Here is a 104,486-nt window from a genome sequence, read left to right as displayed (position 1 = left end):
TGGGGGTTTGGGTGGGTCGCTTGGCCCCCCCCCCCCCCCCCCGGGCGGGGGGGGGGGGGGGGGGTGGTGGGGGGGGGGGGGGGGGCCCCGGGGGGGGGGGGCCCCCCCCCCCCCCCCCCCCCCCCCCCCCCCCCCCCGGGGGGGGGGGGGGGGGGGGGGGGCCCCGACGCGGGCGAGGCGCTGCTGGACTGCCCCTCACCCTCCCCACGGCCTTGCCGCGGGTCCCCTCCCTCTCCCCGATGGGGAGAGGGCGTTGCGCCGACGATACCCTCTTCGACCAGCCAGCGGGCCAGCTTGGCCACCCGCTCGACCTTGTCGGCGACGGTGCCGAGCTTTTCGTGGAAAACGATCTTTTCCAGCTTGGGCCGCAGCTCGTCGAGCTTGGTCTTCAGGTCCGTCTCGTAGAAGAAGCGCGCGTCGGACAGGCGGGCGGCGAGCACCTTGCCATTGCCCTCGACGATCTTCGCGCCGCCATCGGTCGCCTCGATATTGGCGGTGCAGACGAACGCGTTCGCCAGCTTGCCGTCGCCCGAGCGGCAGACGAAATACTTCTGGTTCACCCGCGCGGTCAGCTGGATGACTTCGGGCGGCACGTCGAGATAGGCTTCGTCGAAGCGCCCCAGCAGCGGCACCGGCCATTCGGTCAGCCCGGCATTCTCCGCCACCAGCCCTTCGTCCTCGACCAGCTCCAGCCCGGCCTCGGCGGCCAGGGCCGATGCCCGCTCACGGATGATCGCGGCCCGCTCGTCCTGGTCGACCAGCACCTTGGCAGCGCGCAGTTGCTCGACATAGGTGTCGGCGCCGGTCAGCACGATCTCGGCGGGCGCATGGAAGCGGTGGCCGCGCGTGACGTTGCCGCTGGTGATCCCCGCGATTGCGAAGGGCACAACCTCGCCGCCGAACAGCGCGACGATGGCGTGCAGCGGACGGACCCAGCGCATCGACTCGGTCGAGGCGGACTCGGCGCCCCAGCGCATCGACTTGGGCCAGGGGAAGGCGCGGACGATGGCGGGGATCGCCTCGGCCAGCACTTCCGCCGTCGCGCGGCCGGGCTTTTCGGTGATCGCAAACAGCACGCCGTCGCGCTCGGTCAGCTGCTCGCGCGACAGCCCGGTCTTGCGCAGGAAGCCCTCCAGCGCCTGCGGGGGGGCGGAGGCGCGTGGCCCCTTCACTTCCTCGGACACTGCCTCGGTCGCGGACGGAAGGCCCTTGGCGATCAGTGCGAGGCGACGCGGCCCCGCATAGGTGACGATCTCACCCGCCGACAGTCCGGCCTTGGCGAGTTCGGCAGTGAAGAGCTTCGCGAGATTCTCCCGCGCCCCCGCCTGCATCCGGGCGGGGATTTCTTCGGAGCGGAGTTCGAGCAGAAAATCGGTCATCACGCGGCCCAGCCGTTCTTGTCCATCCAGGCGCCGCACGCGCCCTTCGCCAGATCGCGGACGCGGCCCATATAGGCCTGGCGCTCCGCCACCGAGATCACGCCGCGCGCTTGCAGCAGGTTGAAGGTGTGGCTGGCCTTGATCGCCTGTTCATAGGCGGGGATGGGCAGCTTGGCCTCCAGACAGCGCTCGCACTCGGCCGCCGCCTTTTTGAAGGCGTCGAACAGCGTGTCGGTGTCGGCGACCTCGAAGTTCCAGGTCGACATCTGCTTCTCGTTTTCGAGAAACACGTCGCCGTAACTCACGCCCGCATCGTTGAAGCGCAGGTCGTACACATTGTCGACGTCCTGGATATACATGGCCAGGCGTTCGAGCCCATAGGTCAGCTCGCCCGCGACCGGCTTCATGTCGTATCCGCCCATCTGCTGGAAATAGGTGAACTGGGTCACCTCCATCCCGTCGCACCAGACTTCCCAGCCCAGGCCCCAGGCACCCAAAGTCGGGCTTTCCCAGTCATCCTCGACGAAGCGGATATCGTGCTTGGTCATGTCCACGCCGATCGCGGCCAGGCTGCCCAGATACAGGTCCTGCAGGTCGGCGGGCGAGGGCTTCAGGATCACCTGATACTGGTAATAATGCTGGAGCCGGTTGGGGTTCTCGCCATAGCGGCCGTCGGTCGGGCGGCGGCACGGCTGGACGAAGGCGGCGTTCCAACTGTCCGGCCCCAGCGCGCGCAGCGTGGTCGCGGGGTGAAAGGTGCCCGCCCCCATCTCCATGTCATAGGGTTGCAGGATCACGCATCCCCGCTCGCTCCAATAGTCATGGAGGGTGAGGATCATGCGCTGGAAGGAAAGTGGTCCTTCCGGGGGGCCGTTTCGGGTCTGCATAATGGGGCAGGCTTTGGCGGATGGCCCTTGTGCGGTCAAGGCGAGCGGGCTTTTCGCAACCGCACCGGCCGCTCCCCCACCCGACCGCCCATTCAGAATATGCTGTGGGCGGTCGGGTGGGGGGGCGGGCCGGCGCCGCATCCGCGTGAGCGGCTCAAGCACAAAGTCAGACAGACGTGATATTTTGTCAGGTCTTGTTGACAATGTCGCGACTCGCTGTCACTTTGTCATGGTCACCTGACATTACGTCATGCATGGGTGACAAAGGGAGGTTGGCCATGCAAGAGGAGGTGGACATGAAAAATCGCCTCAAGGTGCTGCGCGCCGAACGCAACTGGAGCCAGGCAGAACTCGCCGGGCGGCTGGATGTCTCGCGCCAGGCCGTCAACGCCATCGAGACGGGGAAATACGACCCCTCGCTACCGCTCGCCTTCCGCATCGGACGGCTGTTCGAAATGCCCATCGAGGAGATTTTCGATGATGAACATGACGGTGAGTGAGGGTAGCGCCCGTTGGGGTGAGGCACGCGTGGCCGAGCGCGCGGCGCGCAAGACGCGGCGGCGGATCGCGCTGATCGTCATGGCGATCCTGCTGGTCGTCGGCCTGCCTTTTCTGGAGGGGTTCATCGACGGCTTCCTCCATCGTCCTCGAGCATCCCTGCCCCATCCCTTGGCGCAGCTTGCCGCAGTCATCATGCTGATCGTCGTCGGCGTCATGACTTGGCGCAACTGGCGCGAGACTGACGAGATGCAGCGGCGGCTGGCAATCGAGACCTGGGCCGTGATCGGGGTCACGAACTTCGTGCTTCACCCACTGCTGACCATCGTCGGAGCGCAGACGGATCGAGTCGATTTCGGGGACTATAGCTGGGGCGTATCGGTGATGATCGGGCTGACCTTCTACGTCCTCCGGCGGGTGCGGTCATGAGCCGCCGCCTGACCCGCGCGGTCATCGGCAGCGGCATGGCCCTGTCGCTCCTCGGCTGGGGTGCCGGACGGGTGGGCGAGTTTACGTTCAATGCGATCCGCCCCGACATGCAGGCCGACAGCGTCGCTGCCCATCAGGTCGCGATCCCCAAATTTTCCGTCCATCTGTTTATCGAGGTGCGACCATGACCGATCTATCCCAACGCGACAGCCGTGGCCCGAGCGAGCGCGCCAATCACCGACTGCTCGCTTTGTCGGGGGGCATAGGCGGCTTGGCCGGTCTCGCGCTGGCGACCGTATCGTTTGTATCCACGCCCCAGGGCAGGCATCTCGACCATGACGCCGTTTGGACCTCGCCGCTGCCGCTCTGGTTCGCCATCTTGATGGCACTGGTCTGGGGCGTGGTCATTCCCGTCATCTCGTGGCGCTGGCACCGGGTCGTCGACGAGCATGAGCGTCAGGCCTATCGCGACGGTGCGGTCGCCAGCTTCTATACGGTCGCCCTCAGCGTGCCCGTCTGGTGGTTCCTGTGGCGCGGCGGCGCGTTACCGCCGGTCCAGTTCGAATGGGTATATGGCGCAATGCTGATAGTCGGCAGCGTTGTCTGGCTCTGGCGCAAATATGCCTGATCTCTCCCTTTTCCCATCCGGCCCTTCCTTTTCCGAAAGTCCGATCCCATGAAGACGATCATGAAAGCCGCCCTCACCTCGCTCGCGCTGATGCTGGCGCTGCCCGCCTGTGCACAGAGCAAGCCCGCGCAAGCTGCCAATGATGCCGATCCCGCTTTGTGGGTGGTCAAGGATGCCGACACGACCATCTATCTGTTCGGCACCATCCATGTGCTGAAGCCCGGCCTGTCCTGGTTCGACGAGGCGGTGAAGACCGCCTTCGACAAGTCGGACCAGCTGATGCTGGAGATGGTGCAGCCCGATCCGGCGACGATGCAGCAGATCGTGATGAAGAACGGCTTCGTCACCACCGGCCCTACCCTGACCGAGCAGCTGCCCGCCGACAAGCGCGGCGCCTATCTGAAGGCGGTGACCGATCTGGGGGCCGATCCGCGCAACTTCGACCGGATGAAGCCGTGGCTGGTGGGCGTCACCCTGTCGCTCGCGCCGATCCAGAAGCTGGGCTACGATCCGAAGAACGGGCCGGAAACCGTGCTGGCCGACGCGGCCAAGGCGGCGAACAAGCCGGTCGCCGGGCTGGAAACCGCCGAGCAGCAGATCGGCTTTTTCAACGGCCTGTCGCAAAAGGCGCAGATCGAGTTCCTGACCTCGACGGTCGACGACCTGCCCAAGGCGGGCGAGGAAATGGCCGAGATGGTCGACGAATGGGCCAAGGGCGATCCCGATGCGCTGGCCAAGACGATGAACGAAAGCCTGAAGGACTCGCCCGAGGTCGCCAAGACCTTGCTGACCGACCGCAACGCCCGCTGGGCGACGTGGATCAAGGAGCGCATGGCCAAGCCCGGCACCATCTTCATCGCGGTCGGCGCGGGGCATCTGGCGGGTAACGACAGCGTCCAGGCGCAGCTCGCCAAGCAGGGGATCAAGGCCGAACGCATCGCCTATTGATCCCCGTCACGGGGTCCGGTCCGGGCGACGGCATCGTCATCGCCCGGACGCAAAAGCCTGTTCTACCGACAGTCTGGCCCGGACGGCCGATGAAGGGGCGGGGCGACGATGCGGCGATGCTGGTTGGTGACGAATGCCGGGTCCGGCTCGACCGCTGCCGACGGCATCGCGCAGATCGAGACACGGCTGGCCGCGCAAGGCCGGACCCTGGTCGGGCGGACCGGCTTTCCCGATCAGGCCATCCCCTCCCCCATGGACCTCAATACGGCGGGCGCGACGCTGGTCGTGCTGCTGGCGGGAGACGGCACCGTCAACGCCGTACTCACCGCACTCGATGGCTGGGCGGGATCGGTGCTGATCCTGCCCGGCGGCACAATGAACCTGCTGGCCAAGCAGCTGCACGGCGATGTTTCGGCCGAAACGATCCTGGAAAGGCTGGAACAGAGGCCGCCACCCCGCCGGATCGCGCTTCCTTATGTCACCGGCGACGGACACCGCGCCTATGCCGGGCTGATCCTCGGCCCCGCCACCCGCTGGGTTCATGCCCGTGAAGCCGCGCGCGCTGGGCGACCCAGGCAACTTCTCCGCGCGATCGGTCAGGCATGGCGCCGGACCTTCGGCCGGGGCTTGCGGTTGCAGGATATGCCGGAGCTCCCCCGTGCCTATCAGGCGGTGTTCGTCCAGCCGGGCGAGGCAGTGATGGCACTGACGGCGGTGGATGCGCGGCACTGGCGGCGGATGATGGAACTGGGGTGGGCTGCGATGCGGGGCAATTGGGCCGAGGCGAAGGGCGTGACGCGCGCCACCGCCTCGTCATTCCGACTGGCCAGCCGCAAAGCCGGCCTGGCGCTGTTCGACGGCGAGCCCCGGATGCTCGGCACCCGCTGTACGATCACCACCGGTCGGACCTGCGCCCTTGTGTTGGCGACCGATCAAGCGCCATCCTCGGTGGTCAGGTCGTCGTCGGAGGGCTCGTAACCCAATATGTCCCCCGGCTCGCAGTCGAGATAGCGGCAGATGGCCGCCAGGGTGGAAAAGCGCACCCCCTTCACCTTGCCCGACTTCAACAGCGACAGGTTCGATTCGGTGATCCCGATCGCGCGGGCGAGTTCGTTCGACTTCACCTTGCGGCGCACCAGCATCATATCGAGATGGACGGTCACGGGCATCAGACGATCTCGGCCAGATCGCCCCGCGCGCGCAACCCCGCCGCCAGCGCCCAGGTCGCGGCCCAGGCCGCACAGGCGAGCAGCAGTCGCTCGATAATCAGGGTAAATTCCACCGAATAGGAAAAGGCCCCGACATCCGTCATCGCCCCCAGAAAGACGGCATCCCGCAACACTTGTGCCAGGGGTTCGGCGATGGCCATGGCAATGCCCGCGGCGGTCGCCCGCTGCAACCAGCGCATTCCGCTCCAATCGCGATGCTCCTGCCGATTGCTGAAACGCCATAGCGCCATGCCGACCGAGAAGAACAATAGCGTGAAGGGCAAGGCATCCAGCATCTGGATGCCCAACAATCGCCACCACCAATAGGGTTCCGCCATGGCAGTGGTCATGCGTTCCGAGGCCTTGGGCAGATTGGCGATGACATGCCGGACCTCCGGCGACAATTGATCGAGCGGCTGGGGCTTGGCGCGGCATCCGTCGTCGCAGTCGATCATGAAGGCCTGCCACTGCGGCCCCACCAGCATCGTGGGCAGCGTCGCGACCCCCGCCCCCGCAATCAGGAAGCACAACACCGCGAACGCCCGCACCGCCCGAGCCCGCCCCCGGCTCATGAAATATCTGCCCGCCATCATCATCTTTCTGTTTTACAGAAATTCATAACTATCATACATTAATATTCATAGGGAATCGATGGGGAGCCCTATGACCGATCGAAGGACGTTCTCGATGCGCATCCTGTTCGCCGCCATACTGCTGACCTGCTTGCCCGCCACTGCCTTCGCGCAGGAAAAGCCCGTATTTGCGGGGCCTTATGCAGGGCCCGAAGCCGGGGCCGTGATCCACGGCTTTACGCTGGACAATGGCGATAACGACATGACCTATCGAACGACCGGGCTGGCGGGCGGCGGCTTTGCCGGATGGATGGCGCCTATGGGGAAGCGGCTGCGGCTGGGCGGAGAAGTCGCGGTCCATGGCGGCGGCGGGACCGCGCGAAGCCAGCAGGTCTTCGCCTATGCCGAACAAAAGGCGACATGGGGATACAGCCTGACAGCCCGCGCGGGCTATGTCCTGGGCCGCGACACCATGATCGTCGCCGAGGCGGGCTATGGCGGCTATCGCTTCGACACGCGGCTCTCGTCGAACGTCCTGTCGGACGGCTCGCTCGATGAAACCAGCGGACTGGTCGCAGGCCTGGGTATCGAGCAGCGGCTGAACCGCAACCTCTCGCTCCGCGTGCGGGGACAAGCCGGCGAGTCCCATGGCCGCATCATGGTCGGCCTCCCGATCCGGTTTTAAGCGAGAACGGGGGCGGCGCGGCGGCATCGGCCTTGTATTTTCCAGTCTTTGCCGCTATGCGCCGCCGCTTCCGGTCATGGTCATCCCTGGAGGCGTGGTCGGAAGCCTATATCCATTTTGTTTCGGAGTTACTGGAATGAGCGACACCCTTACGCTCGCCGCCGAGACGCGCGATCAGGTTGGCAAGGGAGCCTCCCGTTCGCTGCGTCGTGAAGGCCGCGTCCCCGCCGTGATCTATGGCCAGAACAAGGCCGCCGCGTCGATCCATCTCGAAGAGAAGGCCCTCGTCAAGGCGCTGATGACCGGTCATTTCTTCACCTCGGTCATCATGGTGGACGGCCAGCGCACGCTGGCGAAGGACGTCGCGTTCCATCCCGTCACCGATCGCCCGCTGCATGTCGACTTCGTGCGCATCGGCGAGCATGAGACCGTCACGGTCGCCGTGCCCGTCGTGTTCACCGACGAAGACGAGAGCGGCGTGAAGCAGGGCGGCGTCCTGAACGTCACCCGCCACGAGATCGAGCTGGTCGTCGACGCCGCCAACATCCCGACCGAAATCAGCGTCTCGCTGAAGGGTCTGGCGATCGGCGACTCGATCCACATCTCGGACGTGAAGCTGCCCAAGGGCGCCGAGCCCGCCATCGACGACCGCGACTTCGCGATCGCCACCATCGTCGCCCCGACGGTCCTGACCGCCGAGGACGAGGCGATCGACGCCGACGCGCAGGCCGAAGGTTCGGAAGAGGCCTGATCCGGCCTCGCTTTCCTTTCGAGGTCAGCGAACGAAAAGAAGGGCAGGTGGCGGCGACGCCCCTGCCCTTTTTCGTGCCCCGTCACATTGCTCCCCATCTTGCGATGGGAAGGATCGGGATGGCCCAACGCAAAGGGCCGCCGAACCCGAAGGTACGACGGCCCCGCTCATCCCCGCTCGGGGAATCGTCGGAACGGAAGGGGGGGGTGTTCCGGTCTTAGCCCTGCCCCTGGCTCAGAAAGCCGGTCAGCTCGGTCTTGGACACCGTCTTGTCCTTGTCGGTATCCGCCTGGGCAAAGGCGCTGCCGACCCACTTCTTCGTCGCGGGCGCATCGGCCTTGGTCGACGGGTCAGTCTGCGACTTCAGCGCAACCATCCACTGGGCGAATTCGGCCTTGTTCAGCTTGCCGTCACCGTCCTTGTCATAGGTCGGGAACTGCGTGTCGACGACCTGGGCGATCTGGCTGCCGTTCGCCTGCACCTGACCCTGGGTGGATGCGGATGCATCAGCGGTAGGTTGCGCAGTCTGCGCCGGGTCGGCGGCGGTTGCCGGAGCAGCTTGCGGTGTAGCCGGAGTGGTCTGGGCCGGCGCAGGCGTGACCTGGGCCAGAACGGGGGCAGACACCATCATCGCGGCGCTAAGAAAAGCATATTTCATCATCTCGTCTCTCCCTTACGTTGGTCGATCGATGACTGTGAAGATCAGAAACGCATCTTCATCATTAGTGATACGGTCCTAAACTCCATTATGCCAGATGGGGATCCGTCCTTGGGATTTGAAGGCTCGGCTCGTCCCTGCTAACGGCACGGTACGCCGTGATTCCGAAAGGGAGTGCACGGTGAGCCGTGCCGTTTCCACGACCTGAAGGTGCCCCGATGATTCCGCGCTATTCCCGTGCCCCCATGACCCGGATCTGGGACCCCCAGACCCGTTTCCGCATCTGGTTCGAGATCGAGGCCCATGCCACCGACGCGCTCGCCGAGCTGGGCGTCGTGCCCAAGGAAGCCGCCGCGCGCATCTGGGAAGCCGACAAGGCCGCGGGCGACTTCGACATCGACCGCATCGATTCGATCGAGGCCGAGACCAAGCACGACGTCATCGCCTTCCTGACCCATGTCGCCGAGCGCACCGGGCCGGAAGCACGCTTCCTGCACCAGGGCATGACCTCGTCCGACGTGCTCGACACCTGCCTGGCGGTGCAGCTCGCCCGCGCCTCGGACATCCTGATCGAGGATCTGGACGCGCTGCTCGCCGTCATCAAGCGTCGTGCCTATGAGCATAAGCTGACCCCGACCATCGGGCGCAGCCATGGCATCCATGCCGAGCCGGTGACCTTCGGCCTGAAGCTGGCCCAGGCCTATGCCGAGTTCGACCGCAACCGCGCCCGCCTGGTAGCGGCGCGTGCCGACATCGCCACCTGCGCCATCTCCGGTGCGGTCGGCACCTTCGCCAATATCGACCCCAGCGTGGAGGCGCATGTCGCCGAGAAGATGGGCCTGACCGTCGAGCCCGTCTCGACCCAGGTCATCCCGCGCGATCGCCATGCGATGTTCTTCGCGACGCTGGGCGTCATCGCCAGCTCGATCGAGCGTCTCGCGACCGAAGTCCGCCACCTGCAGCGCACCGAGGTTCTGGAGGCCGAGGAATATTTCTCGCCCGGCCAGAAGGGTTCGTCGGCGATGCCGCACAAGCGTAACCCGGTGCTGACCGAGAACCTGACGGGTCTCGCCCGCATGGTGCGCGGTTACGTGACGCCCGCGCTGGAGAATGTCGCCTTGTGGCATGAGCGCGACATCAGCCATTCCTCGGTCGAGCGCTATATCGGCCCCGACGCGACCATCACCCTGGACTTCGCGCTGGCCCGCCTGACCGGCGTGATCGACAAGCTGGTCGTCTATCCGGCGCGGATGGAGAAGAACCTCAACAAGATGGGCGGCCTGGTCCATTCGCAGCGCGTCCTGCTGGCGCTGACCCAGGCGGGCGTGAGCCGCGAGGACAGCTATCGCCTCGTCCAGCGCAACGCGATGAAGGTCTGGGAGTCGGACGGCGAACTGTCGCTGATGGAACTGCTCAAGGCCGATGCCGACGTGACCGCCGCGCTGTCGGTCGAGGAGATCGAGGCTCGGTTCGACCTCGATTATCACTATAAGAATGTCGACACGATCTTCGCGCGGGTGTTCGGCGAGTAACTGTCGGGGGAGTCCCATTGGCGCGGCAAGTGCCGATAGGGACTCCCCTCCCCCTGCCCCTCCCGCCTGCGGGAGGGGAGTAGCTTGGGGAAATGCGGACCCTCTTTCCCCCAGCCCCTCCCGCAAGCGGGAGGGGCTGGGGGAGGGAACACCGTCAGCCGGAAATCAACCGGCCTATGGGTCTATCCCACCCAACCCGCCAGCCAGTCCGCCACCGCCTGCGGCGTCATCGCCCGCGCATCGGCCAGCGCGGTCTCGCGTCCGGCATTGACCAGCCTGTTGGTCTTGGGATCGACGATCAGCACCGCGGGCACGCCCTGAAGCCGCCCCTTGATGCCATAGGACGCCGGAATATCCATATTCTGGTCGAAGCGGCCGACATCGACCGTCACCACCTCGAAATGCTTCGCGACGAAGGGACGCATCTGCGGCGTTTCCATCACGCCCGCCAGCAACCGGCAGTCGAGACACCAATTGCCGCCCAGATCGATCAGCACCCGCTTATGCGCCTTCGCCGCCCGCACCCGCGCCGCCGCGATCGCCGCCTTGGCATCACCCGCATGATAGGGCAGCGGCAGCGGCTTGGGCAGCGCCTCGAAACTGCCGATCCCGACGCGCGGGGCCGATACCGGCGCGGCGGCGGGGAGCATCAGCGCGGCCGCCACCATGGTCATGCAAGACATCATATTCCGCATCGGCAATCTCCTCATATCGCTAACCATCATGAAGGAGCGCCCGCCATGCTGGCAAGCGCTCCTCAACCAGCGTCCCGCCGAGTTACCCCCGGACGTTGACCCGGCGCTGATGACGTTCGATCGCAATCAGGAGAAAGAAAAACATCAGAACCAAAAATCCGGCCAGCACATACAGCATCAGGTGCAGCGATCCCCAACCGATGATCTGTCCCTCCGCGATGTCGGCCCGCTTGGCGCTGACCGATGCAGCCTCACGCTCGCGACGTTCGGTGAGCAAGGCGAAATAGCGATCCTGCATCCCACGGAAAATCTGGGTATGCGACAGCAATCCCTCCGGCAAAGCCATCGCCGTCACCGTCTGCGTATAGGGCACGCTGACCTGCCGCGTGACGGCACAGCCCACAGGCGACTCATACCAGCCTTCGCAACTGGTGCTCAGGCTGTCCCAACCGCGACGCGACTCGGGGCGGAAACGTTCGACCTGACGCCGGACCGGTTTCTTGACCGCATTCTTATATTGATTCAGCCGCGCCAGCGTTTCGGGCAAGGTGGACGCCTGGGTCATGACCTGCAGCAATTCCTCCAGGTCGGTCCGATCCTTGGCAAAGTTGCCCTCGCCCCGCGCCAGCGCGGCCAGCCGCTCGCCCGATTGCACGAAGTTGTCGTCAAATTCGTCGCGATTGAGGCGCTTGTCCTCCGCACGGCGGAACGGCTCGAACCGGGCCTGGTAGAGGCCGTGATACTGCTCGACGAAACGCTTGTAGAAAGCGCGCTCGGCCTTGAGCGATGCGCCCTCGGTCCGCTTGGCGGCCGCCTTGGCCGCCTCCGGCGCGATGGCAGCGGGCAGTTCGGATGCGACGACCGACACCGGCTGTTCCACCACAGAGGCTGGCGAACGCATGATACGGACGGTCGCTGAGACAGCCAGCCAGGCCGCCCAGATCAGTACCACCGTGGCGATGACCAGGATCGCCGCCCTCAGCAGCAGGAGATAGAAACGCTCGATACGGTCCAGCGTGATCGCGAACCGGGACGCGGGCGGCATCGCCTCAATGATTTCGGACATGATTCCCCCCCAGAATATCAGGCACCGGGGGGGAGTACGGTGAGGCCATGCCTAGCGTACGCTTGCCAAAAGTCGAGCGCCCGTCTTGGGACAGATCGACATTCGTCATGGCTACTTCCCTCTCCCCTCGCAGAGGGGCGAGGGAAGAGTCCTCATATCAATTCGCTCTGATCGTGGCCGGGAACACCCCGGTACACGACCGTCATTCGCCCGCGAAGACACTCTTCAGCTTGGCAAAAAAGCCCTGACTTTCAGGGCATTCGTCGCCTGTTTCCGTTTCACGGAACAGTTCGAGCAATTCGCGCTGGCGGGTGGAGAGCTTGGTCGGCGTTTCGACTTCGATCTGGATGACCAGATCGCCGGTGCCGCGGCCTTGCAGCACGGGCATGCCCGCCCCGCGCTGGCGGAGTTGCTTGCCCGACTGGATGCCCGCCGGGATCTTGATTTCATGGCTACGGCCATCGAGGCCGGGGATGGACAGCGAGCCGCCCAGCGCCGCCGTGGTGAAGCTGATCGGCGCACGCGCGAACAGGGTCGTGCCCTCGCGCTCGAACAGGGCGTGACGCTTGACGTGAAGGAAGATGTAGAGGTCGCCCGCCGGAGCCCCCCGCGCGCCCGCCTCGCCTTCACCGGTCAGGCGGATGCGGGTGCCTTCATCGACGCCCGCCGGGATGTTGACGGCCAGCGTCTTGGTCTTTTCGACGCGCCCGTCGCCGCGACAATCGGGGCAGGGATCGGCGATGATCTGGCCTGCGCCCTGACAGACCGGGCAGGTCCGCTCGACCACGAAGAAGCCCTGCTGTGCGCGGACCTTGCCGTGGCCGCCGCACTGCTGACAGGTCTTGGCACTGGTCCCGGCCTTGGCGCCCGTGCCGTCACAGGTATCGCATGCCGCCGAGACATCGACCGTTATCTCGGTCTGCTTGCCGTGAAATGCCTCTTCGAGGGAGATTTCCATGTCGTAGCGCAGGTCCGCGCCGCGACGCGGCTGTTGCCGCCCGCCGCCACGTCCGCCGCCCATGAACTCGCCGAAGACGCTTTCGAAAATGTCCGAAAAGGCACCAAAATCCTGCGCGCCGCCGCCGCCGCCCATGCCCTGCTGGAACGCAGCATGGCCATAGCGGTCATAGGCCGCCCGCTTCTGTGGGTCCTTCAGACAGTCATAGGCTTCGCTGATCGCCTTGAACTTGGCCTCGGAGTCCTTGCACCCCGCATTGCGGTCCGGATGGTATTGCATGGCCAGCTTGCGGTAGCGCGATTTGATCGTCGCATCGTCCGCCGTGCGCTCGCATTCGAGCAGTTCATAATAGTCGATCGTCGTGCTCATGCCCGGTCTCGCCCCTGCGCTGGTGGATGGTGCGGCCGCCGACCGTGCCGTCAGGCCGGACGGAGCGACCGCCCAAGCGCTTCGCCACTTCATGCCCCGACACATCGATCGGGGCGGTATTCGCAAATTCTGGACCGAAGGCCCGGCCCTACCGACAGGGGGACCGGGCCGACCGTCTTACTTGGTGTCGTCGACTTCCGAAAATTCGGCGTCGACCACATCGTCCTGCTTGGCCTGACCGGCATCAGCGGCAGGCGAAGCCTCACCCTGCTGCTGCTTTTCATAGATGGCCTGGCCCATCTTCATCGCGACCTGAGCGAGGGCCTGCGCCTTCTCGTTCATGGTGTCGGGATTGCCACCCTCGACCGCCGTCTTGGTCTCGGCGATGGCCGCCTCGATTTCCGACTTCAGCGACGCGTCGATCTTGTCGCCATTGTCGGCCAGCTGACGCTCGGTGGTGTGGATCAGCGACTCGGCGTTGTTCTTCGCCTCGGCCTCGGCACGACGCTTCTTGTCCTCCTCGGCGAACTTCTCCGCGTCACGGACCATCTGGTCGATGTCGTTGTCCGACAGACCGCCCGAGGCCTGGATGCGGATCTGCTGCTCCTTGCCGGTGCCCTTGTCCTTGGCAGAGACGTTGACGATGCCGTTGGCGTCGATGTCGAACGTGACCTCGATCTGCGGCACGCCGCGCGGCGCGGGCGGGATGCCGACCAGATCGAACTGGCCCAGCATCTTGTTGTCCTGCGCCATCTCGCGCTCGCCCTGGAAGACCCGGATCGTCACCGCGTTCTGGTTGTCGTCGGCGGTCGAATAGACCTGGCTCTTCTTGGTCGGGATCGTCGTGTTGCGGTCGATCATCTTGGTCATGATGCCGCCCAGCGTCTCGATACCCAGCGACAGCGGAGTCACGTCGAGCAACAGCACGTCCTTGACGTCGCCCTGCAGCACGCCCGCCTGGATCGCCGCGCCCATGGCGACGACTTCGTCGGGGTTCACGCCGGTGTGCGGGTCCTTGCCGAAGAAGTTCTTCACGACCTCACGGACGCGCGGCATGCGGGTCATGCCGCCCACCAGCACCACGTCGGCGATCTCGTCGGCCTTCATGCCCGCATCGGCCAGCGCCTTCTTGCAGGGCTCCAGCGTGCGCTGGATCAGGTCCTCGACCAGACGCTCCAGATCGGCGCGGGTGATCGACTTGACCAGGTGCTTCGGGCCGTTCTGATCGGCGGTGATGAAGGGCAGGTTGACCTCGGTCGACTGGGCAGAGGACAGCTCGATCTTCGCCTTTTCGGCCGCTTCCTTCAGACGCTGGAGCGCCAGCTTGTCCTTGGTGAGGTCGATGCCCTCTTCCTTCTGGAAGCCCGATGCCAGGAAATCGACGATCTTGTTGTCGAAGTCCTCGCCGCCCAGGAAGGTGTCGCCGTTCGTGGCCTTCACCTCGAACACGCCGTCACCGATCTCGAGGATCGAGATGTCGAAGGTGCCGCCGCCAAGGTCATAGACCGCGATCGTCTTGCCGTCCTGCTTCTCAAGGCCATAGGCCAGAGCAGCCGCCGTCGGCTCGTTGATGATGCGCAGCACTTCGAGGCCGGCGATCTGGCCGGCGTCCTTGGTCGCCTGGCGCTGGGCGTCGTTGAAATAGGCGGGAACCGTGATGACCGCCTGGGTCACCGTCTCGCCGAGGTACGATTCGGCGGTTTCCTTCATCTTCTGCAGCGTGAAGGCCGAGATCTGCGACGGGCTGTAATCCTTGCCGCCCGCATTCACCCACGCATCGCCGTTCGGACCGCGCGCGATCGCGTACGGGACCAGCTCGGTGTCCTTCTTGGTGACGGGGTCGTCGAAGCGACGGCCGATCAGGCGCTTCACCGCGAAGATGGTGTTGTCGGGGTTGGTCACCGCCTGACGCTTGGCAGGCTGGCCGATCAGGCGCTCGCCATCCTTGGCGAAGGCGACGATCGACGGCGTGGTGCGCGCGCCTTCCGCGTTTTCGATAACCTTGGGCTTGCCGCCCTCCATGACAGCGACACAGCTGTTGGTGGTGCCGAGGTCGATGCCGATCACTTTTGCCATAAGTCTCTAAATGCCCCTCAAGAACATAGTCTGGAAGTTCGATGCCGGGGCCGTCCGGTCCCGAAAGCGGCAACCGAAAACCCCGTTCACGAAGGCGGATATAGGTGGGCGATCCGTTGCCGCAAGATTGGATGGAACCTAGTGTCGCCTCGGGATTTGCCGAAACGGGAGGGTTTGTCATGCGTCGCGCCACTTTTCTGGGCCTCTGGGCCATCGCGGGGGCGGTGGGACTGGGGGCGCTGGGCGGATGTTCGGCCAAGCCCGAGCTTTATGCCGAGGAAGGCTGGGTCCGCCTGGCCGCCGTGCCGGGGCGCCCCGCAGCGGCCTATTTCATCGTGCATGGCGGCCCCAAGCCGCTGAACCTGATCGGCGTCAGCAGCGACGTCGCGATCACCAGCGAGATGCACGAGGGCGGCATGGCCATGAAGAAGGTCGATTCCGTGCCCATCCCGGCCGGGGCCACCGTCGCCTTCGAACCGGGCGGGCGGCATGTGATGCTTTACGACATGAACCAGGGCGTCAAGCCGGGACGCATCCTGTCGTTGCTGCTGACTTTTTCGGACGGCACCCGCCTGCGCCAGGGCGCGCGGGTGATCGCGGCGGGCGATCCTGCCCCGGGGCAATAACGGTTTTCGAACGCCCATCGTCATTCACGGTGCATCTTTCCAGCCCCCTCGACGAAAGACGATTGGAGCGAGAGGACATAAGATGGACGCACCCCTCCCCTTCAGGGGAGGGGCCGGGGGTGGGGCGCTTCCGCAAGCGTGCCGCCTATGGCGAAGCCCCACCCCAACCCCTCCCCTGAAGGGGAGGGGCTCGTGTTAGTTAAACGCAATTGCATCACCGCTTAGGAGGCAGGAATATAGCTGCCGGATAGATGACGGGATATTTTGCGCTTTTTCACGTCAGACCAAAATCGGTAATATTTCGGTCCCTCATGTGTCAAAGTCGCGCCATACAGCGCCTCCCGCTTGCTCGATGGAGCGAAAAGTGGGGGAATTTTGACCATGTCCGATACAAACGAAACCCGGTTCACCTTGCGGCGGATCGCCGACCGGCGGCAGTTGCTGCGCGGGGCCGCGAGTCTGTCGATGCTGCCGCTGACGGGGGCGCTGGCGGCGTGCGACGACGATGCGCTGCTCAACGCCAAGCCGACGACCGCCACGGGAACGGCCGCCGCCGCGCCGGTCGGCACCACCAGCTTCTCGATCGCGGTGCTGCCCGACACGCAATTCTATTCGCGCTACGCGACCGTCGACGAGAACCGCCAGTTCCAGCGCAAATATGGCTCGGAGCCGTTCGCGGCGCAGACCCAGTGGATCGTCGACAACGCCCAGGCCTATGCGATCCCCTTCGTGATCCATCTGGGCGACGTGGTGGACCAGGTGCGCAAGCCCGCGCAATGGGCGGTAGCCGATGCCGCGATGAAGCGGCTGGAGACGGCGCGCATTCCCTATTCGATCTTGGCGGGCAATCACGACGTCCTGTACGATGTCGATTACCACGTCCCGGCCGACCAGCAGGCAGGCACCGACAGCCAGCGCACTCTGTCGTCCGAGCCCTATCTGACCTGGTTCCCGACCTCGCGCGCGCAGAACCAGTCGACCTTCCGCGAGCGTGACCGCACCGGCTTCCACGAATATCACATCTTCGAGATGTACGGCGTAAAGTTCATGGTGCTGTCGCTGTCCTGGCGCATCTCGGATGCAGGAATTTTGTGGGCGCGGGACGCGATCCGCCGCAACCCGACGCTGCCGGTCATCCTGGCCAACCACCAGCTGCTCAACATCGACAAGGACGGCAAGAGCCCGTTGGAGACCGATTACGGCCTGATGTTGTGGAACACCCTGATCCGCGACAACGACCAGATCTTCATGACGCTGAACGGCCATCACCATGGTGCCGCGCTGCTGACCAAGACCAACGACTTCGGCAATCCGGTCCATGAGATGGTCGTCGATTACCAGATGGCCTATCAGGGCGGCAACGCGCTGATGCGGCTCTACGAAATCGACTTCTCGGCCAACAAGATCGACGTCATGAGCTTCTCGCCCTGGGTCGTGCAGAAGCCCAAGGAAACGCTGAACCAGTTCGACCGCGCGGTGCTGGAGGATGCGAACAACCGCTTCACCATCAACATCGACTTCAAGAAGCGCTTCGCCCGCTTCCTGCCGAGTTTCGCCTATACCGAGATGACGGCGGGCGTGCCGATCCTGCCGCGCGTTCGTACCGCGCTGCTGTCGGGCTATACCGAACCCGCCGCCCCGGCCGAGGTGCTGCCGCGCGATGCCGACGACTATCCCAAGATCGCCGAGACCGCCGCGCACTGGCGCGTGGCCAGCGGCATCGTCGACGGCAAGATCGTCCAGGTCGGCGAGACGCTGCCCGATGCGACCGGCCGCAACCCGATGACGCGCGTACCGCTGTCGGGCCCGGCGATGGTCGAGGACGTGGTCTGGTCGACCGACCGCCACCGCCTGTCCTCCGCACCGGGCAGCGTGCGCTTCCGCAACACCGACAAAGTGACCGCGCGCAGCAGCGCCTTCGCGACCGCCACCAATGCGCCGATCAACGCGGCGACCTTCGGCGCAGGCTATACGGTCGAGGCGTTCATCAAGATCGACGCGAACTGGACGGTGACCAACCACCGCTGGGGCAATATCCTGACCCGCAACGGCAATCGCGGCAAGCTGCCGGGCTTTGCGGGCGGCGACAGGGAAGCGCCGCCGGTCCTGTTCGCCATCTCGTCGCTGCGCGAAGTCCAGTGGGAGGTCGTGCCCGCCTCCAACACCGCCTATCCGCAGGCCAACTGGTCGGGTGAGGTGATGGTCGACACCTGGTATCATATCGCGATCGTCAACGATCCGGTGGCGAACGAAACCATCCTCTATGTCGATGGCGCGCCCGTACTGCGCAACAGCGCGGGCCAGGTCGGCATCGCGACGCTTGCCGCCGACATGCCCTGGGTGCTGGGCGCCGCCTGGTGGGACGGCGCGCGCAAGGACGGCTATTTCGGCCATATCGGCGAGGTCCGTATCGTCGCCAAGCCGCTGGCCAACACCCAGTGGCTCACCGCCCGGCGGAGCTGATGAACGGGGGCGGGCCGTGAGACCGGCCCGCCCCTTTCCTACCCACGCCATGCGCCCCATCTGGGTGCCATGACCAAGCGCCCCCTCACCCCGGCGGAAGAAACGCTGGCCCGGTCCGTCTTCGGCGATGCGATCGACTATACGCAGGTTCGCCTGTCGCCGACCAAATGGGCGTTTTTCCAGCCGCGCGACACGGTGATGGCACCGACAGGCTGCATCCATTTCCACCCCAAGGGCGATCTGTGGCGCGAGGATTTCGGCGCCTGTCCGCTGCATGAGCAGGGGCTGTTCATCCATGAGATGGTGCATATCTGGCAGCATCAGCGGGGCATATTCCTGCCGCTGAAACGCCATCCCTTTTGCCGCTATAGCTATTGCCTGAAGCCGGGGCGGCGCTTCGATCGCTATGGACTCGAGCAGCAGGCGGAGATCGTCCGCCATGCCTTTCTGCTGAAACGCGGGGCGGTGGTCGCGGGGGCGCCGCCGTTGGCGCAGTATCGGACCTTGGTGCCGTTTCGGGGCACCGACTGAGGGGGTTTCGTTCGGGGCAAGTGCCCTCCCCCATCCCCTCCCGCCTGCGGGAGGGGAGCGATACTGGGTGAGCTTCGGGACCAACGTCGCGGCGGCGCATGCTATCGCCCCGGGCCCGCCCCTCCCGCAGGCGGGAGGGGATGGGGGAGGGAAAGCCCCGAACCCCGAAAATCTCACGGTCACCCGCTAATATCCGGGAAAAGCCCGGATTGTTTGATCATGGTTAATTTCGTCAACCATCTTTCTCGCGCGCGGGGCCTCCCGCGCTCGTCAGGGGATGGGAGTTACCATGACGGTCATCAACACCAACGGCGCCGCGCTTCGAGCGATGGCGGCCACGCAGCGCGCCAACACCGATCTGGCCCAGTCCATGGCGCGGCTATCCTCGGGCCAGCGGATCAATTCGGCCAAGGACGATGCGGCCGGGCTGGCGATCAGCAGTTCCATGACGGCGCAGATCCGCGGCATGACGCAGGGCATCCGCAATGCGATGGACGGCGTCTCGCTGGTCCAGACCGCCGACGGTGCGCTGACCGAAGTGTCCAACATGCTGCAACGGGTGCGCGAACTGGCGGTGCAGGCGGGATCCGGCACGTACAGCATGAGCGACCGCGCGGCGCTCCAGCTGGAAGTGACCGCCGTGTCGACGCAGATCGACCAGACGCTTTTTAATGCCTCGTTCAACGGGGTGGCGTTGTTCAACAACAATCCGCCTGTGTACGACAGCAACAATCAACTGGTCGATGCCAGCGTAAAGCTCAACGTTCAGGCGGGGCCCAATATCAGCGACACGATTCCTATATCTGTACCGCCTATCCCCACAGCCTATGTTCGGAATATAGACGGCTATTGGTACAATGATTACCAAGCTCGCCTTACACAACCTCAAACTCTGAACAGCCTAGACACCACAAAATCTCATTTGGTGACGTTCGACGACTATATGGCGAAGGGAAAAATCGCAGGAGACGATATCACGCGGGACGATATCGGCCGCATCGTCTATCAGCGCGTCGGAGATCAGTGGTATGATCGCAACGGCTCGACCTACAGCGCAGGTTATAGCTATGATGAATTTATCCAGCGTCGCCAATTTTCGCTGACCGACGAACTGAACGTTACCAACCGCTATCGCACCGATAATACGCTGAAGCGCGTAGATGAACTGCTCGGCACGGTGGCGAGCGTCCAGGGACAATTGGGCGCGACGGCTAACCGACTGCAATCGGCGGTCAGCACGCTGACCAGCGGCACGACCAACCTGTCGGAAGCCCGCTCGCGGATCGCCGATACCGATTATTCCGAAGAGTCGGTGAAGCTCGCCCGCGCGCAGATCCTCGCCCAGGCTTCGACCGCGATGCTCGCCCAGGCCAATCAGAGCCAGAAGGACGTACTGAAGCTGCTCGGCCAATAACGAAAAAGGGCGGCCCCGAAGGACCGCCCTTTCCTCATCCGTCCAAAAGCCTGATCAGTCGGGCTTCTTGGCCACCGCGACCAGCGCGGGGCGCAGCAGGCGGTCCTTGATCATATAGCCCGACTGCATTTCCTGCACGATCGTGCCCGGCTCCTGGTCGGAGGGCATTTCGATCATCGCCTGATGCTTGTTGGGGTCGAGCGGCTGGCCCATCGCCTCGATCTTGGTGATGCCGTGACGGCCGAGCACGCTGTCTAGTTCGCGGCCGGTGGCGTCTAGGCCGGTCACCAGCCCCTTCCACTTGTCGTCAGTGCGCAGGTCGGCCGGAATCGCCTGAAGCGCGCGCTGGAGATTGTCGGCGACCGACAGCACGTCGCGCGCGAACGCGGTCGCGGCATAGTTGCGCGCGTCGACCGCTTCCTTCTCGGCGCGGCGGCGGACATTCTGGTTCTCGGCCTGGGCATAGAGATATTGCTGCTTGGCCTCGGCCAGCTGGTTCTCCAGCTCGGCGACGCGGTCCTGCACGGCCACTTCGGGCGCGGCCTCGGCCGTCTCTTCGCGCAGGTCGTTCTGGGTCTCGTTGGTCGTGTTATCGCTCATCATAATCCCTGTTCAGCCCATCATCCGGGCAAGCGTTGCCGCCGTGAAATCCACCATGGGCACGACGCGGGCATAGTTCAACCGCGTGGGCCCGATTACGCCGACCACACCGACCACTTGGCCGTCCAGTCCGCGAAAAGGCCGGGCGATCACCGAAGATCCCGACAGCGCGAACAACTTGTTCTCCGCGCCGATGAAGATACGCGTCGAATCCCCGGCGCGCGCCGAGTCGAGCAGGCTGGCGATTTCCTGCTTGCCCTCCAGATCGTCGAGCAGGTCGCGGACCCGCTCCAGATCGGCGGCGGCGGCGGCGTCGATCAACCGCCCCTGCCCGCGCACGATCAGGATCGGACGCCGCGCGCCATCCTCGCTCCAGACGATCAGACCCTGTTCGACCAGCGCCCGCGCCGCCCCGTCCAGCGCCGCGCGCCCTGCCGCCAGTTCGCGCTCCAGCCGATCCCGCGCCTGACCCAGCGTAAGGCCCGCCAGCGTGGCGGAAAGGTAATTGCCCGCCTCGACCAGCGCCGACGGCGTCATGCCGGCGGGTAGTTCCAGCACGCGGTTCTCGACCGCGCCATCCTCCGCGACCAGCACGGCCAATGCCTGGGTCGGCGACAACGGCACGAAGCCGATCGAGCGCAGCTTCATCTCGCGCTTGGGCACCATGACCAGGCCCGCGCAGGCCGACAGCCCCGACAGCACCGCCGTCGTCGCCGCCAGCGCCTCCTCGACCGGGCCGGAGCGGGCGGCGCGCGCCTCGATCGCGGCGCGTTCCTCGATGCTGGGCTCCATGGCATGCATCATGCCGTCGACGAACAGCCGCAAACCGATATCGGTCGGCATCCGCCCCGCGCTGGTATGCGGTGCCGCCAGCAATCCGCGTTCCTCCAGTTCCTGAAGGACGTTGCGGATCGAGGCGGGCGACAGGTTGATCCCCGACAGCGCGATCGTCTTCGACCCCACGGGCTGGCCGCTCGTCAGATAGCTGTCGACCACCACACGAAAAATATCGCGCGCGCGGTCGGTCAACTCGGTGATCGGTGGGGTGACCATGACGGAAATGTAGGCATTGGCACTGCGCCACTCAACCGCGATCGGGAGACCTCTCTTCTTCTCCGCGCCCTCTGCGCCTCTGCGCGCAAAAAAGAGATTGATCACGCGAAGCCGCGAAGGCGCGAAGATTTCCAGTCCTCTCTTCGCGGCGTCGCGGCTTCGCGTGAACCATTTTGGCGCGCAGAGGACGCAGAGAAGAAGAGTGTCTTCCGATCGCCACCGTCCTCTCTGGCGCTAGGCGCGGGGGCCGGTTAGGGCTGTCTTCAAGGAACAAGGAGAAGACTATGCGCCCGTCCGGCCGGATGCCCGACCAGATGCGTCCCATCACCATCGAGCCGAATTTCACCCGTCACGCCGAAGGTTCGGTGCTGATCGGGTTCGGCGATACCAAGGTGCTCGTCACCGCCAGCGTCGAGGAGCGCGTGCCCCCCTTCCTGCGCGGCAAGGGCGAAGGCTGGGTCACGGCCGAGTACGGCATGCTCCCCCGCGCCACCCATACACGCGGCAGCCGAGAGGCGGCCAAGGGCAAGCAGTCGGGCCGTACCCAGGAAATCCAGCGGCTGATCGGCCGCTCCCTGCGCGCCGTCTGCGACCTGAAGGCGCTGGGCGAGCGGCAGATCACCATCGACTGCGACGTGATCCAGGCCGATGGCGGCACCCGCACCGCCGCCATTTCGGGCGCCTGGGTCGCGCTGCGCATGGCTGTCAACAAGCTGATGGCCGAGGGCAAGCTGGCCAGCGACCCGATCCGCAACAAGGTCGCCGCCGTCTCCTGCGGCATCCATCAGGGCACGCCGGTCCTCGACCTCGACTATATCGAGGACTCGAACGCCGATGCCGACGCCAATTTCGTGCTGATCGAAAACGGCCACATCGCCGAGGTTCAGGCGACCGCCGAGCACGCCACCTATGACGAAGAGGCCCTGCTCCGTCTGCTCCGCCTGGCGCGCATGGGCTGCACCGAGATTTTCGCGGCGCAGGACCGGGCGATCCGCGCATGAGCGGCGAAGGAAACGGCCGTCAGGCGATCCGCAAGCTGACGCCGGGCAAGCTGGTCCTGGCCAGCCACAACAAGGGCAAGATCGTGGAATTCCGCGAACTTCTCGCGCCCTATGGCATGGAGGTGATCGCGGCCGGTGACCTGGACCTGCCAGAGCCCGAGGAAACCGGCACGACCTTCGTCGCCAATGCCGAATTGAAGGCGCTCGCTGCCGCCGATCTGTCGGGCCTGCCCGCGCTGTCGGACGATAGCGGTCTGTGCGTCGAGGCGCTGGGTGGCGATCCGGGGCTGTTCTCGGCGCGCTGGGCGGGGCCGGAAAAGGACTTCGGCATGGCGATGCGTGCGGTCGAGGATCGGCTGAACGAGGAACCGGACATGAGCCGTGCCGCGCATTTCATCTGCGCGCTGGCGGTCGGCTGGCCCGACGGCCATGTCGAATGGTTCGAGGGCCGCGTCGACGGCACGATCGTCTGGCCGCCGCGCGGGGACAAGGGCCATGGCTATGACCCGATTTTCCAGCCGATCGGCGGCACCGAGACCTTCGCCGAGATGGACCAGGACGAAAAGAACCGCATCAGCCACCGCGCCGACGCGTTCGGCCAGCTGGTGAAGGCGGTGTTCTGACCGTTTATTCCTCCCCAAGCTCCGCTTGGGGAGGAATCCACTTACCCCTTCGCCAGCCGCTTCTGGTTGGCCGTCACCGTCCGATGCACCGGTGCCATCGCCTGGACCGGCATCGACGCGCCGATCAGCATCGCGCGCGCCATCGACTCCCAGGCTTGCAGCATCCCGCCCTGCGGATTGTGCCGCGACAGTTTCGACAGGGCCGCCTGATCGCGGTTCCAGACCTTCGCCGACTGGTCGAAGGCCTTGACCTTCTCGCTGACCATCAGCGTCATTTCCGCTGCCGAGGACGTACCCGTCGCCATCGCCCCCATGCGCGAGGCCATGACGCTCTGCGCGCTCAGCATCGCCTCGCCCGCCATCACCGCGAATCGGGCCGGTGCGGTCCAGAAGGTGATCCACGCCATCGGATCATAAGGGTTCGCCATCGCGTCAGTACCTTCCCGTCATGCCCCGCCGAGTCAGAAGGCCCGCTCGCCAAAGACGTTGCCGGTCGGGCTATAGCGGCAAACGAGGAAATCGTCGCGCGCATTGCTCGCCATCGCACAACCGACCGCCGTGGAACGGGCCCAGACGATCTGGGTATAGTGACCGACATCGCCGAACTGGCCCGTGCGGCTGGACTGGGGTACAGGCAGGTTCACAAAATTGCGCCGCTCGGCCAGCCAATGGCCCATCATCTCGTCATAGCGATAGGCGCCACGCGTGCCGGTCCACAGATTTTCACCCTGCCGCGTCGGTCCCTGCGGCTGTTCGGCATGCTGGAAACGACCGGTCCGCGCCAGTTCCTGCGCATAGGCCAGCGCGCTCGCCGCCAGCCCTTCGTCCCATGTGAGCGGCGACAGGCCCACATCCGCCCGCGCGGTCTGGTGGCCGTCGAGCATCGCCTGACGCAGCAATCCTGTCCCACGCGACGCGGGCGCGTCCGAAGTCCGCTGCTCGACGATCCGGGGCGGCGGCCGTTCCATCCCGCCGGTCTGCGAAGGGATCATCGGTCCACAAGCCGCCAGCAGCAGCACGGCGGGCACGGAAGATAAGAGATAGCGAAGCGTGCGCATCGCCGCCATATCGTCGCACATCATGTCCTCCGCAATATCGCCCGCACCCAGCCCGCTCGCGCTCTACGTCCATTGGCCCTTCTGCGTCTCCAAATGTCCCTATTGCGACTTCAACAGCCATGTCCGCGAGTCGGTGGACCAGGCGGCCTGGGCCGAGGCGCTGCTGGCCGATCTGGCGCATGAAGCGGCGATGCTGCCCGGACGGCAACTGACCTCGATCTTCTTCGGTGGCGGCACGCCCTCGCTGATGCCGCCCGCCACGGTTGCTGCAATTCTAAACGCGGCCGAGCGCCATTGGGGCTTTGCCGAGGGGATCGAGATCACGCTGGAGGCCAATCCCTCTTCGGTCGAGGCGGCGCGCTTCGCCGACCTCGCCGCCGCCGGGGTCAATCGCGCCTCGCTGGGCGTGCAGGCGCTGGACGACGAGGCACTCCACTTCCTGGGCCGCGCGCACGGCGTGGACGAGGCGCTGCGCGCGCTCCAGACCGCGCAGGAGCAGTTCGGCCGGGTCAGCTTCGACCTGATCTATGCCCGCCCCGGCCAGCCACTGGAGAACTGGGAAGCCGAGCTGACCCGCGCCATCGGCTTTGGCACCGAGCATCTGTCGCTCTACCAGCTGACCATCGAGCCGGGCACGCGCTTCCATACCGAAGCGGCGGCCGGGCGGCTGGTCATTCCGGACGGCGATGCCGCCGCCGACCTGTTCGAGACGACCCGCGCGATCACCGCCGCCGCAGGCCTGCCCGCCTATGAGACCTCCAACCACGCCCGGATCGGCGCGGAGAGCCGCCATAACCTGACCTATTGGCGATACGGCGATTATGCCGGGATCGGCCCCGGCGCGCATGGCCGCCGCGAAGGCGTCGCCACCGCCCGTCGCAAGAAGCCGGAAAATTGGATGGGCGCCGTCGACCGCAACGGCCACGGCATCGAACTGGAGGAAACCCTCCCCCCGACCACCCGCGCGACCGAGGCACTGGTCATGGGCCTGCGCCTGGCGGAGGGCGTCGACCTGTCCCGCGTCACCGCACTGGCCGAGGGGCGCGAGATGGTGAACCGCGCCGCAGTAGGCACCCTGACCCAACAGGGTCTGGTCCGGCTGGACGGCGAACGGTTGATCGTCACCGAAGCGGGGGCGCTCCTGCTCGACGCGATCCTGCGGGAAGTCGTGCTGACAGAGGACTGATTCGCCTCAGCCAACCGACTGGCGCACCCAATCCAGATAGCGCGGCGACGCGTCGGTGATCGGCAGCGCCACGATCTCCGGCACGTCATAGCTGTGCAACGCTTCGATCGTTTCGCACAGTTGGGCGAAGCGGCTGCGCATCGTCTTGATGTGCAGCACCGCCTCCGGCTCATGCTGGACCGCGCCGTCCCAGCGATACCAGCTTTCGACCGGCGTCATTTGGACGCACGCGGCCAGCCTTTGTTCGATCAGCGCGTGCGCGATCCCCGCCGCTTCGTCGCGGCTGCCCACCGCGCACATGACGACGATGGCCTGGTCGCTCATCCCCCGAACCCGGTCGGTGCGGGGCTGACGGTCACGGCGGTGCCGTCGCGCAGTTCCTGTACCTCCAGCGCGCGTTCGGCCACGCCGTCGCGGCCGAAGCGGAAGGCGCCGTCGATCCCGGCAAAGCCGTCCGATGCGCGCAGCCGCGTCTCGGGGAAGGGCGCGTTCATCTTCCAATCGCGCGCGATCCGCACGGTCAGCAGGACCGCGTCATAGCCCAAGCTCGACAGGCGATAGGGCGCGGCGCGGAAGCGGGCGCGGTACTTGGTCGCATATTGGCGGTAGAGCGTGTTGGAAACGCTGGCGAACCACGCACCGTTCAACCCTGCCCGCGACGCGATGCCCGATTCGGAATTCCACAATTCGGTGCCCAGCAGCCGCGTATTCGCGCCTGATCCACGCTTCAGGATCGGCGCCGCCGCCGCCGCCGTGGCGCCGCCATCGGCGATCAGCACGGCGTCATACGGGGCCTTGGCGTTCAGCCGCTGGGCGGCCGCGCCGATGCCGCCCGCGACCCGGCCATAAGGCTGGAGCGAGACGACCTGCCCCCCCGCCCCTTCGACCGCGCGCAGAAAGGCGGTGGAGGCGCGTTCGCCATACAGGCCGTTGGGCACCAGCCCCGCAAAGGTCGTGACGCCGCGCCCGCGCGCATAGGTGACGACCCGGTCGATCGACTGGGCGGGCGTATAACCCATCAGATATGTGCCGTTCCCGGCCACGCCCACGTCGTTGGAAAAGCTGATGACCGGCACCCGCGCGGCGCGTGCCACGGGAGCGACGGCGCGGACATCCTCGGACAAGAGCGGCCCCAGGATCAACTGCGCGCCCTCGGCGATCGCCTTCTGCGCCGCTGCGGCTGCACCGGTCGTGGTGTCGTAATTGGTGATGCGGATCGTGTCGGCTTGCGCGTCGAGCAGCGCCATCATCGTCGCATTGGCGATCGACTGGCCGACCCCGGCATTGCTGCCCGACAAGGGCACCAGCAGTGCGATGCGATGGCGCGCGGTATCGCGCGGCAGCCCCGCCTCCGGCTCGGTCGAGGGGCGCGGGGTGGTCGGCACCGGCCGCGTTTCGGGCTGGTCGACGGGGCCGCGCGGCACGATCGTCTGACAGGCGGCCAGCGCCAGCGTCGTCGCCAGCGCGACCGCGCGGCCGATCCGCCCGGCGCCATAGGAACGGAAGCGGCCCCGAATGACGGCCCCCGGTTGTACGAACAGCCCTGCCTCTGTCATGACGATCCCCGTGACCCAAACCGAAAACACTCTCGAACCCGGCCTGTACATCGTCGCGACCCCCATCGGCAATCTCGGCGATCTGTCTCCGCGCGCGGCCAACATTCTGACAAACGCCGATATCATCGCGGTCGAGGACAGTCGCGTGACGGCCGGGCTGCTCCGCCATATCGGGGTGAAGCGGCCCATGCAGCCCTATCACGATCACAATGCCGAGCATGTCCGCCCCGGCCTGATCGCGCGTATGGCGACCCAGGCGGTGGCGCTGGTGTCCGATGCCGGGACACCCTTGATCTCGGACCCCGGCTACAAGCTGGTGCGTGACGCGCGCGCGGCGGGCCATGCGGTGGTGACGATCCCCGGCCCCTGCGCCGCGATCGCCGCGCTGACGCTGGCCGGGCTGCCGACCGATCGATTCCTGTTCGCGGGCTTCCTGCCGCCCAAGGAAAAGGCGCGGGCCGACGCCATTGCCGAGATCGCCGGCATTCGCGCAACGTTGGTCCTCTACGAATCGGGGCCACGCCTGGCGGCGACGCTGACTGCGCTGGCCCAGGGACTGGGCGACCGCGAGGCGGCGGTGACGCGCGAGATCACCAAGAAGTTCGAGGAGGCCGTGACCGGCACCCTCTCCACCCTCGCCGCGCGCTATGCAGAGGGTGGGCCGAAGGGCGAGATCGCGATCGTCGTCGCGCCGCCCGGCGAAGCCCCGCCCGCCACCGAACAGGATGCCGATGCCGCGCTGGCCGAAGCGCTCACCCGCCTGCCCGTCGGCCGTGCGGCGAGCGAGGTCGCCAAGGCGCTCGGGCTCGACCGCAAGACGCTCTATGCCCGCGCACTGGCGATGAAGGACGGCGATTCGACCGATTAAGATCCCGCATTAGCAATTCCGCAAGGATCGACGGCGCAGGGGGGAAGCTGGGGATCACCATGTACGCCTTTCAGTTTCGCCGCGACATCAACCTGCTGGACATCCAATGGACCGGGCATTTCACGACCGAGGTCGCGAACCGCTATGCCCAGGAACTGGTCGAGGCGTTCCGGCGCAGCGGCTTCCGCCCCGGCTATCGCCTGCGGATCGACATGTCGGCGATCAACGTCCAGCCGAAGGACGCGATCATGACGGTCCATGAGGCACTGCGCGACTTCCCCCGCGCCAGCCGCATCGCGATGATCAACGGCAGCGCGATCGGGCGGCAGCAGATTCGGCGGCTGATGACCCAGCCCTATTTGCGCGTCTTCGATCCCGCCGAGGACAGCCTGGCCTGGCTGACCGCGCCGGAGTAATCGCTCGCCCGCGCCGCTATCCTTGGATAGCATGGGTCCATGCCCCTGCCCTCCGCCCGCCCCCGCCGTGATCGTCGTGCCGCCGAGGAAGCAGGCCGTCGCGGTGAACGCCTAGCGGCCTGGTGGCTTCGGCTGAAGGGCTGGACCATCCTCGACCGCCGCGTCCGCACGCCTGCTGGCGAGGTCGATCTGGTCGCGCGGCGCGGGTCGCTGGTGGCCTTTGTCGAGGTGAAGACGCGCAAGACCGCCGCCGAACTGGATTTCGCGATCGACGCGCGGCGGCTGGCGCGGGTGGCCGCCGCCGCCGAGGTGCTGATGGCGACCTATGCCGGGCCGGGCGATGACATCCGGGTCGACGTCATCCTGCTCGCGCCGGGTAGCCGTCCGCGTCACATCGAAAATGCATGGTGTGGGTGACAGGCGCGCGGGCAGCGATTACCTCCCGTCCGCAACACCCCAAGGAAGGAAGCCCCCATGTCCCAGCCGCTGACCGTCGCCGTCCAGATGGACCCGATGGACCAGATCAATGTCGCGGGGGACTCGACCTTCGCGCTGATGCTGTCGGCCCAGGCCCGCGGACATCAGCTGTTCCACTATGACGCGGGTGACCTCAACTGGTCGGACGGGCACCTCTGGACGAAGGCGCATCCCGTCACCGTGCAGCGCGTCGCGGGCGACCATTACCGCTTCGGCGAGCCGGTCAAACTCGATCTGGGCGACGAAGCCGATGTCGTGCTGATGCGCCAGGACCCGCCCTTCGACCTGGGCTATATCACCGCCACGCACCTGCTGGAGCGGGTCGCCGAGAAGACGCTGGTCGTGAACAATCCGCGCAGCGTGCGCAACGCACCGGAAAAGGTCTTCGTCCTCGATTATCCGCAATTCATGCCGCCGACGCTCGTCACCCGTTCGCTGGACGAGGCGCGGGCATTCCTGGCGCAGCATGGCGAGATCGTGATCAAGCCGCTGCACGGCAATGGCGGCAAGGCAATCTTCAAGGTCGGGCGCGACGGCGCGAACCTGTCGGCGCTGATCGAGGTGTTCAACACCGCGTACCGCGAACCGCATATGGTGCAGGCCTTCCTTCCGGCCGTGGCCAAGGGCGACAAGCGCATCGTCCTGATCGACGGCGAGGTCGCGGGCGCGATCAACCGCCTGCCGGGCGAGGGCGAAATCCGTTCCAACCTGGCGGTCGGCGGTTCGGCGCAGAAGACCGAATTGACGGAGCGCGAGCGCGAAATCTGCGCGGTGCTCGGGCCGGAACTGAAGCGGCGTGGGCTGCTGTTCGTCGGCATCGACGTGATCGGCGGCGAGTGGCTGACCGAGATCAACGTCACCTCGCCGACGGGCATCGTCGCGATCGAGGCGTTCGACGGGACGGATGTCGCGGGCCTGATCTGGGACGCGATCGAAGCGAAGGTCGCGGCTAAGGGCTGAACTTCATCCTCCCCGGCACGGGGAGGTAGCAGGCCGCAGGACTGACGGAGGGGGCGTGCCGCAAGGGACATACCATGCGGCGATCCCCCTCCACCATGCTGCGCATGGTCCCCCTCCCCGTGCCGGGGAGGATTTGCCCCCCAAGGAACCCATCCCCCCTCCCATGCTTTGTTCGCCTTGAGCAACGAAGGGCATAGGTAATGGGTGCAACGACCATCGGCGCCATGGTGGGCGCCGCCATCGACGGCATGTCGGGTGACGACGGCGTCGCGGACGGCGCGGTCATCGGTGCGGTCACCGCCAATGTCCTGAAAGTCGTGCTGCCGCTCGCCATCACCTATGCGGTGGGCTGGGCGGTGCTGCGCGGCGTGGGTGAGATCAAGGACCGGGTTTTCGGAGAAGCAGCATGATCGGACGTATTATCGGCGCGCTCGTCGGGCGTGAAATTGGTCGCCGCGAAGGCAATGACGGCTTCAAGGGCGCGGCTCTGGGCGCGCTGGCCGTCGGCGGCATGCGCCGTCTGGGGCCGCTCGGCCTGCTGCTCGGCGGCGGCTATGCGGCCAAGAAAGCCTATGACCGTCGCAAGGCGGGCAAGGCCGTGGGCAACCGCTACTGAGCGACGCTCGAAAGCCATAGCGATACCGCAGCGCGTCAAGCATCTCTTGACGCGCTGCAACCGCGTGCGTCAAAGGCGGATATGCCCAACTCGCCCGCCCATCTCGACGATCCCCACAAGCTGAAGCGCCGCGGCATGTTGTTCGTGCTGTCTTCGCCCTCGGGCGCGGGCAAGTCGACGATCGCACGCAAGCTGCTCGCCGATGACGACGGCCTGCAGATGTCCGTGTCGGCGACGACGCGCGGCATCCGGCCGGGCGAAGAGGACGGCCGAGATTATCACTTCGTCGATCTCGAGGAATTTCGCCGCATGGTGGCGAATGACGAGTTCCTCGAATGGGCGCATGTCTTCGACAACCGTTACGGCACACCGCGCGCGCAGGTCGAGGCGATGCTGGCGGCCGGCAAGGACGTGCTGTTCGACATCGACTGGCAGGGCGCGCAGCAGCTGTTCCAGATCGCGGGCGGCGACGTGGTCCGTGTGTTCATCTTCCCCCCCTCGATGGAGGAACTCCGCCAGCGACTCGAGCGCCGCGCGACCGATTCGGTCGAGGTGATCGACGCCCGTATGGCCCGCGCGACCAATGAGGTCAGCCACTGGGACGGCTATGACTATGTCCTGGTCAATGACGATGTGGAGCAGTGTTTCCAGGGGGTGAAGACCATCCTCCAGGCCGAACGACTGAAGCGCTCGCGCCAGACGGGGTTGATCGGGTTCATCCGGAAGCTGACAACGAAGTAAGCGCGGGGCGGGTCCGGGGCGTGCACTTCGACTTCGCTCAGTGCGAACGGATGGTGGGGCAAGCGGCAACCGACACTGGGGACCCTGTGCACATCCCCCCTCCGTTCAGGCTGAGCGCAGTCGAAGCCCACGCCCCGCCGTCGAAACACACTTACCCCAGCGCCTTCAAGAACCGCACCGCCGCGTCGAACTCGCGCCGCTTGGCCTCGCGCGCCTCGACGGCGAGGTAATCCTCGCCCCATTGCTCCGCCTGGAAATCCTCGTCGACATGTGCGGCGGTCCAGATCGTGTCGGCATCCGCCGCATCCTCCAGCAACGCCAGCGCCAGCACCAACGAGCCTGTGATCGTCACCACCGGCGACAGCGCGGCCAGACGGAACGGATCGAGCGCCGCCACCGCGTGCGCCAGTCGTTCGACGGTCGCGGATGGCTGGGGCCGGTGCATGATCCCCGTCACCAGCGTAAAATGCACGTCGTAGCGGTCGCGCGCCCAGTCGAGCAGCGGGTTCCACACCGCATCCTGCCGCGCCACCAGTTCGGGCGGCGAGTCGGCGCGGTAACAAAGCAGGTCGCTCTCGGCATAGCGCGCCAGCCCTTCGGCAAAGGGCGCCGGATCCGCGCCGATCCGATCGATCGCCGCATTGGCGAGGCCCGTCAGCGGCATGGCGCGCGGATCGACTATTTCTTCGACACCGCGCCACTCGCCCGCAACCGCCTCGGCCAGTGCAGGCGTCGGCAATGCCAGCGGCACCCGTCCCGGTGTCCGCACCGGCCGGTCATCGAGCCGCACCACCCGATCGCCATCGACCGAGACGTTGTTCCAGAATCGCTTCATTCGCCTCCGCTCCGCCAGCGATGCGCCAGACCGGCAGGCACGATCGCAATCATCGCCAGCGCCGACAGGATGATGGCGACACCCAGCGCCTTGTGCGGCCACACCACCCCGCGCGAGGCGAGCACCACGCCGAACAGCGCGCCCGCCACGCCGATCAGGCGCACCCCCATGATGATGAACCAGTGCCGCCGCGCGCGCGTGTCGCCGCTCATGGCCGCACCAGCAGGGCGGGCAGATCCGCGACCTCTTGCGCCACGACCTCGGCGCCTGCGTTCACCAACTCTTTCACGTCATGATATCCCCAGGCGACGCCGACCGCGAAGGCGCCCGCCGCCTTGCCCATCGCCATGTCGAAGCTCGTATCGCCGATCATCGCGACATCCTGTGCCGCCACGCCGGTCTCGGCCATGGCGGCGAGCACCATCGACGGGTCGGGCTTGGACGGATGCCGGTCGGCGGTTTGCAGCGTGACGAAATGATGGGCCAGGCCATGTTCGGCCAATACCCGCTTCAGCCCGCGATCCGACTTGCCCGTCGCCACGCCCATCAGCCAGCCCTCCCCCGCCAGATGGTCGAGCAGCGCCGGGATGCCGTCGAACAGCGGCTCCAGCTCCATGGCGCCCGCCGTACGCAGGCGGAAAAAAGCGTCCTTATAGTCGCTGGCCAACTGGTGGTGCATCGTGTCGGCTTGGTCGGGGGCGAGCACGCGCATCGCCTCGACCAGGCTCAACCCGACGATCCGGCGAATCGCAGCCGCGGGCGGCGGCGTGAGGTCCGCCATGGTGAACGCCTCGACGGCGGCGAGACAGATATTGGCCTGGCTATCGACCAGGGTGCCGTCACAATCGAACAGGGCAAGGCGCGGGCGCGTCATCGCTCCCTCCTATCGGCAAGCCCGGCGCGGGGGAAGCATGACGTTTCGGATGAACAACAGCTAACAACCGCATTCAGCATCGGAACATGGCGAATCACCCATAAGGGCTTCAACGACGACGGGAATCACCCCGCCGCCGCCGGTTTGAAGATCAAGGGAGATCGTGATGTTCAAGAAGCTTTCGCTCGCTGCCGCCGCCCTTGCCGTCGGCGCCACGGCCATGGTTCCGACCGCCGCTTCGGCACAGCGTTACTACGACCGTTATGACCGCGCCTATGGCGACGCCTATTCGGACGGTTACAATCGCGGCCCGCGCTATGATCGCGGCTATTACGACCGTGGCGGGTACAATCGCGGCTATTACAATCGTGGCCCGCAGCGCTGCAACAACGGCACCACGGGCACCATCGTCGGCGCGATCGCCGGTGGCCTGCTGGGCCGCACGATCGACACGCGGGGCGACCGTACGCTCGGCACGATCCTGGGTGGTGGCGCCGGTGCGCTGGCCGGTAACGCGATCGAAAAGTCGAACAACCCCGGCTATTGCCGCCGCTAACGAGACGGGGGCGAAAGCCCCCTCCCCCTGGCATCAAAGGCCCCGTCGACCCCGGTCGGCGGGGCCTTTCCATTTATCCGTCAAAGCACCTTGCATAGCAAGGTATTCTGCATTATCCTTCCCGTATGGATATCGGAAGCTGGCAATCGCAGTTGCGCAAGGGGGCGGCAGAGCTGGTGCTGCTGTCGGTTCTGACTCGCGGCGAAGCCTATGGCCTGGAAATCCTTGGCCGCATCCGGGCGGGGGGCGATTTGGTCAGCGAGGGCAGTCTGTATCCGCTTCTCGCCCGGCTGGAGAAAGCGGGCCGCATCGCCGGCCGTTGGGAATTGCCAGCCGAGGGTGGGAACCCGCGCAAATATTACAGCCTCACCCCGGAGGGCGCGGCGCTGGCCGAAGCGATGCGCGCGGCCTGGGTCGATTTCCGAACCACCATCACCACCCTAGTCGAGGATCAGCCATGACCGAGCCTGCCCGCCTCATCGCCGATTATGTCCGCCGTCTGCGCTGGTCGTTGCAGGTGATCCCGGCCGAGGATCGCGACAGCCTCGTCCGCGAAATAGAAAGCCATCTGACCGACAGCCTGGCGGCGGGACACGATTCGCTCGAAGCCGCGATCGCGGCGATGGGACCGCCTCATGCGATGGCCGCGCGCTATATTCAGGAGTTTCGGCTGGCCGGGGCGCTGGGTGACGATCGCCCTGCCCCGCTGATCCACGCGCTGTTGATACGGTCGGGACGCAGCGTGGCGGCGTTCGGCGGGGTGCTGGCCGCCATGCTGCTCTATCTGTTCGCGCTGTGCTTCGCGGCGGTCGCGATCGTGAAGCCGCTCTTTCCCAGCCATGTCGGGCTTTGGTCACTGCCGCGAGGATCGGCCTTCGGCATTCTCACCGATCCCCCCGCTGCGCCGGAAATGATGGGGGTGTGGATTCTGCCGCTCGCTCTCGCCGGGGCGCTCGCCTGCTACGCACTGGCGACGCTGGTCCTGCGCGGCACGGGGCGGCATGTGTTGCGGATGACTAACCCATAATTTCCTCCCCTTGAAGGGGAGGAAAAGACGGATCAGCGCGCCCCTCGTCCCCGCCGTTCGCCGCGGCGTTCCTTGCGATACTGTTTGGCATGGGCCTTGGCGCGCTGCTTCAGGACTTCCTTGGGCGGCGGGCCACGATCCTCGTCCTGGGGCAGGACATCGCCGCGAATCTCGTCGAAGCCCAGCTGGTTCATCGATTCAGCGAAGTGGCTGGGCAGTTCTGCGGTCTGGTCGATGCGACCGCCATCGGGATGGTCCACGCGGATGCGCCGGGCGTGGAGATGCATCTTGCGGCTGATCCCGCCGGTCAGGAACGCCGCCGCGCCGCCATATTTACCGTCGCCGACAATGGGATGCCCAATCGCCGCCATGTGCACGCGCAGCTGATGGGTGCGGCCCGTAAAGGGCTGCAACTCGACCCAGCAGCAGCTGTTGCCCGCCCGTTCGATCACCCGGTAGCGCGAGCGCGCCGACTGGCCGTTTTCCTCGTCGACATGCATCTTCTCGCCGCCGGTGCCGGGCTGCTTGGCGATGGGCAGCTCGATCGTGCCGTCGTCGATCGAGGGAACGCCGACGACCAGCGCCCAGTAGATCTTCTTGGCGGTGCGCCCCGAAAAGGCCTTGGCGAAAAACGCCGCCGCGCGGGCATTGCGCGCGACCAGCAGCGCGCCCGACGTATCCTTGTCCAACCGGTGGACCAGCTTGGGCCGCCCCTCCGCCTCGAACTGCAATGCGTCGAGCAGGCCGTCCACATGGGTCGTCGTCTTGGTCCCGCCCTGCGTCGCCAGACCCGGCGGCTTGTTGAGGACCAGCGCGTCGCGATCCTTGTGGATCACCATCTCGCGCGCGAACGACTCCTCATCCTCAGACAGGATATGGCGCGGGCGCATCGTCGGCTTGCTGCTCTCGGCCAGCGCGGGCTCGGCGGGGGGCACCCGCAGCACCTGGCCCGCCGCGATCCGGTCGCCCGGCGTCGCGCGCAGCCCGTCGACGCGCAACTGGCCGGTGCGCGCCCATTTGGCGACGGTGGTGAAGCTGGTGTCGGGCATATGCCGCTTAAACCAGCGGTCCAGCCGGATGCCGTCATCGTCATAGCCGACCGTGAATTGGCGGACAGAGTCCGTCATGCGAAAATCCTTGTTATCGAAAGTCCGGCCCAAAGCGCGGCCAGCGAACCCAGCAACGACAAGGCGACATAACCAAGCGCGACCGTGATCTGGCCGCGTTCGATCAGGGTGATGGTATCGAGCGAGAAGGAGGAGAAGGTGGTGAAGCCCCCCAAAATCCCGACGCCGATGAACAGCCGCCACCCCTCCGTGCCGCCGGTCCGGGCGAGGACGCCGGCCAGCAATCCCATCAGCAGACCACCGACCCAGTTGACGGTCAGCGTGCCATAGGGAAAGTCCGGGCCGAACGCATCGAGCATCTGGCGGCCGGTCCAATACCGTGCCCCCGAACCCAATGCGCCGCCCAGCATCACGAGAAAAAGCGGTGACATGATCGCCGTCCCTTAGCGCAACCCCGTCACCCGCGCAAAGGACAAGCGTAAGGGTGCGGTTCAGCCGCCTCGGACGACCAGATCGACATCGGTGCCGCCGTCTGGGCTGGTCGTCGCATAGACCATATAGGCCGCCGCCCCTCGCGTGCCACCCAGGACATGCTGCGCGCCGTCCAGCTTGTGTTCGGCGCTATAGCCCGCTCCGCTGGCGCGGGTGTAGTAATAATCGATGACCTTGGCGGCGGGGGCTGCGGTGCGCAGGCTGACGATACGGAAGGCGCAGCCATTCGCGTCATTGCCCGCCGCCTCCGCGACGCGCGACCCCGGATAGGGGGCGAAGGCCTGCGGCATCCGGTTCGCCCATGTCGCCGAATAGCGCAGGCCCGTCAGGCAGGCCGCATTGCCCGCCTGCTGCCCCGCCTTGGCCGCCAGCGTGAAGGCCCCGGCCGCGGCACGGCATTCGGGGCAGTCACGTGCGGCGACCGGTGCGGACTTGAGCGTACGGGCATCGACCGGATCGGCGGGCGGCGGCATCGCGGGCAGCTGATCGCTGGCGGGCCGGTTGGGCGGGCGCACAGCGTTGGCGTTCGCGCTTTGGGTGAGGCCGGGGTCGACCATGATCTGCCCGGCCAGCGCCTCGCGCAGCTGCGGGTCGCGCGTCGGGCTGCCGTCGTTCATCGACGCCAGTTCATTGTCGAGCGCGTTCAGCTGCGCATCGTCATCGGACCGGCCGCCGCATGCCCCCAGCAACAGGCAGCCCAGCGGGATCAGGAAATAGTGCGACTTCGCCATCATGAGGGAGCGTCTAGCACGGGGAAGCGATGCGATCCTTAACGGTTCTTGCATTGGCCATGCCCAAGTGCGGGATTACAGGACGGCCCTTAGTGTTCCTCCCCTGCAAGGGAAGGAACAGGATGAATGTCGATCGAGGCCGTACCCTCGCGCTTGTAGAGAGGGCCAGCCCACGCCATCTTGGACGCTATGCTGAACCTGTTCTCGATCGTCATCGGCCTGGTCGCGCTTCTGCTCGGGATCGTGCCCTTCCTGCCCTTTTTCGCCTGGGGTTACTGGTTCGTGATCCCCATCGCGATCGTCGGCGCGGCCGTGGGGGCGCTGTCATCGCGCAATACGGGGCGCAATCTGAACCTGATCCTCATCCTGATCTTCGGTCTTCGCCTGATGCTGGGCGGCGGCTTCATCTGAACGACGAACGGCCCGGCAGGTCTCCCCGCCGGGCCGTCCTTTACGCCGTCCGCCGATTAGCGGCAGCGAACCTGGCCGCGGTCGATCTGCTGGCCGAGCAGCGCGCCGCCGCCAGCCCCGATCACCGTGCCCAGCAGGCGCGAACCGCCGCCCGCGATAACATTGCCCAGCGCGCCACCCGCCAGGCCACCGATGACCAGACCGGTCGTGCCGTCATTGCGGCGGCAGTAATAGCGACCGTTCATGCCGCGATAGATGCGGTCGTTGCGGCCGAGCGCGCGCGGCTGATAATAGCGGCCGTCGCGATAATAGCGTTCGGGATAGTAACCGCGCTGGCCCGGCTCGAAGCGGTTATAGTCGTAATTGCGCCAGCGGACGTTGCGCATGTCGCGCCGGTAATCCTTGCGGGCATCGCGGATATCCTCGCGATATTCACGGCGGGCCTCGCGGACGTCGCGCTGCGAATCGGCGCGGCGGACATCGCGGTTATAGTCGCGGCGGGCATCGCGCACGTCTTCGCGATATTCCTGACGGGCTTCCCAGCCGTTCCGCTGCGCCTCGGCAGGGATGGCGGAAAAGGCGGTGGCGGCCATCGTCGCCGTCAACAGAGCAATACGCATACTCGAACTCCCGTTGATGATGGGAGGAAGAACCCGCACTTATCCCGCTTGTTGCGTGAACCGAAAACTACTTGGCGTTCACTATCGAGACAGAATCATCTGTTTGATTTTCCAAACAAAAAAGGGCGCCACCCGAAGGTGACGCCCCTGTTTCCCCGCCATGGGGAAAGCCGGTTCAGCGGCAGCGACGGTTGCTCGTGCCGCGCTCGATCTCGCGACCGGCGAGCGCGCCGACGGCGGCACCGCCCAGCGTACCCAGCGTGCGGTCGCCGCGCGTATCGATCGTGCGGCCCAGCAGCGCACCCGCGACGCCACCGACGACCAGACCCGTCGTGCCGTCCGGCTTGCGGCAGCGGACGCGGCCACGGTCATCGCGCCATTCGCGATACTTGTAGCGGCGCTGCGCGTCGGCGGCGGTCACCGGCAGGACCAGCGTGGGGACGACCATTGCGGTGCAACCCAAGGCAAGCATCAATTTCCGCATCACAAACTTCCTTTCAAATTGATCTGACGCCGTAACGTCCCACTTCTACCGTCCGTTGCATGAACGGGAGATAACGTCACGTTCATCCTTGCGCCGCCCTTTCCCCCTGCGCATGGCCGCTCTAGGGTCACCCGCGATGCTTCCCCAACCCACCGCCATGCTGCCCGCCGTGATGCCCTGGCTTGACCTGGCGGGGCTGGCCGTGTTCGCCGTATCGGGCGCGCTGGTCGCGGCCAAGCACCGCCAGACGATGGTCACGCTGGTCTTCTTCGCGCTGATCACCGGGGTCGGCGGAGGGACACTGCGCGACTTGCTGATCGATGCGCCGGTCTTCTGGGTGCATGACGCCCGCGTGCCGCTGGTCTGCCTGATCGCGGCGGTCGCGGTCTGGGCGACACCTGCGCGCTGGTGGCGGGGCAGCGCGCTCGACTGGTTCGACGCGGTGGGGCTGGCAGCCTATGCCGTGTACGGCGCGGCCAAGGCGAGCGGCTATGGCATCACCCCCATCCCGGCGGCGATGCTGGGCGTGGTGTCGGCCTGTGTCGGCGGCATCATCCGCGACGTGATCGCGGGCGAACCGTCGATCCTGATGCGGCCGGAGCTGTACGTGACGGCGGCGGCGCTGTCCTCGACCAGCTATGTGATCCTGATGCAATTGGGAGTGCCCGGCGCCGGGCCGATCGCGGCGCTGGCCGGGTTCGTCTTGCGCGGGGCGGCGATCCGGTATCGGATCGCCTTGCCTGCCTATCCGGCCAAGGGATGGGATCGGGGGTAGGCGCTGGGGCGTGGCCTTCGACTTCGCTCAGGCTGAACGGATGTTTATATCCCGTCCCAACCGCCGTTCAGGCTGAGCGAAGTCGAAGCCCAAGGGAATCCCTCACCGCCCCAGCATCAATTCCGGCCGCACCACCCGATCGAAGGTCGCCTCGTCGACCAGGCCCAGTTCCAGCCCGGCCTCCTTCAGCGTCTGCCCCTTCTGGTGCGCGTGCTTGGCAATCTTGGCGGCATTGTCGTAACCGATCTCGGGCGCCAGTGCCGTCACCAGCATCAGCGAGCGGTCGAGCAACTCGGTGATCCGGTCGCGATTGACCGCCATCCCCTCGACCGTCCGCTCGGCGAAACTTTCCATCCCGACCGACAACAGATGGATCGAGCGCAGCACGTTCGCCCCGATCAGCGGTTTGAAGACGTTCAGCTCCAGATGCCCCTGAAGCCCGCCGACCGTGACGGCGGCATTGTTGCCGATCACCTGCGCGGCGACCATGGTCAGCATCTCGCACTGGGTCGGATTGACCTTGCCCGGCATGATCGAGCTGCCCGGCTCATTGGCGGGCAGTTCCAGCTCGCCCAGCCCCGAGCGCGGGCCGGAGCCCAGCAAACGGATGTCGTTGGCGATCTTGGTCAGCGCCACGGCCAGGACATTCAGCGTCCCATGCAGGTCGACCAGCCCGTCATTGCTGGCCAGCGCCTCGAACTTGTTGGGCGCGGTCACGAAGTCGAGACCGGTCGCCTCGGCGATCTCCGCCGCGATCGCCTCGGCAAAGCCGTTCGGCGCGTTCAGCCCGGTGCCGACCGCCGTCCCTCCCTGCGCCAGCGGCAGGATATTGCGGTGGAGCGTCCCCTCGATCCGGTCGCGGGCATTGGCGAGTTGCTGGACGTAACCGGAGAATTCCTGGCCCAGGGTCAGCGGGGTCGCGTCCTGCAAATGGGTGCGGCCGATCTTGACGATGGAATCCCATTCCTTCGCCTTGGTCTCCAGCGCGGCGTGGAGCCGGTCGAGCGCGGGAAAAAGCTGCTTCGTCACGGCAATCGCGGCGGCGACGTGGAGTGCGGTCGGGAAAGTGTCGTTGGACGACTGGCCGCGATTCACATCGTCATTGGGGTGGACCGGCGACTTGCCGCCGCGCTTGGCCGTCAGCATCTCGTTGGCGCGGCCCGCAATCACCTCGTTCGCGTTCATGTTGGACTGGGTGCCGGAGCCGGTCTGCCAGATGACGAGCGGGAACTGGTCGTCATGCCGCCCGTCGATCACTTCCTGCGCCGCCGCCTCGATCGCATCGGCCTTGTCCGCCGCCAGGCCATGGCCGCGATTGATCCGCGCCGCCGCCTTCTTCACGATGGCGAGGGCATGGACGATGCCGATCGGCATCTGCTCGCGCGCGCCGAAGGGGAAATTCTCCAGGCTGCGCTCGGTCTGCGCGCCCCAATAGGCGCTGGCGGGAACTTCGATCGGGCCGATCGAGTCGGTTTCGGTGCGGGTGGTGGCGTTCTGGGTCATGCGACAGGGACTCACCGATGGGGTCAGGGGTTCCACCCATATAGTCACCGCGACGCCGACGGACGAGGGCACAGTGCTTGCCACCCGGCCCCTGCCCGCCTATCGCCGCCCTCGCGACAGGTTCCTCGAAAGAGGATGAAAAGGGAATGGGGTGCGACACCCCGGCTGCCCCTGCAACTGTAAGCGGCGAGCCGCCCGCCACGACGCCATTGGGGTGATCCCCGAGAAGGCGGCGGACCGGCCCCGACCCGCGAGCCAGGAGACCTGCCCGTCGTGGTCGTCCTTCGGCTGGTCAGGGTGTACCGGACGGAACGGGGCTTTCCCCTCGCGCGGCGACAGCGCCTTTGGAGACTTGCCCGATGTACGAGCCTTTTTCATGCTGAAGCCCGCCGCGAACGGCCCCGCCGTGGTCGCCTGCAACACCTGCCGCCTGTCCGACGAGGCGCGCGAAAACGACCAGGGCCAACGCGGCGGCGCGCTGCTGGTCGAGGCGTTGCGCCGGGTGCAGGCGTCCGACCCCGCCTATACGCATGTCGCGGTCGAGGAGATGCCCTGTCTCTTCGCCTGCCAATCCTTCTGCACCGTCCATCTGCGCTGCCCCGGCAAGGTCGGATACGTCATGGGCAATTTCGCCCCCGATGACGACGCCGCGCGCGCCATATTGGACTATGCCCGCGTCTATGCCGACAGCGACTGGGGCCAGGTGCCCTACAAGCAATGGCCGCAAGGGGTGAAAGGCCATTTCCTCACCCGCACGCCCCCCGAAGGATATGTCGTCGAATGACCGCTTTCCCCGATATCGCCGCGTTCGAGACGGCACTCGCCACCCTGCCCCGGCCCGATGACCAGGCCCGCGCCGCCGCCACCGCGCGACAAGGCCAGTTGACCAAGCCGCCGGGTTCGCTGGGCCGCCTGGAGGACATCGCGATCTTCCTCGCCGGATGGCAGGGCGTCGAGCGGCCCCGGATCGAGCGCGGCCGCGTGGTCATCTTCGCGGGCAATCACGGCGTCACCGCGCGCGGGGTCAGCGCTTTTCCGGCCGAGGTGACGGAGCTGATGGTCGCCAATTTCGCCGCCGGAGGGGCCGCGATCAATGCGCTGGCAGCGGCGGCAGGGCTGGAACTGGCCGTGGTGCCGCTCGACCTCGACCGACCGACCGCCGACTTCACGACCGCTCCCGCGATGACCGAGGAAGAGTGCCTGAGCGCGCTGTCCAGCGGGGCCGAGGCGGTGGGCGAGGCCGACCTTCTCGTGCTGGGCGAAATGGGAATCGGCAACAGCACCGCCGCCGCCGCGCTTGCCGCCGCCAGCTTCGGGGGCGGCCCGGCCCTGTGGGTCGGGCCGGGCACGGGGGTCGATGCGCAGGGCGTTCAGCGCAAGGCGGCGGTAGTGGCCGAGGGCCTCGCACTGCACCGCGAGCATCTGACCAGCGCCTTCGAAATCCTGCGCCGCCTGGGCGGGCGCGAGATCGCGGCGATGGCGGGCGCGGTGCTGGCCGCGCGGCACAAGCGGATTCCGGTCGTGCTCGACGGCTTTATCGGCACCGCCGCCATCGCGCCGCTGGCCCATGCCAATCCGGCGATCAGCGCACATTGCCTGTCGGGCCATTGTTCGGCCGAGCCGGGCCATGTCCTGCTGCTCGCCCGGCTGGGGCTGGAGCCGATCCTGTCGCTGGGCATGCGGCTGGGCGAGGCGAGCGGCGCGGCGGTCGCGGTGCAGGTCATCCGTTCCGCGATCGCGGCGCATGACGGCATGGCGACCTTTGCCGAGGCGGGCATCGCGGGCGCGTGACCGGCTTTCGCCTGCATCTGCTCCGTCACGGCGAGCCCGAACTGACGGGGCGGATGCTGGGGCGAACCGACAGCCCGGCCACGGCCGGGGGCATCGCGGCCTGTGTCGCGCGGGCGGATGGGCTGGACGTCACCCGCCGCATCGCCTCCGACCTGTCGCGCGCGCGCGCCTGTGCCGAGGCGATCGGTCCGGCCGAGATCGATCCGCGTTGGCGGGAACTGGATTTCGGGGACTGGGACGGGCTGGCGGCGGGGGACATCGAGCCGGAGGCGCTGGCCCGCTTCTGGGATGACCCTGATGCCGCGCCCCCGCCGAGCGGCGAGCGCTGGTCCGATCTGGTTTCGCGCGTCCGTACGGCCATCGCCGAACTGCCGCCCGAACCGACACTGGTCGTCACCCATGGCGGCGCGATCCGCGCGGCGTTGCATGTCTTGTGCGGGTTCGACCTGCGCGCGACATGGTCGTTCGCGCTGCCCTATGCCGCGCTGGTCACGCTGGAGGTGTGGGACGGCACGCCGCGCAGCGCGCAGGTGACGGGGCTGGCGACCGCATGAAGGCACTGATCGTCGCGCTGGGCTTCCTGACCCGCCTGCCTATGCCGCGCGTCGAGGCTGACGAAGCAGATTTCGCACGGGCCATCCGGCTCTACCCGGTGGCGGGGCTGGTCATCGGAATCATCGTCGCGGGCGCAGGCTGGCTGGGTGTGCGCATCGACCCGTGGACGGGCGCGTTGGCGGCACTGGTCGCCTGGGTCTGGGCGACGGGGGCGCTGCATCTGGATGGGCTGGCCGACCTGTCCGACGGGCTGGGCGCGGCGCATGGCGATCGGTCGCGCTTGCTGGCGGTGATGGCCGATCCGCATATCGGCAGCTTCGGCGTGGTCGCGCTGGCGATGCAGTTGCTCGCCAAGCTGGTGCTGCTTCATGCCTTGCCCCCCAAGGCATGGCCGATGGTCGCGCTGATCCCGGCGGCGGCGCGGATCGGGCCGCTAGTCTGGGCGCGGCTGTTGACGCCCTTACGCCCTGGAGGGCTCGGTGCGATGGTCGCCCGCGCGGTGCGGCCGGCCGACATGATCGGCTGGATACTCGCAGCCCTTGCACTGGGCCTGTTCTATCCGCCGCTGGCGACCGCACCGCTCGTCATCCTGGCGCTGTCGCTCTGGTTTCGGCGCAAGCTGGGCGGGGTGACGGGCGACGTACATGGCGCAGGGATCGAGCTGACCGAAACCGCGCTGCTCCTCGCCGCCGTCCTTTACGTCCTGCCCTGAGCGATCCGCAGCAGCGCGTCGCAATCGACATGCGCCTCCAGCACGGCGGCGATGGCGTCGAGCGCGGCGTCGACATCGGCGCGGTGATCCGGCCCCTGCCCCGCCACGCCGATCAGCGCCAGCCACGCCGCACGCTGCCCCGCCTGCCCAAGCAGGCCATGGACATAGCTGCCCGCGACCAGCCCGTCGGCGCGGATCGCCCCCTCCGCCCGGCCATCGGCGAGATGGCCGACCGGCCGCGCCGTATCGGGGCCGCTGGTGCGCCCGAGATGGATTTCATAACCCGAGAAGGACGCGCCAAGCGCCTCGCCCGTCACCGGCCGCACGGTCTTCTCGCCGGTGAGCACGGTCTCCACGTCGAGCAGCCCCAGCCCTTCGACACGTCCCGCAGGCCCTTCGATCCCGTCGGGGTCGGCGACCGAGCGGCCCAGCATCTGATATCCGCCGCACAAGCCCAGCACCGGCCGCCCGCGCCGGACATGCGCGGCGATGTCGATGTCCCAACCTTGCTCGCGGATAAAGGCCAGGTCGGCGATGGTCGCCTTCGACCCCGCCAGCACGATCATCGCGGCGTCGGGGATCGGCTCGCCGGGGCGGACCATGACCAGATCGACCTGCGGCTCCAGGCGCAGCGGATCGAGATCGTCGAAATTGGCGATGCGCGGCGTGATCGGACAGGCGATGACCACCCGCCCCCCGGCGCCCGTACGGCTCCGCTCCAGAACGACCGCATCCTCGCTGGGCAGTCGCGCGGCGTCCGCCAGCCAGGGGATCAAGCCCAGCGAATGCCAGCCGGTATGCTCGGCGATCACGCCCATGCCATCGGCGAACAGCGCCGGATCGCCGCGAAACTTGTTGACTAGGAAACCCCGGATCATCGCGGCGTCCTCGGGCGCAATCACCGCCTTGGTGCCGACCAGGGACGCGATCACTCCGCCCCTGTCGATATCGCCCGCCAGCACCACCGGCACATTCGCCGCGCGGGCAAAGCCCATATTGGCGATGTCGCCGCTGCGCAGGTTGACCTCGGCGGGCGACCCGGCGCCCTCGACGATCACGAGATCGCACTGCGTCTCCAGGCGGCGATAGCAGTCGACCACCTCGGGAAGCAGCCCGATCCGCCCCTCGCGCCACTTCGATGCTGGCAGCATCCCCCGCACCTGTCCGCGGACGATCAGTTGCGAGGTGCGGTCGCCCTGCGGCTTCAGCAGCACCGGGTTCATGTCGACATGGGCGGGCACCCGCGCCGCCATCGCCTGGGTCGCCTGCGCCCGCCCGATCTCGCCGCCATCGGGCGTGGCGGCGGCGTTGTTGCTCATATTCTGCGGCTTGAAGGGACGAACGCGCAGCCCGCGATTGGCGAAGGCGCGGCACAGCCCCGCCACCAGCACCGACTTGCCCACGTCCGAGCCGGTGCCCTGGATCATCACGCCAGCCATGCGACACTCCCCGCGATCACCCAGAGCAGCAGGCAGGCGCGTGCATAGATTTGCAGGGCGGTCACGATGTCCTTCGGCGAAGCGGCCCGCCCTTCGCGTCCGATCCACGGCTTGATCTGGGTCACGCCGTCATAGGCGACGGGCCCGGCCAGCGCGACGCCCAGCGCCCCGGCCATCCCCGCCTCGGGCCAGCCCGCATTGGGCGAGGCATGGGCGCGCGCGTCGCGCTTCATCACCGCCCAGCCGCCCGCTCCCGCCAGGCAGACCAGCAATCCGGCGATCCGCGCCGGCACCCAGTTCGCCCCGTCGTCGATCCGCGCCGCCGCCCAGCCGAACGCCCGCCAGCGCGGTTCCTTGTGCCCGATGATGCTGTCGGCGGTGTTGATCGCCTTGTACATCCACACCCCCGGCAGCCCGAGCAGCAGCAGCCAGAAGAGCGGCGCGACGATGCCGTCGCAAAAGCTCTCCGCCAGCGTCTCGATCGCGGCGCGCGATACGCCCGCCTGGTCCAGCCGCCCGGTATCGCGTCCTACCACCCGCGCGACCAGTGCTCGGGCGGCGGGCAGGTCGCCGCGCAGCAGCGCATCGGCCACGGGCCGGACATGGACATACAGGCTCCGCTGCGCGAGGGCGGGCCAGGCCAGCACGGCGCTGGCGATCCAGCTCCAGCGGCCGAGCCACATATGCGCCGCATGGTCGAGCCCCCATGCCATCCCGCCGGTCAGGGCGATCAGGAGGATCATGGTCACGACACCCAGCCCGCGCCGAACGCCCTCGGACCGGTTGGGGGAGTTGCCCAGCCGTTCGGCCAGATTCAGGAACCGTGCAAACGCCCCCACCGGATGGCCGACGCGCGCATAAAGCCGGTCCGGCCAGCCGATCGTGGCATCGAGCGCCAGCGCCACCAGCGCCACCGGATCAGCCATGCCGCAACGCCTCATCCAATCGTTCGAGATCCGCGGCCACAGCGGGCACGCCGAAGCGCAGTCGTTCCGGCGCATCGGCGAAGGGCCGGATCAATATGCCCGCCGCCGCCAATCGCCGGAAGATGACGGCCGCCTCCGGCGTCTCGACCATGCGGAACAGCGGACAGGCCCCGCGCGCGATCAGGCCATGACGCGCCAGCACCGCATCCAACGCCGCCGCCCGTTCGACCAAAGCGATCCGGGTCGCCGCGATCCATGCGCGATCGGCATAGGCCGCGCTGCCCCAGCTGATCGCATGCGCCGACACCGGCCAGTCCCCCAGCAGGTCGCGCAGCCGCGCCAATATCTCCGGCGCGGCCATGACGAAGCCCAGCCGCACCCCGGCCAGCCCGAAGAACTTGCCGAAGGACCGCAGCACCACGACCTGATCGCCGCCGTCGAAGCCGCTTCCCGGCATCGCATCGGCAAAGGCCTCGTCCAGGATCAGCCAGCCCCCCGCCCGTGCTTGCGCCGCCGCCAGCCGGGCCAATCGCTCGGGCGAGCGATAGACGCCATCGGGATTGTTGGGATTGGCGATCAGCAGGCTGCCCGCCCGCCCCGCCCAATCGTCCAGCACGGACTGATCGACCCGCGCAGAGGCGACCGCGCCGTGGGTGCCATAGCTCGGGCGAACCGCGACGATCGGCTGCGGCACGCCCAGCAGCGGCAACAGGCGAAGCGCCATCTCGCTGCCCGGTACCGCCGCCACCCGCTCCGCCGCGACGCCGAAATGCGCCGCCGCCTGTGCTTCCAGATGGGCCAGCGCGCTGCGATCCGGCAAGGGGGCGGGATCGACCTCCAGCCCCTCGGGCGGGGTCCAGGGCACCGGGTTGATCCCTGTCGAAAGATCCAGCCATGAGCCGGGCGCGTTCGGGAACAGCGCCCTGGCCGCATCGATCCGGCCGCCATGATGGGTCAGCGCCGCCATTTGGGCTTGCGTCATCGGCCCGCTCCCGCGATGCGGACCGGCATGACGAAGCCCCGCACCCTGTTGGTCCTCGGCGGCGCCCGGTCGGGCAAGAGCCGCCATGCGCAGGCGCTGGCCGAAGCGATGACGCCCACCGGCTGCTTCATCGCTACCGCGCAGGCCTGGGACGACGAGATGCGCGACCGGATCGCCCGGCACCAGGCCGATCGCGACGAACGCTGGATGACCGTCGAAGCGCCCATGGCCCTGCCGGAAGCTGTCGCCGAGCATAGCCGGGCCGACCGGGTGCTGCTGGTCGACTGCCTGACGCTATGGCTGACCAATTTGTTGCTGGGGGAAGCCGATCTGGCGGCGGCGGGCGACGCGCTGGTCGCAGCGCTGGCAAACGCACCCGGCCCGGTGGTGCTGGTCAGCAACGAGGTCGGCTTCGGCATCGTCCCCGACAATGCGCTCGCCCGGCGCTTCCGGGATGCGCAAGGCACGCTCAACCAGCGGCTGGCGCGGGTGTGCGATGCGACCGATCTGGTAGTGGCGGGGCTACCCTTGCGGCTTTCAGGAGAGAAATGATGCGAACCGACGCCGAACATGCCGAGCGCATGGCCAAGAAGAAAGCCGCGCAGGACAGCAAGGTCGCCGCCCGCGACGCCGAAAAGGGCCTGATCATCGTCCATACCGGCAAGGGCAAGGGCAAGACGACCGCCGCACTCGGTATGGTGATGCGTGCGGTCGGCCACGGCATGCGCGTGGGCATGGTCCAGTTCGTGAAGGGCGCGATGACCACCGGCGAGGCGGCGGTGCTGGCGCGCTTTCCCGAGGTGGATTTCCACGCGATGGGCGAAGGCTTCACCTGGAACACCCAGGACCGCAGTCGCGACATCGCCACCGCGCGCACCGCGTGGGAAGAGGTCAAGCGCATGATCGCCGACCCGTCCTACGACCTGATCGTCGCCGACGAGCTGAACATTGTACTGCGCTATGACTATCTGCCGTTGGACGAGGTGCTGGAGGTGCTGGCGACCAAAGGCGCGATGACGCATGTCGTCATTACCGGCCGGAATGCGCCCGACGCGCTGATCGAGGCGGCGGATCTGGTGACGGACATGACGCAGGTGAAGCATCCCTTCCGCGAACAGGGCGTGAAGGCACAGAAAGGGATCGAGTTCTAAGCCCCTCCTCCCGGCAGGGGGGAGGGGTTTGGGGTGGGGGCTAAGCCACGGGCGACACGGCTTGGGGCAAGGCCCTCCCCCAGCCCAGTTGCGGGTGAACGATGCCCCGCATCGTTCAGGCCATGCCGGGGGCATGGCCGACCCGCAACTCGCCTGCGGGAGGGGAGCGGTGCGTGGCAGAACGACGGGCTCTATCACGCCTCCTCCCCCACCAAATCCCTACCCCGCCGCAGCAGATACACATCCATGATCCACCCATGGACCCGCCGCAGTTCGGCGCGGCGCGCCACGATCCGATCCGCCACATCGACCAGCCGCCCGGCCTCGACCGCCTCCTGCGCCATGCCGAGATATGCTCCCCACCAGATCACCGCATCCGGCTGATCCAGCGTGGTGAACGCACAGCCGCCGTCGAGCATCACCGCCACGCTGTCCGCTCCCTCGGGCCAGCCGCCCTCGCGCAGGCGGCGCCCGGTCGTCACCATCACCGGCGCGCCGACCGCGTTGAACGGAATGGCGTGCGCGGCGCAGAGCAGTTGCAGGCTGGTGATCCCCGGCACCACCGTGACCCGCTCCACCGCGACCAGCCGCCGCGTGATCCGGATCGTGCTGTCGTAAAGAGACGGATCGCCCCAGACGAGCAGCGCCACCCGCCCGCCGCGCGGCAGATGCGCCGCGATCTCCGCCGCCCAGCGTTCGGCGATCGCATCGTGCCAATGCTCGACCGTATCGAGATAAGCGCCCTCGACGGCCCGTACCGGCAGGTCGAACTCGACCACCTGCACGCTTGTGCCCGCCAGCACCTGCGCACAGATGTCGCGGCGCAGGTCGATCAGCTCGGCCTTGTCTTCCTTGCGCGGCAGCAGAATCAGGTCGGCGCTCCGCATCGCCGTCTCCGCCGCGCGGGTCAGGTGATCGGGGTTGCCCGTGCCGATGCCGATCAGGTCGAGATGGATCACAGATCCTCCATCAGCGGGCCGTAGAGGATCAGCGCGGCCTTGTCCGACACGCCTTGCGCCAGTTGCGCGGCCAGCGCACCGATCGTCGCGCGGGTCAGCCGCTGGTCGGAGCAGCCGACATGCTCGGCCATCAGCGCGGGGGTTTCCGGCGACAGGCCATGGGCGACCAGCGCCTCGACCAGCGCGGGGAATGTCCGCTTCGGCATGAACACCACGGTCGTCGCACCCGCATCCGCCAGCGCCGCCATGTTGCGGTCGGCGGGCAGCGCGCCCGTGACGTCATGGCCGGTCACGAACTGCACCCGCCGCGCCTCGGACCGCCGGGTCAGCGGCAGGCCCGCCGCCGCCGCCGCCGCGCTCGCCGTGCTGACGCCGGGGACGATCTCGAAGGGAATGGCGGCGGCCTTCAGGGCGATGATCTCTTCCTCCAGCCGCCCGAAGATACCCGGATCGCCGGACTTCAGCCGGACGACGCGCTTGCCGCTCAGCGCGTGATCGACCAGCAGCCGGTCGATCTCGCCCTGCTTGGGCGAGGTACGGCCCGCCCGCTTGCCGACCGCGATCAGTTCGGCGTCGGCGCGGCAATGGCTCAGCATCGGCCCGGCGGCGAGATCGTCGAACAGCACGACATCGGCCGCGCCCAGACAGCGCACCGCCTTCAGCGTCAACAGTTCCGGATCGCCCGGCCCCGCGCCGACAAGGGAGACGAACCCGCTCACCACCCCACTCACCACCCCAATCACCACCAACGCGCCACCAGATGGAAGAAAGTGCCGGTCACAGCCCCCCGCCGCGATCCGGTTTCGGGCACCGCCTCGCCTTGCGCATCCACGACATGGGCAAGGGCTGCATCGGGCTGTTCGAGCACGGTCGAGTAATGAAATTCATGCCCGCCCAGCACCGCGCCCTCGGGCATCCCGGCCACCTCGCCGAGCAGGGTCGCGCGGCGATAGCCGAGATGCATCTTGCGCTTGGCATAGCTGGTCACGAGGCCGAGCAGACCGGCCATGCGGTGGCTGACACCCTCCGCATCGATCAGCGCCTCGCCCAACGCCATATAGCCACCGCACTCGCCATGGATCGGCTTGGTCGCGGCATGGGCGGCGAGACCGGCGCGGAACGTCTCCGCCGCCGCCAGTCGTCCGGCATGAAGCTCGGGATAGCCGCCGGGCAGCCAGACCAGATCGGCCGAGGCATCGGGGGCTTCGTCGGCGAGCGGCGAGAAGGGCAATATCTCCGCCCCGCCTGCGCGCCAGCCCTCCAGCATATGCGGATAAACAAAGGAAAAGGCCGCATCCTGCGCCAGCGCGATCCGCTGCGCGGGCGGTGGCGGCAGGGTGCCGGACGCAGGCGTGACGGGCCTGGCATAGGCCGCCGCGCGAACCGCCTCCAGATCGACATGCGCCGCCAGAAACGCCGCATAGTCGCCGATCAGCCGGTCGAGTTCGGGATGCTCGACCGCCTGCACCAGCCCCAGATGCCGCTCGGGCAGGACCAGGTCGCCGCGCCGGGGCAGCGCGCCGAAGACCGGCAGGCCGATCTCCTCGAAACCCAGCTTCGCCAGCCGCTCATGACGCGGGCTCGCCACCCGGTTGAGGATGACGCCCGCCACCCGCAATTCGGGATCGTAGCGCGCAAAGCCCAGCGCGGTCGCCGCCGCCGATTGCGCCTGTCCCGATACGTCGATGACCAGGATCACCGGCCAGCCCATGCGCCTGGCCGTCTCGGCACTGCTGCCCATGCCGGTTGCGCCCGGCTTGGCGACGCCGTCGAACAGACCCATCGAACCTTCCGCCAGCACCAGCTCGGCATCCGCCCCTCGCTGCCCCAGCGTATCGAGCAGCGTCGCCGGCATCGCCCAGCCGTCGAGATTGAACGATGCCCGCCCGCAGGCCGCACGGTGGAAGGCGGGGTCGATATAGTCGGGGCCGCTCTTGAACGGCTGCACGGCCAGCCCCGCGTCGCGAAACGCGCGGAGCAGGCCCAGCATCACCGTCGTCTTGCCGGTGCCCGAGGCGGGCGCGGCGATCATCAGACCCGGCGTCATTCTACGCTGTTCCCAGGACGATAGCGGCGGTCATAGCCCTCCGCATATAAGCGGCTCTCGGCAAAATCGCTCTGATCGAGCACGCGGCCGACCAGGATCAGCGCGGTTCGCTCCGGCCCATCGGCGGCGGCCTCCGCGATGGTGGCGAGTGTCGCGCGGACGATACGCTGCTCGGGCCAGCTGGCGCGCCAGACGATCGCGACCGGGCAGTCGGCACCATAATGCGGGGTCAGGTCGGCCACCACCTTGTCCAGATTGTGGATCGACAGATGGATGGCCAGCGTCGCGCCGGTCGCAGCGAAGGCGCTCAGCGATTCGCCCTCCGGCATGGCGCTGGCGCGGCCGGGGGTGCGGGTCAGGATCACCGATTGCGCGATGCCGGGGAGGGTCAGCTCGCTTTCCAGCACCGCCGCCGCTGCCGCGAAGGACGGCACGCCCGGCGTTACCGAGACGGGGATGCCCAGTTCGCGCAAACGCCGCACCTGCTCACCCATCGCCGACCAGACCGACAGGTCGCCGGAATGGAGCCGGGCCACGTCCTGGCCCTTGCCATGGGCGTCCGCAATCTCGGCCATGATCTCATCGAGCGTCATCGGCGCGGTGTTCACGATCTTCGCATCCGGCGGGCAATGGGCCAGCACCGCCTCCGGCACCAGCGATCCGGCATAGAGGCAGACCGGGCAGGCGGCGATCAGATCGCGGCCCCGCAGGGTCAGCAGGTCGGGGGCGCCGGGTCCGGCGCCGATGAAGTGAACGGTCATCTCAATGTCCCTGGGCAATGGCGCAGGTCGCCATGCGGTCGGAGGAAATTACACGCAGGCCGACGATCCGCGCGCCCGGTCCGACGGCGGCCAGCGCGACGGCTTCGGCCACGCTGCCGACCCCGCGTGCGGCCAGGCTGACGGTCGAGCGGGTCGGGGTGTCGATGCCTGACAGCAGGTCGGCGGCGACGGAGTGGACGGCCAGCCCCTCCGCCTCGGCAAAGGGCGCGATCAACCCGGCCCGGTCAGCGGGCACGGCCAGCGCATCGGGGCGCACGCCGGTGGCGGTCAGCGCGCTGCGGAAGGACTCGGAGGTCGCCTCCGCCCGGCATCCGAAACCGGCGATCACCATGCTACCCGCCACTGCACGATGGGATAGCTCGCCTTCCACCCCCGCTTGGTGCCGAGCGGTCGTGCGCGCGCCAGTTCGATGCGCAGTAGCTCCCCGCCATAACGGGCATGGCATTCGGCCAGCAAAGCCTCGGTCTCCAGCGTGACGGCGTGCGCGACCAGGCGACAGCGCGGCAGCGTCCGCAGCGCCTCGACCAGTGGTCGCGACAAGCCGCCGCCGACGAACACCGCATCGGGACGCGGACGCTCGGCCAGCCCCGAAACCGCATCACCCTCGATCAGGTCCAGCCGGGTCAGGCCCAGCCGCGCGGCATTGTCGGCGGCGCGGACGAGGCGCACGGGGTCGCGCTCGAAACCGATGGCGCGGGTGGTCGGGTCGCTCAGCAGCCATTCGATCGCGACCGATCCCGATCCCGTGCCGATGTCCCACAGCAACTCGCCCGGTCGCGGGGCGAGCGCCGAGAGCGCCAGCGCGCGGACGGGGCGCTTCGTGATCTGTCCGTCATGCGCGAACCAGTCATCGTCCAGGCCATTCGCACGCGGCAGGATACGGCCCGCCCCGGCAGGCTCGATCGCCACCGCGACCGGGTGGGCGATGTCGGTCCAGTCGAGTGCGTCCGCCGTGCAGGCCCGCACCCGCTCGCGCGGACCGCCCAGCGCCTCCAGCACGGTCAGTGCGCTGTCACCGAAGCCCTGCTCGGCCAGCCAGGCGGCCAGCCCCGTCACCGAAGCGCCATCGCGCATCAGCGCCAGGATCCGCTGCCCCGGTGCCAGATGCGGACGCAGCGTCTCGACGGGCCGCGCGTGCAGTCCGACGCTGTGGATCGTCTCGACCGGCCAGCCCAGCCGCGCCGCCGCCAGCGACAGGGTGGACGGGGCCGGATAGGCGACCCACTCGCCCGGCTCCATCGCCCGTGTCACCACCGACCCCGCCCCGAACCAGAAGGGATCGCCCGAGGCGAGCATCACCACCCGCTCAGCCTTCCGTTCGAGCAGCATGGGAACACCATCGGCAAAGGGGACGGGCCAGACGATCCGTTCGGCCCGGCCCTGCTCAGCCAGCAGCGACAGGTGACGCGGCGCGCCCATCACGCTATCGGCCGCCAGGATCGCGGCGCGCGCGGGGGCGGTCAGGCCGTCCCAGCCATCCTCGCCGATCCCGACGATCGTCAGCCACGCCTGGGAGTCAGCCATGCGCCACATCCTTCTGCTCGGCGGCACGACCGAGGCGAGCGCCCTGGCCACCGCGCTGGCGGCGCGCGGCGAACGCGCGGTGCTGAGCTATGCGGGTCGGACCGAGGCTCCACGCGCACAGGCAATCCCGACGCGGATCGGCGGGTTCGGCGGTATCGAGGGGCTGGCCGACCATATGCGCCGCGAAGGCGTGACCCATCTGGTCGACGCCACCCATCCCTTCGCCGCGCGGATCAGCGCCAACGCGATTGCGGCGGCGGAGTTGGCGGGCGTGCCCCTTCTCGCGCTGACCCGGTCCAAATGGGTGGAAACGCCCGGCGACCGCTGGACCCACGTGGCGGATACCGAACAGGCGGTAGGCGCGCTCGGCTCCGATCCGGCGCGCGTCTTCCTGGCGCTCGGGCGTCAGACCATCGGCGACTTCGCCAGCGCGGCGCAGCATTTCTACCTGCTGCGCTTCGTCGATGCCGCCGCACCGCCCGCGCTGCCCCGCCACCATCTGGTCGTGGACCGAGGCCCCTTCACGCTGGCTGGCGAACTGGCGCTGCTGGGTGAACACCGGATTCAAGTAGTGGTCGCCAAGAATGCGGGCGGCACCGGCGCACGGGCGAAGCTCGACGCGGCGCGCGAAATCGGGCTGCCGGTCGTTATGATCGACCGGCCCTTCATTCCGCCCCGCCCGCAGGTCGACAGCGTCGCGGCCGTGCTGGACTGGCTGGATCACGGCGTCGTCCGGGGGGTGTAGAGGATCGGCCGTCCGGCGTGCGGGATCATCCGCGTGCGGCTGGAGCCGATGATGACGACGGTGCGCATATCGGCCATCTCGCCCCGCGCTTCCGGCAGGGGTACGATGCGCAAATGCTCCTCGGGTGTGGAGACGGCGCGTGCGAACAGCACCGGGCGGTCATCCCCGCATGTCTCGCGCAGCAACGCAAAGGCCGCATCCAGCGCGTCGGGCCGCGCCTTGGACCGGGGATTGTAGAGCGCGATGGCGAAATCCGCCTCCGCCGCCAGCGCCAGCCGCCGCTCGATCAACGCCTGGGGTTTGAGATTGTCGGAGAGGTTGATCGCGCAGAAATCATGGCCCAGCGGCGCGCCCGCCCGCGCGCTCGCCGCCAGCATCGCGGTGATGCCGGGCAGCACGCGGATGTCGAGGTCGTGCCAGCGGGTGGCATCTTCCTCCACCCGCTCGAAGATCGCCGCCGCCATCGCGAACACCCCCGGATCGCCCGAGGATACGACGACGACGCGGCAGCCTGCCTCCGCCATCTCCAGCGCATGGAGCGCGCGGTCGCGCTCGACCCGGTTGTCGCTGGCATGGCGGGTCAGGCCGGGCCGCTCGGGCACGCGCGCGACATAGGGGATATAGCCGACGACATCGGTCGCCTCGGCGAGCGCCGCCGATACCTCGGGCGTGACCATCGCCTCCGCGCCCGGCCCGAGTCCGACGACGATCAGCCAGCCGCTCATGGCCGCCGTCCCTGTCCGTGGATCAGCGCGATCGAGAAATAGGGGGCGGGAGCATCCTCCACCTCTGCCAGTCGGCGCACGCGCTCCCCGGCCTGGGCGGCATGTTCGACCAGCCAGGCCTGCTCGGTCCGTCCCGCCGCCGCGATCGCGCGGCGCAGCTTGGGCAAGTGGCGGCCGATCTTCATCACGACCAGCGCGTCGGTCTCGGCGATGCGGCGGGTCAGCTCCGGCTCGGGCAAGGTCGCCATCGCGACCGTCAGCACATCGTCGCCCCAGGTAATCGGCGCGCCGCTGGCGGTCCAGGCGCCCGACATGCCAGTGATGCCGGGCACCACCGCGACGGGGGCGTGATCCTTCAAGCGGCTGTGCAAGTGCATGAACGAGCCGTAGAAGAACGGATCGCCCTCGCACAGCACCACCACATCCTCGCCGCCCTGCACCAGCGAAAGGATATGCGCGGTGCACTGTGCATAGAAGGCGGACAGGCACTCATTGTAGCGCGGGTCGGTGAACAGGATCTCGGTCGTGACCGGATAGTCCATCGGATATTCGACCACGTCGTCGCGGAGCATGCCCTCGACGATGGTGCGCGCATGGCCGCGCCGTCCGGCCTTGCGGAAATAGGCGACATGCCGCGCCCCGCGCACGAGGCGATCGGCGCGGACGCTCATCAGATCCGCCGCGCCCGGCCCCAGGCCCACACCGTGAACGGTCCCCGTCATTCGGCGCGGCTCGCCAGCGCGTTGATCGCCGCCACCGTGATCGCGCTGCCGCCGGGGCGGCCCTTCACAATGGCGCACGGCACCGGCTGGGCTTCCCACAGCGCGTCCTTCGACTCCATCGCGCCGACGAAACCGACCGGACAGCCGATGATCGCCGCCGGGCGTGGGCAGCCGGGGTCTTCCAGCATGGTCAGCAGATGGAAGAGCGCGGTCGGCGCATTGCCGATCGCCACCAGCGCGCCCGCCAGATAGGGCCGCCACAGCTCCAGCGCGGCGGCGGAGCGAGTCGTGCCCATCTCCTTGGCCAGCGCGGGCACGGCAGGGTCGCGCAGCGTACAGATCACCGGATTGTCGGCAGGTAGCCGGGCACGCGTGACCCCCTCGCTGACCATATGCGCGTCGCACAGGATCGCCGCGCCGTTCGCCAGCGCCTGCCGCCCCGCCACCGCAAAACCGGCCGAGAAATGGATCGACGGCGCCAGCTCGACCAGCCCGGCGGCATGGATCATGCGCACCGCGACCGGCTCTTCCTCCGCATCGAAGCGCGCCAGCTCCGCCTCGGCGCGGATGATGGCGAAGGACTGGCGATAGATCGCCGCGCCATCGGTTTCGTAAGTGTACGGCATCAACAGGCTCCGAGAAGCGCGACCGCCCGCTCGGGCGTCAATCCGGTGTGAAGGGGCGCGGCCCCGGCGCGGGCATGTCTGGCCAGATCGAAAGCCCCCTCCCGCCCGGTCAGCACCCAGTCTGCCGCCCGTGCCCGTGCGCAGCCCTTCGCGCAACCCGAGACGTGCAGGTGGCCGTCGATCAGCGGTGCGAGCCGGACGGCCAACCCACGCGTTTCGACACTCGCCTGCGGACAGGCGGGCGCGCCGACACAGGCATCGACGTGCAGGATCGGGCTGTCGGCGAGCAGCATGTCGGCGACAGGGGCCGGGGCGACGCCTTCCGCGATCAGCAGCCGCCACGGGGTAAGGCGAAGGGCGCAACCATGCGAACGAACGAACGCCGCCAGTAATGCGGCGTCGATCCGGCCGAAGGGCAGTCCATAAACCGCTCCGATCGGATGCGCGCCCGGCTGCATCGCTTTACCGGATGCGGGTACGGCGTCGCCTTGGGCCCAGTCGGGCAGGGCCACCTTGTGACGCGTCATTCGCCCGGCCGTGCAGCCGCCGCTTTCGCTGAACCAGTGCGCCAGCCGAATCAGGGCGTCGACCGCGTTGGGCCGCGTCACGGCGACACCGCTCGACCGCCCATCCCCACGCAGCGCCAGGGTGCCAGTGGCGGTCCTCTCGATACGGAAATCCCCGGACGCGTCCATGACTATCGGCGACGGCCCCGCATCGATGATAAAGCCCACCTTGCCCGGCAGTTCGGGCAGTTCGGCAAGACGCGCCCGCAATTCGCTGGCGATGGCATGACTATCGTCGCCCTCACGCCAATCCGGGTTGATCAGAATCGCCCCCCGCCCCTCCGACACCGGATCGGGATCAACCAGCCCCAACGCCTGCAACTCCGCCAACAGCGTGGGCCAGCCGGCCTCGGTCACCCCCCGGATTTGTAGGTTCGCACGGGCCGTCAGGTCGATCTGGCCATTGCCGTGGCGGATCGCGCCCGCGCACAACCCTTCGGCTTGTTCCGCCGTCAACCGTCCCAGCGGCGGGCGAACGCGGACCAGCAGCCCGTCGCCCGCCATCATCGGCCGGAATGCATCGGGGCACCAGCCCTTGACCACGAAGCCGCTCATGCCGCTCCGTCCAGCATCGCGAGCACCGAATTGCGCCGCGTCGGCCACAGCCCCGCAGCATGAAGCGCCGCGAAGCGCGCCTCCATCGCCTTCAACGCCGCCGGGTTTGCCTGCGCCATGAAGTCGCGCACCGCGTCCTGCGCCAAAGTCGCATCCCAATACAGGTCGATCAGCGCGGCGGGCACCGCCTCCGCCAGATGCGCGAAGCTGCCCAGATGGTCGAGCGTCGCGGCAATCTCCGCCGCACCCCGAAAGCCATGGACCATCATCCCCTCGACCCAGCGCGGATTGGCGGCGCGGGCATGGATGGTGCGTGCGATCTCCTCGGCCAGCGTCCGCGCCTTGGGGCTGGCGGGGTCGCGGGTGTCGAGATGATAGAGCGCCGCCGCGCCCTCCCCCAAAGCCACGCGCGCCGCCGCGAAACCCGCCTGATGCGCGGCATAATCGGCGGCGAGCAGAAGATCGCTTTCGGGCAGGTCGTGGAGATGGACGAACGCCTGCGCCGCCGCCACCCGCGCCGCGATCCCCTCCGCATCGCGCCGGTCGCCATCGTCGAGCGCAGTCGCCGAAGCGGCGAGCCAGCTCTGCCCCGCCTCGATCCGTGCCGCCTCGTCATAGCCCGCATTCGGATCCAGCCCGATGCCATAGCGTCCCGGCGCGGGGCCGTAGACGCGCGGGCTCCCCTGTCCAACGAACGGGTTCCATTCGACCGTTTCGTCCCGCTGGCCGAGCGCGCGCACCGCCTGCCCGAACAGCGCGACCAGATGCGGGAAGGCATCGCGGAACAGCCCCGACACGCGCAACGTCACATCGACGCGCGGCCGGTCGAAGCGCATCAGCGGCATCACCTCGAACCCCGTCACCCGCTCGGAACGATGGTCCCAGACCGGCTCGACCCCGATCAGGTGCAGCGCCATGGCGAATTCCTCGCCCGCCGTGCGCATCGTCGCCGAGCCCCAGAGATCGACGATCAGGGTGCGAAGGTGATCGCCCTCCTCCTGCATATGGCGGCGGATCAGTTCCTCGGCGAGCTTGACGCCCTGAAGATGCGCGGCCCGGCTCGGCACCGCGCGCGGATCGATGGCGTAAAGGTTGCGCCCCGTGGGCAGCACATCGGCGCGCCCGCGATAGGGCGAACCCGAAGGCCCGGCCGGAACGCGCTTTCCATCCAGCCCGGCGAGCAACCCGGCCCGCTCCGCCGCGCCCTGTTCACCGCGCCCGAAGACGTGAAGCCCCTCGCCGAACTGGCTGTCCTTCACATCGCAGACGAAAGCGTCGATCCGGGCGAGCGGATCCTCCGCCCCCGCCAGCCCCAGCGTCTCGCCCAGGCCGACGCTGTCCGCCTCCTCGGCGATGCTGGTGCGCAGCCGATCGCGGCGGGCGGGGTCGAGGCCATCGGCATTGGCATATTCGTCGAGCAGCGCCTCCAGCCGCCCCAGCCCCGCGCCGGTCTCCGCCTGGACCAGCACCGGAGGGACATGGCCGATCGTCACCGCGCCCAGCCGCCGCTTGGCCTGTGCGGCCTCGCCCGGATCGTTGACGATGAAAGGATAGAGGACCGGCCAGTCGCGGGTCAGCGCCTCGGGCCAGCAGGCGCCGGACAGCGCGACCGCCTTGCCGGGCAGCCACTCCAACGTGCCATGCGCGCCGACATGGATCAGCGCATCGATCCCCTGCGCACGCAGCCAGAGATAGAAGGCGACATAGGAATGGCGCGGACAGCGCGAGAGGTCGTGATACTCGTCCGCCCGAGCCTCGCGTCGTCCGCGCTCGGGCTGGAGCGCGACGATCGCCTTGCCGAGCATGAGGGCGGGGAATTGGAACTGGTCGCCCTGGACCAGCGGATCCTCTTCCGCCGCGCCCCAGCTTTCGGCAAGGTCGGCGCGCAGACTTTCGGGAAGAGTAGCCAGCGCCTCGCGATAGGCGGCGACGGGCCAGGCGATCCGGTTGTTGAGCAGCGCGGCGGGCAGATCGGCCTGCGGTTCCACATCATAACCCGCCTCGCGCAGATCGGCGAGGATCGCCGCCGTCGAGGCGAAGCCGTCCAGCCCCACCGCATGCGCCGCCTGCCAGTCCTTGCCCGGATAGGTCGACAGCAGGATGGCCAGCCGCCGCTCCGCGGCCGGGGTCGTCGCCAGCCTCACCCAGCCCGCCACCTTGTCCGCCACCGCCGCGATCCGCTCGGGCTCGGCGCGGTGGAGGCGCAGCGCGATATCGAAGTCGGGGTCGCGCTCTCCCGGCTGCTTGAAGCTGACCACACCCGCGAACAGGCGTCCGTCGATTTCGGGCAGGACGACATGCATGGCGAGGTCGGCGGGCGACAGACCGCGCGCGGCGCCCTCCCAGCCCGCCCGGTCGCTGGTGGCGAGCGCGACCTGGAACACCGGCACGCCCGCGCCGTCGAGCGGGGTGGTGTCGTCCTCACCGCGTGCCGAGAAGGCGGTGGCGTTGACGATCGCGGCGGGGGTGAAAGCCTTGACCCAGCGCGCGACCCAGGGGCCTGCGCCCTCGGCCTTCAACGAGGGGATGAACAGGGCGACGGGGTCGAAGCCGCGTTCGGCCAGGGCGGCATAAAGGGCGGCGATGGGTTCGAGGTCGGCGGCGGCGAGATAGGCGCGGTAGAAGGTGATGAGGACGCGGGGGCGAGTTGTGGTCAGCAGGGTCGCGGCCGGGCAGGCCGGGCCGTTCGGGCACCAACCGCCAACGGGCGGCACCTCAAAGCCCCTCTCCCGGCAGGGGGAGGGGTTGGGGAGGGGCAAGGGCCGCAGGCGATTCCGCCGCCAATATGCTTAGAGCCAGAGCCGCCGCCTGAGCCCCACCCGCATCGCACAGCGCCGTCAACCGCCGCACCACCGCCTCCCCCACGGTCGACGCCGCCATCAACCGCCGGTCCTCCCGTCCATCCGCCGCCAGCACCGCCAGCGCGATACCCCGCTCGCGCCCCAGCCGCTCGACCTCGCGCAGGCCGTATTCCCAGTACGCCGCGCCGCCGATCAGCCGGATCAGGATCGCCTTCGCATGCGCCAGGGTCTGCTCGACATAGGTGTCGACCGACAGCGGATGGACCAAGGCCGCCAGATTGGCGAGCCGCAGCGACCAGGAAAATCCCCCCGCCCGCCAGCCCGCCGCAAAGGCGCTGAGGTCGCTGTCGGAGAAGGACAGCACGACCACGTCACCGGGGCGCTGCCCCAGATCCTGTGGAACGGCCTGTTCCTCCAGCCCATGGCTCTCGCGAAAGACGAGATGCACGTGTTCAGCCCTTCAGCACGGCCTCGATCGAAGGCCGGTCGATGCGGTCATGCTCGGCGATGACGACCAGTTGCGTGCCGCGCGGCTCGCCCGCGCCCCAGGGACGGTCATAGCTGGTGCGCACCCGGCGACCGACCGCCTGGACCAGCAGCCGCATCGGCTTGCCCGCGACCGCCGCATAGCCCTTCACGCGCAGGATATCCTGCTGTTCGGCCAGCGTCACGATCCGCGCGGCGATCGCCTCGGGGCTCTCCACCTCGCCCAGCATCACCGAGATGCTGTCGAAATCGTCATGCTCGTGATCGTCCGCGCCGTCATGGTGCGAAGGGCGTGCGGCGATGTCGTCCTCGGCGGCGGCTTCCAGGCCCAGCACGATCTCGGCGGAGACGATGCCGTCGACCGCCTCGACCATCGGCAGCGGGCGCGGCGCCTCGGCGGCGATGATTTCGCGCGCCTTGGCGACACCCTCCGGCCCGGCGAGGTCCGCCTTGGTCAGCAGGACGATATCGGCGCAGGCCAGCTGGTCCTCGAACACCTCCGACAACGGGGTCTCATGGTCGAGGCTGGGATCGGCGGCGCGCTGTGCCTCGACCGCGTCCAGATCGGGGGCGAAGCGGCCCGCCGCGACGGCTTCGGCATCGGCCAGCGCCACCACGCCGTCGACGGTGATGCGCGAGCGGATGGCGGGCCAGTCGAAGGCCTTCAGCAGCGGCTTGGGCAGCGCCAGACCCGAGGTTTCGATCAGGATGTGATCGGGGCGCGGCTCCATCGCGAGTAGCTTTTCGACCGTCGGGATGAAGTCGTCGGCGACGGTGCAGCAGATGCAGCCGTTCGCCAGCTCGACGATATTCTCCGCCGGGCAATCGGGGATCGCGCAAGACTGGAGGATGTCGCCGTCGACGCCCAAAGTGCCGAATTCGTTGACGACCACCGCCAGGCGACGGCCGCCAGCGTTGCGGATCAGATGGCTGATAAGCGTGGTCTTGCCCGCGCCCAGAAAGCCGGTGACGATGGTGACGGGGACCTTGGAAAGGTCACGCATGGTAATTCTCCGACGCGCCGGACGAGCGAGCGCGGACGCGGGGCCGATCGCCGGAGCGGTGACGGACGGGCGCAGTCGTATGCGTCCGCCCCGCTATACCGGCGACCGATGCGGCCCCGGCCGCATGGCTTCGTCGCTCCCCGACGGAGAACCGTGCCCCGACCACCCCCTGGGTCCAGGCAAGAGCGACCATGACGCCGGCAGGTCTCCTGGCTCGCGGGTCGAAGCAAAAGGATGCGCCTTCCCGGATCACTCCAGTGGCCGTGCCCTCATAGGAGCACCAGCATCGCTCGCTCACCGCTTACAGTTGCAGGGACAGCCGGGGATTTGCACCCCATTCCCGTTTGAAGCCCTTGCGGGCACCGGCGCGATCTTCGGAGGGCTTATCACCCTCCGATCAGCGGCATTTATCCCGCCGCGCCGGGCTTGGCAATTCGCGCCTCCATCGCCGCAAACCCGCGCCAGCGATAGAGGAGGAAGCTCGCGCCCCAGCAGACCACGAACAGCCCGACGATGGCGAAACCCAGCACGTTGAAATGCTCGGCGAGCGCGCCCGCATAGCGGAACGGCCCCGCCGTCCAGCCGAACCGCTCGGCGAGCAGCGCGGTCGCCTGGATGCCGCCGATCACCAGCGCGACCAGTGCAGACACCAGAGTGATCGTCATGTTGTAGTAGAGCTTGCGCAGCGGATGGACGAACGCCCACTCATAGGCGCCCAGCATCACCAGCCCGTCGGCGGTGTCGATCAACGCCATGCCGACCGCGAACAGCACCGGGAATACCAGGATCGTCGCCAGCGACACCCCGTCCGCCGCGTGCGAACCCGACAGGCCCAGGATCGCCACCTCGGTCGCGGTGTCGAAGCCCAGCCCGAACAGGAACCCCAGCGGCGCCATGTGCCAGCTGCGCCGGATCAGCCGGAACAGCGGCCGGAACAGACGCGACAAAGGCCCCTGCCCCGAAAACATCATGTCGGCATCGGCCTCCGCCATCGGCTCGCCCCGCGCGACGCGGCGGAAACGGGTCCAGACATCGCGCAGGATGATCAGGTTCATGATCGCAATGGCGAACAGGAAACTCGCCGAGACGATGGTGGCGATGGTCCCGCCGCTCTGGCCGAACGCCTCGAAGTCGGACAGGGTGCTGGCGGCCAGAGCTACGGTGGTCGCGGCGATCAGGACGATGGCGGAATGGCCGATCGCGAACCACAGGCCGACCGCGATCGGCCGCTGGCCGTCCTGCATCAGTTTGCGGGTGACATTGTCGATGGCGGCGATGTGATCGGCATCGACTGCATGCCGCAGCCCCAGGCTGTAGGCGAGCAAAGCCGTGCCCAGCATCAGGCTGTTGCCCGCAAAGACGCTCAGCGCCCAGCCCCAGACGGCGATATTCACGACGATCAGCGCGCCCATCAGCAGGGTGACGCGACGCTTCAACGATGGTCGGGCGGAAACTTCGGACATGGGCGGATCATGCCTTAACGGCGCCGTTGCGACTCAGGCCGACCTTCCGCTGTCGCGGTCGTCCCCCACCGTCGACGGGCGCACGCCGGGTCGGGTTCCGATTCAGGTTCGCCCTATGGCGTCGCTCGCATGATACAATATATCCTGGCCATGACCATCCCCTGGATCGCGGCAAGAGCGACTCGCATTGGCAGGTCTCCTGGCTCGCGGGTCGAAGCGTCGGCAATGCGGCCTTCCCGGATCGCTCCAGTGGCTGTTCCCTGTTGCAGGAACCGGCATCACGCGCTCACCGCTTACAGTTGCAGGGACAGCTATGGATTTGCACCATATTCCCGTTTGAAGCCCCGAGGGGCACCGATGCGATAGTCCGGCGGCGTGGCTGAAAGCCGCTGCCGGTCGGCACGGGGATAGTCTGCGTCGGATCGAGGCGCAAACGGCTTTATCCCGACGCACGGTAAGCCTAATCGACAGGCCATGGTGGTTTGGAAAGCGATACGCCGATGGACACCGGCGGTGGCCTGCCTGGTCGCGGCCTGTTCGGGTGGCAATTACCGGCCGGTCAGCGATTTCCCGGTGCGGATCGGCAAGCCCTATACGGTGCGGGGCATCACCTATGTCCCCGCCGAGGACACGACCTATGACATGCTCGGCTATGCCAGCTGGTATGGCGGCGAATCGGGCAAGCGCACCGCCAACGGCGAACGTTTCCGTCCCGGCTGGGCGACGGCCGCGCATACTACCCTGCCCCTGCCCAGCTATGTCGAGGTGACGGCGCTGGATACTGGGCGGCGGATCATCGTGCGGATCAACGATCGCGGGCCGTTCGCGGGATCGTCGCGGATCATCGACCTGTCGCGCGGCGCCGCCGAACAACTCGGCCTGCGCGCGGTCGGCAAGGCGGCGGTGCGGGTACGCGTCGTCGAGCCGGACGAAAAGGACAGCGAACGCCTGCGCCACGGCAAGGCGGCGCGGCCTTTGCCTCCGGTTTCGGATGCGGTACGAGCGAATTTGCTGTCGCAAATCGCGGCGGCGGGGATTGTAGTTCGGTAGAGGCGGCGGCTTTCGCCCAATAGCGGACACAGCGAACGAGCGCTGTTATACTCGACACATGACCGATCGAACCGCGCTAGAAGCCCTAATGCACGAAGTCTGTGTGGAGAGGGGCTGGTGCGGCTCGGTAGTTGATGGCCAGCCTCTGCATGTCACCGACTTACTGCCCGCGAGCGGAGAAGTCACAGCCGATCAATTTGCTGGCTGGCTCTTCGCAGCCGATGGAATCGATCCCAACGATGATCGAGCAAAGTGGCAAAGCCATCTGGACGATCTACGCGGGGCGTTCGTGCGTCACATGGGGAGCGAAGCCACTGACGTTGAGCGGCTAAAGTGAAAAGGCATCTAACGCCCTGGCGCGGAAATTGGCAGCCACGATCCCATCACGAGCCGTCGCCGACCGTCCCTTCGATCACACCCTTAGAAGTCCGGGTTAGACGGCAGTGGCCAGCATGGATCGCCATCCCATCGTGCCCCGTGTCCAAGCTGGCTTCTGCTCGCTGATACTCGCTGACAGAGATGCCGCACTTACTGGCGATCTCTTCATCAATGGTCTGATTGTTCAAACACGCGCTTAACGGGAGCATGAGGCCGACGACGAGCGGGATTGATCTTCTCATGCATGGCCCTGTGCAACACGGCAGCCGGCATGTACAACGTCCGCCTCCCACCTAATAGCCGCCATTTAGCTTGGATCGCTTTGGTCCGCCGTGAAGCCAAACCTCCCGCGCTTCACTCCACGGTGAAAGCAGAAAACGCCAGAAACGAAAAAAGCGGGCTTTCGCCCGCTTCGTCGTCGTCCACCGATGTCAGTAGAAGATTGGTCGGGGCGACAGGATTCGAACCTGCGACCCCCACACCCCCAGTGTGATGCGCTACCAGGCTGCGCTACGCCCCGACCGAGCGGCGGCCTCTAGGCGGGTTTTCTTCGCGATGCAAGCCTTGATGTTGCGATACTGCCGACACCACATCCGCCTCTCCATTGCGCCTGTCCGCCTGCGATGGTAGCGGGCAGGCTATCCGACATGGGGGCTTGTCGATCGTCAACGGTCGGCACGTACCCGTGCCCATTCAGCAAAGACGGGTCCGAATGTTCATTCCCTTCACCGCCCAGGCAGCATCCGGGGCCGCCGCGTCCAGCGGGGCCGCCTCGTTCCTCAGCCTCGCGCCGCTGCTCCTCGTCTTCGTCGTCTTCTATTTCCTGATGATCCGCCCGCAGCAGCGCCGCATGAAGACGCTGCAGGCGTCGATCGAGGCGGTCAAGAAGGGCGATCAGGTCACCACGGCGGGCGGCATCGTCGGTAAGGTGACGCGCGTCGAGGATCAGCTGGTCGAGGTCGAGATCGCGCCCAACGTCCGCGTCCGCGTGGTCAAGGCGACGCTGACCGACGTGCTCGATCCCACCGCCAAGCCCGCGAACGACTGATCCGATGCTGGATTTCCCCCGCTGGAAGGTCGCTTCCATCGTCGCATTGCTGGCCGCTTTGTGCCTGCTGGCGATCCCGAGCTTTCTGCCTGAGAGCGTCACGAACAGCTGGGGGGCGATCCCGCATCCCCGCGTGAACAAGGGCCTCGATCTGGCGGGCGGCAGCTATCTGCTGCTGGAGGCGGACACCGGCGATCTGGCCAATACCCGGCTGGAGACGATGCGCGACCAGGTCGCGGCCGAGATGCGGCGCGGCAATCCGCGTATCGATATCGGTGACATCTCGGTGCGCGGCGGACAGCTCAGCTTCATGCTGCGCGATCCGGCCCAGGTCGACGCGGCGCGCGAGCGGCTGCTGTCGATCACCGGCGGCGGGGCGGGCATGACCGGCCAGCGCGAATGGGATATCCAGGTCGTCGACACCTCGCGCTTCGTCCTGAAGCCGACCCAGGCGGGCCTGACCCAGGCGGTCGACACCGCCATGAAGACCGCGACCGAGGTCGTCCGGCGTCGTATCGACGCGCTGGGCACCAAGGAACCGACGATCCTGCAACAGGGCAGCAACCGCATCGTGGTGCAGGTGCCCGGCCTGCAGGATCCGCAGCAGCTCAAAGACCTGATCGGCAAGACCGCCAAACTGGAATTCAAGCTGGTCGACACCACGGCCAACCCGGTCGAGGTGGCCAAGGGCAATGCGCCCGCGGGCAGCCAGGTCCTGCCCTATCCGGGCAATCCGCTGGGCGCGCCGGTGATCGCGGTCAAGCGGCCGGTCATCATCTCGGGCGACCAGCTGATCGATGCGCAGCAGGCCTTTGACCAGCAGACCAACGCGCCGCAGGTGGCGATCACCTTCGACGCACAAGGCGGCCGCAAGTTCGCGCGGATCACCCAGGAGAACACCGGCAAGCCCTTCGCCATCATCCTCGACGGTCAGGTGCTGTCGGCCCCCAACATCAACGAGCCGATCCTGGGCGGCCGGGCCTCGATCAGCGGCAACTTCACGGTCGACACCGCCAACCAGCTGGCGATCTCGCTGCGCTCGGGCAAGCTGCCGATCGACCTGAAGGTCGTCGAGGAACGCACCGTCGGCCCCGACCTGGGCGCCGACTCGATCCGCGCCGGTATCCTGGCGTCGGCGATCGCGGCGGTCGCGGTCATCATCTTCATGACCGTCACCTATGGCCGGTTCGGCATCTATGCGAACATCGCCGTCGTCATCAACGTGCTGGTCATCCTGGCCGTCATGGCGATGCTGAACGCGACGCTGACCCTGCCGGGTATCGCGGGCTTCATCCTGACCATCGGCACCGCCGTCGACGCCAATGTGCTGATCAATGAGCGAATCCGCGAGGAACGACGGCGCGGACGCAACGTCGTCCAGTCGGTCGAGCTGGGGTATAAGGAAGCCAGCCGCACGATCTTCGAGGCGAACGTGACCCACGCGATCTCGGGCGTCATCATGCTCGTGCTCGGCTCGGGCCCGGTGAAGGGCTTCGCGGTCGTGCTGCTGATCGGCATCGTGACCAGCGTGTTCACCGCCGTTACCTTCACGCGGATGCTCGTGGCGCTCTGGTTGCGCCGCGAAAAGCCCAAGACCATCACCATTTGAGGCAGGAGAACAGATCATGCGCCTCCTGAAACTCGTCCCCGACAACACGAACATCGACTTTGTCCGCCTGCGCGGCTGGGCGTTCGGACTGACGCTCGCGCTCACGCTGCTGGCGGTCGGCGTGACGTTCGCCAAGGGCCTCAATCTGGGCGTCGACTTTGTCGGCGGCCTGATGATCGAGGAGAAGTTCCCCTCCCCGCCTTCGGCCGACCGGGTCCGCTCGGTCGTCGACGGGCTGGGCGTGGGCGAAGCCAATATCCAGACGGTCGGCGACGGCCGCACCATCAGCATCCGCCTGCCGGTCCCGAAGTCCAATGACGAAGGCGCGACCAACGCCGTCGTTCGCAAGGTGGAAGCCGCGCTGGGCCAGCAATTCCCCGGCGCGACCTTCAGCCGTTACGACACGGTGTCGGGCAAGGTGTCGGGCGAGCTGATCAAGCACGGCGTGCTGGCGGTCGTCCTGGCGATCCTGGGCATCGGTCTGTTCGCCATCTTCCGCTTCGAATGGCAGTTCGGCGTGTCGACCATCGTCGCCATCGTCCACGATCTTCTCGTCACGCTGGGCTTCTTCGCGATCACCCAGTTCGAGCTGGACCTGACGATCATCGCGGCGTTCCTGACCATCATCGGCTACTCGATCAACGACAAGATCGTCATCGACGACCGCATCCGCGAGAATATGCGCCGCTATCGCAAGATGGACATGCGCGAGATCATCAACCTGTCGGTGAACGAGACGCTGCCGCGCACGGTCATGACCTCGGTCACGATCCTGCTGGCGCTGGTCGCGCTGCTGTTGCTGGGCGGCCATGTGCTGCGCGGCTTCACTGCCGCGATGATCCTGGGCATCGTGGTCGGCACCTATTCGTCGATCTACGTCTCGTCCTCGCTGCTGATCACGCTCGGCCTGCGCGCCGAGCCGAACCGTGAGAAGCCCGGCACCACCGACAAGCGCAAGGTGACCGACGCCGAGCGCATCACCCCGCGCGAGAGCTAAGCGAGCGGGAATGAGCGATTCGATCCGCATCACGCGCGATCCGACCGCGCCCGGCCCGATCGTCCGTGGCTTTGCCGCCACGGGCTTTCGGGTGGGTGAGATCGCTTACCCTGCGCTGCTCCTCTCGCCGGACTGGCACGAGCCCTGGAGCCCGCCGCCCTTCGAGGCGCTGACGCCGGAAGCGGTCGCCGCGCTGGTCGATGAGGCACCGGAATTCCTGTTGCTCGGCACCGGCGCGAACCTGCGCCGGGCGCCTGCCGCGTTCGTCGCCGCGCTGGAAGCGCGTGGGGTCGGCGTCGAGATCATGGACAGCCGCGCCGCCGCCCGTGCCTGGGGCGTGTTGCGCAGCGAAGGCCGCAAGATCTGCGCGGCCCTCTACCCGCTCGGCGCCTGATCCTCATACCTTCCTCCCCTGCAAGGGGAGGTGGCAGCGCGAAGCGCTGACGGAGGGGTGTCACGGCCAGCGGGGACACCCCTCCACCAGCTTCGCTGGTCCCCCTCCCCTTGCAGGGGAGGAATTGTTGTCCCTACCGCCCCCGCGCGACCAGTTCCGCCAAATGCGAGTGCAACCCGGCGGCATTGGCGGGCCAGGTAAAGTCCCGCACCGCCGCGCGCACCGCCCAAGGGTCCGCCGCCTGCTCCAGCACGTCACGGATCGCGGCGGCGAACTCGCCTGGATCGGCCTGGGCGATCCGCCCCGCCACCCGGCTTGTCACGACATCCTCCGCCCCGCCCGCCGGCGTGATGACCACCGGTGTCCCGCAGGCCAGCGACTCGACCCAGGCATTGGCCAGCCCTTCCGACGCAGAGGCCAGCGCCATGACATCCGCTGCCCCCAGCATGGGCGGCAGTTCGACATGAGGTATGGCACCGATCAATCGCACCCGGTCGGCGACCCCCGCCCGCTCGGCCCGTGCGGTCAGGGCGGCGCGCTCCGCCCCCTCTCCCACGATCATCAGCGTGACGCCGGGCAATCGCGCCACGGCATCGATCACCACTCCATGGCCCTTTCGCGGGATCAGCGCGCCCAGCGACACGACCAGCGGCCCGGTCACGCCCAGCGCCCGTTTGGCGGCTTCACGGTCGATTGGCTGGAAGCGGCTCTGGTCGACGCCGGTATGGTGGACGCGGATCCGGTGACGCGAGACGCCGAGCGCCGCAACGTCGTCCGCCATTGCATCGCTGACCGCCAGCAGGCCATCGGCGCGCATCGCCGCGCGCGCGACCTGGTGCCGCGTGGCGGGGGCGTGCCCCCAAAGGTGGATGTCCGCCCCCCGCGCCTTGATCGAGACGGGCACGCCGTAACGCCGCCCCAGCGCGACCGCCGCCGGGCCATCGGGGAAGAAGAAGGATGCGTCGATCACGTCGAACCGCGCCTCGTCCCGCAGCCGGTCGAGCACAGGGGTCAGCGCGCGCACAAGGGCAGGCACATGGAAGCGCCCGGCCGTGCCGGGGATCGTCAGAAAGCGCGGGCGGCTGACATCCAGCCCCGCCCATTGCTCGCGCAGGGGCAGCGCCGCCTGCGCCCGAAACCGCGCCGATCGCGCCAGCGGCCAGACCGGTAGGCCGATCGGCGCGACGACCCGGACGGCGATACCGGGCCGCATCGCCAGCGCGGCGGTCTGGCGTTCGACGAAGATTCCGAAATTCGGCCGCGTCGCATCGGGAAACAGGCTCGACAGGGTCAGCACGTTCAGCATGAGACCTCATACTCCTGTCGAGGCAATAAGACGCCGCCTATCGGTATTTTGTCGCAGACGTCATCCGCCTGAACCACGGCTTCGGTTTACAAGATCATAAACATGACCGCCAAGATATAGGCCATTCATCGACCCGACAGATCGGTCCTGACACAATTGTGATGATAAGCTATCCCCTTGATAGCTTTTGCGGGTGGGGGTTTCGATGAGCCGATTCGGACGTTTGGGTACGCTGCTGGCTCTGGCAGCGACCTTGGCGGGTTGTGGCGATGGCGGCGGTGGCAGCAGCAGCACGATCGGATCGAATAGCGGGGGCTCGGGCGGCGGGACGGCGACCGGCACGGTGGACAGCAGCTGTTCGCTGCGCAACCGGCAGAACTGGGTCTCGGCCCAGATGAACGAATGGTATCTCTTCCCGGATACCCTGCCCGCCTCGCTCGATCCGACGCCCTATACGACGGTCAGCGACTATATCGACGCACTGACCGCAACCGCGCGGGCGCAGCGCAAGGATCGTTACTTCACCTACATCACCTCGATCAAAGAAGAGAATGCCTATTACAGCTCGGGTGCCTCGGCAGGCTTCGGCTTTCGTCTGACCGCGGACTCGACCCAGTCCAAGCTGATGATCGCCGAGTCGTTCGAAAGCGGCGCAGCCCTCGCCGCCGGGATCGATCGCGGCACCACGATCCTGGGCATCGGCACGACCGCCTCGAACATCCAGTCGATCCAGGATATCGTCCGCGCCGATCCCAATAACGGATTGTCCAACGCGCTGGGTCCCGACACCGCGGGCACGACGCGCTTCTTCAACGTGGCGGACCCGTCGGGCGCGACACGCACCGTATCGCTGACCAAGTCGGCCTATACGCTTCAGCCGGTGTCGCCCAATTACGGAACGCAGATCATCACCGACAACGGCCGGCGCTATGGCTATGTCAATCTGCGCACCTTCATCAGCACCGCCGACCCGCAGCTGCGCGCCGCCTTCGCCTCGTTCAAGCAGCAGGGCATCACCCAGGTCATCGTCGACCTGCGCTATAATGGCGGCGGCAGCATCGATATCGCCGACCTGTTCAACAACCTGTTGGGCGGCAATCGCCAGACGTCGGACGTGATGGGCTATGTCGCCTTCCGCCCCAGCAAGTCGTCGAACGACGAGACGACCTATTTCGCGCCGCAGCCCGAATCGATCGTGCCCACCCGCCTCGCCTTTATCGGCACCGGCGGCACGGCCTCGGCCAGCGAACTCGTCCTGAACCGCACCCTGCCCTATATGGGCAGCAATACCGGGCTGATCGGCGCCAACACCTATGGCAAGCCGGTGGGCCAGATCGCGCGCGACAATGCCCAGTGCGACGACCGGCTGCGCGTCATCGCCCTGTCGATCCAGAATGCGAACCGGCAGGGCGATTATTATAACGGCCTGGCCGGCGTCGTACCCGCCAGCTGCCGCGCCAGCGACGACCTGACCCGCAAGATGGGCGACCCGCAGGAGGCGTCAACCCGCGCCGCGCTCGACTTCCTGCAGGGCAAGAGCTGCACCCCGATCAGCGCGACCGCGAGTGCACAAGCGGCGGGCGACGGCCCACGCAAGCTGCTCCAGCCCGAGCGGCCCTCGGTCGCCCAGCGCGACGTGCCTGGGTTGTTTTAAAATTTGATGCCAGCGCGTCTCAGCGCTGCAAGCCCCTCCCCTTCAGGGGAGGGGTTGGGGTGGGGCATCACCACGAACGGCACGCCTGCGGATGCGCCCCACCCCCATCCCCTCCCCTGAAGGGGAGGGGCTCGCGTTGATCCCACGCGAGGTCATCCTGATCTCAACTGCTCCCCGTGCCGGAGAGGGAAGGCCTTCTTACAGCCGCTGGGTACCCGCATAGGCGAACAGCGCGTCGCCGTCCGACGACAGCGAAATCGTCTCGGCGCCGGTCACGGTCAGGCACTGGCCCGCCTGGAACGCGACGCCCGCGACCTCGCCCGATCCGGTGATCGGGATCAGCCACGCGGTCCGCCCCTCGGGCAGAGCCACCGCATGCTCGCCCGCCGCCCAGCGTTCGAGCACGAATTTCGGCCCCTCGACCAGGATATCACGCCCCTCGCCCGCAGGTCCCGGCGAGACGATCGGCTGATACGGGGTCAGGTGCGCGACATCGACACCATCCTCCAGATGCAGCTCACGGTCGCTGCCATAGTCATAGAGGCGATAGGTGGTTTCGCTGTTCTGCTGCACCTCGATCACGGTCAGCCCGGCCCCAATCGCGTGGATCGTGCCCGAGGGGGCGTAATAGAAGTCGCCCTCCTTCACCGGCACCCAGTCCAGATCCGCCTCGACCGAGCCGTCGCGGGCGTCGGTGCGTAGCTGTTCCTTGGTCATCGGCGCCTTGGGACCCAGAGCGATGGTCGAATCGGGCTCGGCGGTCAGGATGGTCCAGCATTCGTCCTTGCCGCGCGGCAGGCCACGGGCCTGGGCCTGTTCGTCGTCCGGGTGGACCTGCACCGACAGCTTCTCGCTGGTGAACAGATATTTGATGAGCAGGTCGGGCGAGGTGTCGCCCGGCTCCTGGAACCATACCTCGCCGATGGGGGCGCCATCGGCCGGGGCGTCTTCGAACCCGGGATAGAGCGTGTGGCGGCCCCAGGGCTTTTCGACGCGGTGGGTGTGGAGCATCGTGGCGGGCATGGTCGTTCGATTCCTTCCGATCGGGCGACGGCAAAACCGTCGGGGCCATGGGGGCGTTCCCTGCCGCCCGGCCCGTCAAAGCCCCATGCCGCGAGCGCTATCAGGATGGCAAGTCGTCTCTCGTTGCGGCCTATCGTCGGGCGGCGTGCGGGAGGGACTGTTCCCCGCCCCAATGCTGCGCTAAGGACATGCGCGATGCGTTACCCCCGTTCCCGTGCGCTGTCGCTGGCGCTGATCGCCGCCATGGCCCTTCCGATCGCGGGTTGCGCCCGCAACCGTGCCCGCACCGACCTGCCCTATGTCGCGCGCGACGTCGGCACGCTGTACACGGCCGCCAAGAACCGGCTGGACCAGCATCGCTACAAGGAGGCGGCGCTGCTGTTCGACGAGGTGGAGCGTCAGCACCCCTATTCGATCTGGGCCCGCCGCGCACAGTTGATGAGCGCGTTCAGCTATTATCTGGGTCGCGATTATACCCAGTCGATCCAGTCGGCGCAGCGTTTCATCTCGGTCCATCCGGGCAACCGCGATGCGCCCTATGCCTATTATCTGATCGCGCTCGGCTATTACGAGCAGATCCAGGACGTGACCCGCGACCAGAAGATCACCCGCCAGGCGCTAGACGCGCTGGGTGAGCTGATGCGCCGCTATCCCAATTCCCGCTATGCGGCCGATGCGCGGTTGAAGGTCGATCTGGTCAACGATCACCTGGCGGGCAAGGAGATGGAGATCGGCCGCTTCTACGAGGACCGCCACCAGTGGCTGGCCGCGTCGATGCGTTTCCGCACCGTCGTCGACAAGTACCAGACCACCAGCCACACGCCCGAGGCGCTGATGCGCCTGGTCGAGGCCTATCTGGCACTGGGCGTACGCCCCGAGGCCGAGCGCTCCGCCGCCGTGCTGGGCGCCAATTATCCGGGCAGCGACTGGTATAACCGCGCCTATAAGCTGATGCGCGAATATCCGGTGCAGCCGATCGCCCCGATCCAGCCCGGCCAGCCCGTGGTGCCGACCGGCACGCCGGGTTCGGTCAATATCGGCCTGCCCGGTGGCGGCGGCAGCACCGCCACGCCGAGCGCGGCGGCGCCGGGGCGTCCGACCCCGACGGGCAACAACAGCTCGCCGACGGGGTGAGTTTTCCATGAATTTCCCCTCTCCCCTGGACAGGGGAGAGGGTTAGCGCAGCTTGCCAGCCTGCTGGCTAGCGCAGCTTGGGTGAGGGGTTGAGCGAGCCAAAGGCTCGCGCGCTCTTCGAGCGCTTCACCCCTCACCCAGCTCCGACTAGGCCTTTGCTTTCGCAAAGACCAAGTCTGCGCAACCCTCTCCCCTCGATGAGGGGCGAGGGAAGGAATGTAGACGCTCCGAACAAATCGGGATCATTTTTCCCCGCGGGGGGATAACATCCGCCCCCGTTTCGCTTTATATCGCGCGCCATGCTGACCGCGCTGTCCATTCGTGATGTCGTCCTGATCGAGGCTCTGGACCTGGATTTCGGCCGGGGCCTGGGCGTCCTGACCGGTGAGACCGGGGCGGGCAAGTCGATCCTGCTCGACGCGCTGGGCCTGGCGCTGGGCGGACGTGGCGACAGCGGGCTGGTCCGTCATGGCGCAGGCCAGGCCATCGTCACCGCCAGCTTCGAGCCCCCTTCCCCCGACAGCCGCCTCGCCACCATTCTCGACGAGGCCGGGATCGATATCGAACCGGGCGAGCCGTTGATCGTCCGCCGCCAGGTGAAGGCCGATGGCGGCAGCCGGGGCTTCGTCAACAGCCAGCCCGCCTCGGCCGCCCTGCTCCGCGAGATCGCGCCCTATCTGGTCGAAATCCACGGCCAGCATGACGATCGCGGCCTGCTGAATCCGCGCGGCCACCGGACGATGCTCGACAGCTTCGGACGGATCGATACGAGTGCGGTCGCCGCCGCTTGGGCACGCTATCGCGAGGCCGAAGCCGCGCTGACCGCTGCGCGCGAAGAGATCGAAACGGCGGCGCGCGATCGCGAATGGCTGGAACACACGGTCGCCGAACTGACCAAGCTTGCCCCCGAGCCCGGCGAGGAAGAGGCGCTGGCCGATCGCCGCCGCACCATGCAGCGGTCGGAAAAGATTGCGGGCGAACTGGGCGCGATCGACGAGCATCTGCAAGGCTCCGACGGCGCGCTGGCGGGTCTTCGTCAGGCCGCGCGCGTATTGGAGCGGATCGGCGAGGATCACCCCGCCCTCGCCGAAGCACTGGCCGCGATCGATCGTGCGGTGATCGAGGCGTCGCTGGCCGAGGAGCGGCTGTTCGAGGCGCAGCGCGAACTCGCCTATGATCCGCGTGCGCTGGAAGAGGACGAAGCCCGGCTGTTCGAGTTGCGCGGCATGGCGCGCAAGCACCGCGTCCAGCCCGACGACCTTGCCGACCTGACCGAGCAGTTGCGCGGGCGGCTGGAGCGGCTGGACGCGGGCGAGGAAGGCATAGGCCGACTGGAAGCGGCGGTTGCGACCGCGCGCGCCGCTTATGACAAGGCCGCTGCCAAGGTCACCGCCGCCCGCACGGCCGCCGCCGAACGGTTGGACCAGGCGGTGAAGGGCGAGCTGGCCCCGCTGAAACTGGACGCCGCGCGGTTCCGCACCATCGTCGCGGCCCTCGAACCCTCGGGCTGGTCGGCGGCGGGCAAGGACCGGGTGGAGTTCGAGATTTCGACCAACCCCGGCGCGCCCTTTGCCCCGCTCATGAAGATTGCCAGCGGCGGCGAATTGTCGCGCTTCATCCTGGCACTGAAGGTCGCGCTGGCTGAGGAAGGCGGCGCGACGACGATGATCTTCGACGAAATCGATCGCGGCGTCGGCGGCGCGGTGGCGTCTGCCATCGGCGACCGGCTTCACCGGCTGGCGGGACGCACCCAGTTGCTGGTCGTCACCCACAGCCCGCAGGTGGCGGCGCGCGGTGCCGCGCATCTGCTGATCGCCAAGAGCCATGACGGCACCGTTACCCGAACCGGGGTTCGCGCCCTGAGCGACGCGGAACGCCGCGAGGAAATCGCCCGTATGCTGTCCGGCGCCACCATCACCGACGAAGCGCGCGCGCAGGCCGATCGGTTGCTGGAATCCTGACAGAATTTTCTAGGAAGTTATTTCATATCTGATATGCTCTATCACCAACGAGGATGTTGGGCTGTCCCCGGATTGTGATGGATCTATCGGATGTCGAATAATTTCGCCTCTGCCGCTCCGATTGCCGATACAAACGATATGACCGTGCTCGTCGGCCATCTTCATTCTTGTCTCGCGCTGGCGGACAAGCTCGACCTGCCGATGGTGGCGATCCACATCGAACAGGCGCGCAGCCTGATGACGGATCAGGCTCGGGGACCTGAAAACGAGCGCGCGGCGGACGCGCTTTCCTGACTTGCGTGGAACGGGTCGGCCGCTACGGCTTGATCCCGCCGTCACCGCTGGACTAGCACGGGCGGCGTGACCGCACCTCAGACCCTGCCCCAGACCGATCTCGAAGCCGCCGCCGAGCTGAACAGCCTCGCCCGCGAGATCGCCCATCACAACCGCCTCTATCACACCGAGGACGCGCCCGAGATTTCGGATGCGGATTATGACGCGCTGGTCCGCCGCAACACCGCGATCGAGGCCGCCTTTCCGCATCTGATCCGCAGCGATTCGCCCAATAGCCAGGTCGGCGCCGCCCCCGCCGCGCATCTGGCCAAGGTGCCGCACGCCCGGCCGATGACCAGCCTGGACAATGCCTTTACCGACGAGGAGGTCGAGGAGTTCGTCGGCCGCGTCCGCCGCTATCTGAAGCTGCCCGAGGACGAGCCCGTCACCCTGACCGCCGAGCCCAAGATCGACGGCCTGTCCTGCTCGCTCCGCTATGTCGACGGGCGGCTGGTCCAGGCGCTGACCCGCGGTGACGGCGCGATCGGCGAGGACGTGACCGAGAATGTCCGTACCATCGCCGATATTCCCCAAGCACTGCCCGACGACGCGCCGCAGGTCTTCGAGGTGCGCGGCGAGGTCTATATGAGCAAGGCCGATTTCGCCGCGCTCAACGCCCGTCTGGCGCAGGAAGCCGCCGAGACGGGCAAGGAAGCCCGCCAGTTCGCCAATCCGCGCAACGCCGCCGCCGGATCGCTGCGCCAGAAGAACCCTGCGATCACCGCCGGGCGCCCGTTGCGCTTTCTGGCGCATGGCTGGGGCGAGGCGAGCGCGGTGCCGGTCGAGACCCAGTTCGACATGGTGGCGGCGTGGCGCCGCTGGGGCTTTCCCATCGCCGATGCCTTTGCCCGCGTGCCCGATGCCAGTGCCGCGCTGGCCATCTATCGCACCATCGAGGCGCAGCGCGCCGACCTACCCTTCGACATCGACGGCGTGGTCTACAAGGTCGACCGACTCGACTGGCAAGCGCGACTGGGGATCGTCGGGCGCACCCCGCGCTGGGCGATCGCGCACAAATTCCCGGCCGAGCGCGCCCAGACCACGCTGGAGAAGATCGATATCCAGGTCGGCCGCACCGGCGCGCTGACCCCCGTCGCACGGCTGGAACCGGTGACGGTCGGCGGGGTCGTCGTGACGAACGCCACGCTGCACAATGCCGACGAGATCGAGCGGCTGGGCGTCCGCCCCGGCGACCGCGTGGTCCTGCAACGCGCGGGCGACGTCATTCCGCAGATCGTCGAGAACCTCACCCGCGAGACGCCGCGCGACCCCTTCATCTTTCCCGACCATTGCCCCGAATGCGGCAGCCTGGCGACGCGCGAGGAGGGCGAGGTCGTCATCCGCTGCACCGGCGGCCTGATCTGCCCGGCGCAGCGCGTGGAACGCCTGATCCACTTCGTCTCGCGTCACGCCTTCGACATCACCGGGTTGGGGCTGGTGCGGGTCGAGGAATTCTTCCGCGACGGCCTGATCGCCTCGCCCGCGGACATTTTCCGCCTTCACCAGCATCGCGAAGCGCTGATCCAGCGCGAGCGCATGTCGGAACTGGTCGTCGACAAGCTGCTCGCCGCCATCGACGCGCGGCGCGACATATCGCTCGACCGCTTCCTCTTCGCGCTGGGCATCCGCCATGTCGGTGAGATCACCGCACGCGACCTGGCCCGCCGCTTCGTCTCGATGGCGGGCTTCCGCGCGATGATCGACGCCGCGCTGACGGTCCGAGCCGAAACCGTCCCCGCGCTGGGCGAACCCGACCGCAAGTTCGAGCTTCGCCGCCAGCGCGCCATCGTGGCCGCCATCGACACACCCCAGATCGGCCCCGAAGTCGCCGACGCACTGCTCGACTTCTTTGCCGAAGCGCATAACCGCGACGTCGTCGACGACCTCCTGAGCGAGGTCACGCCCGCCGACACCGTCCACCAGACCCGCGAGTCTGAGGTCACCGGCAAGACCCTGGTCTTCACCGGCACGCTCGAAACCCTGTCGCGCGACGAGGCCAAGGCGCAGGCCGAAGCGCTGGGCGCGCGCGTATCGGGATCGGTCTCCGCCAAGACCGACCTCGTCATCGCCGGGCCGGGCGCCGGATCGAAGCTGAAAAAGGCGCAGGATCTGGGCATCCGGGTGATCGACGAAGCCGCCTGGAACGATCTGGTCGCCGCAAGCTGAGCATGGTGGAATCGTGACCGAGACGTCACGATTCCGGTCTTGCCCGATACGCCCCAGCGGGGTTCACGCCCCCGCCCAACGCCACCGAACTGCGCAAGCGATGCGAAAATTTCAACGTCGAATGAAGGCTATACGGCTGTTACCGCTCCCATAACCGTTGCCAAACTGCAACGCCCGCCAACGGAGTGAAAGCCCCCCTGTCCCCGCCCCGTTCTTTGTAACATAACGGCAATGTTCGTAGCGCAGGGCACGCTCAACCGAGCCGCACAAGCGGCCGGAACGCGCCGCTTCGCGCGCGAAAAGGGGACCTTTAATTTATGCGTAATTCGCTTTTCCTGGGCGCGGCCGTCGTCGCGCTCGCCATTCCGGCGGCGGCTGCCGCACAGGAAACGACGTCGTCGATCCGCGGCAACGTGACCGCCAACGGCGCGCCGGTCGCAGGCGCGACGATCACCATCGTCAACGTTCCCTCGGGCACCACGACCTCGACGGTTTCGGGTGCGGACGGTTCGTTCTCGTCGACCGGCCTGCGCGTCGGCGGGCCTTTCACCGTCACCGTCTCGGCTCCCGGCTACCCGGAAACCCGCGTCACGGACATCTTCACCGTGACCAGCCTTCCCTATGAACTGCCGGTCGAGCTGGCCGCTGAGGGACAGACGGGCGGCGACATCGTCGTGACGGCTTCGTCGATCGCGGGTGCGGGCAGCAAGAGCCTGGGTCCGGTTACCGTGCTGACCGCCGCCGACATCGCCAAGGTGGCCAGCGTCAATCGCGACATCCGCGATCTGATGCGCCGCGATCCCTTCGCACGCCTCGACTATGCCTCGGGTTCGGGCCGCGCCGTCTCGTTCGCAGGTCAGAATGCGCGCTTCAACCGCTTCTCGGTGGACGGCGTGCCGATCACCGACAATTTCGGCCTGAACCCCGACGGCCTGCCGACCCGCCGCAGCCCCGTGCCGCTGGATGCCATCGGCCAGTTCCAGACCAAGGTCGCGCCCTATGACGTGCGCGAAGGCAATTTCCAGGGCGGCGCGATCAACGCCATCCTGAAGTCCGGTACCAACAGCTTCCACGGCACCGGCTTCTACTCGTATTCGTCGAACAAGCTGACCGGCAACGAAACCAAGGCGGGCCCTGGCGTTCCCGACGGCCGCGTCACGCTGCCCCCCTTCAAGATCCAGAATTTCGGCGCCGAACTGTCGGGTCCGATCATCAAGGACAAGCTGTTCTTCATGGTCGCCGGTGAGCGCATCCGCGCGGGCACCCCGATCGTCGAGGGCACGGCCGAGAACAATGCGGGCACGGTCATCCCGAATATCGGTGGCGCCAATGGCCTGCTGACCAATGCCGTCGTCGATCAGATTTCGGCGATCGCGAAGTCGCGCTATAACTATAACACCGGCGGCATCCTGAACAATTCGCAGGACAGCGACGACCGTCTGACCGCACGTATCGACGCCAACCTGTCCGACACGCAGCGCGCGTCGCTGACCTATCTCTACACCAAGGACTCGATCCGCTATAATCAGAACACCACGGTCACCGGGCCGGGTCTGGGCCTGGAATCGAACGGCTATACCGGCAGCAATCGCCTGCATACCGGCGTGTTCCAGCTGAACAGCGATTGGTCGGACGAATTCTCGACCGAATTCCGCGCTTTCTACAAGGACTATAAGCGCGGCCAGGATCCGGTTCTGGGTCGCGGCTTCGCCCAGTTCCAGGTTTGCGCGGCACCGGATTCGGATCGTTCCAACCCCGGATCGGCGGGGTCGAATGCGTCGACTACCTGCGCGCCCGGCTATGCCTCGATCTATTTCGGCCCGGACATCTCGCGCCAGTCGAACGCGCTGACCAGCCGCACCTATGGCGGCTTGCTCCAGGGTCGCCTGAACCGCGACAATCATGACCTGCGTATCTTCGCCGATTTCCAGGACACGAAGATCGTCAACGTCTTCCTGCAGCGTTCGGCGGGCGACTATTATTTCGACTCGATTGCCGATTTCCAGGCGGGCAATGCCCAGCGTCTGCGCTATCAGAATGCGGTTCCCAGCCTGAACCCGATCGATGCGGCAGCCCGTTTCCGTTATCAGTCCTATGCCTTTGGTATTCAGGACAATTGGCGGATCACCGACTGGTTCAGCCTGGATTACGGCATCCGCTATGACGTATACGGTGGCCATAGCCGTCCGGCCTTCAACCAGAACTTCTTCAACCGCCTCGGCTATGCGAACACCGCCTATATCAGTGGTCGCGGCATCGCCCAGCCGCGTATCGGCTTCGAACTGCGTCCGACCAAGGACCTGTCGGTCCGTGGCGGCGTCGGCATCTTCTCGGGCGGCTCGCCGGACGTCTATATCTCGAACAGCTTCTCGAACACTGGTTTCCTGTCGAACACCATCGACATTCGCCAGAACAATGACGGCAGCTATGCGGGCACCGGCCTGCCCGCGGGCGTCGGTGCAGCCGCGCTGACCAACGTCAACGGCACGCAAATTCCGGGGGTCGTGAACAACTATCTGAACGCTGGCCAGGTATCGTCCACCTCGTCGACCAACGCGTTGAGCCCCAACTTCAAGCTACCATCGCAGTGGCGTTCGACCCTGTCGTTCGACTATGCGCCGGAAGCGCTGGGCGGATTCAACTTCGGTGCCGACTTCTTCTACTCGAAGGTGCGCAACCAGGTGTTCTTCACCGATGCGCGCGTCGTGCCGACCGCGCTGCGTACGCCCGATGGCCGCGTCCGTTACGCGTCGCTGACCTCGTTCGGCGACACGAATTCGGACATCATCCTGACCAACACGACCCGTGGTCGCAGCTACATTGCGGTGGCGCGTGTCGACAAGACGTTCGACCTGGGCCTGAATCTGGGCGCCAGCTTCACCTATCAGGACATCAAGGATCAGGCTCCGGCTACCTCATCGGTTGCCAGTTCCAACTACAGCAACGGCGCGTTCCTTGATCCGAACGGCGCGGCCTATGGCATCTCGAACGAGCAGGTGAAGTACAATATCAAGTACAACCTGACTTTCGAGCGCGCCTTCTTCGGCGACTACAAGACCACCTTTGCGCTGTTCGGTGAAACCCGCATCGGCCGTCCGTACAGCTGGACCATGCAGGACGCCTCGAACCAGCGCAGCCCGGTCTTCGGGACGATCGGTTCGTCCAGCCGTTATCTGCTGTACGTACCGACCGGTCTGGACGATGCGCGTGTGTCGTATGACAGCACTGCAACGCGTGACACTTTCAACGCGCTGGTCAATTCGACGGGTCTATCGAAGTATCGCGGCCAGATCGCGCCGCGCAACGCGTTCAATTCCAAGTGGTTCACCAAGATCGATCTGCACTTGGCGCAGGAAGTCCCGACGGGTCTGGGCGCATCGCGCATCCAGGTCTTCATGGACATCGAGAACTTCGCCAACCTGCTCAACAAGAAATGGGGTCAGCTGCGTCAGTACAGCTTCCCCTACACGCAGGCGGCGGTGCGCGTGCAGTGTCTGACCGCACCGGTCGCCACGGGCGTAACGAACAACGCAGCGGTCGCCACCAACTCGGGCCAAGCCTGCGCCCAGTATCGCTATCTGGCACCGAACACGACGCCCACCGACACGATTTCGTCGCAGGAGTCGCTCTACCAGATCCGCATCGGCGCGCGCTTCAGCTTCTAAGGCGAAGCGCGACGCCCTTCGGGCTGCGGGGCCGTCCCTCCTTCGGGAGGGGCGGCCCTTCTTTTTTGCCCTTCCCCCATAGGCCGTGTAGATGTCGCCCGGCCATGGCCAGTCATTCGCCCGCCGCGACGTCCCCCGCTTCGCCCCCCGCCTCCGATCCCCTGTCGGTACGGCCATTTTTCGAGAACAAGGCGCGTGCCTTCTGGACGCTGCAGGCGGCCGGGTGGTCGGGCTATCTGGTGCTGCGATCGGTGGTCGGCATCTCCAACGGCTTTTCGCTGGAGAAGATCATTCCCGTGATCATCGAGGCGATCCTGGGCTATTGCATCACCCTGCTGCTCTCGACGCTGTACGGCTATTACCGGCGCATCCCGCGCATCATGGGGGTGTTCCTGACGCTGGCGACGTTGGCGGCGGCGACGTTCCTGTACGCCGCGCTCAATGCCTTTTCCTTTTCGTTCATCACCACGACCCAGCCGGGCGTCACCGTCACCCTGCTGATCGGCAATCTGTTCATCACCTTCGTGGTGCTGGCGGGATGGTCAGCATTGTATTTCGCGATCAACTATTATCTGATCGTCGAGAGCCAGATCGATGAGATGCGCGCCTTGGAGCTCCAGGCCTCGACCGCGCAGCTGGCGATGCTGCGCTATCAACTGAACCCGCATTTCCTGTTCAACACGCTGAACTCGATCTCGACGCTGGTGCTGCTGAAACAGACCGAGCGCGCCAATGCGATGTTAAGCCGGCTGTCAGCCTTCCTCCGCTACACCCTGGCCAATGAGCCGACCGCGCATGTCACCGTGGCGCAAGAGGTTGAAACGCTGAAACTCTATCTCGAAATCGAAAAGATGCGCTTCGAAGACCGCCTGCGTCCCAGTTTCGAGATCGACCCGCGGGCGGAGCGCGCGCGCCTGCCCTCGCTGCTGCTGCAACCGCTGGTCGAGAATGCCATCAAATACGCCGTCACGCCGCAGGAGGAAGGCGCGGAAATCCGCGTCGATGTGCGACTGGTCGGGCAACGGGTGCGGATCGCCGTATCCGACACCGGCCCCGGCTTGCACGAAATCCGTCATTCCTCAAGCGTTTCGACCGGCGTTGGACTGTCCAATATCCGCGAACGGCTGGCCCAGGCTTATGGCTCGGACCACCGTTTCGAATCCCGCTCCGCGCCGGCTGGCGGATTCTCGGTGGAGATCGAGATCCCCTTCCAGCTTGAGAATGTGAACAGAGAGGCCGCATGACCATCCGTACCATCCTCGTCGACGACGAGCCCCTGGCGATCCAGGGCATGGAGCTTCGGCTCCAGGCGCACGACGACGTCGAGATCATCGAGCGTTGCTCGAACGGGCGCGAGGCGATCCGCGCGATCAAGACGCACAAACCCGACCTCGTTTTTCTCGACATCCAGATGCCCGGTTTCGACGGCTTTTCGGTGGTCCAGGGCCTGATGGAGGTCGAGCCGCCGTTGTTCGTCTTCGTCACCGCCTATTCCGACCACGCCCTGCGTGCGTTCGAGGCGCAGGCGGTCGACTATCTGATGAAGCCGGTCGAAGAAGCGCGTCTTGCCGATACGCTGGACCGGGTTCGCCAGCGCCTGAACGAGAAGCGCGGCGCGGGCGAGGTCGAGAAGCTGAAGGAAGTGCTCGCCGAACACGCCCCCGACGCGGTGACCGACCTGAGCGAGGGTGGCGAAGTGGCGTCGAGCCGGTTCGAAAAGCTCATCAACATCAAGGATCGCGGCCAGATTTTCCGCGTCGATGTCGACACGATCGAAATGATCGAGGCGGCGGGCGATTACATGGTCATCAACACCGGCGACAATTCGCTGGTCCTGCGCGAGACGATGAAGGATCTGGAAAAGCGACTCGACCCGCGCCGGTTCCAGCGGGTGCACCGGTCGACCATCGTGAACCTGGACCTGGTCAAGCAGGTGAAGCCGCATACCAATGGCGAATGCTTCCTGCTGCTCGAATCGGGTGCGCAGGTGAAGGTGTCACGCAGCTACCGCGACGTGGTGGCGCGGTTCGTTCACTGATAACCGATTCCTCCCCTGCAAGGGGAGGTGGCAGGCCAAAGGCCTGACGGAGGGGTGTCCCGCTATCGAGGGCGGGGATACCCCTCCCCATGCTACGCATGGTCCCCCTCCCCTTACAGGGGAGGAATGAGGATTACCGCAAGCCCAGCATCTTGTGCGTTTGCAGCGTCAGCCGCCAGCGCGGCCGCTCCATCACCATGGCGATGCACGCCTCCCGGTTTTCGTCCGCGCGCGGATCGTCGAGCGGCTGGAGCAGGTGGTTCGCGAAGTCCCAGCCCTCGACTTCGGCCGGGTCGATTCCCGCCTGCGGCCAGACCAGCTTCAACTCCTGGCCCGAACGCTGGACGACGTCAGACCCCGCCTTGGGACTGATGCACACCCAGTCGATGCCCGGATGCGCTGCGATCGTCCCGTTGCTCTCGATCGCGATGAAGAAGCCCGCCGCGTGCAGGCTGTCGACCAGCGCATCGTCGACCTGGAGCATCGGCTCGCCCCCGGTCAGCACCACGAAGCGCTCGCCCCGCGACTCGCCCCAGAAACCCTCCACTGCCGCGACCAGCGCGCCTGCGTCTGCGAAGCGCCCGCCGCCCAGGCCATCGACCCCGACGAAATCGGTGTCGCAGAATCGGCAGATCGCGGTTGCCCGGTCTTGCTCGCGGCCGGACCACAGGTTGCAGCCGGCAAAGCGCACGAACACCGCGCGCCGCCCGGCCTGCACGCCCTCGCCCTGGAGCGTCAGGAACATTTCCTTGACGGCATAGCTCATCGGCTCAGCCCTGCGGCTTGACCGCATAGGCGGTGGGATCGGGGATGCCCGCTTCCTCGAAACCGCGCGAACGCAGGCGGCAGCTGTCGCATTCGCCGCAATGCAGCCCCTCGGGCGTCGGGTCGTAACAGGACCAGCTGATCCCCATGTCCACGCCCAGCCGCGTGCCTTCGCGCACGATATCCGCCTTGGTCATGTGCTGGAGCGGCGCATGGATCTTGAACGGCTGGCCCTCGACGCCGGCCTTGGTCGCGATCTCGGCCAGCCCCTCGAAGGCGGCGATGAATTCGGGACGGCAATCGGGATAGCCCGAATAGTCGAGCGCGTTCACGCCGATGAACAGGTCGCGCGCGCCCGCCGCCTCGGCCCAGCCGAGCGCGAGGCTGAGGAAGATCGTGTTGCGCGCAGGCACATAGGTGACGGGAATACCCGGCTGAACGCCGTCCTTGGGCACATCGATATCCGCGGTCAGCGCAGAGCCGCCAAAGGCCGACAGGTCGAGCGGCAGAACGATGTGACGCTCGGCACCCAGCGCCTCGGCGACTCGCGCGGCGGCGGCGAGTTCGACCTTGTGGCGCTGGTTATAGTCCACCGAAAGCGCGAGCACGCGATAGCCGGCGGCCTTGGCCGAAGCAGCGGAAATCATCGAGTCCAGCCCGCCCGAAACGAGCACGACCGCCATGGGAGCAGAAGATGTCATGATGGGGGCGATCGCTACGCCCATTAGCGCGCGGTTGCAATGGTGCGTTGGGGCCGAGCTTCGGGGCCGCAAGAAAGGGCGGGACCGAAAAATCAGTCCCGCCAAGGACCTGACCGGGCATGCTGGAACCCGGGCGAGGGAGAATTCCGCTACTGAAGCAGAACCCCCTTCTAGCAGCATGATGGTTAAAAAACGGAAAAGCCGATCCGTTTCAGTTCTTCAATTTCCAGCCCTTGCGCAGCAGGACGTAACACAGGACCGCCATCACGATGTCGATGCCAAGCACGACGAACCCGCCCAGCGTCACAGGCGAGTCGGCAAGACCTAGGAAACCATAGCGGAAGCCCGAGATGACGTAGAAGAACGGGTTTGCATGGCTGATCGCGCGGAACGCCGGGGCGAGGCCATCGACCGAATAAAAGGTGCCGGACAGCAGCGACAGCGGCACGACGACGAAATTGGTCACGGCCGCCGCATGGTCGAACTTCTCCGCCCAGATCGAGGTCAGCACACCCAGTAGCGCCAGGAAGACCGAGCCCAGCAGGCCGAACCACAGCACCGCGAACAGCGCGTGCGGCGTGACATGCACCCCCGGCCAGATCGCCATCGCGGCCCACACCGTCGCCCCGACCAGCACCGCGCGCGTCACCGCGCCGCCGACCAGCGCGGCCAGCAGCTCGGCGGTGGAGAGTGGCGGCATCAGATAATCGACGATCGTGCCCTGGATCTTGCCGACCAGCAGCGAGAAGCTGGCATTGGCGAAGGCATTGTTCATCATGCCCATCACGATCAGGCCCGGCGCGATGAAATCGGCGAACGGCACCTGCATCCCCGCGACCGGCACGGCGTGGCGACCGCCCAGGGCGGTGGTGAAAATGATGAGGTAAAGCAGCGTCGTGACCGACGGCGCCCAGATCGTCTGGAGCTGCACCTTGAAGAAACGGCGCACCTCCTTGATATAGAGGGTTCGAAGGCCGCCCCAGTTGATGTTCCGAATGACGGGCTCACCGGGGGCGGCACGCACCGCCGAGTGGATTTCACCGAGGGGGGGCTGGCTGCTCATCGCCATAGCGCGTAACGGTTGCCGTGGCCGCCCGCAACCCGGTACGATGACTGGCGGTTGCGATGATGAAGTGAGGAAAGGTTTCGAATGTCGTGGACCGATGAGCGGATCGATACGCTCAGGACGATGTGGGAGGCGGGACAGACCGCCAGCCAAATCGCCGAAGCACTGGGCGGGGTCAGCCGCAACGCGGTGATCGGCAAGGCGCACCGCCTGGGCCTGCAGGCGCGCCCGTCGCCGGTGAAGGCCAATGAGCCCGCCGCGGCTCCTGCCCCCGAGCCGGTGGTCGCGGCCGCTCCGCCGCCGCCGCCTCCCGCGCCGGAACCCGAGCCCGAGCCTTCGCCCTTCGTGGCCGACGATGAACCGGACGCAGAGGTCGAAGCCGAACCCGCCAAGGCGCGCGAGCCGCAGCCGATCCTGCGGTCGGTCGGCCCCGGCGGCTTCGTCCGTCAGTCGCCCGGCGAGCAGCAGCCCCCGCCCTCGCCCGCCCCGCCGCGCCGTCTGGTGCCCGCCAAGCCGAGCCCTGAAATGGCGGGCAAGACCTCGCTGCTCGACCTGAACGATCGCATCTGCAAATGGCCGATCGGCCATCCGGGTGAGCCGGACTTCCACTTTTGCGGCGACAAGGTGAATCCAGGCTTCCCTTACTGCGTGGCGCATTGCGGCCATGCCTATCAGGCGCAGCTGCCCCGCCGCGACCGCCGCCCGCCGCCGCCTTTGCCCTTTGGCGGCCCGCGCGTCCGCTGATTCGGGTTCAAGCAAAAAGCCCGCCGGTTTTGCGACCGGCGGGCTTTTTCGTGGTTCGTGCACTCCCGTCGGCTTTGTGCAGCCTAAACGAAATTTGGGGCAAGTTCCCCTAAGCCGTTCGCACCGAGCGAAGTCGAGGTGCACGCCCCGCCACTTGCTTCAAGCGACAGGGCGCGCCCCTCACATCAGAACCGGAACGCCGCCGTCGCACGCAGCGAGTGCCAGCGGAACTTGTCGTCCGACCGCCGGATATCCGTGCCGCTGGTGTTGGGCGCCAGCACGAACGGATTGGTCGCAGGCGCCGACCCTTGCGTCACCCGGACGCGCGTGTCGTCGTCGCGATACTGGTGGTACATATATTCCATGCCGATCGAGAAGTTGCGCCCGATCTTCTGCTCGATACCGCCGCCGCCGAGGAAGCCGAACTGGTTGCGCTTGCCGCTGAGGGCAAAGGCGTTCGACCCGTTCGAGGTCGCGAACTCGCGGTTGATCCGGGCATAGCCGCCGCCGAACGTGCCGTAGAACAGCGTGTTGTTCGCGGCATAACCCGCGCGACCGCGGACCGAGGCTTCCCAGTCGATGCTGCGCGTAAACGTGTACCAGGCCGGGGTCGTCGAGAAGGCCGAAACGCTGTCGGTGATTTCCGACTTACCGAACTCGCCGACCACGCCGTACACGATGTTGCCCACCTGATGGTCGGCACCGACGCGGCCATAATAGGCAATGCCGTCCTTGTCGTTGTCGCAACCCGTGGCGGCATTTTGCGGCGACAGGACGCTCCGCGCGCGGCCGTTGCAGAAGCCCGGCGAGAAGGCATTCGCGCCGGTCGCGGTCGTCACGACATCGCCGAATCGCCCGTCCAGGTTGCGGTCGAACAGGAAGCGCGAGCTGACATCATTGGGCTGCACGTCATAGCCGAAGCTGCCGCCGACATAGACGCCGGAGAAGGGCGCATCGTCCTCACCCGCATAGGTGCCGTCCTGCGCCATGGCCGGCGCGGCGATCAGCGCCGAGGCCATGGCCCCCGCCATCCAGAATTTCATCATTATCACTCCCGTACCCTTGGCATAAAGGTAACGGGCTAACGGACCGGGCTGGTGGAAATATCCCACGTTAGAATATCGGCAAAGCTTTGTTGCATTTGCGCAACGCGCCACGAAGCTGGCGCAAGCGCTCTGGAAGCCCTATAGTTCCCGTTATGTCCAATGATCTGTTCGCGGGCGGCGCCCGCTCCCAGCCCGCTTATGACGCCTCCTCGATCGAGGTGCTCGAGGGGCTGGAGCCGGTTCGTCGCCGCCCGGGCATGTATATCGGCGGCACCGACGAGCGTGCGCTGCATCACCTGGCGGCCGAAGTCCTAGACAATGCGATGGACGAGGCGGTGGCGGGCCACGCCACCCGGATCGAGGTGAAGCTGGAGCCGGGCAACCGCCTGACCATCGTCGACAATGGGCGCGGCATTCCGGTCGATCCGCATCCCAAATTCCCCGACAAGTCGGCACTGGAGGTGATCCTTTCGACGCTCCACTCGGGCGGCAAGTTCACTGGCAAGGCCTATGCGACCTCCGGCGGCCTGCACGGCGTCGGCATCTCGGTGGTCAACGCGCTATCGTCGGACACGGTGGTTGAGGTGGCGCGCGAACGTGTCCTCTATCGCCAGCGTTTTGCGAAAGGCGCGACGCTGGGTCCGCTGGAGACCGTCGGCGCCGCTCCCAATCGGCGCGGCACCAGCGTCGCCTTCACGCCGGATACCGAGATTTTCGGACCCGAACTGCACTTCAAACCCGCGCGGCTGCACAAGCTGGTCCGGTCCAAGGCCTATCTGTTCGCGGGCGTCGAGATACGCTGGCACTGCGCGGCCGAACTGATCACCGACGACACGCCAGCCGATGCGGTCTTCCAGTTCCCCGGCGGCCTGGCCGACCATCTGAAGGAGCAGATCGGCGGACGCGAATGCGCGACGGCCGATTTCTTTTCGGGCAATCAGGACTTCCCCGCCGAACAGGGCCGCGTCGAATGGGCGGTCGCCTGGCCGCTCTGGAGCGACGGCAGCTATAGCTGGTATTGCAACACCATCCCCACCCCCGATGGCGGCACCCACGAACAGGGCCTGCGCCAGGCGCTGGTGCGCGGGCTTCGCGCGTTCGGCGAGTTGGTGAACCAGAAGAAAGCCAAGGACATCACCGCCGACGACGTGATGGTCGGCTCCGAACTGATGCTCTCGGTCTTTATCCGCGAACCGCAATTCCAGAGCCAGACCAAGGACCGCCTGACCAGCCCGGAAGCCGCCGGTCTGGTCGAAAAGGCGGTGCGCGACCATTTCGACCATTATCTGTCGGCGAACATGGATCGCGGCAAGGCGCTGCTTGGCTATGTGCTCGACCGCATGGACGAGCGGCTGCGCCGCAAGGCTGAGCGCGAGGTCAAGCGCAAGACCGCGACGTCGGCCCGCAAGCTGCGCCTGCCCGGCAAGCTGACCGACTGTTCGGCGGACAGCCCCGAGGGCACCGAGCTGTTCATCGTCGAGGGCGACTCGGCGGGCGGCTCGGCGAAGCAGGCGCGCGACCGCAAGACGCAGGCGATCCTGCCGATCCGTGGCAAGATCCTGAACGTCGCCAGCGCGACCTCGACCAAGATCCTGCAGAATCAGGAAATCGCCGACCTGACGCTGGCCATGGGCTGCGGCACGCGCAAGGATTGCGACCCGACCCAGCTGCGCTACGAAAAGATCGTCATCATGACCGACGCCGACGTGGACGGCGCGCATATCGCCACGCTGTTGATGACCTTCTTCTTCCAGGAAATGCCCGATCTGGTGCGGCGCGGACATCTCTACCTCGCCCAGCCGCCGCTCTATCGCCTGACGGTCGGCGCGAAGTCGCTCTACGCCCGCGACGACGCCCACCGCGCCGAGCTGGAGCGCACCGCGTTCAAGGGCAAGAAGGTCGACGTCGCGCGCTTCAAGGGCCTGGGCGAGATGAACCCCGGCCAGCTGCGCGAAACCACGATGGACCCCGCGACCCGCAGCCTGATCCGCATCACCCTGCCCCAGGAATATGAGGAACGCGCAGGCGTAAAGGACCTGGTCGACCGGCTGATGGGCAACAACCCCGCCCACCGCTTCGCCTTCATCCAGGAAAATGCGGCAAGGCTGGACGAGGAGGTTATCGACGCCTGATCGACCTGCTGGGTCCGTTCAGCATCGATGCAGGTTCAGCCAGGATATTTTCTTGAGGCCGTTTCTCCCACCGGCCAACGGACACAGCAAAAGATATCGCGCCAATCGCGCGCCGTATCGCCGTGGGAGTTTACGATGTTTATCCTTCCGCTTTTGGTCGCGTTTCTGCCGCTTCAGGATAATGACGTCTCGCCGACCGCCGCGGAGATCGTGGTAACCGGCGAGCGCGTCGAAAAGGCGCAAAAGGCTCTCGATCAATGCCGCGCAAAGAACTGTCCGCTACGCGACGACATATTGCTGTCGCTGACTCTGGCCGATGCGCAGTTTCTGGAGGGTGATTACCGGAACAGCCGCCGGACGCTGATGGCCGCCAAGCGTCGTAATGCCCGCTTTGCCTCTCATTACCCGCTGGAGGTGGCAGCGCTGCACCGTGCGACGGGGCGCCTGCACAGTCTGAACGGCAAGCCGGAACGGGCGCTGGGGCGCGGGGCGGACGCCGTCGATGCACTTCGAACCCGCTATGATCCGGTTAGCCGGGAGGTTCTCTTGCAACGGTTGAGCAATGGCGACGGGCTGGTGCGGACCCATGAAATCGAAGCCGGACTGGCCCGCTATGCCGATGTGGCGCGGGCCGCCGAACGTGCCGGGCTGCTCGACATACAGGGCCTGGCCATGCTGCGGCGGGCAATGCTGCTGACATCGATGGCCGAATCGATCTGGAGCTATCGCGCACTTGCCGAGCGTGCACGCGCCGCGATCCTCGACAATCGCGATCCCCGGTTCCTGCCCTTTCGGAATGCGGTGCGGATCATGCCCGTGCGCGAAGCCAAAGGTGAGGAGGTTCGAAAGGCCGTGATCGACGCGGTGATGGCGCAGTTGGAACCAGACCCCTCGCCGCGCCCCAATCCGCTGCTCGTCTATCAGCCCTCGCTGCGGATCGAGGATTTCCATTTCGGCCTAGCTTCCGGCACCAGTGATCCGGCCTTCGTGGATATCAGCTTCCGCATCCTGCCATCGGGAGAGACCGCCGATATTCATCTTATAAACCTGATCGGCCCGGTTGCTCCCTTATGGACCGACATCGTTATGAAGGCGATCGCCCAGCGCCGCTATGCGCCCATGGCCAATGCTGATGGGCAACTTCGCTTGGAGCGGACCAGCTTCGTATCGGACGTCATTGGCGGCACCTCGCCGGGTGGCGGTGGCGGCATCAACGCGTTGGGAAGCAACTCCGACAGCATGATGCGGGCGGCGGACAGCGCACCGTCACGAATGCCTCATCGCAGCGCGCAGCGACGGCTGGAGATCATGGACCTGACCCCTAAGCTGAAACCGGACGCCGATCCGGAAATTCCCCCGGCCGCTTCGATGAATTAGGGGCGGCCTCGCTCTCCCATACACCTCGTGCCAGCACGTTGACGGCAGAGAGCAATAGCCCGTATGGTTGCAAAGGGCGGCCACCTGTGCCGCCCTTTGCTGTTTGAAGGAGACGTCCCGTGACTATCACCGCCCTGATGCCCGTTTACCCACGGTGCGGGGTGCGTCCGGTCCGAGGCGAAGGCGTCTATCTCTATGGCGAAGACGGGGAACAGTATCTGGACTTCGCCGCCGGTATCGCGGTGAACGCGCTGGGCCATGGCCATCCGACACTGGTCGACGCGATCGCCAAACAGGCCGCGACGCTGATGCATGTGTCGAACCTGTACGGCAGCCCGCAGGGTGAGCATTTCGCCCAGCGGTTGGTCGATTCGACCTTTGCCGACACGGTGTTCTTCACCAATTCGGGCGCGGAAGCCGTCGAGTGCGCGATCAAGACCGCGCGCCGCTATCACTTCGCCAATGGCAATCCGCAGCGTCACACGCTGATCACGTTCAACAACGCGTTCCATGGCCGGACGCTGGGCGCGATCTCGGCGACCAACCAGCCCAAGATGCGCGACGGGTTCGAGCCCTTGCTGCCGGGCTTTGCTTACGCGCCGTTCGACGATCTGGAAGCAGCGCTGGCGCTGATCGACGAGAACACCGCCGGTTTCCTGGTCGAGCCGATCCAGGGCGAAGGCGGCCTGCGTCCCGCCAGCATGGAGTTCCTCCAGGGCCTGCGCAAGGCGTGCGACGAGCATGGCCTGCTGCTGGTGCTCGACGAGGTTCAGTGCGGTTACGGCCGCACCGGCAAGTTCTTCGCGCATGAGCTGTACGGCGTGAAGCCCGACATCATGGCGGTCGCCAAGGGGATCGGCGGCGGCTTCCCGCTGGGTGCGTGCCTGGCGACCGAGGAAGCGGCCAAGGGCATGGTCGCGGGCACCCATGGTTCGACCTATGGCGGCAACCCGCTTGCCATGGCGGCCGGTGAAGCGGTGCTGGACGTGATCCAGGAGCCGGGCTTCCTCGAGCATGTCGAGGCGATGGGTCAGCGCCTGCGCTCGACGCTGGAGCAGATGATTCCGAACTTCGATCATCTGTTCGAGGAGGTTCGCGGTCACGGCCTGATGCAGGGTCTGAAGATGAAGAGCGACAGCCGCCGTTTCGTGGCGCATTGCCGCGACAACCACGGGCTGCTGCTGGTGGCGGCGGGCGAGAACGTCATCCGCATCCTCCCGCCGCTGGTCATCGACGAGAGCCACATCACCGAGTTCGCGACGAAGCTGTCGGACGCCGCGCGCGTCTACGTCCCCGCCGCCGACGACTGATATCCCTGCCACCCCGGCGGCGGCAAACCGCCGGGGGACGGAGTATAGACCCATGACGATCCGCCACTTCCTGAACCTCGCCGACGCCGGTCCCGAGGGTGTGACCGCCATTCTGACCGATGCGCAGGCCCGCAAGGCCGCCCGCGCCGGTTTCACCAAGGGCCGCGTCGATGCCGATGCGCCGTTGACGGGCCATGTGCTCGCCATGGTGTTCGAGAAGAACTCGACCCGCACCCGCGTCAGCTTCGACATGGCGATCCGCCAGCTCGGCGGCACCTCGATCGTGCTCGATGCGGGCACGATGCAGCTGGGGCGCGGCGAGACGATCGCCGACACCGCGCGCATCCTGTCGGGCTATACCGACGCGATCATGATCCGCACCGACGACCATGCCAAGGTCGAGGAAATGGCGTATTACGCATCCGTGCCGGTCATCAACGGCCTGACCGACCTGTCGCATCCGTGCCAGATCATGGCCGACCTGCTGACCGTGATCGAGGCGGGCAAGACGCTGTCGGGCATGAAGGTCGCCTGGCTGGGCGACGGCAACAATGTGCTGCACTCGATCGTCGAGGCGGGCGGGCTGCTCGGCTTCGACGTGGTTGCCGCCTGCCCCAATGGCTATCATCCCGAGCCCGGCACGCTGGAACTCGGCAAGGGTCGCGCGACCTGCACCACTGATCCGCGCGCGGCGGTCGAGGGCGCGGACATCGTCGTCACCGACACCTGGATCTCGATGGGCCAGGCCCATGCCGAGGAAAAGCTGGCGGCGATGATGCCGTTCCAGGTCAATGCCGACCTCATGGCGCTGGCCAAGCCGGATGCCAAATTCCTCCACTGCTTGCCCGCGCACCGCGAGGAAGAGGTGACGTCGGATGTCATCGACGGCCCGCAGTCGTTGATCTGGCCGGAAGCGGAAAACCGGCTCCATGCGCAAAAATCGGTGCTGCGCTGGTGCTTCGGCCAGATCGGTTGATCGCAGGCCCGGCCATACTATCTATGGAAAGGCCGGCGGGTTCGTCGGCCTTTTCTCTTTTCCCTGCCGCACTGGCATCATAGCGCCCGGCCCCTTCCGGAGCGTAAAGGCACGAGCATGACCGACATCACCCTGCCCGACCTCGACCGCGCAATCGGTTTCATCATCCCCGAGCATCATGCGCGCGGGCGGCTGGTACGGCTGGGCCCGGTGCTGGACGAGATTCTGGCCGCGCACGCCTATCCGCCCGCGATCGAGCGGCTGCTGGCCGAGGCGCTGACCCTGACCGCGCTGATGGGCGCGACGCTGAAGGACACCAGCGGTCAGTTGACCATCCAGACGCGCAGCGACAGCGGCGTGATCCGCCTGCTGGTGTGCGATTATCGCGGTGGCGAGCTGCGCGGCTATGTCCAGTATGACGAGGACCGGCTGGCCGAACTGCCCGCCGAGCCGACACTGTTCGCGCTGTTCGGTCAGGGTTATCTGGCGATCACCTTCGACCTTGCGATGACCGACGAACGCTATCAGGGCATCGTGCCGCTGGACGGCGATACCCTGTCGAGCGCCGCCGAGAGCTATTTCATCCAGTCCGAGCAGATCCCCAGCCTGCTGCGCGTCGGGATCAGCAAGGGGCCGGACGGGCGGACGGTCGCGGGCGGCCTGTTCCTTCAGCACCTGCCCGAGGGCGAGGAAGGGCGCGAGCGGCTGCACGTCAAGCTCGACCATCCGGAATGGGAGCATGTCCAGGCGCTGGGCCAGACGATGCAGGTCGAGGAACTGGCCGACGCCGCGCTGCCGCTGGAGACTTTGGTATGGCGGCTGTTCAACGAGGAGCAGAATGTCCGCGTGTCGGAAAGCCCCGCCATCGTGCGCGGCTGCCGCTGCTCGGCGGAGTATATCGCCAGCGTCATCACGAAGTTCTCGGTCGAGGAACGGCGCGAGATGGCGGATGCCGATGGCCTGATCCAGGTGGACTGCGCCTTCTGCGCAAAGAAATTCCCGGTGCCCTTCGACGCCGCACCGGCGGCGTAAAGCAGGATGACGTCGCATTGAGCCGATGTGAGCCCCTCCCCTTCAGGGGAGGGGTTGGGGTGGGGCCTTTCCACGAACGCCGCGCTTGCGGAAGCGCCCCACCCCCGCCCCCTCCCCTAAAGGGGAGGGGTGGCGATGCTGTCAGGCCTGACGGAGGGGTATAGCGGCCTGCGAGGGAGCCTGCCCCTCCACCACCAGCCTTCGGCTGGCGGTCCCCCTCCCCAAGCAAAGCTTGGGGAGGAATTGGAGTACCGACCCCTAACCACAAGCACGTCCCCGGCGAAGGCCGGGGCCCAGTTGCGGTGATGGTCAGATGATTCCCCACGTCGCGTGGGAGGCGTGCTCGCCTCTCACGCGATGCCACCGTGCACCACGACTGATATGGAAACTGGGCCCTGGCCTCCGCCGGGGTGACGCAAGGGGTTTGATGGCCCTTAGCCCCCCAGCGCCTCGACCAGCGCCTTGACCTTCTGCTGGCGCCATTGCGGCAGCGGGGCGACCAGCCAGTACCCCATGCGTGAGGGCACCGCCTCGCCGGTGGCGACCACCCGCCCCTCGGCCAGATCGCGCTCGGCCAGCAGTTGCGGCACGATCGCCCGCCCCAGCCCCGCCGCAACCGCGTCGATCGCCAAGCCCGCATCCGTCACACGGACCAGCGGCGCACCTTCTTCGGGCGCCCCCGGCCAGGCGATCAGCGGCGCGTCCGCCGGACCGATGGGAATCATCCCGTCCGACTCGATCGCCTCGCCCTCCAGTCCGCCGGGTCCATCACCCCAGCGGATGGCGAGGTCCAGATTGGCCTCGGTGAAGTCCAGCCCCTCGTCCGACGCGATCAGCGAGAAACGCAGGTCCGGGTCGCTTGCGGCGATGGCGGCGAGACGCGGCATCAGCCACTTCTCGGTCACATCACGCGGGGCGGCGATGGTCAGCGACTTGGACGACTGGCCCGCCTGCATGGCGCGGACGGCATCCTCGAATTGCAGGAAACCGGCCCGCAAGGGAGCAAGGCCGGCCTCGGCTTCGGGGGTCAGTTCCAGCCCGCGCGTCGTGCGGCGGAACAGGACGACGCCCAGCGTATCCTCCAGCGCGCGGATCTGCTGCCCGACCGCCGCCGGGGTCACCGCCAGCTCGTCGGCAGCACGGGTGAAGCTCAGATGGCGCGCGGCGGCGTCCAGCACGCGCAGGCCGTTGAGCGGAAGGTGCGTCCGCTTCATGTCTCCACCGCCGGGGCGATGAGCGCGAAATGCGGGATGGCCACGTCGAAGGTCACGCCGTCCGCGCTGACCATGCGGTAACTGCCCTGCATCGCGCCGCTGGTCGTCGCGAGCGGGCAACCCGAGACATAGTCATAGGACGCGCCCGGCTGGATCACCGGCTGTTCGCCGACCACACCCTCGCCCTCGACCGAATGCCGCGCACCCCGCGCGTCGGTGATGATCCAGCGCCGGGTGAGAAGCTGGACCGGCTGGTCGCCCTCATTCTCGATGCGGACATGATAGGCCCAGAACCAGCGCCCGCGCTGCGGCTCGGACTGTTCGGGCAGATAGCTGACCGACACGCGGACCGTCACCGGCCCGGTGGTCAGCGCATGGGGGAAGAGCGCCTTCACAGACCCACGACGCGCAGCGCCTGGTCGAGATCGTCGATCAGGTCGTCCGCATCCTCCAGCCCGACATTCAGACGCAACATGCCCTCGCCGATGCCCATCTCGATCCGCTTGTCCTCGGCGACACCGGCATGGGTGGTCGAGGCGGGATGGGTCATCAGCGAGCGCGAGTCGCCGATATTGTTCGAGATGTCGATCAACGCCAGTGCGTCGAGCAGGCCATGCGCCTGTTCGCGACCGCCATCGAGTTCCAGCGCGAAGATGCTGCCGCCCGCCTTCATCTGGCGCATGGCGAGTTCATGCTGCGGATGGCTGGGCAGCGCCGGGCACAGGACGCGCGGCACCCGGCCCTCCAGGAAGGTCGCGACCTTCAGCGCCGATTCCGACTGGCGGTGGATACGCAGGTCCAGCGTCTCCAGCCCCTTCAGCACCACCCAGGCGTTGAACGCCGACAGGGTCGGGCCGGTGTTGCGAGTGAAGGGCAGCAGGGTGTTGGTGATGAAGTCCTCGGTGCCGCACACCGCGCCCGCCAGCACGCGGCCCTGCCCGTCCATCATCTTCGTGGCGGAATAGGCGGTCACGTCCGCGCCGAAATCCATCGGCCGCTGGAGCGCCGGGGTCGCAAAGGCATTGTCGACCACCGTGGTGATGCCGCGCTCGCGCGCGATGTCGCAGATCGCCTGGAGATCGGCCACGTCCATGGTCGGATTGGCGGGCGTCTCGAAGAAGAAGACCTTGGTCTCGGGCCGCACCGCATCCAGGAACGCCTGCGGGTCGCGCGCATCGACGACGGTGGTGGCGATGCCGAACTTCGGCAGCAGCGTGTCGGTCAGCCAGCGGCACGACCCGAACGCCGCGCGCCCGCCGACCAGATGGTCGCCCGCCTGCAACTGGCAGAGCAGCACCGCGGTCATCGCCGCCATGCCCGACGCCATGGTCCGGCACGCTTCGGCACCTTCGAGCAGGGCGATACGCTGTTCCAGCATCTCGACGGTCGGGTTCTGCAGGCGGGAATAGGTCATCCCCTCCTGCTCGCCCGCGAACCGGGCCGCCGCGTCCCCTGCCCGGTCGTAGCAATAGCCCGAGGTCAGGAAGAGCGCCTCGGAGGTCTCGCCATATTCCGACCGCGCGGTGCCGCCGCGCACGGCCTGCGTCGCGGGGCGCCATTGGGAGGTGATCGAACGGTCCTGGCCAGTCTTGCGCTTCATGCCCGTTCATTTGCCGGTCCGGGGGGCGGGGTTCAAGGATATTCGGTCGCGCACCCGATATGTCAGCGTTACGCCAGCGGAACGGAAAAGTGCCCGATCCGGTTATTCCCCCCGATTCAAACAGGGAGAATGAGCATGAAGATCCGCATCGGCCTGCTGATGGCCGCCAGCCTGGTGTCGCTGTCCGCCTGCAACGGCAAGGGCACCGACAAGCTCGCCGAGAATGTCGAAAAGGCTGCCGACAACCGCGCCGACGGTATGGAGGACCAGGCCGACGCGCTGCGCAACCAGGCCAAGATGCTCGACAAGCAGGCCGAAAAGACCCGCGACTATGCCGAGGACCGCGCCGAAGCGATCAAGGCCGCCGACGTCAATGCCGCCGCGATGAGCCCCGAGCAGCGCGAGGCGGTTATCGACAACCAGGCGGCGGCGGTGCGCTGAGGCGGATGGAGTCCGGCCCCTCCACCATCGCTATCGCGATGGTCCCCCTCCCCAAGCACAGCTTGGGGAGGAATGGGATGCCTAAATCCTCCCCATCTTAGATGGGGAGGGGGACCGCCGGGCGTAGCCCGGTGGTGGAGGGGCAAGCCGCCGGTTACTGCGCCTCGCGGTGGTTCGTCACCTTGCCATAAATCGGCTTGGCCACCGTCGTCAGCCTGTCGCTCGCATCCCCGGTCAGGTCGAAGAACAGGATGCGGTTCGTTCCCGCCTTGAGCCACGGCGCGGGCGTGTAGAGCGTGTGGACCGGCCCGATGCTCCAGAAACGACCGAGATTATGGTCGTTCAGCCACAACTGCCCCTTATGCGCGCCCCGCATGTCGAGATAGGTATCGCCGGGCTGCGAAACGGTCATTTCCGCCTCGTAGAAGCAGGGACCGCTGCAGGGCTTGGCCGACAATTTCAGCGACGACAGATTGTCCATCGGCAGGCGGAACATCTGCCAGTCGGTGAGCGGCTGCCCCGCCAGCGTCACCGCGCCGGTCAGGCCCGCCTGCTCGGTGCGGATCGCGTGCGAATAATTCACCCGGCCGGTATTCTCGACCAGGATATCCAGCGTCGCGGGCTTGGCGCGCGCGGGCAGTTCGACCGTCTCCTGATCCAGACGCCGGTCCAGCGTGCCGACCAGCGCCTTGTTCAGATAGACCTGCGCATAGCTGTGCATGCCCTTGAGGGTCAGCGTCTGCGCAGGCCCCGCCGGGACGGCGACCCGGTAGAGGACATAGCCGAAATTCTGGTCCAGCTCCTCGAACGTCTTCGGCTGAGCGGCCCGCACCGGCGCGGGCAGATTGTCCCAAAGCGACGCGCTGCGCCGCACGGGCGATACCGGGAAGGTCGTCGCGACTGTCGGCGCGGGCGTAGGTGCGGCGGGCTTGCCCGTCACCTCGGCGATGGCCGCGGCGATCAGGCCGTATTTGTAGCGCGGATTGCCCGCCTCATCGATCGGCGCGTCATAATCATAACTGGTGGTGTCGGGGTGATAATCCTTGCCGGTGTGCGAGTCCGCGCCGTTCATCCAGCCGAAAGTGGTGCCGCCATGCACCATGTAGAGCGAGATCGAATAGCCGCGCTTGAGCATATAGGCCATTTCCTCGGCCTCTTTCTTGCCGTCCGTCTCGTGGTGCTCCTCGCCCCATTTGTCGAACCAGCCCGCCCAATATTCGCCGACCATGCGCAGGCCGTCAGGACGATAGGCCTCCAGCTTCGCGACCGAGCTTTGCGCGCCGCCCGAACCGAAATTGACGACCGAGGGCAGGTTGGGCAGCGATCCCTTGGCCAGATCGCCGCCCTGGTTGCTGGTGAACAGGATGCCGTCGCCGAGACCGGCGCGCTTGTAGCTCGCCTCCAGCCCGCGCAAATAGGTCTGGTCGCTGCCGAACGCGCCATATTCATTCTCAAGCTGCACCGCGACGATCGGCCCGCCATTCTTGAGCAGCAGCGGCTTCACCTCCTGCCCCAGCCGCATCAGCCAGCGGTCGACGGCGGCGGTATATTGCGGATCGGTCGAACGCAGGACGAGCTTGCGGTCCTTGAGCAGCCAGGACGGATAACCGCCCAGTTCCCATTCCGCACAGACATAGGGGCCGGGGCGCAGGATCACGTCCAGCCCCTCGGCCTGCGCATCGCGAATGAAGGCGACGATGTCATTCTGGCCGCTGAAATCATAGACGCCCGGACGCGGCTCATGTGCGTTCCAGAAGGAATAGGTGGTGATGGTGTTCAGCCCCATCGCCTTGGCCTTGCGCAACCGGTCGCGCCAATAGGCGCGCGGGATGCGGGTATAGTGCATCTCGCCCGAGATCACCTGATGCGGCTGGCCGTTGCGCAGGAAGCCCTTGCCCTTCACCTCGAAGGTCTTGGCCGCGCCGTCATTCGACAGGGGGTCTTGCGCCGACATATTTTGCGCCGCCAGGGGCGAAAGCGCGGTCGCCGCCAGAATTGCGCACAAGGTCGATCGAACCGCTCGTGTCACGTCACTCTCCCGTTCATTCCGTCGCATTCGCGCAGACGGGGTTCGGGACATGCCGTGTCACCCGCCCGCGCTTCGGCATCATGGGTGCCATGCGGGACGGGGGTTCGTCAAATTGTCTGACGAATAATGCCGAGTCATTCCTCCCCTGCAAGGGGAGGAATAAGGGGTTACGCGGCTTTCCACATCGGCTGTGCCATCACGGGGGATTGGCTGCCCAGGCGGAAGCGACCGACCTGATCGGTCATCGCGCTCGCCTCGTTGACCATTTCGCGGGCGGCGGCGGAGGCTTCCTCGACCATCGCCGCATTCTGTTGCGTCACCGAGTCGAGATCACCGATCGCGATCGTGATCTGCGACGCGCTGCTCGCCTGTTGCTGGGATGCGTTGGCGATGTCGCCGATCAGCGTGGCCATCTCGCTGACCTGCGCGGCGATGCGTTGCAGCGTCGATCCGGCCGCGTCGACCTCCTGCACGCCCGAGCGAATCTGCGCGTCCGATGCGCCGATGCGGCTCTTCACATCCTTGGCGGCATCGGCCGAACGCTGCGCCAGCGCACGGACTTCGGATGCGACGACCGCAAAGCCCTTGCCCGCGTCACCCGCGCGCGCCGCCTCGACACCCGCGTTCAGCGCCAGCAAATTGGTCTGGAACGCGATGCCGTCGATCACGCCGATGATCTCGGAGATTTCGTTCGAGGTACGCTCGATCCCGCCCATCGCGTCCATCGCGCGCTGCACCACGACGCCGCTCTGCGCCGCATTTTCCTGCGCCGAGGCGGCGACCTGCGCGGCCTTGTTGCCGAACTGCGCGGTTTCCTGGATCGCGGTCGTCACCTGGCGCATCGCCGCGGCGGTTTCCTCCAGCGAGGCGGCCTGATGTTCGGTACGCCGCGACAGGTCGCCTGCCGCCTTGCCGATTTCGAGCGCCGCGCTGTGCACCCGGCGCGAGGACGAGTCGATCGACTGGATCGATCCGCCCAGCATCTGCGCCGCCTCGTTGAAGTGAAGCCGGAGCGGTTCGTAATCGTCGCGGAACGGCTTGGCGATGCGGTGCGACAGATCGCCGTTAGAGATGCGCGACAGCCCGTCGCCGAGCTGGTTCACCATCTCCATGGTTTCGCCCATATCCTGGATCAGGACCAGCACATCCTGCGGCGTGACGACCTGCGCGGGGATCAGGGTAACGAGAAGGCGCTCCACCTGTCCCTTGGGGTCTTGGTTGAGCCATTCGAACCGGGCAAAGCCGTCCCGCAGCGCCTGGGCGACCCGCTCCCCGATATGCGTGTCGGTCGGGCGGCCATCCGCCTGGCAGGGGGCGGAGAAATCCAGCGGGTTATGGCCCAGCACCTCGGACAGGCGGCGATGATAGATCCGCTCGACGGCGGCGTTGCCTGCGATGAACTTACTGTCGGACAAGAGGAGCATGGCATCGGGCGAATGCTCGAACACCGCCAGCGCCAGCCGATTCCCCAGGCTCACATCCTTCTTGCCGAACAAACCCATCGCAGCCATCCGCCCATTGTCTCTAGCGGTCCGGAGTCGAAGGCGTACCGCCCATCAATTCCGGCCATGACGTGCTGACCTAACGAACAAGTCTGAAGGATCGGTTAGGGATGTTTTGTATTGGTACCACTTACCGAAAAAGCATTTGTCCGTCTTGGGCGGGTCGGCCATGAGCACCACATGCGTCGCCTGCTTGCTCCGCTTCGTCGTCCCGTTCCGGCGCTATTGTCACTGTTGATCGCGGCACAGGCGTTGTTCTGCTGGCGGCTGACCATGCCGCCGACGCTGGTCTTCGACGAAGTTCATTACGTTCCCGCCGCGCGCACGCTACTGGCGCTGGAGGGGCCGGTGAATATTGAGCATCCGCTGCTCGGCAAGATGTTGATCGCGGCGGGCATGCTGATGTTCGGCGACAATGCGCTGGGTTGGCGCGCGCTGTCCACGGTGGCGGGGACGGCGATCGTCGGCGGCGTGTTCGGCATCGTCTGGCTGATGACCCGGCGGACGCGCGCAGCGGCGATCGGGGCGCTGCTGACCATGTTGAACTTCATGGTGCTGGTACAGGCGCGGATCGCGATGCTCGACGGGTTCATGGCCGCGTTCGTCGTGCTGGCCGTCGCGTCGATGGCCTGGGCGATGCGCGGCGACGCCGTGCAGAGTCGCTGGCGCTGGATGCTGGGTGCGGTGCTGCTGGGCCTCGCGGTCGGGGTGAAATGGGCGGCGGTGCCCTATCTGGGCTATGCGGCGATCGGCTTTATCCCGTTGAAGCGGCAGGACCCCAGCCGCTGGCCGGGCCTGCGCTGGTGGTCGGCCTGGGGGCTTCTCGGTCTGGGTGCAGGGCTGGCCTATGCGGCGACCTTTGCCCCGGCCTTTTTCTATACGCGCGAGCCGATGACGCTGGCGAACCTCCTGCCCTTTCAGTTGGAGATGTATGCACGCCAGACCCAGATCCTGCCGCCGCATCATTACCAGTCGACCTGGTGGAGCTGGCCTGTGATCGGGCGGCCCATCTGGTATTTCTACGAGATGGCCGAGGGCGCGCAGCGGGGCATCTTCCTGCTCGGCAATCCGGCGGTGATGTGGGGCGGGCTGGTCGCGGTGGCGGCGTGTGCGCTCGGCTGGTTACGGACGCGGGAGATGCGGCTGGGTGTCGCGGCGGCGCTCTGGATCGGCGGCTTCGCGGTCTGGGCGATCATCCCCAAGTCGCTGGGCTTCTACTATTACTACTTCCTGCCCGCGATCTGGCTGTCGGTCGCGCTGGCGGTGGCGATCGATCGCTGGCGGACGTGGTTGCGCGACTGGGACGAGGCCTATCTGGTCGCGGTGGCGTGTCTGTTCGTGTATTTCTACCCGATCCTGACAGCGGGGGCGCTGGCGGGGCCGAAGTCCTTTGCGCGCTTTGCTTGGTTCATGGATTGGCGGTGAGGGCCACGCCCCCACCCTCAGGCCAAATTCAGTACCGCCCCCAGACGAACCGCGACGACAGCGCATAATTCCACACCGCACCGACCAGCACGCCGATCAGTGCCGATACCGCCCACTCATTCGCCCGCGCATCGTGCAGGAAGGCCGCAACGCCGATATTGGCGATGGCCCCCACGGCGCAGACCAGACAGAAGGACACCCAGCCGTCGAGCAGCGGCTTGAACCCGGTCAGGCGCCGGTCGCGATAGGTCAGCGCATTGTTCAGGAAGAAGTTGAACGTCATCGCGGCCGCCACCGCGACGATCTGGCTGGCCAGGAAGCTCGCGCCCAGCAGGACGAAGAACAGGCTGAGCACCGCCATGTGCACGCCCACGCCCAGCACCCCGATCGCCGAGAACATGGCGAAGCGTACCGGCACCACCTTGCCGAAGCGGCGGTCGTACAGCGCGATCAGATATTCCATCGCCACGACATGATCGAGCTTCGACTCGCCCTCGGTCCGCAGACGGAAGACATAGGGCATTTCGGCGGCGCGAAGCGGACGCGGCGACGCGCTCATGATGTCGAGCAGGATCTTGAAGCCGATCCCCGACAGATGCGGCACGGTGTCGCGCGCCACCTGGGTGCGGACCATGAAGAAGCCGCTCATCGGGTCGGACAGGTTCACGTTCAGCACACGCTGCGACAGCTTCGTCGCAAAGGCCGACTTGGCCACGCGGTCGCGGTCCCAGTCGCCCGTCCCGCCGCCATCGACGAAGCGCGAGCCGACGATGATGTCGAGATCGCCTTCCGTCTGCAACCGGTCGAGCATCTTCGGCAGCAGCGTTTCGTCATGCTGCAAGTCGCCGTCGATCACCGCAACCACAGGCGCGGCGGTGGCGCACATCCCCTCGATACAGGCGGACG

109 protein-coding genes, 1 tRNA gene and 3 riboswitches (1 of these 113 running past the window's edge) are annotated in these 104,486 nt (G+C 66.9%); of the genes, 56 read left to right on the top strand and 54 right to left on the bottom strand.

Annotated features, from left to right (window positions below):
* Together glyS and GGQ89_RS12735 are read right to left on the bottom strand one after the other, a co-directional pair.
* The coding region (gene glyS, locus GGQ89_RS12740) for a glycine--tRNA ligase subunit beta (protein WP_244955788.1) at positions 1-1,379 on the bottom strand (1,379 nt) is incomplete at its 3' end.
* A complete protein-coding gene (locus GGQ89_RS12735; protein WP_056434449.1) occupies positions 1,379-2,218 on the bottom strand; it encodes a glycine--tRNA ligase subunit alpha in 840 nt (279 codons plus the stop codon). The genes GGQ89_RS12735 and glyS, both read right to left, overlap by 1 nt.
* 344 nt (positions 2,219-2,562) lie before the next feature.
* On the opposite strand from GGQ89_RS12735, the gene GGQ89_RS12730 reads away from it, so the two are divergent.
* From GGQ89_RS12730 to GGQ89_RS12705, 6 genes are all read left to right on the top strand, one after another.
* Positions 2,563-2,766, top strand: a complete 204-nt coding sequence (locus GGQ89_RS12730) for a helix-turn-helix transcriptional regulator (RefSeq protein ID WP_056434642.1) — start codon at positions 2,563-2,565, stop codon at positions 2,764-2,766.
* Positions 2,744-3,193 (top strand): hypothetical protein, encoded by a 450-nt coding sequence (locus GGQ89_RS12725; protein ID WP_184106053.1) that lies wholly within the window; start codon positions 2,744-2,746, stop codon positions 3,191-3,193. The genes GGQ89_RS12730 and GGQ89_RS12725 overlap by 23 nt, the downstream gene beginning before the upstream one ends.
* Entirely contained in the window at positions 3,190-3,381 is a 192-nt protein-coding gene (locus GGQ89_RS12720; protein ID WP_184106052.1) for a hypothetical protein, read from the top strand. Before GGQ89_RS12725 ends, GGQ89_RS12720 begins: the two co-directional genes overlap by 4 nt.
* Positions 3,378-3,821 carry a hypothetical protein gene (locus tag GGQ89_RS12715; protein ID WP_184106051.1) on the top strand — a complete coding sequence of 148 codons (444 nt, stop codon included), beginning with the start codon at positions 3,378-3,380 and terminating at the stop codon, positions 3,819-3,821. The genes GGQ89_RS12720 and GGQ89_RS12715 overlap by 4 nt, the downstream gene beginning before the upstream one ends.
* A 48-nt stretch (positions 3,822-3,869) precedes the next feature.
* A complete protein-coding gene (locus GGQ89_RS12710; protein ID WP_184106050.1) occupies positions 3,870-4,769 on the top strand; it encodes a TraB/GumN family protein in 900 nt (299 codons plus the stop codon).
* Positions 4,770-4,877: 108 nt separating this feature from the next.
* Positions 4,878-5,747: a diacylglycerol/lipid kinase family protein gene (locus GGQ89_RS12705; RefSeq protein WP_206362806.1), complete on the top strand. Its 870-nt coding sequence runs from the start codon at positions 4,878-4,880 to the stop codon at positions 5,745-5,747.
* Here the strand turns inward: GGQ89_RS12705 and GGQ89_RS12700 are convergent.
* On the bottom strand, positions 5,702-5,938 hold the full coding sequence (locus tag GGQ89_RS12700) for a helix-turn-helix domain-containing protein (RefSeq protein ID WP_184106048.1): 237 nt from the start codon (positions 5,936-5,938) through the stop codon (positions 5,702-5,704). The genes GGQ89_RS12705 and GGQ89_RS12700 overlap by 46 nt on opposite strands.
* The gene (locus GGQ89_RS12695; protein WP_184106047.1) at positions 5,938-6,549 is read right to left on the bottom strand and encodes a hypothetical protein; all 612 of its coding nucleotides are present in this window, start codon (positions 6,547-6,549) and stop codon (positions 5,938-5,940) included. Before GGQ89_RS12695 ends, GGQ89_RS12700 begins: the two co-directional genes overlap by 1 nt.
* A 115-nt stretch (positions 6,550-6,664) precedes the next feature.
* Between GGQ89_RS12695 and GGQ89_RS12690 the strand changes: the two genes are divergently transcribed.
* Positions 6,665-7,234: an outer membrane protein gene (locus GGQ89_RS12690; protein WP_184106046.1), complete on the top strand. Its 570-nt coding sequence runs from the start codon at positions 6,665-6,667 to the stop codon at positions 7,232-7,234.
* Between the two features lie 136 nt (positions 7,235-7,370).
* The gene (locus GGQ89_RS12685) at positions 7,371-7,985 is read left to right on the top strand and encodes a 50S ribosomal protein L25/general stress protein Ctc (protein WP_184106045.1); all 615 of its coding nucleotides are present in this window, start codon (positions 7,371-7,373) and stop codon (positions 7,983-7,985) included.
* A 217-nt stretch (positions 7,986-8,202) separates the two neighbouring features.
* Here GGQ89_RS12685 and GGQ89_RS12680 read toward each other — a convergent pair whose 3' ends face one another.
* On the bottom strand, positions 8,203-8,646 hold the full coding sequence (locus GGQ89_RS12680) for an EF-hand domain-containing protein (RefSeq protein WP_184106044.1): 444 nt from the start codon (positions 8,644-8,646) through the stop codon (positions 8,203-8,205).
* A gap of 215 nt (positions 8,647-8,861) precedes the next feature.
* Between GGQ89_RS12680 and purB the strand changes: the two genes are divergently transcribed.
* Entirely contained in the window at positions 8,862-10,175 is a 1,314-nt protein-coding gene (gene purB, locus GGQ89_RS12675; RefSeq protein ID WP_056434470.1) for an adenylosuccinate lyase, read from the top strand.
* A gap of 182 nt (positions 10,176-10,357) precedes the next feature.
* Here the strand turns inward: purB and GGQ89_RS12670 are convergent, their stop codons facing one another.
* The 4 genes from GGQ89_RS12670 to dnaK form a co-directional block, all read right to left on the bottom strand.
* On the bottom strand, positions 10,358-10,870 hold the full coding sequence (locus GGQ89_RS12670; RefSeq protein ID WP_184106043.1) for a thioredoxin family protein: 513 nt from the start codon (positions 10,868-10,870) through the stop codon (positions 10,358-10,360).
* A gap of 82 nt (positions 10,871-10,952) precedes the next feature.
* Entirely contained in the window at positions 10,953-11,936 is a 984-nt protein-coding gene (locus tag GGQ89_RS12665; protein ID WP_184106042.1) for a hypothetical protein, read from the bottom strand.
* Positions 11,937-12,138: 202 nt separating this feature from the next.
* The gene (gene dnaJ, locus GGQ89_RS12660) at positions 12,139-13,263 is read right to left on the bottom strand and encodes a molecular chaperone DnaJ (RefSeq protein ID WP_184106041.1); all 1,125 of its coding nucleotides are present in this window, start codon (positions 13,261-13,263) and stop codon (positions 12,139-12,141) included.
* Between the two features lie 177 nt (positions 13,264-13,440).
* Positions 13,441-15,339 carry a molecular chaperone DnaK gene (dnaK, locus tag GGQ89_RS12655; protein WP_056434481.1) on the bottom strand — a complete coding sequence of 633 codons (1,899 nt, stop codon included), beginning with the start codon at positions 15,337-15,339 and terminating at the stop codon, positions 13,441-13,443.
* Between the two features lie 179 nt (positions 15,340-15,518).
* Between dnaK and GGQ89_RS12650 the strand changes: the two genes are divergently transcribed.
* The 4 genes from GGQ89_RS12650 to GGQ89_RS20045 all read left to right on the top strand — a co-directional run bounded on the left by GGQ89_RS12650 (position 15,519) and on the right by GGQ89_RS20045 (position 20,373).
* A complete protein-coding gene (locus tag GGQ89_RS12650) occupies positions 15,519-15,965 on the top strand; it encodes a copper chaperone PCu(A)C (protein WP_184106040.1) in 447 nt (148 codons plus the stop codon).
* Between the two features lie 381 nt (positions 15,966-16,346).
* Positions 16,347-18,428, top strand: coding sequence for a laminin G domain-containing metallophosphoesterase family protein (locus tag GGQ89_RS12645; RefSeq protein ID WP_184106039.1), 2,082 nt, complete (start codon positions 16,347-16,349; stop codon positions 18,426-18,428).
* A 69-nt stretch (positions 18,429-18,497) separates the two neighbouring features.
* Positions 18,498-18,959, top strand: coding sequence for a vgr related protein (locus GGQ89_RS12640; RefSeq protein WP_184106038.1), 462 nt, complete (start codon positions 18,498-18,500; stop codon positions 18,957-18,959).
* A gap of 289 nt (positions 18,960-19,248) precedes the next feature.
* Entirely contained in the window at positions 19,249-20,373 is a 1,125-nt protein-coding gene (locus GGQ89_RS20045; RefSeq protein ID WP_240456632.1) for a flagellin N-terminal helical domain-containing protein, read from the top strand.
* A gap of 54 nt (positions 20,374-20,427) precedes the next feature.
* On the opposite strand, the gene grpE is transcribed toward GGQ89_RS20045, so the two are convergent.
* Positions 20,428-20,973 carry a nucleotide exchange factor GrpE gene (gene grpE, locus GGQ89_RS12630; RefSeq protein WP_056433430.1) on the bottom strand — a complete coding sequence of 182 codons (546 nt, stop codon included), beginning with the start codon at positions 20,971-20,973 and terminating at the stop codon, positions 20,428-20,430.
* 12 nt (positions 20,974-20,985) lie between these two features.
* The gene (hrcA, locus tag GGQ89_RS12625) at positions 20,986-22,026 is read right to left on the bottom strand and encodes a heat-inducible transcriptional repressor HrcA (RefSeq protein WP_056433433.1); all 1,041 of its coding nucleotides are present in this window, start codon (positions 22,024-22,026) and stop codon (positions 20,986-20,988) included.
* Between the two features lie 284 nt (positions 22,027-22,310).
* Between hrcA and rph the strand changes: the two genes are divergently transcribed.
* Entirely contained in the window at positions 22,311-23,027 is a 717-nt protein-coding gene (rph, locus tag GGQ89_RS12620; protein ID WP_056433287.1) for a ribonuclease PH, read from the top strand.
* A complete protein-coding gene (gene rdgB / locus GGQ89_RS12615) occupies positions 23,024-23,650 on the top strand; it encodes an RdgB/HAM1 family non-canonical purine NTP pyrophosphatase (RefSeq protein WP_076717178.1) in 627 nt (208 codons plus the stop codon). The genes rph and rdgB overlap by 4 nt, the downstream gene beginning before the upstream one ends.
* Positions 23,651-23,691: 41 nt before the next feature.
* Here the strand turns inward: rdgB and GGQ89_RS12610 are convergent, their stop codons facing one another.
* Together GGQ89_RS12610 and GGQ89_RS12605 are read right to left on the bottom strand one after the other, a co-directional pair.
* Positions 23,692-24,078: a hypothetical protein gene (locus tag GGQ89_RS12610; protein WP_184106037.1), complete on the bottom strand. Its 387-nt coding sequence runs from the start codon at positions 24,076-24,078 to the stop codon at positions 23,692-23,694.
* A 33-nt stretch (positions 24,079-24,111) separates the two neighbouring features.
* On the bottom strand, positions 24,112-24,732 hold the full coding sequence (locus GGQ89_RS12605) for a CAP domain-containing protein (RefSeq protein ID WP_240456633.1): 621 nt from the start codon (positions 24,730-24,732) through the stop codon (positions 24,112-24,114).
* Here GGQ89_RS12605 and hemW point away from each other — a divergent pair.
* A complete protein-coding gene (hemW, locus tag GGQ89_RS12600; RefSeq protein ID WP_184106036.1) occupies positions 24,731-25,894 on the top strand; it encodes a radical SAM family heme chaperone HemW in 1,164 nt (387 codons plus the stop codon). The two genes, GGQ89_RS12605 and hemW, sit on opposite strands and share 2 nt — an antisense overlap.
* Before the next feature lie 6 nt (positions 25,895-25,900).
* On the opposite strand, the gene cutA is transcribed toward hemW, so the two are convergent.
* Both cutA and GGQ89_RS12590 read right to left on the bottom strand, forming a co-directional pair.
* Positions 25,901-26,218: a divalent-cation tolerance protein CutA gene (gene cutA / locus GGQ89_RS12595; protein WP_184106035.1), complete on the bottom strand. Its 318-nt coding sequence runs from the start codon at positions 26,216-26,218 to the stop codon at positions 25,901-25,903.
* On the bottom strand, positions 26,215-27,450 hold the full coding sequence (locus GGQ89_RS12590) for a penicillin-binding protein activator (protein WP_184106034.1): 1,236 nt from the start codon (positions 27,448-27,450) through the stop codon (positions 26,215-26,217). The genes cutA and GGQ89_RS12590 overlap by 4 nt, the downstream gene beginning before the upstream one ends.
* Here GGQ89_RS12590 and rsmI point away from each other — a divergent pair.
* The 7 genes from rsmI (at position 27,449) to gmk (ending at position 31,528) form a co-directional block, all read left to right on the top strand.
* A complete protein-coding gene (gene rsmI, locus GGQ89_RS12585; protein ID WP_076717183.1) occupies positions 27,449-28,318 on the top strand; it encodes a 16S rRNA (cytidine(1402)-2'-O)-methyltransferase in 870 nt (289 codons plus the stop codon). The two genes, GGQ89_RS12590 and rsmI, sit on opposite strands and share 2 nt — an antisense overlap.
* 59 nt (positions 28,319-28,377) lie before the next feature.
* Positions 28,378-28,734, top strand: coding sequence for a hypothetical protein (locus tag GGQ89_RS12580; protein WP_056433304.1), 357 nt, complete (start codon positions 28,378-28,380; stop codon positions 28,732-28,734).
* A 39-nt stretch (positions 28,735-28,773) separates the two neighbouring features.
* A complete protein-coding gene (locus tag GGQ89_RS12575) occupies positions 28,774-29,151 on the top strand; it encodes a YraN family protein (RefSeq protein WP_056433307.1) in 378 nt (125 codons plus the stop codon).
* A gap of 57 nt (positions 29,152-29,208) precedes the next feature.
* On the top strand, positions 29,209-30,171 hold the full coding sequence (gene gshB, locus GGQ89_RS12570) for a glutathione synthase (protein ID WP_184106033.1): 963 nt from the start codon (positions 29,209-29,211) through the stop codon (positions 30,169-30,171).
* Between the two features lie 200 nt (positions 30,172-30,371).
* Positions 30,372-30,581, top strand: a complete 210-nt coding sequence (locus GGQ89_RS12565; RefSeq protein ID WP_076717187.1) for a hypothetical protein — start codon at positions 30,372-30,374, stop codon at positions 30,579-30,581.
* Positions 30,578-30,787, top strand: coding sequence for a hypothetical protein (locus tag GGQ89_RS12560; protein WP_056433316.1), 210 nt, complete (start codon positions 30,578-30,580; stop codon positions 30,785-30,787). The genes GGQ89_RS12565 and GGQ89_RS12560 overlap by 4 nt, the downstream gene beginning before the upstream one ends.
* An 81-nt stretch (positions 30,788-30,868) precedes the next feature.
* Entirely contained in the window at positions 30,869-31,528 is a 660-nt protein-coding gene (gene gmk, locus GGQ89_RS12555) for a guanylate kinase (protein WP_172839685.1), read from the top strand.
* Positions 31,529-31,679: 151 nt separating this feature from the next.
* Here gmk and GGQ89_RS12550 read toward each other — a convergent pair whose 3' ends face one another.
* Genes GGQ89_RS12550 through GGQ89_RS12540 form a run of 3 tightly spaced genes read right to left on the bottom strand, consistent with a single transcriptional unit; the run spans position 31,680 to position 33,237 of the window.
* The gene (locus tag GGQ89_RS12550; RefSeq protein ID WP_184106032.1) at positions 31,680-32,363 is read right to left on the bottom strand and encodes an ATP12 family chaperone protein; all 684 of its coding nucleotides are present in this window, start codon (positions 32,361-32,363) and stop codon (positions 31,680-31,682) included.
* Positions 32,360-32,575 (bottom strand): hypothetical protein, encoded by a 216-nt coding sequence (locus tag GGQ89_RS12545; RefSeq protein WP_184106031.1) that lies wholly within the window; start codon positions 32,573-32,575, stop codon positions 32,360-32,362. The genes GGQ89_RS12550 and GGQ89_RS12545 overlap by 4 nt, the downstream gene beginning before the upstream one ends.
* Complete coding sequence (locus GGQ89_RS12540; protein ID WP_184106030.1) at positions 32,572-33,237, bottom strand: HAD-IA family hydrolase; 666 nt, start codon at positions 33,235-33,237, stop codon at positions 32,572-32,574. Before GGQ89_RS12540 ends, GGQ89_RS12545 begins: the two co-directional genes overlap by 4 nt.
* 166 nt (positions 33,238-33,403) lie before the next feature.
* On the opposite strand from GGQ89_RS12540, the gene GGQ89_RS12535 reads away from it, so the two are divergent.
* From GGQ89_RS12535 to GGQ89_RS12525, 3 genes are all read left to right on the top strand, one after another.
* Positions 33,404-33,793 (top strand): glycine zipper 2TM domain-containing protein, encoded by a 390-nt coding sequence (locus tag GGQ89_RS12535; RefSeq protein WP_056433325.1) that lies wholly within the window; start codon positions 33,404-33,406, stop codon positions 33,791-33,793.
* A 125-nt stretch (positions 33,794-33,918) separates the two neighbouring features.
* A complete protein-coding gene (locus GGQ89_RS12530) occupies positions 33,919-34,254 on the top strand; it encodes a PadR family transcriptional regulator (RefSeq protein WP_056433328.1) in 336 nt (111 codons plus the stop codon).
* Positions 34,251-34,820 carry an HAAS signaling domain-containing protein gene (locus GGQ89_RS12525; protein WP_184106029.1) on the top strand — a complete coding sequence of 190 codons (570 nt, stop codon included), beginning with the start codon at positions 34,251-34,253 and terminating at the stop codon, positions 34,818-34,820. Before GGQ89_RS12530 ends, GGQ89_RS12525 begins: the two co-directional genes overlap by 4 nt.
* 32 nt (positions 34,821-34,852) lie before the next feature.
* Here GGQ89_RS12525 and GGQ89_RS12520 read toward each other — a convergent pair whose 3' ends face one another.
* From GGQ89_RS12520 to GGQ89_RS12510, 3 genes are read right to left on the bottom strand one after another with little or no spacing between them, the layout of a single operon-like run.
* Positions 34,853-35,947 carry an RluA family pseudouridine synthase gene (locus tag GGQ89_RS12520; protein WP_184106028.1) on the bottom strand — a complete coding sequence of 365 codons (1,095 nt, stop codon included), beginning with the start codon at positions 35,945-35,947 and terminating at the stop codon, positions 34,853-34,855.
* Positions 35,944-36,318, bottom strand: a complete 375-nt coding sequence (gene crcB / locus GGQ89_RS12515) for a fluoride efflux transporter CrcB (RefSeq protein ID WP_076717196.1) — start codon at positions 36,316-36,318, stop codon at positions 35,944-35,946. The genes GGQ89_RS12520 and crcB overlap by 4 nt, the downstream gene beginning before the upstream one ends.
* Positions 36,319-36,378: 60 nt before the next feature.
* Entirely contained in the window at positions 36,379-37,110 is a 732-nt protein-coding gene (locus tag GGQ89_RS12510; RefSeq protein WP_184106027.1) for a hypothetical protein, read from the bottom strand.
* A gap of 189 nt (positions 37,111-37,299) precedes the next feature.
* On the opposite strand from GGQ89_RS12510, the gene GGQ89_RS12505 reads away from it, so the two are divergent.
* The gene (locus GGQ89_RS12505; RefSeq protein ID WP_056433343.1) at positions 37,300-37,521 is read left to right on the top strand and encodes a hypothetical protein; all 222 of its coding nucleotides are present in this window, start codon (positions 37,300-37,302) and stop codon (positions 37,519-37,521) included.
* 56 nt (positions 37,522-37,577) lie between these two features.
* Here GGQ89_RS12505 and GGQ89_RS12500 read toward each other — a convergent pair whose 3' ends face one another.
* Both GGQ89_RS12500 and GGQ89_RS12495 read right to left on the bottom strand, forming a co-directional pair.
* On the bottom strand, positions 37,578-38,141 hold the full coding sequence (locus GGQ89_RS12500) for a glycine zipper 2TM domain-containing protein (protein ID WP_184106026.1): 564 nt from the start codon (positions 38,139-38,141) through the stop codon (positions 37,578-37,580).
* A gap of 175 nt (positions 38,142-38,316) precedes the next feature.
* Positions 38,317-38,625 (bottom strand): glycine zipper 2TM domain-containing protein, encoded by a 309-nt coding sequence (locus tag GGQ89_RS12495; RefSeq protein ID WP_042484532.1) that lies wholly within the window; start codon positions 38,623-38,625, stop codon positions 38,317-38,319.
* Positions 38,626-38,761: 136 nt separating this feature from the next.
* Between GGQ89_RS12495 and GGQ89_RS12490 the strand changes: the two genes are divergently transcribed.
* The gene (locus GGQ89_RS12490) at positions 38,762-39,400 is read left to right on the top strand and encodes a trimeric intracellular cation channel family protein (RefSeq protein ID WP_076717207.1); all 639 of its coding nucleotides are present in this window, start codon (positions 38,762-38,764) and stop codon (positions 39,398-39,400) included.
* Between the two features lie 102 nt (positions 39,401-39,502).
* Here GGQ89_RS12490 and fumC read toward each other — a convergent pair whose 3' ends face one another.
* The gene (gene fumC / locus GGQ89_RS12485; RefSeq protein WP_184106025.1) at positions 39,503-40,903 is read right to left on the bottom strand and encodes a class II fumarate hydratase; all 1,401 of its coding nucleotides are present in this window, start codon (positions 40,901-40,903) and stop codon (positions 39,503-39,505) included.
* A 101-nt stretch (positions 40,904-41,004) separates the two neighbouring features.
* A riboswitch (cobalamin riboswitch) is annotated at positions 41,005-41,189 on the top strand.
* Positions 41,190-41,279: 90 nt separating this feature from the next.
* Between fumC and GGQ89_RS12480 the strand changes: the two genes are divergently transcribed.
* The 4 genes from GGQ89_RS12480 to cobS are packed head-to-tail and all read left to right on the top strand — an operon-like array spanning position 41,280 to position 43,961.
* Positions 41,280-41,687, top strand: a complete 408-nt coding sequence (locus GGQ89_RS12480) for a DUF1636 domain-containing protein (RefSeq protein WP_184106024.1) — start codon at positions 41,280-41,282, stop codon at positions 41,685-41,687.
* Complete coding sequence (gene cobT / locus GGQ89_RS12475; RefSeq protein ID WP_184106023.1) at positions 41,684-42,694, top strand: nicotinate-nucleotide--dimethylbenzimidazole phosphoribosyltransferase; 1,011 nt, start codon at positions 41,684-41,686, stop codon at positions 42,692-42,694. The genes GGQ89_RS12480 and cobT overlap by 4 nt, the downstream gene beginning before the upstream one ends.
* On the top strand, positions 42,691-43,248 hold the full coding sequence (locus GGQ89_RS12470; RefSeq protein WP_184106022.1) for a histidine phosphatase family protein: 558 nt from the start codon (positions 42,691-42,693) through the stop codon (positions 43,246-43,248). Before cobT ends, GGQ89_RS12470 begins: the two co-directional genes overlap by 4 nt.
* Positions 43,245-43,961: an adenosylcobinamide-GDP ribazoletransferase gene (gene cobS / locus GGQ89_RS12465; RefSeq protein ID WP_184106021.1), complete on the top strand. Its 717-nt coding sequence runs from the start codon at positions 43,245-43,247 to the stop codon at positions 43,959-43,961. The genes GGQ89_RS12470 and cobS overlap by 4 nt, the downstream gene beginning before the upstream one ends.
* On the opposite strand, the gene GGQ89_RS12460 is transcribed toward cobS, so the two are convergent.
* The 3 genes from GGQ89_RS12460 to GGQ89_RS12450 are packed head-to-tail and all read right to left on the bottom strand — an operon-like array spanning position 43,946 to position 47,308.
* Positions 43,946-45,400: a cobyric acid synthase gene (locus GGQ89_RS12460; RefSeq protein WP_184106020.1), complete on the bottom strand. Its 1,455-nt coding sequence runs from the start codon at positions 45,398-45,400 to the stop codon at positions 43,946-43,948. The genes cobS and GGQ89_RS12460 overlap by 16 nt on opposite strands.
* Entirely contained in the window at positions 45,388-46,326 is a 939-nt protein-coding gene (gene cbiB, locus GGQ89_RS12455) for an adenosylcobinamide-phosphate synthase CbiB (protein ID WP_184106019.1), read from the bottom strand. Before cbiB ends, GGQ89_RS12460 begins: the two co-directional genes overlap by 13 nt.
* Positions 46,319-47,308, bottom strand: a complete 990-nt coding sequence (locus GGQ89_RS12450) for an aminotransferase class I/II-fold pyridoxal phosphate-dependent enzyme (protein WP_240456634.1) — start codon at positions 47,306-47,308, stop codon at positions 46,319-46,321. The genes cbiB and GGQ89_RS12450 overlap by 8 nt, the downstream gene beginning before the upstream one ends.
* Before the next feature lie 27 nt (positions 47,309-47,335).
* On the opposite strand from GGQ89_RS12450, the gene cobU reads away from it, so the two are divergent.
* Positions 47,336-47,860 (top strand): bifunctional adenosylcobinamide kinase/adenosylcobinamide-phosphate guanylyltransferase, encoded by a 525-nt coding sequence (gene cobU / locus GGQ89_RS12445; RefSeq protein WP_184106018.1) that lies wholly within the window; start codon positions 47,336-47,338, stop codon positions 47,858-47,860.
* Positions 47,860-48,459, top strand: a complete 600-nt coding sequence (gene cobO / locus GGQ89_RS12440; protein WP_380773162.1) for a cob(I)yrinic acid a,c-diamide adenosyltransferase — start codon at positions 47,860-47,862, stop codon at positions 48,457-48,459. Before cobU ends, cobO begins: the two co-directional genes overlap by 1 nt.
* A gap of 194 nt (positions 48,460-48,653) precedes the next feature.
* Here cobO and cobF read toward each other — a convergent pair whose 3' ends face one another.
* The 6 genes from cobF to cbiE are packed head-to-tail and all read right to left on the bottom strand — an operon-like array spanning position 48,654 to position 53,771.
* Complete coding sequence (cobF, locus tag GGQ89_RS12435) at positions 48,654-49,418, bottom strand: precorrin-6A synthase (deacetylating) (protein WP_184106016.1); 765 nt, start codon at positions 49,416-49,418, stop codon at positions 48,654-48,656.
* Positions 49,415-50,137: a uroporphyrinogen-III C-methyltransferase gene (gene cobA, locus GGQ89_RS12430; protein ID WP_184106015.1), complete on the bottom strand. Its 723-nt coding sequence runs from the start codon at positions 50,135-50,137 to the stop codon at positions 49,415-49,417. Before cobA ends, cobF begins: the two co-directional genes overlap by 4 nt.
* 20 nt (positions 50,138-50,157) lie before the next feature.
* Positions 50,158-51,465, bottom strand: a complete 1,308-nt coding sequence (locus GGQ89_RS12425; RefSeq protein ID WP_184106014.1) for a cobyrinic acid a,c-diamide synthase CobB — start codon at positions 51,463-51,465, stop codon at positions 50,158-50,160.
* Complete coding sequence (gene cobM / locus GGQ89_RS12420; RefSeq protein WP_184106013.1) at positions 51,462-52,226, bottom strand: precorrin-4 C(11)-methyltransferase; 765 nt, start codon at positions 52,224-52,226, stop codon at positions 51,462-51,464. Before cobM ends, GGQ89_RS12425 begins: the two co-directional genes overlap by 4 nt.
* A gap of 1 nt (position 52,227) precedes the next feature.
* A complete protein-coding gene (locus tag GGQ89_RS12415) occupies positions 52,228-52,578 on the bottom strand; it encodes a cobalamin biosynthesis protein (RefSeq protein WP_184106012.1) in 351 nt (116 codons plus the stop codon).
* Entirely contained in the window at positions 52,572-53,771 is a 1,200-nt protein-coding gene (cbiE, locus tag GGQ89_RS12410) for a precorrin-6y C5,15-methyltransferase (decarboxylating) subunit CbiE (protein WP_184106011.1), read from the bottom strand. The genes GGQ89_RS12415 and cbiE overlap by 7 nt, the downstream gene beginning before the upstream one ends.
* On the opposite strand from cbiE, the gene GGQ89_RS12405 reads away from it, so the two are divergent.
* Complete coding sequence (locus tag GGQ89_RS12405) at positions 53,770-54,516, top strand: cobalt-precorrin-6A reductase (protein WP_184106010.1); 747 nt, start codon at positions 53,770-53,772, stop codon at positions 54,514-54,516. The two genes, cbiE and GGQ89_RS12405, sit on opposite strands and share 2 nt — an antisense overlap.
* On the opposite strand, the gene cobJ is transcribed toward GGQ89_RS12405, so the two are convergent.
* The 8 genes from cobJ to GGQ89_RS12370 form a co-directional block, all read right to left on the bottom strand.
* A complete protein-coding gene (gene cobJ / locus GGQ89_RS12400) occupies positions 54,492-55,241 on the bottom strand; it encodes a precorrin-3B C(17)-methyltransferase (protein ID WP_184106009.1) in 750 nt (249 codons plus the stop codon). The genes GGQ89_RS12405 and cobJ overlap by 25 nt on opposite strands.
* Positions 55,238-55,963 carry a precorrin-2 C(20)-methyltransferase gene (locus tag GGQ89_RS12395; RefSeq protein ID WP_184106008.1) on the bottom strand — a complete coding sequence of 242 codons (726 nt, stop codon included), beginning with the start codon at positions 55,961-55,963 and terminating at the stop codon, positions 55,238-55,240. Before GGQ89_RS12395 ends, cobJ begins: the two co-directional genes overlap by 4 nt.
* Entirely contained in the window at positions 55,960-56,589 is a 630-nt protein-coding gene (locus GGQ89_RS12390; protein ID WP_184106007.1) for a precorrin-8X methylmutase, read from the bottom strand. Before GGQ89_RS12390 ends, GGQ89_RS12395 begins: the two co-directional genes overlap by 4 nt.
* Positions 56,589-57,710, bottom strand: a complete 1,122-nt coding sequence (locus GGQ89_RS12385) for a cobalamin biosynthesis protein CobG (protein WP_184106006.1) — start codon at positions 57,708-57,710, stop codon at positions 56,589-56,591. The genes GGQ89_RS12390 and GGQ89_RS12385 overlap by 1 nt, the downstream gene beginning before the upstream one ends.
* Complete coding sequence (cobN, locus tag GGQ89_RS12380; RefSeq protein WP_342354523.1) at positions 57,707-60,424, bottom strand: cobaltochelatase subunit CobN; 2,718 nt, start codon at positions 60,422-60,424, stop codon at positions 57,707-57,709. The genes GGQ89_RS12385 and cobN overlap by 4 nt, the downstream gene beginning before the upstream one ends.
* 1 nt (position 60,425) lies before the next feature.
* Entirely contained in the window at positions 60,426-60,959 is a 534-nt protein-coding gene (locus tag GGQ89_RS20040; RefSeq protein ID WP_244955786.1) for a hypothetical protein, read from the bottom strand.
* Between the two features lie 4 nt (positions 60,960-60,963).
* Positions 60,964-62,001: a cobalamin biosynthesis protein CobW gene (cobW, locus tag GGQ89_RS12375; RefSeq protein ID WP_184106005.1), complete on the bottom strand. Its 1,038-nt coding sequence runs from the start codon at positions 61,999-62,001 to the stop codon at positions 60,964-60,966.
* Between the two features lie 182 nt (positions 62,002-62,183).
* Positions 62,184-62,383, bottom strand: a riboswitch (cobalamin riboswitch).
* A 25-nt stretch (positions 62,384-62,408) separates the two neighbouring features.
* Complete coding sequence (locus GGQ89_RS12370) at positions 62,409-63,464, bottom strand: HoxN/HupN/NixA family nickel/cobalt transporter (RefSeq protein ID WP_184106004.1); 1,056 nt, start codon at positions 63,462-63,464, stop codon at positions 62,409-62,411.
* A gap of 172 nt (positions 63,465-63,636) precedes the next feature.
* Positions 63,637-63,838, bottom strand: a riboswitch (cobalamin riboswitch).
* Between the two features lie 100 nt (positions 63,839-63,938).
* Here GGQ89_RS12370 and GGQ89_RS12365 point away from each other — a divergent pair.
* Positions 63,939-64,514 carry a septal ring lytic transglycosylase RlpA family protein gene (locus GGQ89_RS12365; protein ID WP_184106003.1) on the top strand — a complete coding sequence of 192 codons (576 nt, stop codon included), beginning with the start codon at positions 63,939-63,941 and terminating at the stop codon, positions 64,512-64,514.
* Between the two features lie 821 nt (positions 64,515-65,335).
* Here GGQ89_RS12365 and GGQ89_RS12355 read toward each other — a convergent pair.
* Positions 65,336-65,412: transfer RNA gene (locus GGQ89_RS12355), tRNA-Pro, on the bottom strand.
* Between the two features lie 192 nt (positions 65,413-65,604).
* On the opposite strand from GGQ89_RS12355, the gene yajC reads away from it, so the two are divergent.
* From yajC to GGQ89_RS12335, 4 genes are read left to right on the top strand one after another with little or no spacing between them, the layout of a single operon-like run.
* The gene (yajC, locus tag GGQ89_RS12350) at positions 65,605-65,940 is read left to right on the top strand and encodes a preprotein translocase subunit YajC (RefSeq protein WP_184106001.1); all 336 of its coding nucleotides are present in this window, start codon (positions 65,605-65,607) and stop codon (positions 65,938-65,940) included.
* Between the two features lie 4 nt (positions 65,941-65,944).
* The gene (secD, locus tag GGQ89_RS12345; protein ID WP_184106000.1) at positions 65,945-67,549 is read left to right on the top strand and encodes a protein translocase subunit SecD; all 1,605 of its coding nucleotides are present in this window, start codon (positions 65,945-65,947) and stop codon (positions 67,547-67,549) included.
* Between the two features lie 16 nt (positions 67,550-67,565).
* Entirely contained in the window at positions 67,566-68,546 is a 981-nt protein-coding gene (gene secF / locus GGQ89_RS12340; RefSeq protein WP_184105999.1) for a protein translocase subunit SecF, read from the top strand.
* Between the two features lie 10 nt (positions 68,547-68,556).
* Positions 68,557-68,940, top strand: a complete 384-nt coding sequence (locus GGQ89_RS12335; RefSeq protein WP_184105998.1) for an Mth938-like domain-containing protein — start codon at positions 68,557-68,559, stop codon at positions 68,938-68,940.
* A gap of 133 nt (positions 68,941-69,073) precedes the next feature.
* Here GGQ89_RS12335 and GGQ89_RS12330 read toward each other — a convergent pair whose 3' ends face one another.
* Positions 69,074-70,246 carry a glycosyltransferase gene (locus GGQ89_RS12330; protein ID WP_184105997.1) on the bottom strand — a complete coding sequence of 391 codons (1,173 nt, stop codon included), beginning with the start codon at positions 70,244-70,246 and terminating at the stop codon, positions 69,074-69,076.
* A 205-nt stretch (positions 70,247-70,451) separates the two neighbouring features.
* Here GGQ89_RS12330 and GGQ89_RS12325 point away from each other — a divergent pair, with 205 nt between their 5' ends.
* Positions 70,452-71,900, top strand: a complete 1,449-nt coding sequence (locus GGQ89_RS12325) for a S41 family peptidase (protein WP_184105996.1) — start codon at positions 70,452-70,454, stop codon at positions 71,898-71,900.
* A gap of 198 nt (positions 71,901-72,098) precedes the next feature.
* Here the strand turns inward: GGQ89_RS12325 and GGQ89_RS12320 are convergent, their stop codons facing one another.
* Complete coding sequence (locus tag GGQ89_RS12320; protein ID WP_184105995.1) at positions 72,099-72,923, bottom strand: pirin family protein; 825 nt, start codon at positions 72,921-72,923, stop codon at positions 72,099-72,101.
* A 195-nt stretch (positions 72,924-73,118) separates the two neighbouring features.
* On the opposite strand from GGQ89_RS12320, the gene GGQ89_RS12315 reads away from it, so the two are divergent.
* From GGQ89_RS12315 to GGQ89_RS12285, 7 genes are all read left to right on the top strand, one after another.
* A complete protein-coding gene (locus GGQ89_RS12315; protein ID WP_056431771.1) occupies positions 73,119-74,057 on the top strand; it encodes an outer membrane protein assembly factor BamD in 939 nt (312 codons plus the stop codon).
* Positions 74,058-74,356: 299 nt separating this feature from the next.
* Positions 74,357-76,018: a DNA repair protein RecN gene (gene recN, locus GGQ89_RS12310; protein ID WP_184105994.1), complete on the top strand. Its 1,662-nt coding sequence runs from the start codon at positions 74,357-74,359 to the stop codon at positions 76,016-76,018.
* Positions 76,019-76,108: 90 nt separating this feature from the next.
* Positions 76,109-76,312: a hypothetical protein gene (locus tag GGQ89_RS12305; RefSeq protein WP_076717257.1), complete on the top strand. Its 204-nt coding sequence runs from the start codon at positions 76,109-76,111 to the stop codon at positions 76,310-76,312.
* Positions 76,313-76,378: 66 nt separating this feature from the next.
* Positions 76,379-78,517: an NAD-dependent DNA ligase LigA gene (ligA, locus tag GGQ89_RS12300; protein ID WP_184105993.1), complete on the top strand. Its 2,139-nt coding sequence runs from the start codon at positions 76,379-76,381 to the stop codon at positions 78,515-78,517.
* A 317-nt stretch (positions 78,518-78,834) separates the two neighbouring features.
* The gene (locus GGQ89_RS12295) at positions 78,835-82,182 is read left to right on the top strand and encodes a TonB-dependent receptor (RefSeq protein WP_184105992.1); all 3,348 of its coding nucleotides are present in this window, start codon (positions 78,835-78,837) and stop codon (positions 82,180-82,182) included.
* A 104-nt stretch (positions 82,183-82,286) separates the two neighbouring features.
* Positions 82,287-83,426 carry a sensor histidine kinase gene (locus tag GGQ89_RS12290; protein WP_184105991.1) on the top strand — a complete coding sequence of 380 codons (1,140 nt, stop codon included), beginning with the start codon at positions 82,287-82,289 and terminating at the stop codon, positions 83,424-83,426.
* Positions 83,423-84,220 (top strand): LytR/AlgR family response regulator transcription factor, encoded by a 798-nt coding sequence (locus GGQ89_RS12285; protein ID WP_056431755.1) that lies wholly within the window; start codon positions 83,423-83,425, stop codon positions 84,218-84,220. Before GGQ89_RS12290 ends, GGQ89_RS12285 begins: the two co-directional genes overlap by 4 nt.
* 133 nt (positions 84,221-84,353) lie before the next feature.
* Here the strand turns inward: GGQ89_RS12285 and queE are convergent, their stop codons facing one another.
* From queE to GGQ89_RS12270, 3 genes are all read right to left on the bottom strand, one after another.
* Positions 84,354-84,986, bottom strand: a complete 633-nt coding sequence (gene queE / locus GGQ89_RS12280; protein ID WP_184105990.1) for a 7-carboxy-7-deazaguanine synthase — start codon at positions 84,984-84,986, stop codon at positions 84,354-84,356.
* Between the two features lie 4 nt (positions 84,987-84,990).
* Positions 84,991-85,710 carry a 7-cyano-7-deazaguanine synthase QueC gene (gene queC, locus GGQ89_RS12275; RefSeq protein WP_184105989.1) on the bottom strand — a complete coding sequence of 240 codons (720 nt, stop codon included), beginning with the start codon at positions 85,708-85,710 and terminating at the stop codon, positions 84,991-84,993.
* Positions 85,711-85,897: 187 nt separating this feature from the next.
* On the bottom strand, positions 85,898-86,749 hold the full coding sequence (locus GGQ89_RS12270) for an ABC transporter permease (RefSeq protein WP_184105988.1): 852 nt from the start codon (positions 86,747-86,749) through the stop codon (positions 85,898-85,900).
* A gap of 87 nt (positions 86,750-86,836) precedes the next feature.
* Between GGQ89_RS12270 and GGQ89_RS12265 the strand changes: the two genes are divergently transcribed.
* Positions 86,837-87,496, top strand: a complete 660-nt coding sequence (locus GGQ89_RS12265) for a GcrA family cell cycle regulator (protein ID WP_184105987.1) — start codon at positions 86,837-86,839, stop codon at positions 87,494-87,496.
* Positions 87,497-87,681: 185 nt separating this feature from the next.
* On the opposite strand, the gene GGQ89_RS12260 is transcribed toward GGQ89_RS12265, so the two are convergent.
* Complete coding sequence (locus GGQ89_RS12260; protein WP_184105986.1) at positions 87,682-88,542, bottom strand: outer membrane protein; 861 nt, start codon at positions 88,540-88,542, stop codon at positions 87,682-87,684.
* A gap of 152 nt (positions 88,543-88,694) precedes the next feature.
* Here GGQ89_RS12260 and parE point away from each other — a divergent pair, with 152 nt between their 5' ends.
* The 5 genes from parE (at position 88,695) to hslO (ending at position 95,369) form a co-directional block, all read left to right on the top strand.
* Entirely contained in the window at positions 88,695-90,674 is a 1,980-nt protein-coding gene (gene parE / locus GGQ89_RS12255; protein WP_056431738.1) for a DNA topoisomerase IV subunit B, read from the top strand.
* Between the two features lie 27 nt (positions 90,675-90,701).
* Positions 90,702-92,051, top strand: coding sequence for a hypothetical protein (locus GGQ89_RS12250; protein ID WP_184105985.1), 1,350 nt, complete (start codon positions 90,702-90,704; stop codon positions 92,049-92,051).
* Positions 92,052-92,170: 119 nt separating this feature from the next.
* The gene (locus GGQ89_RS12245; protein ID WP_184105984.1) at positions 92,171-93,361 is read left to right on the top strand and encodes an acetylornithine transaminase; all 1,191 of its coding nucleotides are present in this window, start codon (positions 92,171-92,173) and stop codon (positions 93,359-93,361) included.
* Positions 93,362-93,413: 52 nt separating this feature from the next.
* Positions 93,414-94,337: an ornithine carbamoyltransferase gene (argF, locus tag GGQ89_RS12240; protein WP_184105983.1), complete on the top strand. Its 924-nt coding sequence runs from the start codon at positions 93,414-93,416 to the stop codon at positions 94,335-94,337.
* Positions 94,338-94,454: 117 nt separating this feature from the next.
* On the top strand, positions 94,455-95,369 hold the full coding sequence (hslO, locus tag GGQ89_RS12235) for an Hsp33 family molecular chaperone HslO (protein WP_076717274.1): 915 nt from the start codon (positions 94,455-94,457) through the stop codon (positions 95,367-95,369).
* A 434-nt stretch (positions 95,370-95,803) separates the two neighbouring features.
* On the opposite strand, the gene GGQ89_RS12230 is transcribed toward hslO, so the two are convergent.
* The 3 genes from GGQ89_RS12230 to GGQ89_RS12220 are packed head-to-tail and all read right to left on the bottom strand — an operon-like array spanning position 95,804 to position 98,183.
* Positions 95,804-96,583: a LysR family transcriptional regulator gene (locus tag GGQ89_RS12230; protein WP_076717276.1), complete on the bottom strand. Its 780-nt coding sequence runs from the start codon at positions 96,581-96,583 to the stop codon at positions 95,804-95,806.
* Positions 96,580-96,978 (bottom strand): Co2+/Mg2+ efflux protein ApaG, encoded by a 399-nt coding sequence (gene apaG, locus GGQ89_RS12225; protein WP_184105982.1) that lies wholly within the window; start codon positions 96,976-96,978, stop codon positions 96,580-96,582. The genes GGQ89_RS12230 and apaG overlap by 4 nt, the downstream gene beginning before the upstream one ends.
* Positions 96,975-98,183 carry a trans-sulfuration enzyme family protein gene (locus GGQ89_RS12220; RefSeq protein WP_184105981.1) on the bottom strand — a complete coding sequence of 403 codons (1,209 nt, stop codon included), beginning with the start codon at positions 98,181-98,183 and terminating at the stop codon, positions 96,975-96,977. The genes apaG and GGQ89_RS12220 overlap by 4 nt, the downstream gene beginning before the upstream one ends.
* Before the next feature lie 135 nt (positions 98,184-98,318).
* Between GGQ89_RS12220 and GGQ89_RS12215 the strand changes: the two genes are divergently transcribed.
* Positions 98,319-98,624, top strand: coding sequence for a hypothetical protein (locus tag GGQ89_RS12215; protein WP_184105980.1), 306 nt, complete (start codon positions 98,319-98,321; stop codon positions 98,622-98,624).
* A gap of 154 nt (positions 98,625-98,778) precedes the next feature.
* On the opposite strand, the gene GGQ89_RS12210 is transcribed toward GGQ89_RS12215, so the two are convergent.
* Complete coding sequence (locus GGQ89_RS12210; protein ID WP_244955785.1) at positions 98,779-100,578, bottom strand: glycoside hydrolase family 35 protein; 1,800 nt, start codon at positions 100,576-100,578, stop codon at positions 98,779-98,781.
* Between the two features lie 242 nt (positions 100,579-100,820).
* Positions 100,821-102,131, bottom strand: a complete 1,311-nt coding sequence (locus GGQ89_RS12205; RefSeq protein ID WP_342354522.1) for a methyl-accepting chemotaxis protein — start codon at positions 102,129-102,131, stop codon at positions 100,821-100,823.
* 204 nt (positions 102,132-102,335) lie between these two features.
* Between GGQ89_RS12205 and GGQ89_RS12200 the strand changes: the two genes are divergently transcribed.
* Positions 102,336-103,580: a phospholipid carrier-dependent glycosyltransferase gene (locus GGQ89_RS12200; RefSeq protein WP_184105978.1), complete on the top strand. Its 1,245-nt coding sequence runs from the start codon at positions 102,336-102,338 to the stop codon at positions 103,578-103,580.
* 28 nt (positions 103,581-103,608) lie between these two features.
* Here GGQ89_RS12200 and GGQ89_RS12195 read toward each other — a convergent pair whose 3' ends face one another.
* Positions 103,609-104,486 carry the 3' portion of a glycosyltransferase family 2 protein gene (locus GGQ89_RS12195; protein WP_184105977.1) on the bottom strand. The gene runs 223 nt beyond the window's last position, so 878 of the gene's 1,101 nt are visible here — the last part of the coding sequence; its start codon lies beyond the right edge, outside the window — the gene reads right to left on this strand; it ends in the stop codon at positions 103,609-103,611.

This window comes from Sphingomonas yabuuchiae (genome assembly GCF_014199595.1).
Taxonomy (GTDB): domain Bacteria; phylum Pseudomonadota; class Alphaproteobacteria; order Sphingomonadales; family Sphingomonadaceae; genus Sphingomonas; species Sphingomonas yabuuchiae.
Note: the sequence above shows the minus strand (reverse complement) of the source record. Positions and strands in the feature narration are given on the sequence as shown.

What these genes read in the sequence shown, in the direction of transcription:
- GGQ89_RS12735 (WP_056434449.1), bottom strand. Translation starts at nt 2,218, where the DNA reads ATGATCCTCACCCTCCATGACTATTGGAGCGAGCGGGGATGCGTGATC.
- GGQ89_RS12730 (WP_056434642.1), top strand. Translation starts at nt 2,563, where the DNA reads ATGAAAAATCGCCTCAAGGTGCTGCGCGCCGAACGCAACTGGAGCCAG.
- GGQ89_RS12725 (WP_184106053.1), top strand. Translation starts at nt 2,744, where the DNA reads ATGATGAACATGACGGTGAGTGAGGGTAGCGCCCGTTGGGGTGAGGCA.
- GGQ89_RS12720 (WP_184106052.1), top strand. Translation starts at nt 3,190, where the DNA reads ATGAGCCGCCGCCTGACCCGCGCGGTCATCGGCAGCGGCATGGCCCTG.
- GGQ89_RS12715 (WP_184106051.1), top strand. Translation starts at nt 3,378, where the DNA reads ATGACCGATCTATCCCAACGCGACAGCCGTGGCCCGAGCGAGCGCGCC.
- GGQ89_RS12710 (WP_184106050.1), top strand. Translation starts at nt 3,870, where the DNA reads ATGAAGACGATCATGAAAGCCGCCCTCACCTCGCTCGCGCTGATGCTG.
- GGQ89_RS12705 (WP_206362806.1), top strand. Translation starts at nt 4,878, where the DNA reads ATGCGGCGATGCTGGTTGGTGACGAATGCCGGGTCCGGCTCGACCGCT.
- GGQ89_RS12700 (WP_184106048.1), bottom strand. Translation starts at nt 5,938, where the DNA reads ATGCCCGTGACCGTCCATCTCGATATGATGCTGGTGCGCCGCAAGGTG.
- GGQ89_RS12695 (WP_184106047.1), bottom strand. Translation starts at nt 6,549, where the DNA reads ATGAGCCGGGGGCGGGCTCGGGCGGTGCGGGCGTTCGCGGTGTTGTGC.
- GGQ89_RS12690 (WP_184106046.1), top strand. Translation starts at nt 6,665, where the DNA reads ATGCGCATCCTGTTCGCCGCCATACTGCTGACCTGCTTGCCCGCCACT.
- GGQ89_RS12685 (WP_184106045.1), top strand. Translation starts at nt 7,371, where the DNA reads ATGAGCGACACCCTTACGCTCGCCGCCGAGACGCGCGATCAGGTTGGC.
- GGQ89_RS12680 (WP_184106044.1), bottom strand. Translation starts at nt 8,646, where the DNA reads ATGATGAAATATGCTTTTCTTAGCGCCGCGATGATGGTGTCTGCCCCC.
- purB (WP_056434470.1), top strand. Translation starts at nt 8,862, where the DNA reads ATGATTCCGCGCTATTCCCGTGCCCCCATGACCCGGATCTGGGACCCC.
- GGQ89_RS12670 (WP_184106043.1), bottom strand. Translation starts at nt 10,870, where the DNA reads ATGCGGAATATGATGTCTTGCATGACCATGGTGGCGGCCGCGCTGATG.
- GGQ89_RS12665 (WP_184106042.1), bottom strand. Translation starts at nt 11,936, where the DNA reads ATGTCCGAAATCATTGAGGCGATGCCGCCCGCGTCCCGGTTCGCGATC.
- dnaJ (WP_184106041.1), bottom strand. Translation starts at nt 13,263, where the DNA reads ATGAGCACGACGATCGACTATTATGAACTGCTCGAATGCGAGCGCACG.
- dnaK (WP_056434481.1), bottom strand. Translation starts at nt 15,339, where the DNA reads ATGGCAAAAGTGATCGGCATCGACCTCGGCACCACCAACAGCTGTGTC.
- GGQ89_RS12650 (WP_184106040.1), top strand. Translation starts at nt 15,519, where the DNA reads ATGCGTCGCGCCACTTTTCTGGGCCTCTGGGCCATCGCGGGGGCGGTG.
- GGQ89_RS12645 (WP_184106039.1), top strand. Translation starts at nt 16,347, where the DNA reads ATGTCCGATACAAACGAAACCCGGTTCACCTTGCGGCGGATCGCCGAC.
- GGQ89_RS12640 (WP_184106038.1), top strand. Translation starts at nt 18,498, where the DNA reads ATGACCAAGCGCCCCCTCACCCCGGCGGAAGAAACGCTGGCCCGGTCC.
- GGQ89_RS20045 (WP_240456632.1), top strand. Translation starts at nt 19,249, where the DNA reads ATGACGGTCATCAACACCAACGGCGCCGCGCTTCGAGCGATGGCGGCC.
- grpE (WP_056433430.1), bottom strand. Translation starts at nt 20,973, where the DNA reads ATGAGCGATAACACGACCAACGAGACCCAGAACGACCTGCGCGAAGAG.
- hrcA (WP_056433433.1), bottom strand. Translation starts at nt 22,026, where the DNA reads ATGGTCACCCCACCGATCACCGAGTTGACCGACCGCGCGCGCGATATT.
- rph (WP_056433287.1), top strand. Translation starts at nt 22,311, where the DNA reads ATGCGCCCGTCCGGCCGGATGCCCGACCAGATGCGTCCCATCACCATC.
- rdgB (WP_076717178.1), top strand. Translation starts at nt 23,024, where the DNA reads ATGAGCGGCGAAGGAAACGGCCGTCAGGCGATCCGCAAGCTGACGCCG.
- GGQ89_RS12610 (WP_184106037.1), bottom strand. Translation starts at nt 24,078, where the DNA reads ATGGCGAACCCTTATGATCCGATGGCGTGGATCACCTTCTGGACCGCA.
- hemW (WP_184106036.1), top strand. Translation starts at nt 24,731, where the DNA reads ATGTCCTCCGCAATATCGCCCGCACCCAGCCCGCTCGCGCTCTACGTC.
- GGQ89_RS12605 (WP_240456633.1), bottom strand. Translation starts at nt 24,732, where the DNA reads ATGATGTGCGACGATATGGCGGCGATGCGCACGCTTCGCTATCTCTTA.
- cutA (WP_184106035.1), bottom strand. Translation starts at nt 26,218, where the DNA reads ATGAGCGACCAGGCCATCGTCGTCATGTGCGCGGTGGGCAGCCGCGAC.
- rsmI (WP_076717183.1), top strand. Translation starts at nt 27,449, where the DNA reads ATGACGATCCCCGTGACCCAAACCGAAAACACTCTCGAACCCGGCCTG.
- GGQ89_RS12590 (WP_184106034.1), bottom strand. Translation starts at nt 27,450, where the DNA reads ATGACAGAGGCAGGGCTGTTCGTACAACCGGGGGCCGTCATTCGGGGC.
- GGQ89_RS12580 (WP_056433304.1), top strand. Translation starts at nt 28,378, where the DNA reads ATGTACGCCTTTCAGTTTCGCCGCGACATCAACCTGCTGGACATCCAA.
- GGQ89_RS12575 (WP_056433307.1), top strand. Translation starts at nt 28,774, where the DNA reads ATGCCCCTGCCCTCCGCCCGCCCCCGCCGTGATCGTCGTGCCGCCGAG.
- gshB (WP_184106033.1), top strand. Translation starts at nt 29,209, where the DNA reads ATGTCCCAGCCGCTGACCGTCGCCGTCCAGATGGACCCGATGGACCAG.
- GGQ89_RS12565 (WP_076717187.1), top strand. Translation starts at nt 30,372, where the DNA reads ATGGGTGCAACGACCATCGGCGCCATGGTGGGCGCCGCCATCGACGGC.
- GGQ89_RS12560 (WP_056433316.1), top strand. Translation starts at nt 30,578, where the DNA reads ATGATCGGACGTATTATCGGCGCGCTCGTCGGGCGTGAAATTGGTCGC.
- gmk (WP_172839685.1), top strand. Translation starts at nt 30,869, where the DNA reads ATGCCCAACTCGCCCGCCCATCTCGACGATCCCCACAAGCTGAAGCGC.
- GGQ89_RS12550 (WP_184106032.1), bottom strand. Translation starts at nt 32,363, where the DNA reads ATGAAGCGATTCTGGAACAACGTCTCGGTCGATGGCGATCGGGTGGTG.
- GGQ89_RS12545 (WP_184106031.1), bottom strand. Translation starts at nt 32,575, where the DNA reads ATGAGCGGCGACACGCGCGCGCGGCGGCACTGGTTCATCATCATGGGG.
- GGQ89_RS12540 (WP_184106030.1), bottom strand. Translation starts at nt 33,237, where the DNA reads ATGACGCGCCCGCGCCTTGCCCTGTTCGATTGTGACGGCACCCTGGTC.
- GGQ89_RS12535 (WP_056433325.1), top strand. Translation starts at nt 33,404, where the DNA reads ATGTTCAAGAAGCTTTCGCTCGCTGCCGCCGCCCTTGCCGTCGGCGCC.
- GGQ89_RS12530 (WP_056433328.1), top strand. Translation starts at nt 33,919, where the DNA reads ATGGATATCGGAAGCTGGCAATCGCAGTTGCGCAAGGGGGCGGCAGAG.
- GGQ89_RS12525 (WP_184106029.1), top strand. Translation starts at nt 34,251, where the DNA reads ATGACCGAGCCTGCCCGCCTCATCGCCGATTATGTCCGCCGTCTGCGC.
- GGQ89_RS12520 (WP_184106028.1), bottom strand. Translation starts at nt 35,947, where the DNA reads ATGACGGACTCTGTCCGCCAATTCACGGTCGGCTATGACGATGACGGC.
- crcB (WP_076717196.1), bottom strand. Translation starts at nt 36,318, where the DNA reads ATGTCACCGCTTTTTCTCGTGATGCTGGGCGGCGCATTGGGTTCGGGG.
- GGQ89_RS12510 (WP_184106027.1), bottom strand. Translation starts at nt 37,110, where the DNA reads ATGGCGAAGTCGCACTATTTCCTGATCCCGCTGGGCTGCCTGTTGCTG.
- GGQ89_RS12505 (WP_056433343.1), top strand. Translation starts at nt 37,300, where the DNA reads ATGCTGAACCTGTTCTCGATCGTCATCGGCCTGGTCGCGCTTCTGCTC.
- GGQ89_RS12500 (WP_184106026.1), bottom strand. Translation starts at nt 38,141, where the DNA reads ATGCGTATTGCTCTGTTGACGGCGACGATGGCCGCCACCGCCTTTTCC.
- GGQ89_RS12495 (WP_042484532.1), bottom strand. Translation starts at nt 38,625, where the DNA reads ATGCGGAAATTGATGCTTGCCTTGGGTTGCACCGCAATGGTCGTCCCC.
- GGQ89_RS12490 (WP_076717207.1), top strand. Translation starts at nt 38,762, where the DNA reads ATGCTTCCCCAACCCACCGCCATGCTGCCCGCCGTGATGCCCTGGCTT.
- fumC (WP_184106025.1), bottom strand. Translation starts at nt 40,903, where the DNA reads ATGACCCAGAACGCCACCACCCGCACCGAAACCGACTCGATCGGCCCG.
- GGQ89_RS12480 (WP_184106024.1), top strand. Translation starts at nt 41,280, where the DNA reads ATGCTGAAGCCCGCCGCGAACGGCCCCGCCGTGGTCGCCTGCAACACC.
- cobT (WP_184106023.1), top strand. Translation starts at nt 41,684, where the DNA reads ATGACCGCTTTCCCCGATATCGCCGCGTTCGAGACGGCACTCGCCACC.
- cobS (WP_184106021.1), top strand. Translation starts at nt 43,245, where the DNA reads ATGAAGGCACTGATCGTCGCGCTGGGCTTCCTGACCCGCCTGCCTATG.
- GGQ89_RS12460 (WP_184106020.1), bottom strand. Translation starts at nt 45,400, where the DNA reads ATGGCTGGCGTGATGATCCAGGGCACCGGCTCGGACGTGGGCAAGTCG.
- cbiB (WP_184106019.1), bottom strand. Translation starts at nt 46,326, where the DNA reads ATGGCTGATCCGGTGGCGCTGGTGGCGCTGGCGCTCGATGCCACGATC.
- GGQ89_RS12450 (WP_240456634.1), bottom strand. Translation starts at nt 47,308, where the DNA reads ATGACGCAAGCCCAAATGGCGGCGCTGACCCATCATGGCGGCCGGATC.
- cobU (WP_184106018.1), top strand. Translation starts at nt 47,336, where the DNA reads ATGACGAAGCCCCGCACCCTGTTGGTCCTCGGCGGCGCCCGGTCGGGC.
- cobO (WP_380773162.1), top strand. Translation starts at nt 47,860, where the DNA reads ATGCGAACCGACGCCGAACATGCCGAGCGCATGGCCAAGAAGAAAGCC.
- GGQ89_RS12425 (WP_184106014.1), bottom strand. Translation starts at nt 51,465, where the DNA reads ATGACGCCGGGTCTGATGATCGCCGCGCCCGCCTCGGGCACCGGCAAG.
- cobM (WP_184106013.1), bottom strand. Translation starts at nt 52,226, where the DNA reads ATGACCGTTCACTTCATCGGCGCCGGACCCGGCGCCCCCGACCTGCTG.
- GGQ89_RS12415 (WP_184106012.1), bottom strand. Translation starts at nt 52,578, where the DNA reads ATGGTGATCGCCGGTTTCGGATGCCGGGCGGAGGCGACCTCCGAGTCC.
- GGQ89_RS12405 (WP_184106010.1), top strand. Translation starts at nt 53,770, where the DNA reads ATGCGCCACATCCTTCTGCTCGGCGGCACGACCGAGGCGAGCGCCCTG.
- cbiE (WP_184106011.1), bottom strand. Translation starts at nt 53,771, where the DNA reads ATGGCTGACTCCCAGGCGTGGCTGACGATCGTCGGGATCGGCGAGGAT.
- cobJ (WP_184106009.1), bottom strand. Translation starts at nt 55,241, where the DNA reads ATGAGCGGCTGGCTGATCGTCGTCGGACTCGGGCCGGGCGCGGAGGCG.
- GGQ89_RS12395 (WP_184106008.1), bottom strand. Translation starts at nt 55,963, where the DNA reads ATGACGGGGACCGTTCACGGTGTGGGCCTGGGGCCGGGCGCGGCGGAT.
- GGQ89_RS12390 (WP_184106007.1), bottom strand. Translation starts at nt 56,589, where the DNA reads ATGCCGTACACTTACGAAACCGATGGCGCGGCGATCTATCGCCAGTCC.
- GGQ89_RS12385 (WP_184106006.1), bottom strand. Translation starts at nt 57,710, where the DNA reads ATGAGCGGCTTCGTGGTCAAGGGCTGGTGCCCCGATGCATTCCGGCCG.
- cobW (WP_184106005.1), bottom strand. Translation starts at nt 62,001, where the DNA reads ATGCGTGACCTTTCCAAGGTCCCCGTCACCATCGTCACCGGCTTTCTG.
- GGQ89_RS12370 (WP_184106004.1), bottom strand. Translation starts at nt 63,464, where the DNA reads ATGTCCGAAGTTTCCGCCCGACCATCGTTGAAGCGTCGCGTCACCCTG.
- GGQ89_RS12365 (WP_184106003.1), top strand. Translation starts at nt 63,939, where the DNA reads ATGGTGGTTTGGAAAGCGATACGCCGATGGACACCGGCGGTGGCCTGC.
- yajC (WP_184106001.1), top strand. Translation starts at nt 65,605, where the DNA reads ATGTTCATTCCCTTCACCGCCCAGGCAGCATCCGGGGCCGCCGCGTCC.
- secD (WP_184106000.1), top strand. Translation starts at nt 65,945, where the DNA reads ATGCTGGATTTCCCCCGCTGGAAGGTCGCTTCCATCGTCGCATTGCTG.
- secF (WP_184105999.1), top strand. Translation starts at nt 67,566, where the DNA reads ATGCGCCTCCTGAAACTCGTCCCCGACAACACGAACATCGACTTTGTC.
- GGQ89_RS12335 (WP_184105998.1), top strand. Translation starts at nt 68,557, where the DNA reads ATGAGCGATTCGATCCGCATCACGCGCGATCCGACCGCGCCCGGCCCG.
- GGQ89_RS12330 (WP_184105997.1), bottom strand. Translation starts at nt 70,246, where the DNA reads ATGCTGAACGTGCTGACCCTGTCGAGCCTGTTTCCCGATGCGACGCGG.
- GGQ89_RS12325 (WP_184105996.1), top strand. Translation starts at nt 70,452, where the DNA reads ATGAGCCGATTCGGACGTTTGGGTACGCTGCTGGCTCTGGCAGCGACC.
- GGQ89_RS12320 (WP_184105995.1), bottom strand. Translation starts at nt 72,923, where the DNA reads ATGCCCGCCACGATGCTCCACACCCACCGCGTCGAAAAGCCCTGGGGC.
- GGQ89_RS12315 (WP_056431771.1), top strand. Translation starts at nt 73,119, where the DNA reads ATGCGTTACCCCCGTTCCCGTGCGCTGTCGCTGGCGCTGATCGCCGCC.
- recN (WP_184105994.1), top strand. Translation starts at nt 74,357, where the DNA reads ATGCTGACCGCGCTGTCCATTCGTGATGTCGTCCTGATCGAGGCTCTG.
- GGQ89_RS12305 (WP_076717257.1), top strand. Translation starts at nt 76,109, where the DNA reads ATGTCGAATAATTTCGCCTCTGCCGCTCCGATTGCCGATACAAACGAT.
- GGQ89_RS12295 (WP_184105992.1), top strand. Translation starts at nt 78,835, where the DNA reads ATGCGTAATTCGCTTTTCCTGGGCGCGGCCGTCGTCGCGCTCGCCATT.
- GGQ89_RS12290 (WP_184105991.1), top strand. Translation starts at nt 82,287, where the DNA reads ATGGCCAGTCATTCGCCCGCCGCGACGTCCCCCGCTTCGCCCCCCGCC.
- GGQ89_RS12285 (WP_056431755.1), top strand. Translation starts at nt 83,423, where the DNA reads ATGACCATCCGTACCATCCTCGTCGACGACGAGCCCCTGGCGATCCAG.
- queE (WP_184105990.1), bottom strand. Translation starts at nt 84,986, where the DNA reads ATGAGCTATGCCGTCAAGGAAATGTTCCTGACGCTCCAGGGCGAGGGC.
- queC (WP_184105989.1), bottom strand. Translation starts at nt 85,710, where the DNA reads ATGGGCGTAGCGATCGCCCCCATCATGACATCTTCTGCTCCCATGGCG.
- GGQ89_RS12270 (WP_184105988.1), bottom strand. Translation starts at nt 86,749, where the DNA reads ATGAGCAGCCAGCCCCCCCTCGGTGAAATCCACTCGGCGGTGCGTGCC.
- GGQ89_RS12265 (WP_184105987.1), top strand. Translation starts at nt 86,837, where the DNA reads ATGTCGTGGACCGATGAGCGGATCGATACGCTCAGGACGATGTGGGAG.
- GGQ89_RS12260 (WP_184105986.1), bottom strand. Translation starts at nt 88,542, where the DNA reads ATGATGAAATTCTGGATGGCGGGGGCCATGGCCTCGGCGCTGATCGCC.
- parE (WP_056431738.1), top strand. Translation starts at nt 88,695, where the DNA reads ATGTCCAATGATCTGTTCGCGGGCGGCGCCCGCTCCCAGCCCGCTTAT.
- GGQ89_RS12250 (WP_184105985.1), top strand. Translation starts at nt 90,702, where the DNA reads ATGCAGGTTCAGCCAGGATATTTTCTTGAGGCCGTTTCTCCCACCGGC.
- argF (WP_184105983.1), top strand. Translation starts at nt 93,414, where the DNA reads ATGACGATCCGCCACTTCCTGAACCTCGCCGACGCCGGTCCCGAGGGT.
- hslO (WP_076717274.1), top strand. Translation starts at nt 94,455, where the DNA reads ATGACCGACATCACCCTGCCCGACCTCGACCGCGCAATCGGTTTCATC.
- GGQ89_RS12230 (WP_076717276.1), bottom strand. Translation starts at nt 96,583, where the DNA reads ATGAAGCGGACGCACCTTCCGCTCAACGGCCTGCGCGTGCTGGACGCC.
- GGQ89_RS12220 (WP_184105981.1), bottom strand. Translation starts at nt 98,183, where the DNA reads ATGAAGCGCAAGACTGGCCAGGACCGTTCGATCACCTCCCAATGGCGC.
- GGQ89_RS12215 (WP_184105980.1), top strand. Translation starts at nt 98,319, where the DNA reads ATGAAGATCCGCATCGGCCTGCTGATGGCCGCCAGCCTGGTGTCGCTG.
- GGQ89_RS12210 (WP_244955785.1), bottom strand. Translation starts at nt 100,578, where the DNA reads ATGTCGGCGCAAGACCCCCTGTCGAATGACGGCGCGGCCAAGACCTTC.
- GGQ89_RS12200 (WP_184105978.1), top strand. Translation starts at nt 102,336, where the DNA reads ATGCGTCGCCTGCTTGCTCCGCTTCGTCGTCCCGTTCCGGCGCTATTG.